This window comes from Pseudomonas sp. B19(2017) (assembly GCF_002113165.1).
GTDB lineage: Bacteria > Pseudomonadota > Gammaproteobacteria > Pseudomonadales > Pseudomonadaceae > Aquipseudomonas.
Map to the genome: position 1 here is coordinate 56,578 of NZ_NEJR01000014.1, position 99,501 is coordinate 156,078.

At 60.3% G+C, this 99,501-nt stretch carries 78 protein-coding genes and 1 pseudogene; 48 read left to right on the plus strand and 31 right to left on the minus strand.

Annotated elements, in window-relative coordinates; translation table 11 throughout:
- Nucleotides 1–5 precede the first annotated feature (5 nt).
- Nucleotides 6–815: an SDR family oxidoreductase gene (locus CAF70_RS18550; RefSeq protein WP_085626319.1), complete on the plus strand. Its 810-nt coding sequence runs from the start codon at nucleotides 6–8 to the stop codon at nucleotides 813–815.
- A 120-nt stretch (nucleotides 816–935) separates the two neighbouring features.
- Nucleotides 936–1,124, plus strand: coding sequence for a carbon storage regulator CsrA (csrA, locus tag CAF70_RS18555; RefSeq protein ID WP_085626320.1), 189 nt, complete (start codon nucleotides 936–938; stop codon nucleotides 1,122–1,124).
- Between the two features lie 113 nt (nucleotides 1,125–1,237).
- On the opposite strand, the gene CAF70_RS18560 is transcribed toward csrA, so the two are convergent.
- The 5 genes from CAF70_RS18560 to mnmC all read right to left on the minus strand — a co-directional run bounded on the left by CAF70_RS18560 (nucleotide 1,238) and on the right by mnmC (nucleotide 8,586).
- Nucleotides 1,238–1,465: a YheU family protein gene (locus CAF70_RS18560; protein WP_013971435.1), complete on the minus strand. Its 228-nt coding sequence runs from the start codon at nucleotides 1,463–1,465 to the stop codon at nucleotides 1,238–1,240.
- A gap of 94 nt (nucleotides 1,466–1,559) precedes the next feature.
- Nucleotides 1,560–2,744, minus strand: a complete 1,185-nt coding sequence (locus tag CAF70_RS18565) for an osmoprotectant NAGGN system M42 family peptidase (protein ID WP_085626321.1) — start codon at nucleotides 2,742–2,744, stop codon at nucleotides 1,560–1,562.
- Nucleotides 2,745–2,854: 110 nt separating this feature from the next.
- The gene (gene ngg / locus CAF70_RS18570) at nucleotides 2,855–4,600 is read right to left on the minus strand and encodes an N-acetylglutaminylglutamine synthetase (RefSeq protein ID WP_085626322.1); all 1,746 of its coding nucleotides are present in this window, start codon (nucleotides 4,598–4,600) and stop codon (nucleotides 2,855–2,857) included.
- Between the two features lie 3 nt (nucleotides 4,601–4,603).
- Nucleotides 4,604–6,391 carry an N-acetylglutaminylglutamine amidotransferase gene (locus CAF70_RS18575; protein WP_085626323.1) on the minus strand — a complete coding sequence of 596 codons (1,788 nt, stop codon included), beginning with the start codon at nucleotides 6,389–6,391 and terminating at the stop codon, nucleotides 4,604–4,606.
- Between the two features lie 230 nt (nucleotides 6,392–6,621).
- Nucleotides 6,622–8,586 (minus strand): bifunctional tRNA (5-methylaminomethyl-2-thiouridine)(34)-methyltransferase MnmD/FAD-dependent 5-carboxymethylaminomethyl-2-thiouridine(34) oxidoreductase MnmC, encoded by a 1,965-nt coding sequence (gene mnmC, locus CAF70_RS18580; RefSeq protein ID WP_085626324.1) that lies wholly within the window; start codon nucleotides 8,584–8,586, stop codon nucleotides 6,622–6,624.
- A gap of 153 nt (nucleotides 8,587–8,739) precedes the next feature.
- On the opposite strand from mnmC, the gene pap reads away from it, so the two are divergent.
- Nucleotides 8,740–10,233: a polyphosphate:AMP phosphotransferase gene (pap, locus tag CAF70_RS18585; protein ID WP_085626325.1), complete on the plus strand. Its 1,494-nt coding sequence runs from the start codon at nucleotides 8,740–8,742 to the stop codon at nucleotides 10,231–10,233.
- A 232-nt stretch (nucleotides 10,234–10,465) separates the two neighbouring features.
- Nucleotides 10,466–11,428 (plus strand): DMT family transporter, encoded by a 963-nt coding sequence (locus CAF70_RS18590; protein ID WP_085626326.1) that lies wholly within the window; start codon nucleotides 10,466–10,468, stop codon nucleotides 11,426–11,428.
- Between the two features lie 123 nt (nucleotides 11,429–11,551).
- On the opposite strand, the gene CAF70_RS18595 is transcribed toward CAF70_RS18590, so the two are convergent.
- A complete protein-coding gene (locus tag CAF70_RS18595; RefSeq protein ID WP_025338090.1) occupies nucleotides 11,552–12,946 on the minus strand; it encodes a class II fumarate hydratase in 1,395 nt (464 codons plus the stop codon).
- Between the two features lie 155 nt (nucleotides 12,947–13,101).
- Here CAF70_RS18595 and CAF70_RS18600 point away from each other — a divergent pair, with 155 nt between their 5' ends.
- The 7 genes from CAF70_RS18600 to CAF70_RS18630 all read left to right on the plus strand — a co-directional run bounded on the left by CAF70_RS18600 (nucleotide 13,102) and on the right by CAF70_RS18630 (nucleotide 21,066).
- Entirely contained in the window at nucleotides 13,102–13,626 is a 525-nt protein-coding gene (locus CAF70_RS18600; protein ID WP_046615552.1) for a DUF2059 domain-containing protein, read from the plus strand.
- Between the two features lie 10 nt (nucleotides 13,627–13,636).
- Complete coding sequence (locus CAF70_RS18605; RefSeq protein WP_085626327.1) at nucleotides 13,637–13,933, plus strand: BolA family transcriptional regulator; 297 nt, start codon at nucleotides 13,637–13,639, stop codon at nucleotides 13,931–13,933.
- A gap of 228 nt (nucleotides 13,934–14,161) precedes the next feature.
- Nucleotides 14,162–15,094, plus strand: coding sequence for a rhodanese-related sulfurtransferase (locus CAF70_RS18610; protein ID WP_085626328.1), 933 nt, complete (start codon nucleotides 14,162–14,164; stop codon nucleotides 15,092–15,094).
- A gap of 3 nt (nucleotides 15,095–15,097) precedes the next feature.
- Nucleotides 15,098–15,730 carry a DsbA family protein gene (locus CAF70_RS18615; RefSeq protein ID WP_085626329.1) on the plus strand — a complete coding sequence of 211 codons (633 nt, stop codon included), beginning with the start codon at nucleotides 15,098–15,100 and terminating at the stop codon, nucleotides 15,728–15,730.
- The gene (locus tag CAF70_RS18620; RefSeq protein WP_085626330.1) at nucleotides 15,723–17,555 is read left to right on the plus strand and encodes an ABC transporter ATP-binding protein; all 1,833 of its coding nucleotides are present in this window, start codon (nucleotides 15,723–15,725) and stop codon (nucleotides 17,553–17,555) included. The genes CAF70_RS18615 and CAF70_RS18620 overlap by 8 nt, the downstream gene beginning before the upstream one ends.
- A 238-nt stretch (nucleotides 17,556–17,793) precedes the next feature.
- Complete coding sequence (locus CAF70_RS18625) at nucleotides 17,794–20,250, plus strand: EAL domain-containing protein (RefSeq protein ID WP_085626331.1); 2,457 nt, start codon at nucleotides 17,794–17,796, stop codon at nucleotides 20,248–20,250.
- A 30-nt stretch (nucleotides 20,251–20,280) separates the two neighbouring features.
- Nucleotides 20,281–21,066 carry a TenA family transcriptional regulator gene (locus tag CAF70_RS18630; RefSeq protein ID WP_085626332.1) on the plus strand — a complete coding sequence of 262 codons (786 nt, stop codon included), beginning with the start codon at nucleotides 20,281–20,283 and terminating at the stop codon, nucleotides 21,064–21,066.
- Between the two features lie 118 nt (nucleotides 21,067–21,184).
- On the opposite strand, the gene CAF70_RS18635 is transcribed toward CAF70_RS18630, so the two are convergent.
- The 3 genes from CAF70_RS18635 to ubiG all read right to left on the minus strand — a co-directional run bounded on the left by CAF70_RS18635 (nucleotide 21,185) and on the right by ubiG (nucleotide 23,444).
- Complete coding sequence (locus tag CAF70_RS18635) at nucleotides 21,185–21,925, minus strand: YciK family oxidoreductase (protein ID WP_085626333.1); 741 nt, start codon at nucleotides 21,923–21,925, stop codon at nucleotides 21,185–21,187.
- Nucleotides 21,926–22,071: 146 nt separating this feature from the next.
- Nucleotides 22,072–22,743, minus strand: a complete 672-nt coding sequence (gene mupP / locus CAF70_RS18640; RefSeq protein WP_085626334.1) for an N-acetylmuramic acid 6-phosphate phosphatase MupP — start codon at nucleotides 22,741–22,743, stop codon at nucleotides 22,072–22,074.
- Nucleotides 22,744–22,745: 2 nt separating this feature from the next.
- Entirely contained in the window at nucleotides 22,746–23,444 is a 699-nt protein-coding gene (gene ubiG, locus CAF70_RS18645) for a bifunctional 2-polyprenyl-6-hydroxyphenol methylase/3-demethylubiquinol 3-O-methyltransferase UbiG (protein ID WP_025338098.1), read from the minus strand.
- A 111-nt stretch (nucleotides 23,445–23,555) separates the two neighbouring features.
- Between ubiG and mtnA the strand changes: the two genes are divergently transcribed.
- The 29 genes from mtnA (at nucleotide 23,556) to CAF70_RS18790 (ending at nucleotide 59,457) form a co-directional block, all read left to right on the plus strand.
- Complete coding sequence (mtnA, locus tag CAF70_RS18650; protein ID WP_085626335.1) at nucleotides 23,556–24,632, plus strand: S-methyl-5-thioribose-1-phosphate isomerase; 1,077 nt, start codon at nucleotides 23,556–23,558, stop codon at nucleotides 24,630–24,632.
- A 367-nt stretch (nucleotides 24,633–24,999) separates the two neighbouring features.
- Nucleotides 25,000–27,765 (plus strand): DNA gyrase subunit A, encoded by a 2,766-nt coding sequence (gene gyrA, locus CAF70_RS18655; protein WP_085626336.1) that lies wholly within the window; start codon nucleotides 25,000–25,002, stop codon nucleotides 27,763–27,765.
- A 201-nt stretch (nucleotides 27,766–27,966) separates the two neighbouring features.
- The gene (gene serC, locus CAF70_RS18660) at nucleotides 27,967–29,052 is read left to right on the plus strand and encodes a 3-phosphoserine/phosphohydroxythreonine transaminase (RefSeq protein WP_085626381.1); all 1,086 of its coding nucleotides are present in this window, start codon (nucleotides 27,967–27,969) and stop codon (nucleotides 29,050–29,052) included.
- Nucleotides 29,052–30,146 carry a prephenate dehydratase gene (pheA, locus tag CAF70_RS18665; RefSeq protein ID WP_013971453.1) on the plus strand — a complete coding sequence of 365 codons (1,095 nt, stop codon included), beginning with the start codon at nucleotides 29,052–29,054 and terminating at the stop codon, nucleotides 30,144–30,146. The genes serC and pheA overlap by 1 nt, the downstream gene beginning before the upstream one ends.
- 164 nt (nucleotides 30,147–30,310) lie before the next feature.
- Entirely contained in the window at nucleotides 30,311–32,551 is a 2,241-nt protein-coding gene (locus tag CAF70_RS18670) for a bifunctional prephenate dehydrogenase/3-phosphoshikimate 1-carboxyvinyltransferase (RefSeq protein ID WP_085626337.1), read from the plus strand.
- On the plus strand, nucleotides 32,548–33,234 hold the full coding sequence (cmk, locus tag CAF70_RS18675; protein WP_085626338.1) for a (d)CMP kinase: 687 nt from the start codon (nucleotides 32,548–32,550) through the stop codon (nucleotides 33,232–33,234). Before CAF70_RS18670 ends, cmk begins: the two co-directional genes overlap by 4 nt.
- Nucleotides 33,235–33,358: 124 nt before the next feature.
- Nucleotides 33,359–35,035 carry a 30S ribosomal protein S1 gene (gene rpsA, locus CAF70_RS18680; RefSeq protein WP_003252673.1) on the plus strand — a complete coding sequence of 559 codons (1,677 nt, stop codon included), beginning with the start codon at nucleotides 33,359–33,361 and terminating at the stop codon, nucleotides 35,033–35,035.
- Nucleotides 35,036–35,115: 80 nt separating this feature from the next.
- The gene (locus tag CAF70_RS18685; RefSeq protein WP_178076401.1) at nucleotides 35,116–36,183 is read left to right on the plus strand and encodes an acyltransferase; all 1,068 of its coding nucleotides are present in this window, start codon (nucleotides 35,116–35,118) and stop codon (nucleotides 36,181–36,183) included.
- Nucleotides 36,184–36,419: 236 nt separating this feature from the next.
- On the plus strand, nucleotides 36,420–36,719 hold the full coding sequence (ihfB, locus tag CAF70_RS18690; RefSeq protein WP_013971456.1) for an integration host factor subunit beta: 300 nt from the start codon (nucleotides 36,420–36,422) through the stop codon (nucleotides 36,717–36,719).
- Nucleotides 36,720–36,738: 19 nt separating this feature from the next.
- A complete protein-coding gene (locus CAF70_RS18695; RefSeq protein WP_016715026.1) occupies nucleotides 36,739–37,002 on the plus strand; it encodes a lipopolysaccharide assembly protein LapA domain-containing protein in 264 nt (87 codons plus the stop codon).
- Between the two features lie 102 nt (nucleotides 37,003–37,104).
- Entirely contained in the window at nucleotides 37,105–38,529 is a 1,425-nt protein-coding gene (locus CAF70_RS18700) for an MBL fold metallo-hydrolase RNA specificity domain-containing protein (protein WP_085626339.1), read from the plus strand.
- 236 nt (nucleotides 38,530–38,765) lie between these two features.
- Nucleotides 38,766–39,827 (plus strand): LPS O-antigen chain length determinant protein WzzB, encoded by a 1,062-nt coding sequence (locus tag CAF70_RS18705; RefSeq protein WP_085626340.1) that lies wholly within the window; start codon nucleotides 38,766–38,768, stop codon nucleotides 39,825–39,827.
- 75 nt (nucleotides 39,828–39,902) lie between these two features.
- Entirely contained in the window at nucleotides 39,903–40,877 is a 975-nt protein-coding gene (gene rfbC / locus CAF70_RS28210) for a dTDP-4-dehydrorhamnose 3,5-epimerase (RefSeq protein WP_085626341.1), read from the plus strand.
- On the plus strand, nucleotides 40,870–41,337 hold the full coding sequence (locus tag CAF70_RS18715; protein WP_085626342.1) for an acyltransferase: 468 nt from the start codon (nucleotides 40,870–40,872) through the stop codon (nucleotides 41,335–41,337). The genes rfbC and CAF70_RS18715 overlap by 8 nt, the downstream gene beginning before the upstream one ends.
- Nucleotides 41,330–42,442, plus strand: a complete 1,113-nt coding sequence (locus CAF70_RS18720) for a DegT/DnrJ/EryC1/StrS aminotransferase family protein (RefSeq protein WP_085626343.1) — start codon at nucleotides 41,330–41,332, stop codon at nucleotides 42,440–42,442. The genes CAF70_RS18715 and CAF70_RS18720 overlap by 8 nt, the downstream gene beginning before the upstream one ends.
- A gap of 3 nt (nucleotides 42,443–42,445) precedes the next feature.
- Complete coding sequence (locus tag CAF70_RS18725) at nucleotides 42,446–43,717, plus strand: O-antigen translocase (RefSeq protein WP_085626344.1); 1,272 nt, start codon at nucleotides 42,446–42,448, stop codon at nucleotides 43,715–43,717.
- 6 nt (nucleotides 43,718–43,723) lie between these two features.
- Nucleotides 43,724–45,157 (plus strand): hypothetical protein, encoded by a 1,434-nt coding sequence (locus CAF70_RS18730; RefSeq protein ID WP_085626345.1) that lies wholly within the window; start codon nucleotides 43,724–43,726, stop codon nucleotides 45,155–45,157.
- A 2-nt stretch (nucleotides 45,158–45,159) separates the two neighbouring features.
- Nucleotides 45,160–46,425, plus strand: coding sequence for a hypothetical protein (locus CAF70_RS18735; protein ID WP_178076402.1), 1,266 nt, complete (start codon nucleotides 45,160–45,162; stop codon nucleotides 46,423–46,425).
- Nucleotides 46,364–47,233 carry a hypothetical protein gene (locus CAF70_RS18740; protein WP_256573306.1) on the plus strand — a complete coding sequence of 290 codons (870 nt, stop codon included), beginning with the start codon at nucleotides 46,364–46,366 and terminating at the stop codon, nucleotides 47,231–47,233. Before CAF70_RS18735 ends, CAF70_RS18740 begins: the two co-directional genes overlap by 62 nt.
- Nucleotides 47,230–47,937 carry an acyltransferase gene (locus tag CAF70_RS18745; RefSeq protein WP_085626348.1) on the plus strand — a complete coding sequence of 236 codons (708 nt, stop codon included), beginning with the start codon at nucleotides 47,230–47,232 and terminating at the stop codon, nucleotides 47,935–47,937. The genes CAF70_RS18740 and CAF70_RS18745 overlap by 4 nt, the downstream gene beginning before the upstream one ends.
- On the plus strand, nucleotides 47,934–49,025 hold the full coding sequence (locus CAF70_RS18750; protein WP_085626349.1) for a glycosyltransferase family 4 protein: 1,092 nt from the start codon (nucleotides 47,934–47,936) through the stop codon (nucleotides 49,023–49,025). The genes CAF70_RS18745 and CAF70_RS18750 overlap by 4 nt, the downstream gene beginning before the upstream one ends.
- Complete coding sequence (locus tag CAF70_RS18755; protein WP_085626350.1) at nucleotides 49,015–50,124, plus strand: DUF1972 domain-containing protein; 1,110 nt, start codon at nucleotides 49,015–49,017, stop codon at nucleotides 50,122–50,124. Before CAF70_RS18750 ends, CAF70_RS18755 begins: the two co-directional genes overlap by 11 nt.
- Complete coding sequence (locus CAF70_RS18760; RefSeq protein WP_085626351.1) at nucleotides 50,124–51,113, plus strand: SDR family oxidoreductase; 990 nt, start codon at nucleotides 50,124–50,126, stop codon at nucleotides 51,111–51,113. The genes CAF70_RS18755 and CAF70_RS18760 overlap by 1 nt, the downstream gene beginning before the upstream one ends.
- The gene (locus tag CAF70_RS18765) at nucleotides 51,110–52,123 is read left to right on the plus strand and encodes a glycosyltransferase family 4 protein (protein WP_085626352.1); all 1,014 of its coding nucleotides are present in this window, start codon (nucleotides 51,110–51,112) and stop codon (nucleotides 52,121–52,123) included. Before CAF70_RS18760 ends, CAF70_RS18765 begins: the two co-directional genes overlap by 4 nt.
- A gap of 58 nt (nucleotides 52,124–52,181) precedes the next feature.
- Nucleotides 52,182–54,179 carry a nucleoside-diphosphate sugar epimerase/dehydratase gene (locus CAF70_RS18770; protein ID WP_085626353.1) on the plus strand — a complete coding sequence of 666 codons (1,998 nt, stop codon included), beginning with the start codon at nucleotides 52,182–52,184 and terminating at the stop codon, nucleotides 54,177–54,179.
- A 99-nt stretch (nucleotides 54,180–54,278) separates the two neighbouring features.
- Nucleotides 54,279–55,349, plus strand: coding sequence for a dTDP-glucose 4,6-dehydratase (gene rfbB, locus CAF70_RS18775; RefSeq protein ID WP_085626354.1), 1,071 nt, complete (start codon nucleotides 54,279–54,281; stop codon nucleotides 55,347–55,349).
- On the plus strand, nucleotides 55,346–56,242 hold the full coding sequence (rfbD, locus tag CAF70_RS18780; RefSeq protein ID WP_085626355.1) for a dTDP-4-dehydrorhamnose reductase: 897 nt from the start codon (nucleotides 55,346–55,348) through the stop codon (nucleotides 56,240–56,242). The genes rfbB and rfbD overlap by 4 nt, the downstream gene beginning before the upstream one ends.
- A 5-nt stretch (nucleotides 56,243–56,247) precedes the next feature.
- Nucleotides 56,248–57,129 (plus strand): glucose-1-phosphate thymidylyltransferase RfbA, encoded by an 882-nt coding sequence (gene rfbA, locus CAF70_RS18785; RefSeq protein ID WP_085626383.1) that lies wholly within the window; start codon nucleotides 56,248–56,250, stop codon nucleotides 57,127–57,129.
- A gap of 447 nt (nucleotides 57,130–57,576) precedes the next feature.
- Nucleotides 57,577–59,457: an acyltransferase family protein gene (locus CAF70_RS18790; protein ID WP_085626356.1), complete on the plus strand. Its 1,881-nt coding sequence runs from the start codon at nucleotides 57,577–57,579 to the stop codon at nucleotides 59,455–59,457.
- Between the two features lie 367 nt (nucleotides 59,458–59,824).
- Here CAF70_RS18790 and CAF70_RS18795 read toward each other — a convergent pair whose 3' ends face one another.
- The 12 genes from CAF70_RS18795 to wecB form a co-directional block, all read right to left on the minus strand.
- Nucleotides 59,825–61,816 (minus strand): heparinase II/III family protein, encoded by a 1,992-nt coding sequence (locus CAF70_RS18795; protein ID WP_085626357.1) that lies wholly within the window; start codon nucleotides 61,814–61,816, stop codon nucleotides 59,825–59,827.
- Nucleotides 61,817–62,479: 663 nt separating this feature from the next.
- Complete coding sequence (locus CAF70_RS18800) at nucleotides 62,480–64,450, minus strand: acyltransferase family protein (protein ID WP_085626358.1); 1,971 nt, start codon at nucleotides 64,448–64,450, stop codon at nucleotides 62,480–62,482.
- A 463-nt stretch (nucleotides 64,451–64,913) separates the two neighbouring features.
- Nucleotides 64,914–65,993: a DUF6270 domain-containing protein gene (locus CAF70_RS18805; protein WP_085626384.1), complete on the minus strand. Its 1,080-nt coding sequence runs from the start codon at nucleotides 65,991–65,993 to the stop codon at nucleotides 64,914–64,916.
- Nucleotides 65,994–66,574: 581 nt separating this feature from the next.
- Nucleotides 66,575–67,780 carry an acyltransferase gene (locus CAF70_RS18810; protein WP_085626359.1) on the minus strand — a complete coding sequence of 402 codons (1,206 nt, stop codon included), beginning with the start codon at nucleotides 67,778–67,780 and terminating at the stop codon, nucleotides 66,575–66,577.
- Between the two features lie 117 nt (nucleotides 67,781–67,897).
- Nucleotides 67,898–69,139, minus strand: coding sequence for a glycosyltransferase family 4 protein (locus CAF70_RS18815; RefSeq protein ID WP_085626360.1), 1,242 nt, complete (start codon nucleotides 69,137–69,139; stop codon nucleotides 67,898–67,900).
- Nucleotides 69,136–70,383, minus strand: a complete 1,248-nt coding sequence (locus CAF70_RS18820; RefSeq protein WP_085626361.1) for a glycosyltransferase family 4 protein — start codon at nucleotides 70,381–70,383, stop codon at nucleotides 69,136–69,138. Before CAF70_RS18820 ends, CAF70_RS18815 begins: the two co-directional genes overlap by 4 nt.
- Nucleotides 70,380–72,119 (minus strand): hypothetical protein, encoded by a 1,740-nt coding sequence (locus tag CAF70_RS18825; protein ID WP_085626362.1) that lies wholly within the window; start codon nucleotides 72,117–72,119, stop codon nucleotides 70,380–70,382. The genes CAF70_RS18820 and CAF70_RS18825 overlap by 4 nt, the downstream gene beginning before the upstream one ends.
- Before the next feature lie 43 nt (nucleotides 72,120–72,162).
- A complete protein-coding gene (locus CAF70_RS18830; protein WP_256573307.1) occupies nucleotides 72,163–72,609 on the minus strand; it encodes a hypothetical protein in 447 nt (148 codons plus the stop codon).
- A 21-nt stretch (nucleotides 72,610–72,630) separates the two neighbouring features.
- The gene (locus tag CAF70_RS18835; protein WP_085626364.1) at nucleotides 72,631–74,328 is read right to left on the minus strand and encodes a DUF6270 domain-containing protein; all 1,698 of its coding nucleotides are present in this window, start codon (nucleotides 74,326–74,328) and stop codon (nucleotides 72,631–72,633) included.
- 7 nt (nucleotides 74,329–74,335) lie between these two features.
- Nucleotides 74,336–80,260 carry a glycosyltransferase gene (locus CAF70_RS18840; RefSeq protein WP_085626365.1) on the minus strand — a complete coding sequence of 1,975 codons (5,925 nt, stop codon included), beginning with the start codon at nucleotides 80,258–80,260 and terminating at the stop codon, nucleotides 74,336–74,338.
- Nucleotides 80,261–80,273: 13 nt separating this feature from the next.
- Entirely contained in the window at nucleotides 80,274–81,536 is a 1,263-nt protein-coding gene (gene wecC / locus CAF70_RS18845) for a UDP-N-acetyl-D-mannosamine dehydrogenase (protein WP_085626366.1), read from the minus strand.
- Nucleotides 81,533–82,675: a non-hydrolyzing UDP-N-acetylglucosamine 2-epimerase gene (wecB, locus tag CAF70_RS18850; protein ID WP_085626367.1), complete on the minus strand. Its 1,143-nt coding sequence runs from the start codon at nucleotides 82,673–82,675 to the stop codon at nucleotides 81,533–81,535. Before wecB ends, wecC begins: the two co-directional genes overlap by 4 nt.
- A 687-nt stretch (nucleotides 82,676–83,362) precedes the next feature.
- Here wecB and CAF70_RS18855 point away from each other — a divergent pair.
- Nucleotides 83,363–83,698, plus strand: coding sequence for a helix-hairpin-helix domain-containing protein (locus tag CAF70_RS18855; protein ID WP_085626368.1), 336 nt, complete (start codon nucleotides 83,363–83,365; stop codon nucleotides 83,696–83,698).
- 284 nt (nucleotides 83,699–83,982) lie between these two features.
- On the opposite strand, the gene CAF70_RS18860 is transcribed toward CAF70_RS18855, so the two are convergent.
- On the minus strand, nucleotides 83,983–84,150 hold the full coding sequence (locus CAF70_RS18860; protein ID WP_010952850.1) for a DUF2897 family protein: 168 nt from the start codon (nucleotides 84,148–84,150) through the stop codon (nucleotides 83,983–83,985).
- A gap of 181 nt (nucleotides 84,151–84,331) precedes the next feature.
- Between CAF70_RS18860 and pyrF the strand changes: the two genes are divergently transcribed.
- Nucleotides 84,332–85,033: an orotidine-5'-phosphate decarboxylase gene (pyrF, locus tag CAF70_RS18865; protein ID WP_085626369.1), complete on the plus strand. Its 702-nt coding sequence runs from the start codon at nucleotides 84,332–84,334 to the stop codon at nucleotides 85,031–85,033.
- A gap of 126 nt (nucleotides 85,034–85,159) precedes the next feature.
- On the opposite strand, the gene CAF70_RS18870 is transcribed toward pyrF, so the two are convergent.
- A complete protein-coding gene (locus CAF70_RS18870; protein WP_085626370.1) occupies nucleotides 85,160–86,185 on the minus strand; it encodes an acyltransferase in 1,026 nt (341 codons plus the stop codon).
- A gap of 258 nt (nucleotides 86,186–86,443) precedes the next feature.
- Nucleotides 86,444–87,445 (minus strand): NADP-dependent oxidoreductase, encoded by a 1,002-nt coding sequence (locus tag CAF70_RS18875; RefSeq protein WP_085626371.1) that lies wholly within the window; start codon nucleotides 87,443–87,445, stop codon nucleotides 86,444–86,446.
- A gap of 175 nt (nucleotides 87,446–87,620) precedes the next feature.
- Between CAF70_RS18875 and CAF70_RS18880 the strand changes: the two genes are divergently transcribed.
- Nucleotides 87,621–88,382 carry an SDR family oxidoreductase gene (locus CAF70_RS18880; protein WP_085626385.1) on the plus strand — a complete coding sequence of 254 codons (762 nt, stop codon included), beginning with the start codon at nucleotides 87,621–87,623 and terminating at the stop codon, nucleotides 88,380–88,382.
- Between the two features lie 59 nt (nucleotides 88,383–88,441).
- Here the strand turns inward: CAF70_RS18880 and CAF70_RS18885 are convergent, their stop codons facing one another.
- Entirely contained in the window at nucleotides 88,442–89,617 is a 1,176-nt protein-coding gene (locus tag CAF70_RS18885) for an MFS transporter (protein ID WP_085626372.1), read from the minus strand.
- A gap of 224 nt (nucleotides 89,618–89,841) precedes the next feature.
- Here CAF70_RS18885 and CAF70_RS18890 point away from each other — a divergent pair, with 224 nt between their 5' ends.
- The 3 genes and pseudogenes from CAF70_RS18890 to CAF70_RS28220 all read left to right on the plus strand — a co-directional run bounded on the left by CAF70_RS18890 (nucleotide 89,842) and on the right by CAF70_RS28220 (nucleotide 93,296).
- On the plus strand, nucleotides 89,842–91,239 hold the full coding sequence (locus CAF70_RS18890; protein WP_085626373.1) for a PLP-dependent aminotransferase family protein: 1,398 nt from the start codon (nucleotides 89,842–89,844) through the stop codon (nucleotides 91,237–91,239).
- A 668-nt stretch (nucleotides 91,240–91,907) separates the two neighbouring features.
- A pseudogene (locus tag CAF70_RS28215) lies at nucleotides 91,908–92,438 on the plus strand (HAMP domain-containing protein); the annotation flags it as partial.
- Complete coding sequence (locus tag CAF70_RS28220; RefSeq protein ID WP_371915959.1) at nucleotides 92,433–93,296, plus strand: methyl-accepting chemotaxis protein; 864 nt, start codon at nucleotides 92,433–92,435, stop codon at nucleotides 93,294–93,296. The pseudogene CAF70_RS28215 and the gene CAF70_RS28220, both read left to right, overlap by 6 nt.
- 144 nt (nucleotides 93,297–93,440) lie before the next feature.
- Here the strand turns inward: CAF70_RS28220 and CAF70_RS18900 are convergent, their stop codons facing one another.
- Nucleotides 93,441–94,631 carry a benzoate/H(+) symporter BenE family transporter gene (locus CAF70_RS18900; RefSeq protein WP_085626375.1) on the minus strand — a complete coding sequence of 397 codons (1,191 nt, stop codon included), beginning with the start codon at nucleotides 94,629–94,631 and terminating at the stop codon, nucleotides 93,441–93,443.
- A gap of 145 nt (nucleotides 94,632–94,776) precedes the next feature.
- Between CAF70_RS18900 and CAF70_RS18905 the strand changes: the two genes are divergently transcribed.
- Nucleotides 94,777–95,379: a glutathione S-transferase family protein gene (locus tag CAF70_RS18905; protein WP_085626376.1), complete on the plus strand. Its 603-nt coding sequence runs from the start codon at nucleotides 94,777–94,779 to the stop codon at nucleotides 95,377–95,379.
- 131 nt (nucleotides 95,380–95,510) lie between these two features.
- Here the strand turns inward: CAF70_RS18905 and CAF70_RS18910 are convergent, their stop codons facing one another.
- The 5 genes from CAF70_RS18910 to CAF70_RS18930 all read right to left on the minus strand — a co-directional run bounded on the left by CAF70_RS18910 (nucleotide 95,511) and on the right by CAF70_RS18930 (nucleotide 98,288).
- Nucleotides 95,511–95,882, minus strand: coding sequence for a glutaredoxin (locus tag CAF70_RS18910; protein ID WP_085626377.1), 372 nt, complete (start codon nucleotides 95,880–95,882; stop codon nucleotides 95,511–95,513).
- Nucleotides 95,883–95,941: 59 nt separating this feature from the next.
- On the minus strand, nucleotides 95,942–96,487 hold the full coding sequence (gene folE / locus CAF70_RS18915; protein ID WP_013971502.1) for a GTP cyclohydrolase I FolE: 546 nt from the start codon (nucleotides 96,485–96,487) through the stop codon (nucleotides 95,942–95,944).
- Nucleotides 96,488–96,557: 70 nt separating this feature from the next.
- Complete coding sequence (locus CAF70_RS18920; RefSeq protein WP_085626378.1) at nucleotides 96,558–97,118, minus strand: Smr/MutS family protein; 561 nt, start codon at nucleotides 97,116–97,118, stop codon at nucleotides 96,558–96,560.
- Nucleotides 97,119–97,292: 174 nt separating this feature from the next.
- Nucleotides 97,293–97,613, minus strand: coding sequence for a hypothetical protein (locus CAF70_RS18925; protein WP_085626379.1), 321 nt, complete (start codon nucleotides 97,611–97,613; stop codon nucleotides 97,293–97,295).
- Between the two features lie 84 nt (nucleotides 97,614–97,697).
- Nucleotides 97,698–98,288, minus strand: coding sequence for a cysteine hydrolase family protein (locus CAF70_RS18930; protein WP_063911663.1), 591 nt, complete (start codon nucleotides 98,286–98,288; stop codon nucleotides 97,698–97,700).
- Nucleotides 98,289–98,468: 180 nt separating this feature from the next.
- Between CAF70_RS18930 and prmB the strand changes: the two genes are divergently transcribed.
- On the plus strand, nucleotides 98,469–99,377 hold the full coding sequence (prmB, locus tag CAF70_RS18935; RefSeq protein WP_015269350.1) for a 50S ribosomal protein L3 N(5)-glutamine methyltransferase: 909 nt from the start codon (nucleotides 98,469–98,471) through the stop codon (nucleotides 99,375–99,377).
- The last annotated feature ends 124 nt before the right edge of the window (nucleotides 99,378–99,501 follow it).

Genomic DNA, 99,501 nt, shown 5'->3' on the forward strand with positions numbered 1-99,501 from the left:
CCACCATGCAAAACCGCATCATGATCACCGGCGCCGGGTCCGGCCTCGGTCGCGAGATCGCCCTGCGCTGGGCACGTGAGGGCTGGCGTCTGGCGTTGGCCGATGTCAACGAAGCCGGCCTGCACGAAACCCTGGCGCTGGTCCGCGCGGCCGGCGGTGAGGGTTTCGTCCAGCGCTGTGACGTGCGCGACTACAGCCAGCTCACCGCCCTGGCCCAGGCCTGCACCGAGCAGTTCGGCGGTATCGATGTGATCGTCAACAATGCCGGCGTCGCCTCGGGCGGGTTCTTCGCCGAACTGTCGCTGGAGGACTGGGACTGGCAGATCGCGGTCAACCTTATGGGCGTGGTCAAGGGCTGCAAAGCCTTCCTGCCGCTGCTGGAGCGCAGCAAGGGGCGGATCATCAATATCGCCTCGATGGCCGCGCTGATGCAGGGGCCGGGCATGAGCAACTACAACGTGGCCAAGGCCGGCGTGCTGGCCCTGTCGGAAAGCCTGCTGGTGGAGCTGCGCCAGCTGGAGGTGGCGGTGCACGTGGTGTGCCCGTCGTTCTTCCAGACCAACCTGCTGGACTCGTTCCGCGGGCCGAACCCGGCCATGAAAGCGCAGGTTGGCAAACTGCTGGAAGGCTCACCGATCAATGCGGCGGAAATCGCCGACTACATCTACCAGCAGGTTGGCGCGGGTGAATTCCTGATCCTGCCCCACGAGGCCGGGCGCCAGGCCTGGCAACTGAAGCGCCAGGCCCCCGAGCGGCTGTATGACGAAATGGCCGAGATGGCGGTGAAAATGCGGGCCAAGGCTCGGTCGCGATGACTCGTCTGTAAGGCAAATTACCTCAAGATGTAGGGTGCTTCTGATTCCCAGCGGAGCTATTGAGTAGCCGAATGCCATCAAGGCAGGCTCCGGTTTTCCCTTTCGCTGGAGGATCGGAGCATGCTGGTAATAGGGCGCGAAGTAGGGGAGGTCATCATGATTGGTGATGACATTCGGATCATGGTCGTGGAAACGCGGGACGGGGTGGTGCGTTTTGGTGTGGATGCACCGCGGCAGGTGCCGGTGCATCGGGCCGAGGTGTACAAGCGCATCAAGGAAGGGCAGAAAGATAAAGCCCGTGGAATCTGATGTTGCCTGTGCCGGCCGGTTCGCGGGCTCGCCCGCTGCCACAGGGACCGCGCAAGGTTCAGGCCTTGGCTCCCCTGTGGGAGCCAGGCTTGCCGGCGACGAGGCCAGACCTGCTAGTCGAGTAGCTCCCGGGGCACATCATGCTTGGCCAGCAACTGGCACTGCTGGCTTTCCGGGTCGAACAGGATGAACGCCTGGCCCTTTGCCAATGCCTGGCGCACCCGCAGCACACGGGTTTCCAGCGGGGTGTCGTCGCCATTGTCGGTACCGTCGCGGGTAACGAAGTCCTCGATCAGGCGGGTCAGGGTTTCGGCTTGCAGTTGGTCGTAAGGGATCAGCATGGTGGGCGTTGCCTAGGGTGTTGGTGGGGGCATGCTACGCGAAACATCTGGCATTTTGGGGCCGCGATGGGCTGCAACGCAGCCCCCAGGGCCCTCAGCCCTTGTTGCCAACCAGGCTATCCACCGCCGGCACCCGCGTATCGCTCTCCATCTGCGCATCATGTTCCAGCTGGTGGCTGAAGCGCTCCAACGACGCATTGGCCGGCTGCGAATCACTGGCAAACACTGGCGGGCTCAGCAGGTATGCAGACAACAACCGGCTCAACGCCGCCAGGCTGTCGATGTGTGTGCGCTCGTACCCATGGGTAGCATCGCAACCAAAGGCCACAAGCGCGGTACGAATATCGTGCCCCGCGGTCACTGCCGAATGGGCATCGCTGAAGTAGTAGCGAAACACATCGCGCCGCACCGGCAGGTCGTGGTCACCGGCCAGCTTCAGCAGGTGCCGGGACAGGTGGTAGTCGTAAGGCCCCGACGAATCCTGCATGGCCACGCTCACCGCATGCTCGCTGGAGGCCTGCCCGGGTGCCACCGGAGCAATGTCGATGCCGACGAACTCGCTGACATCCCAGGGCAGGGCGCCAGCCGCCCCCGAGCCGGTCTCCTCGGTGATGGTGAACAGTGGATGGCAGTCGATCAGCGGTTGGCGACCGCTTTCCACCACAGCCTTCAGCGCCGTCAGCAGCGCTGCCACACCGGCCTTGTCGTCCAGGTGTCGGGCGCTGATGTGGCCGCTTTCGGTGAATTCGGGCAGTGGGTCGAAGGCTACGAAATCACCGATGCTCACACCCAGTGCCTCGCAGTCGGCACGGGTGGCGCAGTAGGCGTCCAGGCGTACCTCCACATGTTCCCAGCTGATCGGCATCTCGTCGATGGCGGTATTGAAGGCATGCCCGCTGGCCATCAGCGGCAGCACGCTGCCACGGTAAACGCCAGTGTCGGTGAATACGCTGACCCGGCTGCCTTCGGCGAAGCGGCTGGACCAGCAGCCGACCGCTGCCAGGGCCAGGCGGCCGTTGTCTTGCAACTGGCGCACGGTGGCGCCGATGGTGTCCAGGTGGGCGGACACGGCACGGTCGGGTGAGGTCTGCCGGCCTTTGAGGGTGGCGCGGATGGTGCCGCGGCGGGTCAGCTCGAAGGGCACGCCCAGCTCGTCCAGGCGTTCGGCCACGTAGCGCACGATGGTGTCGGTGAAACCGGTGGGGCTGGGGATAGCGAGCATCTCCAGCAGCACGCGTTTGAGGTAGTCGAGATCGGGTTCGGGATGTCGGTCGGACATGGTTGGGGGACTCCTTTACTCCTGTGCCGGCCTCTTCGCGGGCATGCCCGCTCCCACAGGGACTTCACGAGCTGTGGGAGCGGGCGAGCCCGCGAAGAGGCCATCAGCCTTTACGCCAAAGGCCGACTATGCGGAAACAGCAGGTCGATAAAACGCTCGGCGGTCGGCTGCGGTTCATGGTTGGCCAACCCGGCACGCTCGTTGGCCTCGATGATCACGTACTCCGGTTGCTCGGCATCAGGCACCATGAAGTCCAGCCCTACCACCGGAATCTCCAGCGCCCGTGCAGCGCGCACGGCGGCGTCTGCCAGCACCGGGTGCAGGCGTTCGGTCACGTCTTCCAGGGTGCCGCCGGTATGCAGGTTGGCGGTGCGCCGTACGGCCAGGCGCTGGCCGGCGGGCAACACATCGTCATAAGCAAAGCCCGCCGCGCGCAGGGTGCGCTCGGTTTCGTCGTCCAGCGGAATGCGGCTTTCGCCACTGGTTGCGGCCTGGCGCCGACGGCTCTGGGCCTCGATCAGCTGGCGGATACTGTGCGTGCCATCGCCCAGCACTTGCGCCGGGTGACGGATGGCGGCGGCCACCACTTCGTAGCCGATCACCACAATGCGCAGGTCATGCCCGGCATGGAAGCTTTCCAGTAATACGCGGCTGTCGAACTGGCGGGCATGCGCCACGGCCTGGGTGATGTCGTCGATGCAGGTGAGGTTCACCGCCACTCCCTGGCCTTGCTCGCCATCGACCGGCTTGACCACCACCGCGCCATGCTCGTCAAGAAACGCCATGTTGTCGTCGGCATTGCCAGCCAACTGTTGCGCGGGCACCTGCAGCCCGGCGTTGTGCAGGGCATGCCGGGTCAGGCGCTTGTCCTGGCACAGGGTCATGGTCACGGCGCTGGTCAGGTCGCTGAGCGACTCACGGCAGCGAATGCGGCGCCCGCCCAGGCTGAGGGTGAACAGGCCGCCGGCGGCATCGTCCACCTGTACCTCGATGCCTCGACGCAGCGCTTCGTCGACAATGATGCGTGCGTACGGGTTGAGATCGGCTTGCGGCCCAGGCCCGAGAAACAGCTGCTCGTTGATGCCGTTCTTGCGCTTGACCGCGAAGGTTGGCAGGTTGCGAAAACCCAGCTTCTGGTACAGGCGCTTGGCCTGGCGGTTGTCGTGCAGCACTGACAGGTCCAGGTAGGCCAGGCCGCGGCTCATGAAGTGTTCGATCAGGTGGCGCACCAGCACTTCACCCACGCCCGGGCGGGTGCAATGCGGGTCGACCGCCAGGCACCACAGGCTACTGCCGTGTTCGGGGTCGTCGAACGCCTTGGCGTGGTTCAGGCCCATGACGCTGCCGATCACCGCGCCGCTGTCTTCGTCCTCGGCCAGCCAGTACACCGGGCCGCCCAAGTGCAGGGGCGTGAGCAGTTCGGCGTCGACCGGTAGCATGCCGCGCGCCTGGTACAGGGTGTTGATTGCCTGCCAGTCGCCCGGGTTCTGCGCCCGGCGCACGCGGAAGCCGCGGAACACCTTTTGCGCCGGGCGGTAGTCGGTGAACCACAGGCGCAGGGTGTCGGACGGGTCGAGGAACAACTGCTGCGGGGCCTGGGCCAGCAGCTGCTGTGGCGCGGCCACGTACAGGGCGATGTCGCGCTCGCCGGGGCGCTCTTCCAGCAGGTCGGCGGCCAGCTCGGCCGGGTTGGGGTAGGTGTGGCCGATCAGCAGCCGGCCCCAGCCGCAATGCACGGCCCGCGGCTGGTCGTGGGGCTGACTGCCATCGCCGGCCAGGCGCGCCTGCAAGCGCTCGTAGGACGGCGCCTGGCCGCGCAGCAGGCGCTGACCGTAAGCAGTTTCGTGAGCTTTCATCGGTCAGATTCCTTGTTCGCTCAGCCACAGGTTCAGTGCCGCCAGCTGCCACAGCTTGGAGCCGCGCAGCGGCGTCAACTGGCCGTGCGGGTTGTTCAGCAAGCGGTCAAGCATGGCCGGGTTGAACAGCCCGCGGTCCTGGCTGGGGTCGGTCAGCAGTTCACGTACCCAGCCGAGGGTGGCGCCTTCCAGGTGCTTCAGGCCCGGCACCGGGAAGTAACCCTTCTTGCGGTCGATCACCTCGTGCGGGATCACCCGCCGCGCGGCCTGCTTGAGCACGTGCTTGCCGCCGTCTGGCAGCTTGAAGCGTGCCGGAATGCGCGCCGACAGCTCCACCAGGCGGTAGTCGAGGAACGGCGTGCGCGCCTCCAGGCCCCAGGCCATGGTCATGTTGTCGACCCGTTTGACCGGGTCGTCGACCAGCATTACCGTGCTGTCCAGGCGCAGCGCCTTGTCAACCGCGTCAGGGGCGCCGGGCCGGGCGAAGTGTTCACGGACGAAGTCGCCGGCCGCGTCGGTTTCCAGCAGCCAGGGGGCCTGCACGGTGTCGCGGTACTCGGCGTGGCTGCGATCGAAGAAGGCATCGCGGTAGGCGGCAAAGGCATCCTCGGCGCCGTCCACCTGCGGGTACCAGTGGTAGCCGGCGAACAGTTCGTCGGCGCCCTGGCCGCTTTGCACGCCCTTGCAGTGCCTGGCCACTTCGCGCGACAGCAGGTAGAAGGCGATGCAGTCGTGGCTGACCATCGGCTCGCTCATGGCGCGGAAGGCGGCTGGCAGCTGGTCGATGATCTCGTGTTCGGCAATGCGCAGTTGGTGGTGACGGGTGCCGTAGTGCCTGGCGATCAGGTCGGAGTACTGGAACTCGTCGCCGCGTTCGCCGCCGGCATCCTCGAAACCGATGGAGAAGGTCGACAGATCGTCCACGCCCACTTCGCGCAGCAGGCCGACCAGCAGGCTGGAGTCGACCCCGCCTGACAGCAGCACACCCACGTCCACCGCTGCCCGTTGACGAATGGCCACGGCGTCGCGGGTGGCGTCGAGCACGCGGGTGGTCCAGCCTTCCAGGTCCAATTCACGTTCGTCAGGGTTGGCGCCGTAGTGCAACTGCCACCAGGTCTGGCGTTCCACTTCGCCATGGCGGTCGATACGCATCCAGGTACCGGGCTCCAGCTTTTGCACGTTGGCCAGCAGGGTGCGTGGCGCCGGCACCACGGCGTGGAAATTCAGATAGTGGTTGAGAGCCACCGGGTCGAGCATCGGGTCGATATCACCACCCTTGAGCAGCGCCGGCAGGGTCGAGGCGAAACGCAGGCGCTCGCCGTTGCGCGACAGGTACAACGGTTTTACGCCCAAGCGGTCGCGGGCCAGGAACAGGCGCTGGTTGTCGCGCTCCCAGATGGCCAGGGCGAACATGCCATTGAGCTTGGGCAGCAAAGCCGCGCCCCAGGCGTGATAGCCCTTGAGCAGCACCTCGGTGTCGCCGTCGGACCAGAAGCTGTAGCCCAGCGCCTGCAATTCCTGGCGCAGCTCGGGGAAGTTGTAGATGGCACCGTTGAAGGCCAACGACAGGCCCAGGGTGTTGTCCACCATCGGCTGCGCCGAGCCGTCGGACAGGTCCATGATTTTCAGGCGCCGGTGGCCGAGGGCGATCGGGCCTTGGCTATGGAAGCCCCAGGCATCCGGCCCGCGGGGCGCCAGGTGGTGGGTGATGCGCTCTACCGCAGCCAGGTCGGCTGGGCGAGGGGCTTGGTCGATGGGGGTGAAACGCAACTCTCCTGCTAATCCGCACATAGATCCTTACCGGTTGTTCCGTTGGGGAGGGGGTGCCCCGGATTAGGGCACCTTAAGGAACTGACCCATGTGGTTTGTGAGAGTTTTAGATCGATCTGTTATATGGGCTGCTGCGCAGCCCTTCGCGGGCTCGCCCGCTCCCACAGGTTCAACGCAGGCCTAGGGGCTTGCGCGGTCCCTGTGGGAGCTGGCTTGCCGGCGATTGGGCTGCGCAGCAGCCCCCGGCCCGATCACTTGCCTCGAATCAACCTGCGCAAGGCAAACCGGTTCGGGTGGCACGCCTCCGCCACCGCACGTGGCAATGGCAGCGGTTCCCCGCACACCCACGCCGCCACCAGTTCGCCGCTCAACGGCGCCGTGATCAACCCGCGCGAGCCATGCCCGCTGTTCACATACAACCCATCCAGCCAAGGGCAGGCCACATCCGGCACCTGCCGCGCGTCCCGGCCCAGCACCGCGTAGGCCTCGGCAAACGCCTGTGCATCTGCCACCGGCCCGACGATCGGCAGGTAATCCGGGCTGGTGCAACGGAACGCCGCACGCCCCTGCAATTGCCCAGGGTCCAGCTCGGCGGTGCCCAGGCGCCGGGCCAGGTCGAGCGAAATTTCGTCCAGTAATGCCAGGTTGCCCTGGTGCTCGGCCACAGTCGGCGCCAGGTCTGTGCTATGGAAGTCGAAACTCGCGCCCAAGGTATGTTCATCTGCGCGCGGCGGCGCCACATAGCCTTCCGCACACACCACGGTGCGCAGCGCGCGGCTGCTGGCGGTGGCCGGCAGGCGGGTGATCTGCCCGCGGATGCGCTTGAGCGGCAGCTGCGCGCACGGCTCGAAGCGCTGTACGTCGGCGGCACCAGCCAGCACCACCACCGGCGCGCTGGCCAGCAGGCGTTCCCCTGCCCAGGCTTGCCACTGCCTGTCGACCTTGCGCAACTCGAGCACTTCCTGGTGCGTGACCAGGCGAATACCCGGGTGCTGCAACTGCTGCTGGCATAGCGCCGGTGGATGCACCCAGCCACCTTCGGGATAGAACAGCCCACCCGCCGGCAAGGCCACCCCGGCGATGGCTTCGGCCTCTGCACGTTCCAGCGAGTGCAGCAGGCCATGTTCGAAGGCGGCGGCCAGTTTGCCCTGGCGTTCGGCTTCCTTGCTGTCGAAGGCCAGTTGCAGCACGCCACAGGCATCCCAGTCGCGGCCACGCTGCAGCCGCTGCAACTGGCGCCGGGTGTAGCCGAAACCGGCCAGGATCATCTGCGATAACGCCGTGCCATGGGCGGACAGTTTGAGGTACAGCACCCCTTGCGGGTTACCCGAAGCTTCCCGTGCCGGGGCATCGTGGCGTTCCAGTACGGTCACCTGCCAGCCTCGCCGGGCCAGGCTGGCGGCGGTGGTGCTGCCGGCTAGCCCGGCACCGACCACCAGTGCTTCGCGCGGCCCGGCTGCGGCACCCGGGCGTGCGTACCACGGCGCGCCAGGGTTGGGCACGGGGCCGACATAGGCGCCGCTCATCACTTCCCACTTCTTGCCGATGCCTGGCACCTTCTTCATCGCGAAGCCAGCATCGACCAGGCTGCGGCGTACCCAGCCGGTGGTGGTGAACGTGCCCAGCACCGTGCCTGGATGTGACAGCCGCGCCAGTTGCGCGAACAGCTCCGGGGTCCACATGTCGGGGTTCTTGGCCGGGGCGAAGCCGTCGAGGAACCACACATCGATCTGCGCATCGAGTTGCGGCAGCTGTTCCAGTACGTCGCCGATCAGCAGGGTGAGGGTGACCCGGCCATCATTGAAGGTGAACTGCTGAAAGCCCGGGTGCACGGCCACGTACTGCTCCAGCAGGGGCTGGCTGTAGGCTGCCAGTTCCGGCCACAAGCGTATGGCGCGGGCCAGATCGTCGCGACCGAGGGGGTACTTTTCGACACTGATGAAATGCAGGCGAGCCTTGGCGTGGGCGTGTTGCTCGAACAGTTGCCAGGCACAGTAGAAGTTCATGCCGGTGCCGAAACCGGTTTCGCCGATCACCATGCAGGCGTGCGGGGCGAGGTCGGCAAAGCGCTCGGCCAGGCGGGTTTGCCCAAGAAACACGTGCCTGGTTTCTTCGATGCCTTCGTTGACCGCGAAATAGACGTCGTCGTATTGCCGCGAGTGGGGGCGGCCCTGGTCGTCCCAGTCGATCTGGGCGTGCTGGAGGAGGGTGGACATGGTTGGCTCGGTTGCAGCGGATGGGCGGATTTTATGCCATCCGGAAGGTTTGCGCAGGCTGTGCCAGCCTCTTCGCGGGTACGCCCGCTCTCACAGGTACTGCACAAGCCTTCAAATCCGCTAGTCTTGCTTATCCATTGAAGGAGCCAATGCATGTTCGAATCCGCCGAAATCGGCCACAGCATCGACAAGGAGACTTACGACGCCGAGGTACCCGCTTTGCGCGAGGCCCTGCTCGAAGCCCAGTACGAACTCAAGCAGCAGGCGCGCTTCCCGGTGATCGTGCTGATCAACGGCATCGAAGGCGCGGGCAAGGGCGAGACGGTCAAGCTGCTCAACGAGTGGATGGACCCGCGCATGATCGATGTACTCACCTTCGACCAGCAGACCGACGAAGAGCTGGCCCGCCCGCCGGCCTGGCGTTACTGGCGGGCCCTGCCCCCGAAGGGGCGGATGGGCGTGTTCTTCGGCAACTGGTACAGCCAGATGCTGCAGGGGCGGGTACACGGGGTGTTCAAGGATGCCGTGCTCGACCAGGCCATCACCGGCGCCGAACGGCTCGAGGAGATGCTGTGCGACGAAGGGGCGCTGATCATCAAGTTCTGGTTCCACCTGTCCAAGAAGCAGATGAAGGCGCGGCTGAAGTCGCTCAAGGACGACCCGCTGCACAGCTGGAAGATCAGCCCGCTGGACTGGCAGCAGTCGGAAACCTACGACCGTTTCGTGCGCTTTGGCGAGCGCGTGCTGCGCCGCACCAGCCGCGATTATGCGCCGTGGCATATCATCGAGGGCGTCGACCCGAACTACCGCAGCCTGGCGGTAGGGCGCATCCTGCTGGAAAGCCTGCAGGCAGCATTGGCCAACAACCCCAAAGGCAAGCACCAAGGCAACGTCGCCCCGCTGGGCCGCAGCATCGACCAGCGCAGCCTGCTCGGCGCGCTGGACATGACCCTGCGCCTGGACAAGTCCGACTACCAGGAGCAACTGGTTACCGAGCAGGCCCGCCTGGCCGGCCTGCTGCGCGACAAGCGCATGCGCCGGCATGCCTTGGTGGCGGTGTTCGAAGGCAACGACGCTGCCGGCAAGGGCGGTGCCATCCGCCGCGTGGCCGCCGCGCTGGACCCGCGCCAGTATCGTATCGTGCCGATTGCCGCACCCACTGAAGAAGAGCGCGCACAACCCTACCTGTGGCGGTTCTGGCGGCACATTCCGGCGCGCGGCAAGTTCACCATCTTCGACCGCTCCTGGTATGGCCGGGTGCTGGTGGAGCGGGTGGAAGGCTTCTGCAGCCCGGCCGACTGGATGCGCGCCTACAGCGAGATCAACGATTTTGAAGAGCAGTTGGTCAATGCCGGCACGGTGGTGGTCAAGTTCTGGCTGGCGATTGACCAGCAGACCCAGCTGGAGCGTTTCGAAGAGCGCGAGCAGATCCCGTTCAAGCGCTACAAGATCACCGAAGATGACTGGCGCAACCGCGACAAGTGGGACGACTATGTCCAGGCGGTGGGGGACATGGTCGACCGCACCAGCACCGAGATCGCGCCGTGGACGCTGGTGGAGGCCAACGACAAGCGCTGGGCGCGGGTGAAGGTGTTGCGCACGATCAACCAGGCGCTCGAGGCGGCGTTTGCCAGGGACAAGAAGTAGCCAAGCTTGTTGGCTGCCTGTTCTGGCCCTTTCGCGGGCACGCCCGCTCCCACAGTGTGCGAATCTGTGGGAGCGGGCGTGCCCGCGAAAGGGCCAGAACAGGCAGCACACCTGCCAAGCCATGCCCCGAAAGAATGACCTGATGAATTATTTTCCCGGCACTCGCCACCGTCTCCGCCCTCCAAGCCCGTAGAATTCAACTACCCCCACCACGGGCTTGATCGAGGATTTTATGCACACCACTTCCGGCCGCTGGGGCTATGGCCTGTTCCTGGCACTTCTGACCGCGTTGCTCTGGGGCATCCTGCCGATCAAGCTCAAGCAGGTGCTGCAAGTGGTCGACCCGGTCACCGTCACCTGGTACCGCCTGCTGGTCTCCGGTGGCCTGCTGTTCGCCTGGCTGGCCGCCAAGCGCAGGTTGCCTTCCTTCGGCAAACTGGCGCCCAAGGGCAAGGGCCTGGTGGCAGTGGCCGTGCTCGGCCTGATGGGCAACTACGTGCTGTACCTGATCGGCCTCAATCTGCTCAGCCCGGGCACCGCGCAACTGGTCGTGCAGCTCGGCCCGGTGTTGTTGCTGGTCGCCAGCGTGTTCGTGTTCCGCGAGCGTTTCAGCCTGGGGCAGGGCGTGGGCCTGCTGATCCTGCTGGCGGGGTTCGGGCTGTTTTTCAACCAGCGCCTGGAAGAGCTGCTGACCTCGCTCGGCACCTACACCACCGGGGTGCTGACCATCCTGCTGGCTACCAGCATCTGGGTGTTCTATGCGCTTAGCCAGAAGCAGCTGCTGACCGTGTGGCATTCGCAGCAGGTAATGATGGTGATCTATCTCAGCTGCGCTGCGCTGCTGACGCCCTGGGCCCAGCCGTTGGAGGCGTTGCAGCTGACCCCGGTGCAAGGCTGGCTGTTGCTGGCCTGTTGCCTGAATACCCTGGTGGCCTACGGTGCGTTCGCCGAAGCGCTGGCGCACTGGGAGGCATCGCGGGTGAGTGCCACGCTGGCGCTGACGCCGCTGGTGACCTTTGTCGCGGTGGCGCTGGCGGCAGTGGTGTGGCCTGAGTATGTGCAGGCCGAGGACATCAATGCCCTGGGTTATGTGGGGGCGGTGACCGTGGTGCTGGGCTCGGCGGTGGTGGCGCTGGGGCCGTCGCTGGTGGCCGGGTGGCGGGCGCGCAGGGCGCGGCTGGCCCAGGTTCATTGATTGCCTGTACCGGCCTCTTCGCGGGCTTGCCCGCTCCCACAGGATCTCCACAGTCTGCAGGTTGATGCAGTACCTGTGGGAGCGGGCAAGCCCGCGAAGAGGCCGGCACAGGCGTTAGACAATCTAGCCTTTGCCCCCCGGAGCCAGCATGTTCTCCGGCCTCACCCACTGGTCGAACTGCTCATTGGTCAGGTACTTCAACTCCAGTGCCGCCTCGCGCAAGGTCTTGCCTTCGCCATAGGCCTTCTTGGCAATTTCCGCCGCCTTGTCATAGCCAATATGCGGGTTTAGTGCCGTTACCAACATCAGCCCCCGTTCCAGGTGCGCCGCCATCTGCTCGGCATCCGGCTCGATGCCCGCCACGCAGTGCTGCTGGAAATTGCGGCAACCGTCGGCCAGCAATTCGATCGACTGCAGCAGGTTATGGATGATCACCGGCTTGAACACGTTCAGCTGCAAATGCCCCTGGCTGGCGGCAAAGCCGATCGCCGCGTCGTTGCCCAGCACCTGGCAGGCCAGCATCGACAGCGCTTCGCACTGGGTCGGGTTGACCTTGCCTGGCATGATCGAGCTGCCCGGCTCGTTGGCCGGCAGGCGTACTTCGGCCAGCCCGGCGCGCGGGCCGGAACCCAGCAGGCGCAGGTCGTTGGCGATTTTCATCAGGGCCACGGCAAGGGTTTTCAGGGCGCCAGCCAGGCTGGTCAGCGGCTCGTGGCCGGCGAGGGCCGCGAACTTGTTCGGCGCAGTGACGAACGGCAGGCCAGACAGCGCCGCCAGTTCGGCGGCGATGGCTTCGGCAAAACCATGCGGGGCGTTGAGCCCGGTACCCACGGCGGTACCGCCCTGGGCCAGTTCGCACACCGCCGGCAGGGTGGCGCGAATGGCGCGCTGGGCGTAGTCGAGCTGGGCGACGAAGGCCGACACCTCCTGGCCGAAGGTGATCGGCGTGGCGTCCATCATGTGCGTGCGGCCGGTTTTCACCAGCTTGTGGTGGCGTGCCGACAGTTCGGCCAGCCCCGAGGACAGCTCGGCAATGGCCGGCAGCAACTTGTCGTGTACCGCGTGCGCCGCAGCTATGTGCATGGCGGTGGGGAAGCAGTCGTTGGAACTCTGCGAGCGGTTGACGTGGTCGTTGGGGTGTACGGGCGCCTTGCCGCCACGGCCCTTGCCGGCCAGTTCGTTGGCCCGCCCGGCGATCACTTCGTTGACGTTCATGTTGCTCTGGGTGCCGCTGCCGGTCTGCCAGACCACCAGCGGGAACTGGTCGTCATGCTGGCCGCCCAGCACTTCGTCGGCGGCCTGTTCGATCAGCCGGGCGATGTCGGCCGGCAAGTCGCCATTACGGTCGTTGACGCGTGCCGCGGCCTTCTTGATCAGCGCCAGGGCGTGCAGCACCGCGATGGGCATGCGTTCCTTGCCAATGGCGAAGTTGATCAGCGAACGCTGGGTCTGCGCACCCCAGTAGGCGTCCTCAGGAACTTCGACCGGGCCCAGGCTGTCTGTCTCGATACGGCTCATTCTGTACTCACTCCTGTGTAGTTCGAAATCGCAGTTTAGGCCCTGATTCGACCGGGCGGTTCAGTCGCTCGTCGTGCCACTTGAGCACATCGCCACCACGGCGCAGAATGCTCTACTCTGAGGTACCCGCCTCCCTCTCTTCCGAAGGAAATGCAATGACCCGTCTCCGTGTCCTTTGTGCCGCCGTTGCCCTGGCTTGCGCCAGCGGCCAGGTACTCGCTGCCACCGCCAGCCACAATGCTGCTGCCGAGAAATTCCTGACCCTGGCCAACGCTGACAAGTTGGGCACCCCGGTGTACATGCAGGTCCAGCAGATGTTTGCCCAGCGTTTCGCCCAGACCAAGGCCCCGGCCAGCAAGCAGCCGGTACTGGAAAGCTACCAGGCCAAGGCCAACGCCGCGCTGGACAACGCCATCGGCTGGAACAAGCTGAAGCCGAAGATGGTCGACCTGTACACCCAGACCTTCACCGAGCAGGAGCTCAAGGACCTGGTCAAGTTCTATGAATCGCCGCTGGGCAAGAAAGTGCTGCGCGAAATGCCCAAGGTCACCCAGCAGTCGGCCCAGCTGACCCAGCAGAGCCTGGAGCCAGCGGTACCGGTGGTGAACAAGCTGCTGGACGACATGACCAAGGAGCTGGACCCGAACGCTGGCAAGGCCGCCGCCCCGGCGAAGAAGTGAGTACGCCGCAATGACCATGCAACAGCGTATCGAACAGCAGCTGGCCACCCTGGCGCCGCAACACCTGCAAGTGCTCAATGAAAGCCACATGCACAGTCGTGGTCAGGAGACCCACTACAAGGCAGTGATCGTCAGCGAGCAGTTTGCCGGGTTGAATAGCGTGAAGCGCCACCAGAAGGTGTACGCCACCATGGGTGAGCTGATGGGCGAGATCCATGCCCTGGCCATTCACACCTACACCGCCGACGAGTGGGCCAAGGTCGGCGTTGCACCGGCCTCGCCGGTGTGTGCGGGCGGCGGGCACTGAAACCTTGCTGTTGTTCTGGTAGAATCCTGCAAAATCCGGGGGCCGCTTTGCGGCCCTTTCGCGACACAAGGCCGCTCCTACAGGGGACCGCAACAGCCATCGGGTTGTGCATTCCCCTGTAGGAGCGGCCTTGTGCCGCGAAAGGGGCGCAAAGCGCCCCCAAGCTTTTTTACACCTGTCAAACCCGGTCCGCCCCTTACGAGGGCAACCACCTGGAGAACCTGCTTCATGTCCCAACCCATCGTCGTCGCGGCGCTGTACAAGTTCGTCACCCTGGAAGACTACGTCGAGCTGCGCGAACCGCTGCTCAAGGCCATGCTCGACAACAACGTCAAAGGCACCCTGCTGCTGGCTCACGAGGGCATCAACGGCACCGTGTCGGCCACCCGCGAAGGCATCGATGGCCTGCTGGCCTGGCTGCGCAACGACCCGCGCCTGGCCGATGTCGACCACAAGGAATCGTACTGCGACGAACAGCCGTTCTACCGCACCAAGGTCAAGCTCAAGAAAGAGATCGTCACCCTCGGCGTACCGGGCGTGGACCCGAACCAGGCGGTCGGCACCTACGTCGAGCCCAAGGACTGGAACGCGCTGATCAGCGACCCGGAAGTGCTGCTGATCGACACCCGTAACGACTACGAAGTGGCAATCGGCACCTTCAAGGGCGCCATCGACCCGAAGACCGAAACCTTCCGCGAGTTCCCCGACTACATCAAGGCCAACTTCGACCCCAGCAAGCACAAGAAGGTTGCCATGTTCTGCACCGGCGGTATCCGTTGCGAAAAAGCCTCCAGCTACATGCTCGGTGAAGGCTTCGAGGCGGTCTATCATCTTAAGGGCGGCATCCTGAAATACTTCGAGGAAGTGCCTCAGGAAGAAAGCCTGTGGGACGGCGACTGCTTCGTCTTCGACAACCGCGTCACGGTGCGCCATGACCTGAGTGAAGGCGAGTACGACCAGTGCCACGCCTGCCGCCACCCGATCAATGCAGAGGAGCGCGCGTCCGAGCACTATTCGCCAGGGGTCAGCTGCCCGCATTGCTGGGACACCCTGAGCGAGAAGACCCGGCGTAGCGCCATCGACCGGCAGAAGCAGATCGAGCTGGCCAAGGCCCGCAACCTGCCGCACCCGATCGGTTACAACTACAAAGCCGAGGCTTGATGCATGTCTGCACGCCTGATCTATGTGATGGACCCGATGTGCTCCTGGTGCTGGGGTTTTGCACCCGTGGCCGCGGCCCTGATCGCCCAGGCGCGTGAGGCAGGCGTGCCGACCCACCTGGTGCCTGGCGGGCTGCGTACCGGCGGCAGTCCCCTTGACAGCTCTACCCGCAAGTACATCCTCGAACACTGGCAGGCGGTGGCCGATGCCACCGGCCAGCCGTTCCGCTTCGAGGGGGCCATGCCCGACGGCTTCGTCTACGACACCGAGCCGGCCTGCCGTGCGCTGGTCACTGCCCGCGAGCTGAACGCCGAGCGCGTCTGGCCGCTGCTGGCGCTGATCCAGCGTTCGTTCTACGAGCAGGGCGTGGACGTGACCGTTGCGCCGCATCTGGTCGATCTGGCCGAGCAGGCAGGCTTCGATCGTGCCGTGTTCGCCGAGGCCTTCGCCCGTGCCGACACCCGCGCCGCCACTGCAGCCGATTTCAGTTGGGCCCAGGACCTGGGCATTGCCGGTTTCCCGACCCTGCTGGCCGAACGCAATGGCCAGCTGGCCCTGCTGACCAACGGCTACCAGCCGCTGGAACGCCTGCAACCTTTGCTCGGCCGCTGGCTGCAGCAGGCCGCCTGTGCTTGATGTGCCGGGGTCACCCGACCCGGTGCCGGGCAAGCCTCACACTGCGGCCGATCGACTGAGCTGGGCGGAAATCCGCCGCCTGGCCCTGCATCACAAGAAAAACCTCTGGTCCGCCAACCTGATCGCCGTATTGGCGGCTTGCTGCAGCGTGCCCATCCCGCTGCTGCTGCCGTTGCTGGTGGACGAGGTGTTGCTGGGCCATGGCGATGCCGCGCTGAAGTGGATGAACCACCTGCTGCCGTCCGGCTGGCAGGTGGCGGCGGGCTACATAGGCCTGATGTTGCTGTTGACCCTGTGCCTGCGCCTGGCCGCGCTGGCGTTCAACGTGATCCAGGCCAGGCTGTTCGCCGGCCTGGCCAAGGACATCGTCTACCGCCTGCGCATTCGCCTGATCGAGCGGCTCAAGCGCATCTCGCTGAAGGAATACGAGAGCCTGGGCAGCGGCACGGTGACCACCCATCTCGTCACCGACCTGGATACCCTCGACAAATTCGTCGGCGAAACCCTCAGCCGCTTCCTGGTGGCCATGCTGACCCTGACCGGCACGGCGGCCATCCTGATCTGGATGCACTGGCAGCTGGCCTTGCTGATATTGCTGTTCAACCCCCTGGTCATCTACTTCACCGTGCAGTTGGGCAAGCGCGTCAAGCACTTGAAAAAACTCGAGAACGACAGCACCGCGCGGTTTACCCAGGCGCTGGCAGAAACCCTCGATGCCATCCAGGAAATCCGCGCCAGCAACCGTCAGGGCTACTTCCTTGGTCGCCTCGGCCTGCGCGCGCGCGAAGTGCGTGACTACGCCGTCGACTCGCAATGGAAGAGCGATGCCAGTGGCCGTGCCAGTGGCCTGCTGTTTCAGTTCGGTATCGATATTTTCCGCGCCGCGGCCATGCTCACCGTGCTGTTCTCCGACTTGTCGATCGGCCAGATGCTGGCGGTGTTCAGCTACCTGTGGTTCATGATCGGCCCGGTGGAGCAGTTGCTCAACCTGCAATACGCCTACTACGCCGCCGGTGGCGCGTTGAGCCGCCTCAACGAACTGCTGGCACGCGCCGACGAGCCGCAGTACCCGGCCGCCAGCGACCCGTTCGCCGGCCGCGAGACAGTCGGTATCGACGTGCGTGACCTGCGCTTTGCCTATGGCGACGAGCCGGTGCTCGAGCACCTCGACCTGTCCATTGCTCCGGGCGAGAAGGTGGCAATCGTCGGCGCCAGCGGTGGTGGCAAGAGCACCCTGGTGCAGCTGTTGCTGGGTCTGTATAGCGCCCAGGCCGGCACCATCCGCTTTGGCGGTGCCAGCCTGCAGGAAATCGGCCTGGAAACCCTGCGCGAAAACGTGGCGGTAGTGTTGCAGCACCCGTCGTTGTTCAACGACACCGTGCGCGCCAACCTGACCATGGGCCGGGACAGCAGCGACGAGGCCTGCTGGCAGGCGCTGGGTATCGCCCAGCTGGATGCCACCATCGCCGCCTTGCCGCAGGGCCTGGACAGTGTGGTAGGGCGTTCCGGCGTGCGCTTGTCCGGTGGCCAGCGCCAGCGCCTGGCCATTGCCCGCATGGTGCTGGCCGAGCCCAAGGTGGTGATCCTCGACGAAGCCACCTCGGCCCTGGATGCCGCCACCGAATACAACCTGCACCAGGCCCTGGCGCGCTTTCTCAGCGGCCGCACCACACTGATCATTGCCCACCGCCTGTCGGCGGTGAAACAGGCCGACCGGGTGCTGGTGTTCGACGGCGGGCATGTGGCCGAGGACGGCGACCATCAGCAGCTGATTGCCGAGGGTGGGTTGTATGCCAAGCTATATGGGCACCTGCAGCAGAGCTGAATTTTTTGGCAGCCTGTGCGGGCCCTATCGCCGGCAAGCCAGCTCCCACAGGTATCCCACAATGCTCAGGCCTGTGGTAATCCTGTGGGAGCTGGCTTGCCGGCGATAGGGCCGGGAAGGCCATGCAAAAATCCCCCGGTTTCCTGCCATAAAAAACCCAACCGCCGGGATGGCAAATGGCCTACGCTGTGCTTGTCTGGGTTGATTTGCGCCTTATCTGCTCTGTGACAGGGACTCCATGAAGGGACATCGCACTCTAGAAGCGCCAAAGCTGCTCGGCATCACCTGGCCCTTCATCGCCGTCGTGGTCTTCCAGGTCGCCTTGGGCAGCCTCAGCCTTTATACGCTCTCGGCCGTGCGTGCCTATGTGGCGGGCGAAAGCCTGTGGTCCAAGGCGCAGAAAGACGCCATCTACTACCTCAACCTGTACGCCGAAACCCGCGACAACATCACCTACCAGCGCTATCGCCAGGCAATCACCGTGCCCCAGGGCGACCACCAGCTGCGCGAGGTGCTCGACCAGCCCAGCCCCGACCTGGACGCCGCGCGCCAGGCTGTGCTGCAAGGTGGCAACCACCCCGACGATGTCGAGCGGATCATCTGGTTCTACCGCAACTTTCGCAACGTCAGCTACATGCAGACGGCTATCGACTACTGGGACATCGGCGATGATTACCTGGGCAAGCTGGATATGCTGGCCATGGAAATGCGCAGCAGCTTCGCCGCTGGCCCGGTCGATGCCCGCACGGTCAGCGACTGGAAGGCGCGCATCGTCACCATCAACGAAGGGGTAACCCCGGCCGCCAGGGCGTTCAGCGATGCCTTGGGCGAAGGCTCGCGCATGCTGCTGCGGGTGCTGCTGATCACCAACCTGCTGACCGCGATGTTCCTGATTGCCATAGCCTGGCGCCGCTCCAGCAAGCTGCTTGCCCAACGTCAGGCCTTTGCCAGCGCCCTGCAGGAAGAAAAGGAGCGGGCGCAGATCACCCTGCAGGCCATTGGCGATGCGGTGATTACCGCGGACGTGGAAGGCAGTATCGGCTACATGAACCCGGCCGCCGAGCAGCTGACCCACTGGCAGTCCGGCCAGGCCCAGGGCCTGCCGCTGTCGGCGCTGTTCAGCCTGGTGGACGAGCAGGCCGAGGAAGACGGCCGTAGCCTGGTCGAGCAGGTGCTCAGCGGGAGCTTGAAGGGCGGCGCCGAGCATGCCCGGCTGATCCAGCGCCTGGACGGTAGCACCGTGTCGGTCAACCTGGTCGGTTCGCCGATTGTCAGTGACGGCCAGGTCGGCGGTATCGTGCTGGTGCTGCACGACATGACCCAGGAGCGCCAGTACATCGCGAACTTGTCCTGGCAGGCGACCCACGACGCCCTTACCGGGCTGGCCAACCGCCGCGAGTTCGAATACCGCCTGGAGCAGGCGCTTAACGACCTGGCGCGCCAGCCCGGGCGGCATTCGCTGATGTTCCTCGACCTCGACCAGTTCAAGCTGGTCAACGATACCTGCGGGCATGCTGCCGGCGACGAACTGCTGCGGCACATCTGCGCCGTGCTGCAGTCGGGCCTGCGCGAAGGCGATACCCTGGCCCGGCTGGGGGGGGACGAATTCGGCGTGCTGCTGGAAAGCTGCCCGCCCGACCAGGCCGAGCGTATTGCCGAGCAGCTGCGTCAGCTGGTGCAAAGCCTGCATTTCGTGTGGAAGGGGCGGCCGTTCGTCACCACTGTCAGCGTCGGCCTGGTGCACATGGCGCAGGCCCCCGGCACGCTTGAAACCTCGCTGCGCGCCGCCGACATGGCCTGCTACATGGCCAAGGAAAAGGGCCGCAACCGCGTGCAGGTGTACCATGCCGACGACAGCGAGCTGTCCATGCGGTTTGGCGAAATGGCCTGGATCCAGCGCTTGCACGTGGCCCTGGAGGAAAACCGCTTCTGCCTGTACGCCCAGGAAATTGCCCCGCTGAAAACCTTCGAAGGCCCTGGCCATATCGAGATCCTGCTGCGCCTGCACGACGAAAGCGGGCGTACCATCCTGCCTAGCAGCTTCATCCCGGCGGCCGAGCGCTACGGCCTTATGACCGCGCTGGACCGCTGGGTAGTGCGCAATGTGTTCCAGGTCATCCGCCAGTGCCTGGACGAAGAGCGCGAGGGGCCGCTGTCGATCTGCGCGATTAACCTGTCGGGGTCGAGTATTGGCGACGACAAGTTCCTCGAATACCTGCAACGCCTGTTCGTCGACTACGCCATTCCGCCGCGGATGATCTGTTTCGAAATCACCGAAACCAGCGCCATAGCCAACCTTGGCAGCGCCATCCGCTTCATCAACGAGTTGAAGGGGCTGGGTTGTCGCTTCTCGCTCGATGACTTCTGCGCCGGCATGTCATCGTTCGCCTACCTCAAGCATTTGCCCGTGGATTACCTGAAGATCGACGGGAGTTTCGTCAAGGACATGCTCGACGACCCGGTCAACCGGGCCATGGTCGAGGTCATCAACCACATCGGTCACGTAATGGGCAAGCGCACCATTGCCGAATTCGTCGAAACACCCTTGATCGAGCAGGCCTTGCAGGAAATTGGCGTGGATTACGCCCAGGGCTATCTCATCGAACGCCCTCAGGTGTTCACCTGTGACAGTCTGCAGCGCCAACGGATCGCCGCCCGGCCTCTGTTGCAGCGGGCACCTGGCACGTTTCGCTAGCTAGAAATCACAAGGATCAAGGAGCTGAAAGTGATTGACGCATTCGTTCGTATCGGGCCTTTGATGGATCCCGCCAGCTACCCCCAATGGGCCCAGCAACTGATTGAAGACTGCCGCGAGAGCAAGCGCCGGGTAGTCGAGCACGAGTTTTACGCGCGTCTGCGCGATGGCCAGCTGAAGCAATCGACCATTCGCCAGTACCTGATCGGTGGCTGGCCGGTGGTGGAGCAGTTCTCGCTGTACATGGCCCACAACCTGACCAAGACCCGCTACGGCCGACATCAGGGCGAAGACATGGCGCGGCGCTGGCTGATGCGCAACATCCGTGTCGAGCTCAACCACGCCGACTACTGGGTGAACTGGTGCCAGGCGCATGGCGTGCACCTGCACGAACTACAGGCCCAGGATGTGCCGCCAGAGCTGAACGGTTTGAACGACTGGTGCTGGCGCGTGTGCGCTACCGAGAACCTCGCCATTTCCATGGCGGCGACCAACTACGCCATCGAAGGTGCGACCGGTGAATGGTCGGCGGTGGTGTGCTCCACCGACACCTATGCACTGGGCTTCCCGGAGGACCAGCGCAAGCGGGCGATGAAGTGGCTGAAGATGCATGCCCAGTATGATGACGCGCACCCGTGGGAGGCGCTGGAGATCATCTGCACCCTGGCCGGCGAGAACCCGACCCTGGGGCTGCGCACTGAACTGCGCAAGGCGATTTGCAAGAGCTATGACTGCATGTACCTGTTCCTGGAACGGTGCATGCAGCTGGAAGGGCGCCAGCAGGGGCGCATGCGACCGGCGTTGGCTGCGGGCTGATCGTTCGCCTGTATCGGCCTCTTCGCGGGTGAACCCGCTCCCACAGGATCACCTCAGCCCTTGAGGACTGCGCCATACCTGTGGGAGCGGGCGTGCCCGCGAAGAGGCCAGTGCAGGCTTACTGGGCGTTGAACGCCTGCCCGTTCACCCCTTTGCTGTCCGGCCCCATCAGGTACAGGTACACCGGCATGATTTCTTCCGGCAGCGGGTTGTTCTGCGGGTTTTCGCTGGGATAGGCCTGTGCCCGCATCGCCGTGCGCGTGGCGCCCGGGTTGATGCTGTTGGAGCGCACCGGTGCCACGCCTTCCAGTTCATCGGCCAGGGTTTGCATCAGGCCCTCGGTGGCGAACTTGGACACGCCATAGGCGCCCCAGTAGGCCCGGCCTTTGCGCCCGACGCTGCTGCTGGTGAACACCACCGAAGCGTCTTCCGACAGCTTCAGCAGCGGCAGCAGGGTGCTGGTGAGCATGAAGGTGGCATTGACGTTGATGTGCATCACGCGCATGAAGTTGTCGCCCGACAGCTGCTCCAGCGGCGTGCGCGGGCCGATGATCGAAGCATTGTTCAGCAGGCCGTCGAGGCGGCCGAACTGCTCCTCGATCATCACCGCCAGTTCGTCGTACTGGTGGGGCAGGGCGGTTTCCAGGTTGAACGGGATCACCACCGGTTGCGGGTGCCCGGCGGCTTCGATCTGGTCGTAGACCTCGTTGAGGTTGGCTTCGGTCTTGCCCAGCAGCAGCACGGTGGCACCCAGCGCAGCGTAGGCCTTGGCGGCAGCAGCGCCGATGCCGCGGCCGGCACCGGTAACCAGGATGACCCGACCTTGCAGCAGGTCGGGGCGGGCGGTGTAGTCGAACATCAGTTTTTTCCCTTGTTCATTGGGCAACGCCGAACCCTGTGGGAGCGGGCATGCCCGCGAACACCGGCAAAGCCGGTGCCATCCACCGCGGTGACTGCTTCGCGGGCATGCCCGCTCCCACAGGGGCGGTCGTCAGCCGTTGCAACTCAGCAGCCGCACAGCGCGCTGTCGATAACCTTGCGCAGTTCCAGCGGGTGGTCCACCACCACGTCGGCACCCCAGTTGTTGGGGTTGTCCTCTGGATGAATATAGCCGTAGCGCACCGCCGCCGTGCGGGTGCCGGCGTCGCGGCCAGACTCGATGTCGCGCAGGTCGTCGCCGACGAACAGCACGCTGGCAGGGTCCAGGTTCAGAGTCTTGCAGGCGAGGATCAGCGGCTCGGGGTCGGGTTTGCTGTTTTTCACGTGGTCCGGGCAGATCAGCAGCGCCGAACGCTCGGCCAGGCCCAGCTGTTGCATGATCGGTTCGGCGAAGCGTACCGGCTTGTTGGTGACCACGCCCCACAGCAGGTTGCCTTTCTCGATGTCGGCCAGCAGCTCGGCCATGCCGTCGAACAGCTTGCTGTGCACCGCGCAGTCGCGCTGGTAACGCTCGAGGAATTCCAGGCGCAGGGCCTCGAAGCCTTCGGCCTCCGGGCTCATGGCGAAGGTCGCGGCGACCATCGCCCGGGCGCCGCCGGAGATCACGTCGCGGATCAGCTTGTCATCGACCGCCGGCAGGCCGCGCTCGACGAGCATGGCCTGGCAGATGGCGATGAAGTCCGGCGCCGTGTCGAGCAATGTGCCGTCCATGTCGAAGAGTACTGCTTGCAAACGCATGCTCATTCCTCGCGCAGGGTCTGGATCATGTAGTTGACGTCGACGTCGCTGCTGAGCTTGTAGTGCTTGGTCAGCGGGTTGTAGGTCAGGCCGATGATGTCTTTCACCTGCAGGCCGGCAACGCGGCTCCAGGCGCCCAGCTCGGACGGGCGGATGAACTTCTTGAAGTCGTGGGTGCCGCGCGGCAGCATCTTCAGGATGTACTCGGCACCGACGATGGCCAGCAGGTAGGCCTTGGGGTTGCGGTTGATGGTGGAGAAGAACACCTGGCCGCCAGGCTTGACCATGCGGTAGCAGGCGCGGATGACCGAAGACGGGTCGGGCACGTGCTCGAGCATTTCCAGGCAGGTGACCACGTCGAACTGTTCGGGCATTTCCTCGGCCAGGGCTTCGGCGGTGATCTGCCGGTATTCCACCTGCACGCCCGACTCCAGCTGGTGCAGCTGGGCCACGGCCAGCGGCGCTTCGCCCATGTCGATGCCGGTGACCGTGGCGCCGCGCAGGGCCATGGCTTCGCTGAGGATGCCGCCACCGCAACCCACGTCCAGCACTTTCTTGCCGGCCAGGCTGGCGCGCTCGTCGATCCAGTTGACGCGCAGCGGGTTGATTTCGTGCAGCGGCTTGAACTCGCTTTCGCGGTCCCACCAGCGGTGGGCCAGCGCTTCGAACTTGGCGATTTCGGCGCGGTCGACGTTGCTCATTAGAACAGTCCTCTGAAACTTCGCAAAATTGCGCCGGAGTATACCCGAGCGCTCGGCCCCGAGGGTCGCTATAATCGCCGGCTTTTGATATCCGAACGACGGGGAGAGGCGATGCGCGAGCGACTTTTGGCGGCGGAGAAGGTGACCGCGATCCGCTGGCAGGGCGGCGTCTTGCACCTGCTCGACCAGCGCCTGCTGCCGTCGGAAGAACGCTGGCAGGCCTGCGACAATGTCGCGCAGGTGGCAGCGGCGATCCGCGACATGGTCGTGCGCGGCGCGTCGGCCATCGGCATTGCCGCGGCCTATGGCCTGGTGCTGGCGCTGGAAGAGCGGCTGGCCGAGGGTGGCGACTGGGAAATGGATCTGGAAGAAGACTTTCTCACCCTGGCCGAAGCACGTCCTACCGCCGCCAACCTGTTCTGGGCGCTGAACCGCATGCGCGAGCGCCTGCAGCGCCTGCGTCCGGATGAGGGCGTGCTGGCGGCGCTGGAAGCCGAAGCGGTGGCCATTCACGAAAGTGACCGCGAAGCCAACCTGACCATGGCCCAGCAGGGAATCGAGCTGATTCGCCGCCACCAGGGCAATGCCCAGGCCCTGCTCACCTACGGCAATGCCGGCGCCCTGGCCTGTGGTGGCATCGGCACTGCATTGGGGGTGATCCGCGCCGGCTACCTGGAGGGCATGGTCGAGCGGGTGTATGCCGGTGAGACCCGCCCCTGGCTGCATGGCTCGCGCCTGACCGCGTGGGAGCTGGCCAACGAAGGCATCCCGGTGACCCTGTGCGCCGATTCGGCGCTGGCCCACCTGATGAAAAGCAAAGGCATCACCTGGGTGGTGGTGGGCGCGGACTGTATCGCCGCCAACGGCGACGTGGCCAGCAAGATCGGCACGTATCAGCTGGCAGTCAGCGCCATGCACCACGGCGTGCGTTTCATGGTGGTGGCGCCGAGCACCAGCATTGACCTGAACCTGGCCACGGGCGAGGACATCCCGCTGGAAGAGCGCGCTGCCGACGAGTTGCTGGACATTGGCGGCACTCGCGTGGCGCCGGATGTCGAGGTGTTCAACCCGGTGTTCGACGTGACCCCGGCCGACCTGATCGACGTGATTGTGACCGAGCGCGGCATCGTCGAGCGGCCTGATACCGCCAAGCTGGCACAGTTGATTTGCCGCAAGCGCCTGCACTGATTTTTGCACTGCCTGTGCCGGCCTCTTCGCGGGTAAACCCGCTCCCACAGGGATAGCACAAGGCCTGAGGGCGGTGGTGTACCTGTGGGAGCGGGTTTACCCGCGAAGAGGCCGGCACAGGCTATTAAAAAATCCAGATTTTCGCTCACGTGAGGCCACCTGCCACATCTCCCCACCTCCCATGCCTTTGTGATAACATCCGGCAGTTTCCAAGACCGCCCATCACGGCGGCCTTCATTGCGCAGATCCATGGCACAACTCATTGATTTGTCGTAAGTCGTCGCACCCTTATGCGCTGCGGCGGCGAGCTTCGTTCGGCCCTTGATGGAGCTGCGAAGTTTCACCAGAAAAAGGAATCAGGCTTCTCATGGGCGAACTGGCCAAAGAAATCCTCCCGGTCAATATCGAAGACGAACTGAGACAGTCTTACCTCGACTACGCGATGAGCGTGATTGTCGGGCGAGCGCTGCCCGATGCGCGTGACGGCTTGAAGCCTGTGCATCGCCGCGTTCTCTATGCGATGAGCGAACTGGGCAACGACTGGAACAAGCCGTACAAGAAATCCGCCCGTGTGGTCGGTGACGTGATCGGTAAGTACCACCCGCACGGCGACACTGCGGTCTACGACACCATCGTGCGTATGGCCCAGCCGTTCTCGCTGCGCTACCTGCTGGTCGACGGCCAGGGCAACTTCGGTTCGGTGGACGGCGACAACGCCGCAGCCATGCGATACACCGAAGTGCGCATGGCCAAGCTGGCCCACGAGCTGCTGGCCGACCTGCACAAGGAGACCGTCGACTGGGTGCCCAACTATGACGGCACCGAGCAGATCCCGGCGGTCATGCCGACCCGTATTCCCAACCTGCTGGTCAACGGTTCCAGCGGTATCGCCGTGGGCATGGCGACCAACATCCCGCCGCACAACCTCGGTGAGGTCATCGATGGCTGCCTGGCACTCATCGACAACCCCGAAGTCACCATCGATGAGCTGATGCAGCACATCCCTGGCCCGGACTTCCCGACTGCCGGCCTGATCAACGGCCGCCAGGGCATCATCGAGGCCTATCGTACCGGTCGTGGCCGCATCTACATGCGCGCTCGTTCCGAGATCGAAGACATCGACAAGGTCGGCGGCCGCCAGCAGATCGTGGTTACCGAGCTGCCGTACCAGCTGAACAAGGCGCGCCTGATCGAGAAGATCGCCGAGCTGGTCAAAGAGAAGAAGATCGAAGGCATCACCGAGCTGCGCGACGAGTCCGACAAGGACGGCATGCGCATCGTCATCGAGCTGCGTCGCGGCGAGGTGCCGGAGGTGGTACTGAACAACCTCTACCAGCAAACCCAGCTGCAGAGCGTATTCGGCATCAACGTGGTGGCCCTGGTCGACGGCCGTCCGCGCCTGCTCAACCTCAAGGACCTGCTCGAAGCGTTCGTGCGTCACCGCCGTGAAGTGGTGACCCGCCGCACCGTGTTCGAGCTGCGCAAGGCCCGCGAACGCGGCCACATCCTCGAAGGCCAGGCGGTCGCGCTGTCCAACATCGACCCGGTCATCGCCCTGATCAAGGCCTCGCCGACCCCGTCCGAAGCCAAGGAAGCGCTGATTGCCACCGCCTGGGAGTCCAGTGCCGTGCAGGTCATGGTCGAGCGCGCCGGCGCCGATTCCTGCCGCCCCGAGGACCTGCCGGAGCAGTACGGCCTGCGTGAAGGCAAGTACTACCTGTCGCCGGAACAGGCCCAGGCCATTCTCGACCTGCGCCTGCACCGCCTGACCGGCCTGGAGCACGAGAAGCTGCTGGCCGAATACCAGGAAATCCTCGAGCAGATCGGCGAACTGATCCGCATCCTCAGCAGCGCCGAGCGCCTGATGGAAGTGATCCGCGAAGAGCTGGAAGCCATCCGCGCCGAGTATGGCGATGCCCGCCGCACCGAAATCCTCGATGCGCGCCACGACCTCAACTACGGCGACATGATCCCGGAAGAAGAGCGCGTGGTGACCATCTCCCACGGCGGCTACGCCAAGACCCAGCCGTTGTCCGCCTACCAGGCCCAGCGCCGTGGTGGCAAAGGCAAGTCGGCTACCGGGGTGAAGGACGAGGACTACGTCGAGCACCTGCTGGTCGCCAACAGCCACGCCACCCTGCTGCTGTTCTCCAGCAAGGGCAAGGTGTACTGGCTGAAGACCTACGACATTCCTGAGGCGTCCCGTGCCGCACGCGGCCGGCCAATGGTCAACCTGCTGCCGCTGGAGGAGGGTGAGCGTATCACCGCCATGCTGCAGATCGACCTCGAGGCCCTGCAGCAGAGCGCTGATGCCGACGAAGAGCTGGAGGATGCGGATGACACCGTGCTCGAAGGCGAAGTTGTCGAGGCCGAGGAAGTGGACGAGGAAGAGGGCGACACCCCTGAGTGGGTTGCCGAGCCGACCGGCGCCTACATCTTCATGGCCACCGCTTCGGGTACCGTGAAGAAGACCCCGCTGGTGCAGTTCGCCCGTCCGCGCTCCAACGGCCTTATCGCCCTGAAGCTGAAGGAAGGTGACACCCTGATCGCCGCGGCCATCACCGACGGTGCCAAGGAAGTAATGATGTTCTCCGACGCCGGCAAGGTGATCCGCTTCGCTGAAAGCGTGGTGCGCGAGATGGGCCGTAACGCCCGCGGCGTGCGCGGCATGAAGCTGGGCAAGGGCCAGCAGATCATCTCCATGCTGATCCCGGAATCCGGCGCGCAGATCCTCACCGCTTCCGAGCGTGGCTTTGGCAAACGCACCCCGCTGTCCAAGTTCCCGCGTCGCGGCCGTGGTGGTCAGGGCGTGATCGCCATGGGCACCAAGGGGCGCAACGGTCTGCTGATCGGCGCCATCCAGGTGCAGGAAGGCGAAGAGATCATGCTGATCTCCGACCAGGGCACGCTGGTGCGTACCCGCGTTGGCGAAGTGTCCAGCCTGGGCCGTAACACCCAGGGCGTGACCTTGATCAAGCTGGCTACCGACGAGACGCTGGTGGGCCTGGAGCGTATCCAGGAGCCTTCCGAGGACGAACTCGATGATGTGATCGAGACGGACGAAGAGGGCGTCGAGGCTGAAGCACCGGACAATGAAGACGCTGCCGGCGCCGAAGAGGCCCCGCAGGAGTAAGCGTAAAACCCGAACGGGGCGACCAAGGTCGCCCCGTTTGACTGATCAGGCCGGGCAATGCCTGGCCCTGTGGGAGCGGGCAAGCCCGCGAATCAGGCGCCGCGATGCATGGCACCGGCTTCGCCGGGGTTCGCGGGCAAGCCCGCTCCCACAGGGTTCCCGCAGAACTAGCTGTTTAGATCTATTAGAGCGAGAGTGGATGTGAGCAAACGAGCCTTTAACTTCTGCGCAGGCCCTGCCGCGCTTCCTGACGCAGTGCTGCAGCGCGCACAGGCCGAAATGCTGGATTGGCGTGGCAAGGGCTTGTCGGTGATGGAAATGAGCCATCGCAGCGACGATTACGTGGCCATCGCCGAAAAGGCCGAGCAGGACCTGCGTGACCTGCTGTCCGTCCCCTCCAACTACAAGGTGCTGTTCCTGCAGGGCGGCGCCAGCCAGCAGTTCGCCGAAATCCCGCTGAACCTGCTGCCGGAAAATGGCACCGCCGACTACATCGAAACCGGCATCTGGTCGAAAAAGGCCATCGAGGAAGCGCGCCGCTTCGGCAACGTCAACGTCGCCGCCAGCGCCAAGCCCTACGACTACCTGGCCATCCCGGGCCAGAACGAGTGGAAGCTGACCAGCAACGCGGCCTACGTGCACTATGCATCCAACGAGACCATTGGTGGTCTGCAGTTCGACTGGGTGCCGGAAACCGGTGACGTACCACTGGTGGTCGACATGTCCTCCGACATCCTCTCGCGCCCGATCGACGTGTCGCAGTACGGCCTGATCTATGCAGGGGCGCAGAAGAACATCGGCCCAAGCGGCCTGGTAGTGGTGATCGTGCGCGAAGACCTGCTGGGCCGCGCCCGCAGCAGCTGCCCGACCATGCTCGACTACAAGGTCTCGGCCGACAACGGCTCGATGTACAACACCCCGGCCACCTACTCCTGGTACCTCTCGGGCCTGGTGTTCGAGTGGCTGAAAGAGCAGGGTGGCGTCGATGCCATGGAGCAGCGCAACCGCGCCAAGAAAGACCGCCTGTACGGTTTCATCGACAGCAGCGAGTTCTACACCAACCCGATCAGCCACAACGCCCGTTCGTGGATGAACGTGCCGTTCCGCCTGGCTGACGAGCGCCTGGACAAGGCCTTCCTCGCCGGTGCCGATGCCCGTGGCCTGCTCAACCTCAAGGGCCACCGTTCGGTAGGCGGCATGCGCGCCTCCATCTACAACGCCCTGGGCCTTGAAGCAGTCGAAGCCCTGGTGGCCTACATGGCCGAATTCGAGAAGGAGCACGGCTGATGTCCGAGCACGAGCTGAAGGCGCTGCGCGTTCGCATCGACAGCCTCGACGAGAAAATCCTCGAGCTGATCAGCGAGCGCGCCCGTTGCGCCCAGGAAGTGGCCAAGGTCAAGACCGCCTCGCTGGCGGAAGGCGAAAAGCCGGTGTTCTACCGCCCCGAGCGTGAAGCTGCCGTGCTCAAGCGTGTGATGGAGCGCAACAAGGGCCCGCTGGACAACGAAGAGATGGCGCGGTTGTTCCGCGAAATCATGTCGTCGTGCCTGGCCCTGGAAGAGCCGCTGAAAATCGCCTACCTCGGCCCTGAAGGTACCTTCACCCAGGCGGCGGCCATGAAGCACTTCGGCCATGCGGTGATCAGTCGGCCGATGGCGGCCATCGACGAAGTGTTCCGCGAAGTGGCGGCCGGTGCCGTCAACTTCGGCGTGGTGCCGGTGGAAAACTCCACCGAAGGCGCGGTCAGCCATACCCTGGACAGCTTCCTCGAGCACGACATGGTGATTTGCGGCGAGGTCGAGCTGCGTATTCACCACCATCTGCTGGTGGGCGAGAACACCAAGACCGACAGCATCACCCGCATCTATTCCCACGCCCAGTCGCTGGCCCAGTGCCGCAAGTGGCTGGACGCGCACTACCCGAACGTGGAGCGCGTGGCCGTGTCGAGCAATGCCGAGGCGGCCAAGCGGGTCAAGGGCGAGTGGAACTCGGCGGCGATCGCCGGCGACATGGCGGCCAACCTGTACGGTCTGACCCGCCTGGCCGAGAAGATCGAAGACCGCCCGGACAACTCCACGCGCTTCCTGATGATCGGCAACCAGGAAGTGCCGCCGACCGGCGACGACAAGACCTCGATCATCGTTTCGATGAGCAACAAACCGGGTGCCTTGCACGAACTGCTGGTACCGTTCCACCAGAACGGCATCGACCTGACCCGCATCGAGACCCGCCCGTCGCGCAGCGGCAAGTGGACCTACGTGTTCTTCATCGACTTTGTCGGCCACCACCGCGACCCGCTTATCAAGGCGGTGCTCGAGCAGATCAGCCAGGAGGCTGTGGCGCTGAAGGTGCTGGGGTCGTATCCGAAGGCGGTGCTTTGATTCAAGGCCTTTGGGGCTGCTTTGCAGCCCTTCGCGGGCACGCCCGCTCCCACAGTGACAGCGTGATGTCGAACTCTGTGGGAGCGGGCGTGCCCGCGAAGGGCCGCACAGCGGCCCCAATGGGCCCCGCAGGCTGTCTAGATTTCTGAACAGGGTTCGCACCAGTGGTAAATGCAGTAACAACCAAACCCGCGCCAATCATCAACCGCCTGGTCGTGGTCGGCCTCGGCCTGATCGGTGGCTCGTTCGCCAAGGGCCTGCGTGAAAGCGGCCTGTGCCGCGAAGTGGTCGGTGTCGACCTGGACGCCCCCTCGCGCAAGCAGGCCGTGGCCCTGGGCGTGGTCGATCGCTGCGAGGAGGACCTTGCCGCCGCCTGCGTCGGTGCCGATGTCATCCAGTTGGCCGTGCCGATCCTGGCCATGGAAAAAGTGCTGGCCCGCCTGGCCGGGCTCGACCTCGGTACTGCCATCATTACCGACGTCGGCAGTGCCAAGGGCAACGTCGTCCGTGAGGCGCGAGCCGTCTTCGGTGCCCGCCTGCCGCGCTTCGTCCCCGGCCACCCCATCGCCGGCTCCGAGCAGAGCGGGGTAGAGGCCTCCAACGCTACCCTGTTCCGCCGGCACAAGGTCATTCTCACCCCGCTGGCCGAAACCGACCCGGCCGCCCTGGCCTTGGTCGACCGCCTGTGGCGGGCACTGGACGCCGATGTGGAACACATGTCGGTCGAACGCCACGACGAAGTGCTTGCCGCCACCAGCCACCTGCCGCACCTGCTGGCGTTCGGCCTGGTCGACTCACTGGCCAAGCGCAATGAAAACCTCGAGATCTTCCGGTACGCTGCGGGAGGCTTCCGCGATTTCACGAGAATCGCTGGCAGCGACCCGACCATGTGGCACGACATCTTTCTCGCCAACCGCGACGCTGTCCTGCGCACGCTTGATACATATCGCAGCGATCTCGACGCCTTGCGCGACGCGATCGCAGAAGGGGACGGGCACCAGCTGCTGGGTGTATTCACCCGCGCACGCGTTGCCCGCGAGCATTTCAGTAAAATCCTGGCCCGCCGGGCCTATGTGGACGCTATGAACGCCAACGATCTGATTTTCCTGGCCCAACCCGGTGGCCGCCTGTCCGGGCGAATCCGCGTACCGGGCGACAAGTCGATTTCCCACCGCTCGATCATGCTCGGCTCGCTGGCCGAAGGTACCACCGAGGTCGAAGGCTTCCTCGAAGGTGAGGACGCGCTGGCGACCTTGCAGGCATTCCGTGACATGGGGGTGGTCATCGAAGGCCCCAACCACGGCCGCGTGACCATTCACGGCGTTGGCCTGCACGGCCTCAAGCCGCCGCCCGGGCCGCTGTACGTGGGTAACTCGGGCACCTCGATGCGCCTGCTGTCGGGCCTGCTGGCCGGCCAGCCGTTCGACGTGACCATGACCGGCGACGCTTCGCTGTCCAAGCGCCCGATGAACCGTGTGGCCAACCCGCTGCGCGAAATGGGTGCCGTGGTCGAGACCGGCCCTGAAGGCCGCCCGCCGTTGACCATCCGCGGTGGCCACAAGCTCAAGGCGCTGACCTACACGCTGCCGATGGCCAGTGCCCAGGTCAAATCCTGCCTGCTGCTGGCCGGTCTGTACGCCGAAGGCAAGACCACCGTCACCGAGCCTGCACCCACCCGTGACCACACCGAGCGCATGCTGCGCGGCTTCGGCTACAGTGTCGAGAGCAATGGCCCGGTAGCCTCGCTGCAGTCCGGCGGCAAGCTCACTGCCACCCGTATCGAAGTGCCGGCCGACATCTCCTCGGCGGCGTTCTTCCTGGTGGCGGCGTCCATTGCCGAAGGCTCCGAGCTGGTGCTGGAACACGTTGGCATCAACCCGACCCGCACCGGCGTAATCGACATCCTGCGCCTGATGGGCGGCGACATCACCCTGGAAAACCAGCGGGAAGTCGGCGGCGAGCCGGTGGCCGACCTGCGTGTGCGCGGTGCCAGGCTGAAGGGTATCGACATTCCTGAAGAGCTGGTGCCACTGGCCATCGACGAGTTCCCGGTACTGTTCGTTGCCGCTGCCTGCGCCGAAGGGCGTACCGTGCTGCGTGGTGCCGAAGAGCTGCGGGTGAAGGAATCCGACCGCATCCAGGTCATGGCCGACGGCCTGATCACCCTGGGCATCAAGTGCGAGCCGACCCCGGACGGCATCATCATCGACGGCGGCCAGCTCGGCGGCGGCGAAGTGCACGGCCACGGTGACCACCGTATCGCCATGGCCTTCAGTGTTGCCTCGCTGCGTGCCAGCGCGCCGATCCGCATCCACGACTGCGCCAACGTCGCCACCTCGTTCCCCAACTTCCTGGCGCTGTGCGCCGAAGTGGGCATCCGCGTGGCGGAAGAGGGCAAGTCGTGAGTGCCCTGGCGCCGGTCATCACCATCGACGGGCCAAGCGGTTCGGGCAAGGGCACGGTCGCCGGGCTGCTGGCTCGCGAGCTGGGCTGGAGGTTGCTGGACTCCGGCGCGCTGTACCGCTTGCTGGCGTTCAACGCCAGCAACCACGGCGTCGACCTGACCAACGAAGAGCTGCTGACCAAGCTTGCCGCCCATCTGGATGTGCAGTTCGTCGCCGCCGAGCCCGGTAAGCTGCAACAGATCATCCTCGAGGGTGAGGACGTCAGCAATGTCATCCGCACCGAAACCGTCGGTGCCGGTGCCTCGATGGTTGCTTCGCTGCCGGCGGTGCGGGATGCGCTGCTGGTGCGCCAGCGCGAATTCCGCGAGGCGCCGGGCCTGATCGCCGACGGCCGCGACATGGGCACGGTGGTGTTCCCGGATGCGCCGTTGAAAATCTTCCTCACCGCCAGCGCGGAGGAGCGGGCACGTCGCCGCTACCTGCAGTTGAAGGGCAAGGGTGAAGATGTTAGTCTGTCGAGTCTGCTGGATGAGATTCGTGCGCGTGATGAGCGCGACACCCAACGTGCAGTGGCCCCGCTGAAGCCAGCGGACGATGCCATTCAGTTGGACTCTACCGAGTTGTCCATCGAGCAGGTGTTGCAACGTATCAGGAGCGAGATCGCGCTGCGCGACCTTCTCTGATAGCCAGGAGAGCAGGCAGGGGCACCAGTCAACGTCCTGCCGGCTTTCCTTTACTTAAAACAAACCCACATTGTCTGGAATGTGGCGATGGGCGTCTGTTTCGCCCGAATCTACAGGAATTAAAATGAGCGAAAGCTTTGCAGAACTCTTTGAAGAAAGCCTGAAAACCCTCAATCTTCAGCCGGGTGCCATCATCACCGGTATCGTTGTCGACATCGACGGCGACTGGGTTACCGTACACGCTGGCCTGAAGTCCGAGGGCGTCATCCCGCTCGAGCAGTTCTACAACGAAGCTGGCGAGCTGACCATCAAGGTCGGTGACGAAGTTCACGTTGCGCTGGACGCGGTCGAAGACGGCTTTGGCGAAACCAAGCTGTCCCGTGAAAAAGCCAAGCGCGCCGAGTGCTGGATTGTTCTGGAAGCAGCTTTCGCCGCCGAAGAAGTGGTCAAGGGCGTTATCAACGGTAAGGTTAAGGGCGGCTTCACTGTCGACGTTAACGGCATCCGTGCGTTCCTGCCGGGCTCCCTGGTTGATGTCCGCCCTGTGCGCGACACCACCCACCTGGAAGGCAAAGAGCTGGAGTTCAAGGTCATCAAGCTGGACCAGAAGCGCAACAACGTTGTCGTTTCCCGTCGCAGCGTGCTGGAAGCCGAGAACAGCGCCGAGCGCGAAGCCCTGCTGGAAACCCTGCAGGAAGGCCAACAGGTCAAGGGTATCGTCAAGAACCTCACCGACTACGGCGCCTTCGTGGACCTGGGCGGTATCGACGGCCTGCTGCACATCACCGACATGGCCTGGAAGCGCATCAAGCACCCATCGGAAATCGTTAACGTTGGCGACGAAGTCGACGTACGCGTTCTGAAGTTCGACCGCGAGCGCAACCGCGTTTCGCTGGGTCTGAAGCAGATGGGCGAAGATCCGTGGGTAGCTATCACTGCCCGTTACCCAGAAGGTACTCGCGTACAGGCTCGCGTTACCAACCTGACCGACTACGGCTGCTTCGCTGAGCTGGAAGAAGGCGTTGAAGGTCTGGTACACGTTTCCGAAATGGACTGGACCAACAAGAACATCCACCCGTCGAAAGTCGTTCAGGTTGGCGACGAAGTGGAAGTCATGGTTCTGGACATCGACGAAGAGCGTCGTCGTATCTCCCTGGGCATCAAGCAGTGCAAGTCCAACCCATGGGAAGACTTCTCCGGCCAGTTCAACAAGGGTGACAAGATCACCGGTACCATCAAGTCGATCACCGACTTCGGTATCTTCATCGGCCTGGACGGCGGCATCGACGGCCTGGTTCACCTGTCCGACATCTCCTGGAACGAAACCGGCGAAGAAGCCGTACGTCGTTTCAAGAAGGGCGACGAGCTGGAAACCGTCATCCTGTCGGTCGACCCAGAGCGCGAGCGCATCTCCCTGGGCATCAAGCAGCTGGAAGACGATCCGTTCTCCAACTTCGTTGCTGTCAATGACAAGGGCGCTATCGTCAAGGGCATCGTGAAAGAAGTTGACGCCAAAGGCGCCATCGTCACCCTGGCCGACGACATCGAAGCTACTCTGAAAGCTTCCGAAATCAGCCGTGACCGCGTTGAAGACGCGCGTAACGTCCTGAAGGAAGGCGAAGAGATCGAAGCCAAGATCATCAGCGTTGACCGCAAGTCCCGCGTTATCAGCCTGTCCATCAAGTCGAAGGACGATGCTGAAGAGCGCGAAGCCATCCAGAGCCTGAAAAACGCTCCGGAAGCGGCTGCCGATACCACCATGGCTGCGCTGCTGCGCGAAGCAATGGCCAAGCAGAACTGAGTTCTGTTTGATCGGTAAAAAAGGCGACCCTTGGGTCGCCTTTTTTTTATGCCGGAAATGGACCATATCGGGGGAGGGGGATGATGTTGGTGTTTGGCGACGTAATGACAGGTCGCGGGCGTGATAACAATTTCCTGATTATCAGGTTACTGGCGGCAACCGCTGTGGTGGTTGGGCATTCCTTTGCATTGTCCTACCTGGAGTGCCTGGGGTGTACCGACCCGGCGCTGCTGCTGGGTATGCCGGTGCCGGTTCACAGCTTGGGCGTTGAAGTGTTCTTCATGGTTAGCGGGTTTTTGATCGCTGCCAGTGGTGAGAGGAATAGTGCTCGGGATTTCTACCTGGCGCGTGCACTGAGGATCTTGCCGGGTTTGCTGGTGTGCCTGTTGCTCATGGCCTTTGTGCTGGGGCCTGTGGTTACCTCGTTACCGCTGGCCGAGTATTTCGCGAAAGGCCAGGTTTACAAGTACGTTTATAGCCCGCTGCTGATATTCAAGGATGCCCAGTTCGTGCTGCCTGGGGTGAACTTTACCCCGCGCTTCCATGGGGTTTCGGTCAATGGCAGTTTGTGGACCATTCCGCTGGAAATGCGCATGTACCTGGTGCTGGGGGTGTTGGTGCTGGTGGCCAAGGTTTGTCGCAGGCCAATGGCAGGGCTGACACTGGCGGCGCTGGTGATTGCGCTGGGGCTGCATACCCTGCATCCGGCTTATGGGGAGTACCCGTTCAAGTTGGTGGTATGTTTCCTGGCGGGTTCGGCGTTCTATTCGTGTCGGGCGGTTATTCCGCATGGGTGGTGGCTGCTGCTTGCCTGTGCCGGGCTGTTCTTGCTGAGCAAGGGTGGGCGCTTTGAGGTGTTCACCTTTGCCATCCTGACCCTTTACGGCACGTTGTTCTTTGCTTACTGCCCGCAGGTGAAACTGCCTCCGTTTGTGCAGGATTACTCGTACGGTATCTACCTGTATGCATTTCCGCTCCAGCAAGTGTTGGCTGCCGCGATGCCATGGGCCGGGCCTTACTGGCTGATGTTGGCTGCCGTGCCGGCGTCCTGGTTGGCGGGGTATGTCTCGTGGCAGTTGGTAGAGAAGCCTGCCTTGGCGATGCGCAAGCGCTTTTCCCAGGCGGGTACCCAGCAGCAGTTGGCCTGAGCCCAGGGGAGGGTAGTGGATGGCACGGGCTTCGCCCGTGTTCGCGGGCAAGCCCTAATGCCTGTCAGTTAAGCTATTTGGGGCCGCCTTGCGGCCCATCGCCGGCTAGACCATTCCTGCAAAACTTCAATCTTGAATTTTTTTATTAAGTCAAGAACCACCCTGTTCAAATCCCTCCCAGCGTGCTACAAACTGGTTAAGCAATGATCTAGCTGCTTGATAACGAAGGGAAAAATATGACGAAGTCGGAGCTGATCGAACGTATTGTCACCCATCAGGGGCTGCTCTCGTCCAAGGACGTGGAGCTGGCCATCAAGACCATGCTTGAGCAGATGTCACAATGCCTTGCCACTGGCGATCGTATCGAGATCCGCGGTTTTGGCAGCTTCTCGCTGCACTATCGCGCCCCTCGCGTAGGTCGTAACCCGAAGACCGGCCAGTCGGTCAGCCTCGAAGGCAAGTTCGTGCCGCATTTCAAGCCCGGCAAAGAACTGCGCGACCGGGTCAATGAAGAAGAGCATGAGGCTCACACCTGATTCCACAAGGAGCAATCTGATGCGTAACCTCAAGCGCGCCCTGGCGGCGGTGTTCGTGCTGCTGTTGGCGGCTGTGGTGCTGTTCTTCGTGCTGGAGAACCAGCAAACCGTCTCGTTGGTCCTGTTCGGTTGGGCAGCCCCGGCCATGCCGGTCGCGGTGCTGGTCCTGGCCGCGCTGGTCATTGGCCTGGCAGTCGGCCCGCTGCTGGGCGCCTACGGCGTGCAGCGGAGCAAGCGCAAGATCAGGGCTTCTGCCCGTCAGGCAGCACTGAGCGGTAACTAAGGACATTTCCTACACCTGCTTGGGAAAGTTTCACCTATGCCTGTGCCGGCCGTCATGGAGTAATAACGCACTTCATTTTCGGCCCAGGCGAGTGTGCGCAGCATGGATTTTCCCGTCCTTTCCCATCACGGTGGTACCCGCGGCGTCACCGGCTCCTGCCATCAACTGCACCTCGGCCCGTCCAGCAGCCTGCTGATCGACTGCGGCCTGGAGCAGGGCGCCGAGGCGGCGCCAGGCGCAGCATCGGCGCCGCTGGGCTTTGACGCGCAGGGCATTCTGGCCCTGGTCATCACCCATGTGCACCTCGACCACGTTGGTCGCATCCCGGCCCTGCTGGCTGCCGGCTACCGTGGCCCTATCCTGTGCAGCGAGCCGTCTGCCCGGCTGCTGCCGCTGGTGCTGGAGGATGCCTACAAACTGAGCATCAGCAGCGAGCCTGCCCATGTGGCGAGGTACCTCGATGTTATCCGCGAGCTGATCATGCCCCTGCCTTTCGAGCAGTGGCACACCTTGGCCGAGCATCCCGGCCCCACCTGCCGCATTCGCCTGCAGCGCGCCGGTCATCTGCTGGGTTCGGCCTATGTCGAATGCGATGTCCAGGGCGACCAGGCCAACACCCGCTATGTGTTCTCCGGTGACCTGGGTGCTTTTGGCAACCCCTTGCTGCGCCCCGTGCAGCCCCCGGAGCGGGCCGATGTACTGGTGCTGGAAAGCACCTACGGCGACCGTCTGCACCCGCCTGCCGGCGACCGCCAGCAGCGGCTGGAAGCGGCCATCGACCGCGCCCTGGCCGACCAGGGCACGCTGCTCATTCCAGCCTTCAGTCTCGGCCGCACCCAGGAGTTGCTGTATGAGCTCGAAGGCATTCTCCACCGCAAGGCGCTGCTGAACAAAGCCGGCCCGGCCCCCGATGGCGACCCGCTCGACTGGTCGCAGCTGCCCATCATTCTCGACTCACCCATGGCCCAGCGCATTACCGCTGTTTATCGGGAACTGCATGACTATTGGAATGCCGAGGCCAGAGCACGCCTTGCCGAAGGGCGCGACCCGCTGGGTTTCAGTCAGTTGATCAGCGTGGACACCCATGCCCGCCACCAGCAGGTGGTCAATTACCTGAAAAGCACCGGTCGGCCGGCGATCGTGATTGCCGGTAACGGTATGTGCTCGGGAGGGCGCATCGTCAATTACCTGAAGGCCATGCTGGAGGACCCGCGGCATGAGGTGATGTTTGTCGGGTATCAGGCCAAGGGCACGCCGGGTGCGGTGATACAGGCCAGTGAAGGGGCGGAAGGGTTTGTGCAGATTGACCTGGATGGACGGATGTATGAGGTGCGCGCAAAAGTCGTAACCTTGCCGGGTTACTCTGGCCATGCGGACCAGGAGGGGTTGGTGAGCTTCGCGCTGGGTGGTGCAAAAGCCGCCAGGGCGGTTGTGCTGGTGCACGGAGAGTCCCGGGCGAAAGCATCGTTGGCCCAAGCGCTACGCAAGCGCGGCGGTAAGGACGTCGACGTCACGGTTCCCCTGTAGCGGACCGCAGGCCGTCGGCTAGCCGGGCTGCTGTGGAACTTTGTTGACGGTACCTTCCTCTTAGATTGGATAAGTGCTAAAGCTGTAGGCACGTTTCGTGCGGTCTACGGCGGATGGGCAAAATGCCGCTACGCTAAGGTTCAGCTGGTCTCTACGTCGGATCAGCTGCAGACAAGGCTTGGCCTCGCTGGCATTGGGCTCATGCAAATGGTCGGATCTAAGGAAAACAAGAGCAAATGCGAAATGAACGTAGCCCCGGAGTCGAAAATGACGAAGTTGATGTTCTCGAACTTTGGCATGTATTGTGGAGTCGCAAACTGCTCATCCTCTCGTGCATTGTTTTAGTTACTGCAGCTGCGCTTGTTTATATCTCGCTCAAGACCCCGATGTACGAAGCCAAGTCTTTTATCCTGCCGCCGACCAAAAATGATATTGCCCAATTGAACTATGGTCGCACCGAAGGCAGTGGCCTCGAAGTGTTCACATCCAAGGATGTTTACGCGATTTACCTGCGCGCCCTGCAGTCTGAGTCTCTGCGGCGCCAGTTCTTTCGCACGGTCTATTTGCCTAATTTGCCAGAGGCCGCCCGCCAAGGCTCTCAAGATGCACTTTATGACCAATTTGGCAAGGTATTGACTGTTGGTCCGGTGGCGGGGGATAGTGCCGAGCGCTTTTTAATCAGGGCGCTGAGCGACGACCCCAAGATGAGTGTGAAGTGGGTAACGCGCTTTTCGGAAATGGCCAGTGACACTGCTAAAAAGACACTGGTCGAAGACGCTGATACTGAAGTCAAGGTGCTGGTCAAGAACCTGGAGCAGCAGATCCGCAGCGCACGGGAGGCGGCGCACAAGCAGCGTGAAGATCAAATCGCCCGCCTGGAAGAGGCGCTGAAAGTTGCCAAGGCAGTGAAGCTGAGCAAGCCCCCCATCATTGCCAGTGGCATGAATGCTGAAGTGTCCGGCGATATGCGGGGGGCATTGACCTACATGCGGGGCAGCCAGGCCCTTGAGGCAGAGCTTGCAAACCTTCGCGGTCGGGAATCCGACGACCCCTTCGTCGCTGATTTGCGGGAGGTTCAGGAGAAGCTCGACTTCTACCGCAACCTGCAGCTGAACCCGGCGGTGATCGAGGTATTTCAGCAGGATGGTGCCATCGAGGTGCCTGATAGCCCGGTCCGGCTTCGCAAATTGCTCATTGTCGCAGGGGGCGTGTTCGCGGGGTTGATTCTCGGCGTACTCCTGGCCGCACTTACCCACTTGGTTTCTGCTGAAAGGGAGCGCCGTGTGGGGCGCGCCTGAGCTACCACTCCCCGAGCCTGCATGCTGCGGAAGAGTCGAATCGATAGTGATGAATTTTAACAAGAGGCTGGTTGCGTGAAGCTCATAGAAACAAATATCTCGGACGTAGTCGTTTTTGAACCAACCGTCTTCGAGGACGACAGGGGCTGGTTCTATGAGTCTTATAGCGAGCCTAAATTCCATGCTCTGCTCAGTGCGCAAGGTATTACCCTTCCACCTTCTTTTGTTCAGGAAAACTGCTCTTTATCCAAAAAGGGTGTCATGCGCGGCTTGCACTATCAACTTTATCCGTTTGCCCAGGGCAAGTTGGTAAGTGTGGTTCAGGGTGCGGTGTTCGATGTGGCGGTGGATATTCGCAAAGGCTCCCCCACCTTTGGGCAGTGGGTAGGCAGGGAGCTATCGGCGGCTAACCGCAAGATGATGTGGGTGCCGGAAGGCTTCGCCCACGGTTTCATCGCGCTGGAAGAAGATACGGTGTTCCAGTACCGCACCACTGATGTCTATTCCAAAGAGCATGAACGCAGCATTGCCTGGGATGACCCGGACCTGGCCATCGAGTGGCCACAGGTCGAGGGGCTGCTGATCAGTGACAAGGATGCGGTAGCGCCAAGCCTTGCCGAAGCTGACCTGCCACCCTTGATTCTGAAAGGGCAGGCGGAGGACATGGTCCTTCCGATCATCGGTGATGATCGCGGAAGCCTGATCAGCATTGAAAAGGCACTGAACATTCCGTTCGCCATCCGCCGTGTCTACTACATTTTCGGTACCAAGGCCGGCGTCAGCCGCGGTTTCCATGCTCACCGGGATCTCCAGCAACTGATCATCTGCCTGGCCGGCAGTTGCCGCATGACCCTGGATGACGGCACCGGTCGGGTTGACCATGTGCTTGACGCACCACAGAAAGCCCTGCTGATCAAGAATATGGTCTGGCGTGAAATGCATGATTTCAGCGAGGACTGTGTACTCATGGTCATCGCCAGTGAAACCTACGATGAACGCGATTACATTCGCAGTTATGATGACTTCAAGAGGCTGATCGCCCATGCCTAGTATTCATGCCCTGGCCGATGTACAAACCGATGCCATCGGTGAGAAAACCAGGATCTGGCAATATGCGGTCATCCTCAAAGGTGCGCGAATTGGCAGTAACTGCAACATTTGCGCCCACACCCTGATCGAGGGAGGGGTTGTAGTCGGGGACAACGTCACCGTGAAAAGCGGTGTGTATCTCTGGGAAGGGCTGGTGATCGAGGACAATGTCTTCATTGGCCCCAATGCTACATTCACCAACGACAGGGTACCGCGCTCCAAATGCTACCCCGAAGCTTACGAAGTCACTGTGCTGAAGGAAGGCTGCAGCATCGGTGCGAATGCGACATTGCTCCCGGGCGTGACGATTGGCCGACATGCCATGGTAGGTGCCGGTGCTGTCGTGACCAAGGATGTACCTGATTACTGCGTGGTAGTGGGTAATCCGGCAAAAATAATAAGGGAGCTAGAGCATGGTTGATTTCCTGAATCTGAGGGCCGTCAATAAACAGTATCGCGAAGAACTGTTGCAGGCATGCGCCGATGTCATCGACTCCGGCTGGTACATCGGCGGTAGCGCTCTGGCCCGCTTTGAAAGCAACTTTGCCGCTTATTGCGGTACCGCTCATTGCGTTGGCGTGGCAAACGGCCTGGATGCGCTGACCTTGACCTTGACCGCCTGGAAGCAACTGGGGCGAGTGAAGCAGGGTGATGAAGTCATCGTTCCAGCCAATACCTACATTGCGAGCATCCTGGCAATTACCGCCAGCGGACTGGAGCCGGTGCTCGTCGAGCCGGACCCTGCAACGTTCAATATCGATATCTCCCTCATTCGCCAGGCGATCACCGACAAGACCCGGGTCATCCTGCCCGTGCACTTGTATGGGCAGATTGCAGACATGAAGGCGATCAACGAGATTGCCACCGAATATGATTTGCTGGTGCTCGAAGACTCGGCCCAGGCCCATGGCGCCTCTATCGATGGCAAGCGGGCAGGCAACTGGGGGAATGCTTCGGGCTTCAGTTTCTATCCAGGCAAGAACCTGGGCGCGCTCGGCGATGCCGGGGCAATCACCACCTCGGACGCCGAGTTGGCGGAAGTGCTGCGGGCCCTCAGAAACTATGGTTCCCATGAGAAATACAAGAACTTGTACGTTGGTGTGAACAGCCGCCTGGACGAGATCCAGGCGGCAATGCTGGACGTGAAGCTCAAGTATCTCGATGACGAAATCAGCCGGCGCCGGCATATCACCACGTGCTACCGTGCAGGCATTCACAATACTCATATCGCCCTGCCGCAGAATAGCGCTGCCGAGCAGCATGTGTGGCATCTGTATGTGGTACGGACGGCCTACAGAAACGAACTGCAGCAACACCTTCGCGAGCGGGGTGTACAGACGCTGGTTCACTACCCGATCCCGCCTCACAAGCAACAGGCCTACCGCCAGTACAACGGTTTGAGCCTGCCGCTGACTGAGAAGATTCATGATGAGGTGCTCAGCCTGCCTGTGGACCCAACCATGAGCGACACGGACATCCAGACGGTCATCGATGCCTGCAACAGTTTTACTGTGTCCGGGCAATAATTCATGACGTTGATCAAGACCAGCCTGCTGAATGCTATTGCTGTTGTTGTAAAGATGGCGACATTGCTGGGGCTCAACAAGGTGCTGGCCCTTTATGTAGGGCCATCGGGTTACGCGGCGATCGGGCAGTTGCAGAATGCCGTGACCATGTTCACCACACTGGCCAGCGGCGCTGTCAGCACAGGGGTAACCAAGTACACGGCGGAGTTTGCTGATCGTCCAGATGAGCAATACAGGATCTGGCGAACTGCCGGGACGTTGTCACTGCTGGTTTCGTGTGTGCTGGCCGTGCTGATCGTGGTCCTGCGAGCACCATTGGCCAGCTGGTTTTTCAATGATGAAACACTTGCGCCGGTATTGGTGTGGTTTGCCTCTACCCTGGTGTTTTTTGCTTTCAACTCGTTGCTGCTGGGCATTCTGAACGGCAAGAAGGATGTTCGGCGCTATGTGCTTGCCAACATTCTCGGCAGCCTGATATCGCTGGTGGTGACTTGTGCCTTGACCATCACGCTGGGTTTGTACGGTGCGCTGGTTTCGCTGGCTGTGTACCAGTCGTTGAGCTTCGTGGCGACCTTGGTCATCTGCATGCGCACGCAGTGGTTCAGCCTTACCGGTTTTATCGGCGCGCTGGACAGGCAGTCCCTGTCCCGGCTTGCAAAGTTTGCCCTCATGGCCGTGGTGACGGCGTGCTCGCTGCCCGTATGTCATGTGTTCATTCGGGACTACCTGGGAACGGAGTTCGGCTGGGATCATGCAGGTTACTGGGAGGCCATGTGGCGTTTGAGCACGGCCTATCTCATGTTGATCACCACGACACTTGCGGTCTATTACCTGCCCAGGCTCTCGGAGCTTTCCGATGCAGGTGAATTGCGTCGGGAAATCCTCCAAGGGTACAAGCTCATCCTGCCCCTGACTGTTGCTGCCGGCCTGGTTATCTACCTGCTCAGGGACTTCATCATCCATGTGCTGTTCTCGGAGTCATTTCTGCCCATGCGTGAACTGTTCGCATGGCAGATGGTCGGAGACAGCCTGAAAGTAGTCAGTTGGCTGATGGCCTACCTGATGCTCGGTAAGGCGCTTACCCGCTTGTATCTGGTCACCGAGATTCTCTCGACACTTTCGCTGTATGCACTGACTGTCTATTTCACCCAGCTGTGGGGGTATGAAAAAGTTACCCTTGCTTACGCGGCAAACTACATGTTGTACGGAATCGTCATGTATTTCTCGGTATTCCGTCGTTTGCACATTATTGTTGGCGATACGGCGCGGAGCTGAGTAAAGATGAAGGACGTCATCGAACAGTTACATGGACGCATCCTTGGCGCTGAAGCTGCGCAGGCATTGGTGCAGGCACAGGTTTATGGGGCATTGCTCTGGGCGGTGGACCTGGGTATCTACGACGCCGCTGCCCTGGAGCGCCAGCTGGTGGCTCGCTGCGCCAACCAGGTCACGCTGCCGGCTGCCTGCGGGGTATCGCGCGGCTGCCTGCATGTGGTCAGCGAACCTTATATGCAAGGCGGGCACACCCGGTTGATGGAGCGCCTGGCGCACATGCACGAGGGGCCTGTCGACCTGCTGGTCGCGCGCAGCGCCAAGCCCCAGGTGCTCGAACGCCTGGCAGGCTATTTCGCCCATATCGAGGTGGCGCGCGGCGATGACCCGTGCGCCCGCCTGCAGTCCATCGTCGACACCCTGTCGCAGTACGACAAGGTGGTGCTGCACATTCATCCGGACGACATCATCACCACCGTAGCCTGTGGCCTGCTGAAGCAGCAGCGTGGTGCCGCGCTGACGGTGTACTTCGTCAATCACGCCGACCACGTGTTCAGCTTTGGCGCGTCGGTGGCCGATGTGTATTTCGAGATCAGCGCCTACGGGCACCACCTGGACAAGAAAAAGCACCTCACCTGCCAGAAGAGCTTCCTGGCTATCCCGATCGAGACCAGCGGCGCCAAAGTGACGGATGCCGTGCCCACTCATCAGCGCATCAAGGTGTTCAGCGCTGCCTCGGCGGCCAAGTACAAGCCCCACGGCGGCCTGGACATGCGCCCGTCGATCACGGCGATTCTCCAGCGCTTCCCCAATGCCGAGTGCTGGATCATCGGTGCCAATCCCCTGACCAACACCTGGTGGTGGACAGTGAAGTTGCGCTACCCCAGGCGTTTCTTCATCCGCCGCCATCTGCCGTACAAAGCCTACCTGGCCTTTGCGGAAAAAGCCGACTTCTACCTGGACAGCTACCCGATACCCGGTGGCACGGCGTTCGCCGAGCAGTTGCTCAAAGGCCGGCGTTGCGTGGGCCTGGTGGCGCCGATCCAGGGCTACTCACCCGCGGACAGCCTGAAGGTGGCCAGCGTGGACCAGCTGCTGGCCAGCATTGCCCAGCCCCGGCCCAGTGCCCCGGTGGTGGAGGCGGTGCAGCGGGTCAACTCGGTGGAGGCGGTGAAAGCGCGCTACCTCGCTTGCATCGAGCGCGGCGAACTCAGCGAGAACGAACTGGCAGCCATGCTGCCGTGGACGGGCAACCTCGATTTCATGAAACCGACAGGTAAGGTCACTAGCATGATCCCTGCGGATGTCTTCGATGCCCTGTGCCGCATAGACACGAAGCTGGCGCTGCGAACGCTGCTTGCGTATGCCTGGGTGCCGAGAATCAAGCTCTTGATCAAGGTCACCCTGTTCCGGCTGGCCAGGCTGACCAGAGCGCGAGGGTGAGTGTGATCAGGATCTTTATCGGCGTGCTGTTCTGCCTGCTGTTCTTCAGCGACTTCGTCGTGTTGACGCTGGGGCTGGGCAGTGTGTTTGCCGGTTGGCGAGAAATGCTCAGCCTGCTGATGATCATGTGGCTGCTGCTGCGGGCGCTGGCCAGCGTTACGGCGCGTGGCAGGCTCAACCTCGAAGTCGGGCGGTGGTTGCTGGTCGTGCTGTTCTTTGCCTTCCTGTACCTGCTGTTCGGCGACCTGAGCGCGTCGTCGGCGCGCATGTTCCGCGCACTGGCCGTGCCGGTGTTCATTGGCATGGCGGTGGCCATCTGGGCCCAGGCGGTGTCGACCGAGAAAAAGCTGCGCCATGTGTACTGGTCAGTGCTGGCAATGAGCGTACTCACTGGCGTGTATGCGTTGTATCAGTACCTGACCATCGCTTCGGCCGAGCAGTTCTGGTATTGGCCGCTGCTTACCGCCAAAGGCTATGAACTGCAACCCTACAACTCGATGCGTGACGGGCTGCCGCGGGTGTCCGGTTTCTTTACCGGCACGCTGGAGTTTTCTGCAGTCATCCTCAATACCGCCGCCATGACCCTGGCCGTGTTGCTCAGCGGGCGCAATTGGTCCTTGATCCGGCGCCTGCTGCTGAGTGCCGCCTTCCTGTTGTTGTGCGGGCTGATCGCGATCGGTTCGGTGCGCACGGCCATGATCGGCCTGGTGTGCATCTGCTCGATGCTGGTGGCGGCCCGGATGCTGCGCACGGCCTGGCTGATCTCGCTGTTGGGCTACGTGCAGTTCATTGGCTTGACCGTGGCGATTTTCGCCTACCTGTCGATGGGCTATACCCAGGATTTGTCGGCACTGGACCGCGAGCGCCAGTGGCTGCACATGTATGAGGTGCTGAGCGCGCATCCCATGGGCTATGGCTTTGGCGCGGTTGGCCCGGGCCAGCCACACTGGTTCGATTCGTTCTGGCTCAACCTGCTGGCCACCTGCGGTTTGGTCGGCCTGCTGATCATGGCCGGGTTGATCCTTTGGTACCACAAGCTGGTGACGATCATCGTCCGGGACAGGGCCCATGCCAGCGCCTGGAAAAACGGCCTGGGCAACTTCGTGATTGCCAGCTACCCGTTCTTCCTGAGTTCGTTCTTTTTCCAGTCCTATACGAACAGTGTTGTCCTTTACATATTCGCGATCGTGGTGATGGTGATCATTGGTGAAAACAGAAGAACAAAAGTTGCGCCTGGCAGTCCTGATCGTTCTGTATCGGAAAACTAGCCAGGACTCGATTGCCCTGCAGTCGTTGCTCGCGCAGCAGGCGCTGCTGAATGACGAGGGTATCGACCTGCAACTGTACGTCTGGAACAACTCCCCCGGCGTGGCGCAGCCGTGCCCGGGCGTGCGCTGGTACGAGGCGGACAATCAGCGGCTTTCGGTGGTTTACAACCAGGTTGCCGAACAGGCGTTTGCCGCCGGGGTCGACCTGTTCATGATTTCGGACGACGACACCAACTACTCGAACATCCGCCTGTCCAGCTGCCTGGCGCAGATCGGCCAGGTACGCCGGGCGCCGGGGGGCGACCAGGTGGGCGTATTCATGCCCCGGCTGGTCAGTCATGGGCAGCTGGTCAGCCCCGGCAAGCGCTGGCTGTTCATGGGCCGCCTCACGCCTGACGTGGCCGCCGGGCTGGTGGACTCGAAAAACCTGCTGGGCATCAACAGCGGCCTGATCTTCACCCGTGAGTGCTTCCAGCGCATGACGCCGTTCTATGACGAGCGGCTGCGCTTCTATGCCACCGATACCGACTTTTTCATCCGCTACGAGGGGTATTTCCCCAAGGCCTGCGTGCTGGATGTGGAGATTGCCCACGACCTGTCCGAGCACAGCGCCGATACCCCCGAGCGTGCCTTGTTCCGCTTCGAGGAAATGATCCACGGGCTGCGTATCAGCTTCCGTTCCCATGGTCTGCTGGAGCGTGGCCTGCTTGACCTGTATCTGGTCTATGCAGCCATTCGCAAAGCGCTGGCTTACCGCCGTCCGGCCTTCATCAAGGCCTTGTTTACCCAGGTGAGGGCCGTGAAATGATGCATGCCTTGCTCGAAAAGCTGGTGTTGCTAGTTAAAAAGCGCCCATTGGTGGTCGACCGGCGCATCTCGTCGGGTTATCTGCTGGGGCTGTTCGTGACCAAGCTGCTGATGGCCTGCCGCGGCGTGATTCGCCTTCGCCGGCGGCGCCTGGCATTCATCGGCTCGGGGGTAACCCTGAAGGAAGTGGGCAAGATCGAGTATGGCCCGGGGCTGGTCATCGACCAGGGCTGCTTCGTCGATGCCTTGTCCAATGACGGCATCCGTTTTGGCACCGCGGTGTCGCTGAACAAGCACATCATCATCGAATGTACCGGCAGCCTGGCCAACATCGGCAAGGGCCTGGTGGTTGGCGACAACGTCGGCCTGGGTGCCGGCTGCTTCCTGGGGTGCGCCGGCGGCATCGAGATTGGCAGCGACACCATCATCGGCAATTTCGTCAGCTTCCATTCGGAAAACCACAACTTCGAAGACCCGTTGCAGCCCATCCGCCTGCAGGGCGTGACCCGCCAGGGCATCAAGGTGGGCCGCAACTGCTGGATCGGCGCCAAGGTGACCGTGCTTGATGGCGCGGTGATCGAAGACGGCTGCGTGTTCGCCGCAGGGGCGGTGGTGGCCGCGGGGGTGTACCGCAAGAATTCGATTTATGGCGGCGTGCCGGCCAGGTTCATCAAGGCGCGCGTAGCGGAAGAAGGGGTGGCATGAGAACGTTGCATTTTGTCCACCTGCTGAATGACTACAGCGGTAGCCCCCGGGTATTGAACCAGACCATCACCGCGCTGCAGCAAAGTGGCGCCGATTGCACCCTGCATGTGGGCAGCAGCGGCCACGGCGTGCTAGACGAACTGCAGGTACGCACCTGCAAGTTTGCCTACAAGCGCTTCGATAACCGCTGGTTGACCTTGCTGGCGTATGCCGGGTCGCAGGTGGCGCTGTTCTTCAGCCTGTTGCGTCAGGTGCGGCCGGGGTCGGTCGTGCTGGTGAACACCATGCTGCCCTTTGGTGCCGCCCTGGCCGCCCGCTTGCGCGGTGCCAAGGTGGTTTACCACGTGCACGAAACCTCCATCCGGCCTGCGTTGCTAAAGGCGTTTCTGCGTCGGGTGATTGCAGGTTGTGCCAGCAAGGTGGTCTACGTGTCGAAGTACCTGCAGGTACAAGAGGGGGTGGCCGGCGTGCCGGCGGTAACCGTGTACAACGGCCTGGCCGAGGGCTTCCAGCAGCAGGCGATGGCCACGCCATACCAGCACCTGCACGACGGCCGCTTCAATGTGCTGATGCTGGCGTCGTTGAAGGGCTACAAGGGGGTGGACGAATTCGTTGCCCTGGCCACGGCACTGGCCGCGGACCCTGTGCTGAAGTTTACCTTGGTGCTCAATGCCAGCCCGCAGGAAGTGGACGCCTACTTCGCCGGCAAGGCGCTGCCGCAAAACCTGATGCTCAGCCCGGCCAGTGCCGAGGTGGCGAAGTTCTACCGCAATGCCAGCCTGGTGCTGAACCTGTCCCATGTGGATGGCTGGGTTGAAACCTTTGGCCTGACCATTCTCGAGGCGATGGCTTTCGGCATCCCGACCATCGTGCCCCCGGTAGGCGGCCCGGTCGAACTGGTCAGCGATGGGGTAGAGGGCTATCAGATCGATTCGAAGAACCATGAACAACTGGCGCGCACCGTTTCGCGCCTGTCGCAGGACTCACAGGCGTGCCAGGAGTTGTCCGAGCGCGCACGCAGGAAAGCGAGTGAGTTTTCCACTGCCAACTTCCAGAAAAATATCGTGATGGTGTTTGATGACCTATAAGATTGCAGTGATCGGTACGGTAGGCTTACCCGCTCAATACGGTGGTTGGGAAACACTGACCGAACAATTGGTGCGCAACCTGCCGGGTGACTGCGAACTCACCGTTTATTGCAGTGCGCCCCATTACCCTCAGCGGCCGAAGTTTTTCGAGCGTGCCCGCCTGGTCTACCTGAACCTGAAGGCCAATGGCGTGCAAAGCATCCCGTACGATGTGCTGAGCATGCTGCACGCCTACCGCAAGCATGACCTGATGCTGATTCTGGGGGTTTCCGGCTGCATAGCCCTGCCATTCATGCGCCTGCTGACCCGCAAGCCGATCGTGGTGAACATCGACGGCTATGAATGGAAGCGCGCCAAGTGGTCCAACTTCGCCCGCTGGTTCCTGAAGTTGTCTGAAGCGGTGGCCGTGCGTTTTGCCCATGCGGTCATCACCGACAACAAAGTGCTGCAGGAATACGTGACCGCCGAATACAACAAGCCCAGCGAACTGATTGCCTATGGTGGCGACCAGGCTCGGGCCGGTGAGCCTGGCCAGCAAGCCCGCCAGGCTTACCCGTTCCTGGGTGCGCCCTATGCCTTTACGGTGTGCCGCATCGAGCCGGAGAACAACATCCATGTCATTCTCGAGGCCTTTGCCGGCTCTGGCATGCCGCTGGCGATCATCGGCAACTGGAACCACAGCGAATACGGCGTGCAACTGCGCAAGCAGTATGAAGGGGTGAGCAACATCCACCTGCTGGACCCGATCTATGACGTGGAACAGCTGAGCCCGCTGCGCAGCAATGCCACCGTGTACCTGCACGGCCACAGCGCCGGCGGCACCAACCCGTCGTTGGTCGAAGCCATGTGGCTGGGCCTGCCGGTGGTAGCCTTCGACGTGTCGTTTAACCGCGCCACCACCGAAGACCAGGCGCTGTACTTTTCCGACAGCAGCTCGCTGCGCAAGCACGCCCAGGCACTGTTTGCCGATGAAGGGGCCCGTGCGCAACTGTCCGCGCGACTGCACGAAATTGCCAACCGCCGTTACCGCTGGTCGGTGGTGGCAGACCAGTACCGCAGCGTGTTCACCCGCCTGCTGGGTCGGGCGGGGAGAGGCTGATGGCCGGGCAAGGCAACGTGCAACGGCCGGGTATCCTGGTTACCGGCGGTAGCGGTTTTGTCGGCAAGGTGTTGCTGCAGCGGCTTGCTGCTGACACTCGCTGGGCACCGCGTGCACTGGTGCGGCAATTGCCCGGCCAGCGGCTGGCGGGCGTAGATTACCGGCCGTTCAGCGAGCTGGCGGCGGTAGAGGTGGCGTCCGGGTATTTCGAGCAGGTCGATACCGTAATCCACCTGGCCTCCCGTGTGCACGTAATGCAGGAAACCGCCGCCGACCCGCTGGCCGAGTTCCGCCGGGTAAACGTGGATGGCACCCTGAACCTGGCCCGCGCCGCCGCCCAGGCCGGCGTGCGGCGCTTCATTTTTGCAAGCTCGGTGAAGGTGAACGGCGAGACCACCGACGGCCGCCGGCCTTTCACCGCCGACGAGGCCCCCGCGCCTTCGGATCCCTACGGCATCTCCAAGCGCGAAGCCGAAGACGGCCTGCGCCAACTGGCGGCTGAAACCGGGCTGGAAGTGGTGATCGTGCGCCCGGTGCTGGTGTATGGCCCGGGGGTGAAAGCCAACTTCCGCAGCATGATGAACTGGCTGAGCAAAGGCGTGCCGCTGCCGTTTGGCGCCATCCACAACAAACGCAGCCTGGTGGCGCTGGACAACCTGGTGGACCTGCTGGTGACGTGCATCGACCACCCGGCCGCCGCCAACCAGACCTTTCTGGCCAGCGATGGCTACGACCTGTCCACCACCGAACTGCTGCAACGGCTGGGCCGGGCGCTGGGCAAGCCAGCCAGGTTGCTGCCTGTGCCCGCGGCCTGGTTGAAGGGCGCGGCCATCTTGGCAGGCAAGGGCGGGCTGGCCCAGCGCCTGTGCGGCTCACTGCAGGTAGACATTGGCAAAACCCGTGAACTGCTGGGCTGGCAGCCGCCGCTGGATGTTGACCAGGCACTGCGGGCCACGGCACTCAACTTTTTGAAAGAGCAAAACAAATGACGGCATGGTGGCTTATTCCCCTGGTCGCAGGGGCATCCCTGCTTCTGACCGCAGCGCTGCGGCGCTACGCCCTGAACAAGCAGATCATCGACGTGCCCAACGCGCGCAGCTCGCACACCGTGCCCACCCCACGGGGTGGCGGCGTGGCCATTGTGCTGAGCTTTCTGGGCTGCCTGCCGCTGCTGGGCCTGGCCGGTAGCGTGCCGCTGGCGGCGCTGGCCGCCATCGGCGGGGCAGGGGCGCTGATCGCGGTGATCGGCTTCATGGACGACCACGGCCACATCGCCGCGCGTTGGCGCCTGCTCGGCCACTTCGCCGCAGCTGCCTGGATGCTGTACTGGCTGGGCGGCCTGGCGCCATTGCAGGTGTTCGGCTTTACCCTGGACCTGCAATGGTTCGGCTACATCCTGGCCGCCTTCTACAGCGTGTGGATGCTCAACCTGTATAACTTCATGGACGGCATCGACGGCATCGCCAGTGTCGAGGCAGTCACCGCCTGCCTGGGCATGGTGCTGCTCTCGGCCCTGGCCGGTGCGCCGCAGCTGATGGCGCTGCCGCTGTTGCTGGCCGCGGCCACGCTCGGCTTCCTGTTCTGGAACTTCCCGCCGGCCAGGATTTTCATGGGCGACGCCGGCAGCGGCTTCCTCGGCATCGTGCTTGCGGGCCTGTCGCTGCAGGCAGCCTGGGTTTCGCCGCAGCTGTTCTGGTGCTGGTTGATTCTGCTGGGCGTGTTCGTGGTCGACGCCACTTTCACCCTGATCCGTCGCCTGTTGCGCGGTGACAAGGTGTACGAAGCGCACCGCAGCCACGCCTACCAGTTCGCCTCGCGGCACTACGGCAAGCACCTGCCGGTGACCCTGGCGGTGGGCGCGCTCAACCTGTTCTGGCTACTGCCGATAGCCCTGTGCGTGCTGTTGCTGGGCCTGGACGGCGTGTGGGGTGTGATCATCGCCTACCTGCCGTTGGCATTTCTGGCCGTGCGCTGGCACGCCGGCGAACTCGAACACTAGCTAGAGTGATAGAAAGAAGACGCTAGACATGTCACTTTGTAAAGCTCTCAGAGGTTCTATGGATAAGCTGCGCTCAAGACTGCTTGGACTACCTCGACGCCACAAGCGGGCGATCCAGGTAGCGACTGATGTCATTCTGGTCTGGTTTGCGCTGTGGCTGGCGTTTGTCGTGCGCCTGGGTATCGATGACCTGGCCAATCCTGTCCGTGATCACACCTGGCTGTTCATCACAGCACCGATCATCTCGATCCCGCTGTTCATCCGCTTTGGCCTGTACCGGGCGGTGATGCGCTATTTCGGTAATGACGCACTGATCGCCATCATCAAGGCTGTGACCCTGTCTGCGCTGATCCTTGGCTTCATAATCTACTGGGCCAGTAACCACCAGAACGTGGTGCCGCGCTCGATCACTTTCAACTACTGGTGGCTGAGCCTGATCATGGTCGGCGGCCTGCGCCTGGCCATGCGCCAGTACTTCCTCGGTGACTGGTTTGCCACTGCAGTGCAGCACGTGCCCTTTGCCAACCGTGACGATGGCCTGCCACGGGTGGCCATCTATGGTGCCGGCTCGGCCGGTAACCAGCTGGTGGCGGCCCTGCGCATGGGCAAGGCCATGCGCCCGGTCGCCTTCATCGACGACGATGCCAGCATCACCGACCGGGTGATTGCCGGCCTGCAGGTGTACCAGCCGGAACAGCTGCAACGCATGATCGACGACACTGGCGCGGAAGAAATCCTGCTGGCGTTGCCCTCGGTCAGCCGCAGCCGCCGCCGCGAAATCCTCAACTTGCTGGAAGGCTACCCGCTGCACGTGCGCAGTGTGCCCGGCTTCATGGACCTGGCCAGCGGCCGGGTCAAGGTGGACGACATCCAGGAAGTGGACATTGCCGACCTGCTGGGCCGCGACGCGGTACCTGCGCAAGGCGACCTGCTGCAACACTGCATCATCGACCAGACGGTGATGGTGACCGGTGCCGGCGGCTCGATTGGCTCCGAACTGTGCCGCCAGATCCTCGGGCAGGCGCCGCGCACCCTGCTGTTGTTCGAACACAGTGAATTCAACCTGTACACCATTGCCGGCGAACTGGAACAGCGCATCATTCGCGAAGGCCTGGCCGTGCAGTTGATCCCCATCCTGGGCTCGGTACGCGACCAGGCCAAGATGCTCGATGTGATGCGCGCCTGGCAGGTGGACACCGTGTACCACGCCGCAGCCTACAAGCACGTGCCCATTGTCGAGCACAACATTGCCGAAGGCCTGTCGAATAACGTGTTCGGCACCCTGTACACCGCCCAGGCGGCGTTGCAGGCCGGCGTTGCCAACTTCGTGCTGATTTCCACCGACAAGGCCGTGCGCCCGACCAATGTGATGGGCAGTACCAAGCGCCTGGCCGAAATGGTGCTGCAGGCCCTTAGCCGCGAAGTGGCGCCGGTACTGATGGGGGACGCCAGCAACGTCTCGCAGGTAAACAAGACCCGCTTCACCATGGTGCGCTTCGGCAACGTGCTGGGCTCGTCGGGCTCGGTCATTCCGCTATTCCACAAGCAGATCAAGGCCGGTGGGCCGCTGACCGTGACCCACCCGAAAATCACCCGCTACTTCATGACCATCCCCGAGGCCGCACAGCTGGTGATCCAGGCTGGCTCGATGGGGCAGGGCGGTGATGTGTTCGTGCTGGACATGGGCGAACCCGTGAAGATTGTGGAGCTGGCGGAAAAGATGATTCACCTGTCCGGCTTCAGCATCCGCTCCGAGCGCAACCCGCTGGGCGACATCGCCATCAATTTCACCGGCCTGCGCCCGGGCGAGAAGTTGTACGAAGAGCTGCTGATCGGCGACAACGTGATTGCCACCCGCCACCCCATGATCATGAGCGCCCATGAGGACTATCTGCCCTGGGATGTGCTTAAGCAGCGCCTTGACGCCCTGCGCGTGGCGACTGCAGAGGATGACTTTGCCACCGTACGCCAACTGCTGCGTGACACCGTCAGCGGCTACGTACCAGGTGGGGAAATTGTGGATTGGCTGTACCAGCGCCGGCGCATGGAGCCCTGAACGCTGCACCGACAAGAACAGGCGTTGCCGGCGGCGCAACGCCCACATGAACTTCAAGCGTTGTAGAGTTTGAACGCGGGAATTGGGAAGAACTGAACGATGACTATTCTGGTAACTGGTGGTGCGGGTTTCATTGGCGCGAACTTCGTCCTGGACTGGCTGGCCGGCAATGACGAACCCGTGGTCAACCTCGACAAACTCACCTACGCAGGCAACCTGCAAACCCTGAGCAGCCTGCAGGACGACAAGCGCCATATCTTCGTGCACGGCGATATCGGCGATTCCGAACTGGTTGCCCGCCTGCTCGAGGAGCACCAGCCGCGTGCCATCGTCAACTTTGCTGCCGAGTCCCACGTTGATCGCTCGATCCACGGCCCGGAAGATTTCATCGAAACCAACATCGTCGGCACCTTCCGCCTGCTGGAAACCGTGCGCGCCTACTGGGGCGGCCTGGACGCACAGGTGCGCCAGGCGTTCCGCTTCCTGCATGTGTCCACCGACGAAGTGTACGGCTCGCTGGCCGCCGACGAACCGGCCTTCACCGAAACCCACCAGTACCAGCCCAACAGCCCGTACTCGGCCAGCAAGGCCGCCAGCGACCATCTGGTGCGCTCGTATCACCATACTTACGGCCTGCCGGTGCTGACCACCAACTGCTCGAACAACTACGGCCCGTATCACTTTCCGGAAAAACTCATCCCGCTGATGATCGTCAACGCCCTGGCCGGCAAGCCGCTGCCGGTGTACGGCGACGGCCAGCAGATCCGTGACTGGCTGTATGTAAAGGATCACTGCAGCGCCATCCGCCGCGTGCTGGAAGCCGGTAAAACCGGCGAGGTTTACAACGTGGGCGGCTGGAACGAAAAGCCCAACCTGGAGATCGTCAACCGCGTGTGTGCTTTGCTGGACGAACTGCGCCCCCGCGCCGACGGCAAGCCCTACGCCGAACAGATCACCTACGTGACCGACCGCCCCGGCCATGACCGCCGCTACGCCATCGACGCCCGCAAGCTCGAGCGCGAACTGGGCTGGAAGCCTGCCGAAACCTTCGAAACCGGCATTCGCAAGACCGTGGCCTGGTACCTCGACAACCAGCAATGGGTGCAGAACGTACAGTCTGGCAGCTACCGCGACTGGGTCGAGAAAAACTACGCAGGGCGCTCGGCATGAAGATTCTGCTACTGGGCAAGGACGGCCAGGTAGGCTGGGAATTGCAACGCAGCCTGGCCCCTCTGGGCCAGGTGCTGGCGCTCAATGCCCGCAGCCGGGCACACTGCGGTGACCTGACCAACCTGCCGGGCTTGGCCGAAACCGTGCGTGCCTATGCCCCTGATGTCATCGTCAACGCCGCCGCCTACACCGCCGTGGACAAGGCGGAAAGCGAGCGCGAGCAAGCCTTCAAGGTAAACGCCGACGCCGTTGGCGTGCTGGCCCGTGCTGCTGCCGATTGCGGCGCACTGCTGGTGCATTATTCCACCGACTACGTGTTCCCGGGGCAGGGCACCCAGGCCTGGCGCGAAGACGACGCCGTTGGCCCGCTGAATGCCTATGGCGAAAGCAAGCTGGCTGGCGAACAGGCCATCCAGGCTGCCGGTTGCCGGCACCTGATCTTCCGCACCTGCTGGGTGTATGCCGCACGCGGCAACAACTTCGCCAAAACCATGCTGCGCCTGGCTGCGGAACGCGAAAGCCTGGGTGTGATCGACGACCAGCACGGCGCCCCGACCGGTGCCGAACTGATCGCCGATATCACCGCCCACGCCATCACCGCCGCCCACCGCGACCCGACCCTGGCCGGCCTGTACCACCTGGCGGCAGCCGGCGAAACCACCTGGTGCGGCTACGCCCGTTATGTGCTGGAGCAGGCAGAAGCCCTGGGTGTGCCCTTGAAAGCCCATGCCGAACAGGTCAACCCGTTGACCACCGATGCCTACCCGACCCCGGCCAAGCGGCCGGCCAATTCGCGTCTGGACACCCATAAACTGCAGAAAGCCTTTGCCCTGACCCTGCCAGACTGGCGCCTGGGTGTGGCTCGCATGCTTACGGAAATACACGAGAAATGACCACTATGAAGCGTAAAGGCATCATTCTGGCGGGCGGGTCGGGTACCCGTCTGCATCCGGCCACCTTGGCAATTTCCAAGCAACTGCTGCCGGTGTACGACAAACCGATGATCTATTACCCGCTGACCACCCTGATGCTGGCGGGTATCCAGGACATCCTGATCATCTCCACCCCGCAAGACACCCCGCGCTTCGAGCAATTGCTGGGTGACGGCCACCAGTGGGGCATCAACATCAGCTACGCCGTGCAGGCCTCGCCAGACGGCCTGGCACAGGCATTCCTGATTGGTGAAAACTTCATTGGCAACGACCTGTCGGCGCTGGTGCTGGGCGACAACATCTATTACGGCCACGACTTCCAGCAATTGCTGCGCAATGCCATGGACCGCGGCGAAGGTGCCAGCGTGTTCGCCTACCACGTGCACGACCCCGAGCGTTATGGCGTGGTGGAGTTCGATGACCAGGGCAAGGCGATCAGCCTGGAAGAAAAACCGGCCAAGCCGAAGTCCAGCTATGCCGTGACCGGGTTGTATTTCTATGACAAGGACGTGGTCGAGATTGCCAAAGGCATCAAGCCGTCTGCACGGGGCGAGTTGGAGATTACCGACTTGAACCGGGTGTACCTGGAGCAGAACCGCTTGTCGGTGGAGATCATGGGGCGCGGGTATGCCTGGCTGGATACCGGGACGCATGATTCGTTGCTGGAGGCTAGCGGGTATATTGCGACCATTGAACGCCGGCAGGGGTTGAAGGTGGCTTGCCCCGAAGAGGTGGCGTACCGGCAGGGGTGGATTGGGGCGGAGCAGCTGCTCAAGCTGGCTGAGCCGTTGGCCAAGAATGGGTATGGGCAGTACTTGAAGCGGTTGGTGGGGGATAGGGTTTATTGAAACAGGCCGTGAACCTTGTCTAAGTGACGATGGGAAAATTGATGATGAAGTGTGAGCTGCATACTCGCCTTCATCATCTGTTCTTTGTCTGATGCATTTCAGGATTACGCCTGGCCTCCTTGTTCTTGGTCTAACTGGACACCCTGAAAGGGGGCGTGCTGTTCGATCAACGTCCAAGGTCCAATCTATCTCACTTCGGCCAAAAAAAGCTCGTGGCGGGTCTGCTTGTGTTTACCGTTGTATTCAAACTTGGAAAGCTCATCCGTACCCACGACTACGGTAAGACAGCGCGTATCGCGGCGCCTTGGCGTGCGAAATCACCTGGCACCGCCTTGGTAGTCAATTTGTAATCAGGCTTCGAGCGTAGGATGCGGCGTTACGGTAATATGGCGCTAGGCACGCAGTAGCAAACAGTCTGAAGTCAAAAGAATAAAATAGAGATTTTTAATGGATCAAGGGATTAAATTAAGGAATGATATTCAGGCCCTTCGGGCGGTTGCCGTTCTTGGCGTGATATTATTTCACTTAAATAAAAATTGGCTTCCAGGCGGATTCGTTGGTGTAGATGTATTTTTTGTGATTTCAGGGTTTTTAATAACTCGTATTGTTTTGCAAAAGAAAGAGGATGGTGTATTTTCTGTTTTCGACTTTTATGTTGGTAGGATTTGTAGGATATTTCCGGCGTACTTCGTGTTGTTGATTGTTGTCTCTTTGTGTATGGCTTTGCTGCTAATACCGCGAGACTTTGAGTTATTCAAGGATAGTGCCGTTTCGGCGCTTTACTTTAATGCTAATTCGTTCTTCGCATTGCAGAATGATTATTTCGCACCTGCTGGTTACGAGCTACCGTTACTCCACACGTGGTCGCTTGCTGTAGAAATGCAGTTTTATTTGCTGCTTCCCTTGGGCTTGGTGTTCTTGCCGAGTCGACTCTTAATGCCGACTATGCTGGTAGTAATTGTATTGTTTGTCGCGTTTTCGGAGTATCGCCTTCGGCAGGGGCATCAACAGGAAATGTATTTTTCGCTGTTAGCAAGAGTTCCCGAGTTTCTGATCGGTGGAGTGGCTGCAGCGTGGTCAATTCGTCGAAGTATCTCGCAGGTATCATCAACCGTTTTTGCATGTTCAGGGGGGATTCTGCTTTGCTGTAGTTTTTTCTTTATTACGGAAAATCACAGCTTTCCCGGCCTGATGGCTTTACCAGCATGCATCGGTACAGCTTTGATCCTGATCAGCCCGAAGAGCTCGTTCAATAATGCAATCTCATGTCGGCCGCTAATTTTTTTGGGGGCGCTTTCCTATTCCCTATACCTCTGGCATTGGCCTATTCTGGCGTCCATTCGCTACTACTCGGGTACTTATGAACTGCAGGGGGTGAGCGCACTGGTATTTGTTGCGTTGACGTTGGGTAGCGCATATCTTTCCTATCGGTTTGTAGAATCACCTTTCCGGGGCAGGTTTTCTATTAAGCCAGTCATAGCCCGTCTGGTTGGGTTAGGGGCACTTACCGTCTCGGCTATCCTTCTTGCGGGGATTGTAAATCCGAGGCTGGTTGATCCACTGCCGTCGGATTTGACCCGATATGCTGATAGTTCAGTAATCTGCCACGGAAAAATTGTAGGTGATTGCGTTCTAGGTGACCGCGAAGCCAGTCGCACAATAATGATGCTTGGTGATAGTCACGCCGCGCAGTTGAACGCCTTTGCTGATGTGGTTGGTAAGGCACTTCATGCGAAAATAAGAGTGATCTCGGCAAGTGGCTGTGTAAATATTCCTGGTTTTGACGTTGGCCGAATCGTGGAGTGGGCGCGTACGGCATGTCTTAATCAAATTGCCGAAGCAGAGAAATTTGTGCCTCAGGCTGATGGATTGATTCTTGCTGGAATGTGGCAGCTTCATTCATCCAGCGAAAACTTTATGAGTCAACTGGACAGCTTCATTTCAAGAGCTGCCGAAAGGAAGCAACCAGTGCTCGTTCTTGCTCAAGTACCTATGCTTTCATCAAACCCCCAGCGGATCTATCGAGCCAGTAGTATTGGTCTGCATCTTCCGGTCTCTGTGAATCCAGAATGGGCTGGTGCTAATGCGAAAGTCAAGGAGCGTGTTTCAAAATATCCTAACGTGACGTTCCTGGACTTGTCAGATAATCCATTTTTTTCCGATGCGCCGCTGCAAGATCATACCTTGATCTACCAAGACACTAATCATTTAAATAAGGTTGGTTCGCAGCGATATGGCGAGATGGCAGCCCCGTTTCTGGAAAAATTCATGACCCGCGTAGACGTCTCAAAGGGGGCCACTGCCGATTTTGCATCGACGCCGCGGTAAACCAGTTTAGACGAACGAAGGTACATATGATGAGCAGGGTGTTCGGTCCTTGGTGCCCAAGTGACCGGAATGGCCGTAAGTGTACCAGTAGTTCCATATTCGCTGCGCTTACTTATGAGTACTTGGACAAATATTGTTTTCTCTACAAAGCCAATCGACAAATCGATAAGTTCCATCCCGGCCAAGAAACGCTGACGGTGGGTCCGCTTGCGCTTTGCGGCGTACTCTAAATCGGAAAGCTCAATTGACTCATGGGCAAGGCTTGCGCGAGGCTTGTTGAGCGGGGGCAATTTCAGCACAGGTCGGACGACCTGTGCTGATTTGGTCGCAGAACCCTTAACTGTCTATTCAACGTTGGCACTGAACCTTACATACGATCGATTGAAAAGCGCTCGAAGGCATGCTTAGAAAGCTGGCTCATTGTTGCGCCCTCCGACAACTTCAAGGCGACGGTGAAAGTAGCGACAGGGTCGGTGGAAATAAATTCTAGACAAGAATTTTCCAGAATTTCTCCGAATTTAATGGAGTGCCAACCACGAATGTCGGGCTCGGTCTGGCCGAAGACTAATCGACCACCGATGGAGCTTAGCGAAAACAAACTCCCACTGATGCCGCCTCCATGGAAAGTGAAGACTCCCGGGTCGCATTGACTAATCGTGATATCAGGTCCAAAAAGAAATCGTTGGACTTTGGCCTCTGAAAATGACCGGGAAGATGAGATTTTGTCTATTTTAATAATATCGTTTATCCAGATTTCATCAGGCCAACATACTATTATGGTTCTAGTGGCTGAAACAGTGCCATCCTCCGTTGTGTAGTGGCACTTAACCTCAAAGCCTGAATCGCTCTCGCAGAAAGAATCAATTGATCCCAGAATTCGACCGAAGGTCTTAATAATTTCTGTTCGACGCTGATGATCGAAAGCTAATGGATATATACCTGTGTGCCCAGTTGCTGAATCAACATATCTGCCAAACCCAGCCTCTCTATCGTAAGAATAAGAGCCCGCATCAATTAGTATATCTACTCCTTTATATCTTAATGTGATGCTGGAGTCGTCCATCTGTTTGTGAGTTTCTGCTCTAGATCCGCACTGCAAGGAAAGATAGAAATCATCATTCTTGACAACTGCAAACCCTGAGTCAGGGAAAAATTTTGAGTGATTGATAGATGATTCATTCAACAAATATACAGGAGAATCCCCTATTGGGGGGACGCTGCTGTCTTGGCGTACGCAATGGCGCAACGCAATTTCAGCGCGATTTATGATAGTTCTTAAATTCGAGAATTCGGGTGATGTCAATTCTTTAGCATCAAGTAAATTGAAAAAGACCTGATAGAGCTGAAGGTTGTAATTATGGTAGCCTATGGTATTTTCATTGCATAGGCCGTCTGCGCAGAAGGCTTTGGCTGCAAGTTTTAAGGTTCTGAATGTGGAGATGCTATAATATTTTTTTCTTAAGTCACTGCGTGAAGAGTAATACTGGCTTGCGGTGGCAAGTGCTATGTTGCACATGAGTCCGTGATTGTTTTCCTGGAAATTCTCCTCGGAAGAGAGCCATTCCAGACATCGATAGAGCTCGCGGCAAACTTGGAAGCGAATATCTTGATGCTCTATTTTAGATTTATGTGTGACTTGTAGATATTTGATAAAGACTTTGACGCGGGTGGCAGTCGAGTGATCGCCAGATGGAATGGATTCAACATACAACCTGTTTTCTGGTATGGTTACGAACTGCAAGAAGCTCTCAATGCTTTGAGTTGCCATCGAAAGAAAAATTGACTTTCTATTCACCTCAAAGGTTGACAGCAAGCAGCCTGCGAAGTTAAGGGATAGCAGCCACATAACATTAGAGTTATTGTTGCTTTTAAATTTGCGTCTCCAATCGATTCGCGTAAATTCGCCCAACTCGATTTCTTCGCAATATTTTGCCAGAGAAAAGCGTAGAAATCCGTTTTCGTTGAAATTTTGATTGCGTAGGGGATAAAAATCCTGCGGAATTTGAGTGAAAGGCTGAGAAAACGAATTGATAGATTCAGTGGTTAAGTCTTGTAGGTTTTTTTGTGGAAGTTTATTGTGGTTTGATTTGTATGATATCACGGAGATTTGATTGGATTTTTCAATCTCTACGGGCTCGTTTTCGACCCTCAAAAAGCCAGCGACTTGATAGTTGCCTGTAACTTCTTTGGTGTCAAAAATAAATGATGGGTTTGGTGAATACCTAGAGGTATGAATCCTTTCATTATTTCTGAAGATGTAGTAGGCAAACTGGGCGTTCTCCAGGCATTCATTTAACAGGATTAAACAGTTTATCTTCCCGTCAATGAATTCTGCTTGGACCTTTTTGATTCTCTTCATTTTCCATCCTGGATGACTTTGAGTTTCTGTGTGATCAAATTTATAGAAAGAATGATCACCCCGCGCAATGCAGCTTGCGTTCTGATCGTGTAGTGCGTAGCCGTTTTATCGCGATGCTGTTGCCGGTCGATGAGACGTGGCTGGAGTAGGATGGCGCACTTAGCTAGGTGTTCAGTCTCAGAGAGTCATGGTACATCCTTAGCGCCTCATGAGGAGGATGCATTTCGGACAGACGTATCCGTGGCTCAGTCCGCACGACCCCGAGTATCCGAGTCGAGCTCCAAACGTCAAAAAAAGTCCAATCGAACCGTCATCAAATGGCGATCACGAGCCACCACGCAGGATTTTCGGATGGGCCAGCCAAACCGTCTAGTGCCAAGCTGACAGCCGCTGAGGAGGCGATTGTGGTCGAGTTCCGATAGCGGACGATGATGCCCCCGGACAATATGCTGAGCCACCTCCTTGATTATTTTCCACAGCTAAGCCGCAGCGTCTTACAGAGCTGTTCACTGACGAAAGATTCAGAGGTAGCGCCAGGTCAGTGGCGTTGCTAATGGTAGCTAAGAGATGATGCCTGGATCATGATCAGAACTCGGTTTCTGACCCACCGCTGACGAGCAAGTGGGTCGGAAACGCTCAAGTGATCAGGCAGAGTTGAAGGCGCTATTGAACGCCATTGATGCCAAGCTGCTGTGCTTTTGAGGAGAGAGCTGCAATCGGCTGCGGCAACGTTTCAGTTTTAATTACTTCACGTCCGATCAGCTCTGATCCAACCATGCTCAGGTGGCCGCGATCATAGTAAAGCAGCGCACCGCCCTGATAAGCAGAGCAAACCCCGTTTTTACACACTTGATCTCGCACACCAAACGTGCTGACGTTTGGATATCGACTTGCCAGCTCCGTCAGGTAGGCATTTGTTTCGCTATCCGACGTTGATGCAAATGTGGATTTTGAAGCGCAATCCATTCCCGGGAAGCGAATGGACTTGGCACTGCACATGCGATCCAGCTCTTCAAACACAGGTACGTTCAAGGCGATTATCACTTGATTGCCACTGCTGGCCAATTCGGCGACGGTCTTCTCAAACTGAGCTTTGCCATTTGCTTTGGCATAGTTTTCCCAAGCTGCGCCAATGATCACGGTACGATATTTCCTCGATTCAGCGAAGGCTTTGTTATTGAATTCCTGACAGGACTGCTGCTGTGCTGGTGGAACCAGTCCTTTCAGTTCACGAACCGGTGGGCAGGAGGAGTGCGAGATATTACGCACGGCGAAGTGAGTATCCTCTGCCACCACCTTGATGTATCCCACATAGTGAGCAGCATTGGAGTCGCCCCACAGCAACGTTTCCGCCGGCTGCGACTTATCACCAATCAGGCATCGATCCTGGGTCCACAACTTGGGATCATTCTTGAACATCTGGCAGTTGAATGGGAATTTGCTCGCTGCCTTGGTATTGAAGTCGTGCTGATTTAACTGGGCGAGGTAGGCTTTCCCGGAAGCGGAAGGCCAGAGCCCTTTGTTCTGAACGAGTACGTAGCTAACAGCCACAACCGCCAGGCTCGTTGCGAAGATCGGAGTTGCCTTGGTAATCAGCCAGCGAGGCGAATGGGAACGGAAAGGCGTTTCGATCAGGCGGTACGAGAGCTCGGTTAAAGCCCACATGAGCAGGGCGCATGCGATGCCTCCTGCCAAAGTTGGCTCCCCGTAGGCATACCGATAGAACGCCAGCACTGGCCAGTGCCAAAGGTAGAGTGAGAACGAGCGGAAGCCAATTGCCCGTGCGATGGGCTTGGCCAGAAGTTTGGCAAGCAGGCCAGCTTGGTTGGATCCACCAAGAATCAAAAGCGCCGTGCCTATTGACGGGATGATGGAGCGGATACCAGGGAATCCACCTTTTTCATCGAGTACAGCGAGAGAACCACCGATTAAGAACAAGCCTGCCAGGCCTGCAGCATTCGCCGCTGTGGCACTGACACGGCGAGAGTCCTGCCACAGGAACAGCAACGCACCGATCAGCAATTCACCCGCACGGGACGGCAGCATGTAGTAGGCGAACGACGGGTCGCGGGTTACGTAGTATTCACTTATTGCGAATGAGGCAATTGTGATAATCACCGCGCTGGCCGTAAGCAGACGTTTGCCGCCTAGCTTCATGGCGATGATCATCAGGGCTGGCCAGATCATGTAGAACTGCTCTTCTACACCCAGTGACCACATGTGCAGCAGAGGCACGGTCTCAGAGGATGGCGCGAAATAGCTGGTATCCAGGAATAGCCAGAAGTATACGTTTGCGGCCGAAAGCGCTGCAGCGATTGCGGAACCTGAGAGGTCCTTGACGTCTGCCGGCATAAATAGTGCCGACCCCGCCAGCAGGGTTACTGCTGTCACAAAAATCGCAGCAGGGAGGATCCGACGGACGCGGCGACCGTAGAAGTCAGCAAATGAGAAGCTGGCACCTTTGCCATAGATGATTCCAGTAATCAGGAATCCTGAAATGACAAAGAACACGTCGACACCGACAAAGCCGCCGGGGAGCCACTGCTTGTTGAAGTGGAAGATTGTAACGGCCAAAACGGCCAAGGCCCTCAGTCCGTCTATGTCTGGACGATAGGCCAATTGCTTGCCATGCATTTGCTGAATCCCTAGAACCTCTCGAAAGGGAGGATGATACCGTTTTGCCTTGTTCTTAGCCTAGGGAAACTCCGATCAAATCAGCCCAGGTTGGCCGACCTGGGCTGAAACAGCCCCCCGCTCGGCCGCCTTCCAGAAATCGGATGAGCTTTGCCGATTCCGAGTACGCCTTATGAGTAAGAAAACCTGGCGTGAGCGTTCCATTGCTGGGATCGACCGGTTGTCTCAGGGAGTGGAATGGCGTGCCACCTTGCTCTCCGCTTCGCGCACCAGTATCCATTTCACACCGATCACCTGTCTCGGGGTAGTTCTCACACCCATCGCTGGCTGAATGCTGAACTGTTCTGTGGTAGGAAGCCAGTTGTCGGCTGCTGAGTATAAAATCGGGTGCGCTTGATTTGATGCCGGCTCGAGTTCAGATATGAATACTGATATTGATGTTGTTCCCTCGATTACTGCTCGTTTAGGCGTTCAACGGCCTTACGGTGCATTTGCTAGAAATTTTTTCACCTGAAGAGTCCTGGTAGAAGGCCATTACGGTCAACTCTCCAAGCGTTTCAGGAATAGGGAAGCGTGCATCTGGCAAACTTTCATACCAACGAACGTCATGCCGATCGCCATCGACTAGTAAATAGAAGGCGAATTCGCCACTTTCATGAATTCTTCCTTCCGCTACCAGTGAGCAGTGCGCAAAAATTCCATTTTCAGACTTGCATGCCGCAACTGTAATCGTTGCCCCTTCGGAAATAAGCAGCGATTTCTCCGGTAGGGTATCGTCGCGCAGCAAGACCTTGGTGTTATGTTCAGATTTTATCGAATTCAGTTGTGCGAGAGCTTCTGTATAATATTGCTCGCAATAGTGAAAAGGGGAGGCACCCCAGCGGTGATGTTCGTCTGACGTCATGAGATGTGCTGGGAAGGTAAGAAATTGACGCTTCGGAATCCTTTTTTCCAGTTCGTTATACATCCAGTCCAGTTCTTGGTTGGCCTTTTCAATCGCAGCTAAAGAAACCGGAAAAATTGTATCGCTTGGATTTTCAAAGCGCGAAGCCCAATAAACTTTGTTGACGATCAGGCAGTCAAGTTTTTTATGCTGTTCCAGGACCTCAAGAAATTTGTGCATTCCTTGAAGCCATCGCTCACGACGCTCAGATGACCCCGGTTTGATTAATTTGAAACCATTGACGCTACTATCGGTCAGTAAGCCGCTCTCGGCTAATTCGCTAGAGTTTGTAATAATCTGCCCGGAGGGTAGCGCCACAAGGTCAAATCTTTCGTCGATTAGATCGATGAGGATTATGTCGGCGCTCTGAAAGACTTCCGGTTGCGTAAGAATCTGCTTGGAGAAGTCGCATGCAACCATACGCCGCCTGAATGCAGAAGGTATGCGGTTAAGTGCGTCTTCATTTTCGTATGGGGCACTGTTTAGTGAAGCCATTGAAGATCTTGCAAAGTAATCCGTTAACTTAAATGATCGGCTATCCTCTAGATTGAATATATCTCTAGATACACAACTGCCATAAATAGTTAAGTTCTTGATCACTATCTTCTTCAACCTTCTTGTTCTTGCTTCACATAAATTGTATGGGTCCTGTTCCCTCAGGCCTTTCAGTTCGCTTCGCACCTGCCGTGTTGGACAGCTTGGCTGTGTAGCGGCAGCGGAATCTCATTATCCATAGAAGGCTTGGGAATGCAACGCAGACTCTGCAACCTGTCGACCATTTTCTGCTAGGAGAGCGAGCAAAAACGAATATTGGATCCAACATTCAGGATTAGGAAGATTATTTGAACGAATTGGTGTTGAAATTGCTGCTCTGCAAAACATTGAACCACGTTCAACGTCTAATAGAGAAACGTAAGCGAACGCAAAAAAATGTGATCTCCGTCACACTGGCGGAGGCTGTGGCGCGAGATCTGATTGAAGAAAAATATAGCACAATACGATTTGGGCGATCCATGTGAGTGGTTGGGTCAGGAACTGGAACGCCTGTCGCAGGTCCTCAGTTTAAAATACGAAGCGCCCCTTCGTGGAACCGCACCTCATTCGCATAGCCAATCGCTCCGTGACCCTTAGTCAAGTTAGGTCACGGAGCGCTTACAGTACACTCGCCTTTATCGTCGGACTCAGACCTGTATGGGGTGCTGCTGATCGGTTTCCTTTAGCGGGGGCTTAGACTTGTTAGCCAAGAGAAGAGAGGAGAATTTGTTTGCTAAAGTAATAGCAGGTAAATCGACTTTCAAATGGAAGAAATAGGATGCGATAAGGGTCAGGGTAACTGTTGTGATTAATGTTAATGTCATGGCGGAAAAATTCATGCCGACATGTTTGGTAAAGAACTGAGCGACCATGACCAGGATGAAGGTGTGCAAGAGGTAGAGGGAGAATGAGAGCTTGCCGAGCCACTTCATAGGCTTGCAGTCCAGAATTGCGAATGTGCGTTGTGCTTTCAATACGCTGAGAAGAATGATCAAGCCACCGAATGCAGGCATGATCAATAGCCAGGAAGGCTGATAGCCTGTAGCGGCGGATAGCGAACGAGTCATATTGCCGAGCAATGAGTAGGAAGCGCTCGCAGAATGAAAACCAGCTAAGTACAGCCCAATGAGCAGTCCGATCAAACAGGTCGCAGTTCTTATGGTGCTGGTTTTTTCCTCATTGAATCGGAACGTGATTAGCATTGAGCCGAGGAAAAAGAGCGACGTATACATGGCTGTTTTGTTCGTTGACGCAGAGAGTGCCAGGAACGCTGCGATGCAGAAAATGCGATATACAGCAGAATTTCCGCCAAAAAGGGCGAATGCTGCAAAAATGGCGAAGGATCCAATGAGTTCTATCTGGATGGTCCAAAGCACATAGTTGTAGCGGCTGTCCCCTAAAGCTAATGCGCCATAAATAGCGTCGCGAATAGCGCCGTTCCATGTTGCGTTGAACAGATAGGGCGTTGAAAGCACTGGGGCGGGACTGATAGCTGGTGCTTCATAAACGCCAAGCTTCATCAGGATGCAGCCGATAAGAACAGACGCGGCGACAGGTACGCCTAAGCGAATATAGCGTTTAACTGATGCTTTATGAATAGAGCCGAGCACATCGGCGTGCCGTGAGATGCTATAGGTAAGCACCAGGCCGCTTAAAATAAAAAACATCGATACAGAGAAGCCGCCGCGATAGAAGAAAGAGACTGGGCTATCAAACCATTCGATTCCGTCTAACGGGCGGCCGTTGGTCCGTAGGCCCAGATGCATCGCTGGGTAGTACCAAAACAGCGCATGGGAAAAGATCACGATCACGGCGGCAATGCCGCGAATCCCATCCAGCTTGGACAGACTCATTTTATGAAGTGCTTGTCATTTTCTTATGTCAATCCTGTGGTTATGCTTGATAGCGATCAGTTTGGATGCATTGGAATGAAATCAATGGCGATACTCATTGTCGGCGTCTGTCAGAAGTCAGTCACTCTCGGGTAATGTACTGAGGCTCGCGCATGATGAGCGAGCAAGGTATTTTGGGGAAATTTGCAGTACATCCTGCGCCATTTTCTTCTTGATAGAACGACGTGAGAATTGTTGTACAAATTCAAGGCGGGAGGTATTTTGAATCTCCAGCCGCTGCAGTGCCTGAATGGCCGCCTCGATATCGCAGGGCGGAAACAATGCTACATTCTTGATTCTTTTTTGCGCGAATCGGCCAGCATAGCCTGACAAACCACCCCAGATTGGCTTGTCAGTCGCGGCGTACTCGAAAAGCTTGGAGGGTAATACGCGGCGGAAGGCCTTGAGGTTGTTGAGATGTAGAAAGAGAACATCAGCTTGATAATAAACACGCAGCAACTGATCGCGCTTCATCGGTGGCGATATGCGCACGTTTTGCACCTGAGCATGTTCTAATGACTTTTTCAAGGCATCTAGGGCACTGCCGGCGCCTATCAAATGAAAGTCAACTTTATCAGCCAAGCGCTTGGCCAACTCTGGAAGAATCTGATGCAGCCCTTGCCCCGTACCGATATTTCCGGCGTAGACCACCTGCAACCGCTGTGTGCGTTTTTGGGGGGCTGGAAGCTGGGGCTCTTGCGAGTGCTCGATGAATAGATCATCTACGCCATTGGTATAAAGCGTGAACTCACGTCGAGGATAGCGAGTCGTAAAATAGGGTAAGAAGCCTGGGGAAATCAGGTTGACCCTTGTTGCTTGGTTGACTGTCCATCGCTCTATCGGAGAAAAGATTGATGCCGCTAGCTGACCCCAGCGCGAAGGTAATAGTTCGCGCAAGGTGTCGACCAGGATATCGCGAATGTCGAGATAGAGCCCACACCCGTTGCGTTTTGCGATCAGGGCGCCTAGAGAAGCTGTCATCAGCCTCGACGATGTAGCAAAAACAAGGTCGTATTTTTTCTTGCGAGTTATTTTAAGAGCATTGACCGCGAAGCTGGCGAATGCCAGAGCTTGGTCCCTGATACCACTGCGATGTGCAGGCACATCAATCCGTCGGATCGTCAGTAGTGGCAGCCGCTCAATGCTCACCGCATTTGCAGTGAAAGAGTGATATCGGTTCGGTTGGGTAGTAACAACCTCAATGTCTACTTGATCGCCAAGTTCGGTACGAAGTGCATTGACAAGCGCTTCGGCTCGGAATGAACCCGCAGAAAGGTCCGGTGGATAGTAAAAGCTCAGCAGAAGGATCCGCGTAGTCATGATCTTGCCTGCGATGAGTGCGGTGTAGAAGAGAGAACTTGTTGGTACAAATCTACTAACCGCGACTCCTGCTCTTCCCAGTTCAACGTAACAGCAGTCGAGCGGGCATTTTGCGCATAGGCCTCACGCAGGTTGGCATCGGAGACCAAGACGTTAAGAGCATGTGCAAGGCCTGTTGGATCATCAGATGAAACCAGTACGCCGACATCATGTCTGCGCACGATCCTGCGGATCTCTGGGAAGTCCGTTGCCACGACGGGCAAACCGGCAATGAGATATTCGAATAGTTTATTCGAGTCAGTGGTGTAGTGGTTAAGGCACGTGTTCTCGATAGGTTGTACACCGATATCAGCGGAAGCCGTGTAGCTCGGGAGTTCTGCCAGCGGGACCGTGGGTATGATGTGCACTCTGTCTTGCAACTCAAGTTCTTCAATGAGTTGGCTCAGACTGTGGGCAAGGCGTCCCCCCCCGATGAGCACGAAATAGGCATCTGGTACTTTTGCTGCGACACGAATAAGCTTCTCAAGCCCTCGACCTTGCTGGAGCCCTCCTTGATAAATAACGATCGGCCATTGCTCAGCAAGCCCAAGTTCTTCTCGAATTCGGTTTGTGGGGGCGCAGCGCGTTAATCTTGGCCGGTTCTGCAATACTATTGGGCGTGTGACCTGATATGCCCTGGCAAAATACTTGGCGCGAGCATCCGTCGTAGTGATCGTACCATCTGCCGACGGCATAAGTCGCTTCTCAACCATCCCCACCAATCGGCGGAAGCTGTCGTAACCTTCTCGGCTAGTGCTGATTTCATGTGCGTCATAGACCAAGCGAGCACGGCTGATGCGAGAAGCCAACCACGCGGTTGGTAGTGTGTTTACGTCGTGAGAGTGCACCACGCTTGCGCCATATCGGACCATTTGCACCAGTAGAGCAGTGTGAGTCCAGGTACGGGCGATGAGCCGCAATACTTGATGCTTTATACTCAGCTTGCGAATATGCCCCTGATTTTTGCCAGCTTGGGGGGACGCAGCAGAAGCAATCTTGCGTTTACGCAGTTGCCACAGCGGGCTGCGCGCCACACGGAAGACTTCAATTCCGTCTTTGAGGCGCTCTTGCTGCGGTGTGATGCCTGGCGTGTGTAGGGCGAAAACACGGACTTGATATCCCGCATGTTGTAATGTCTGGGCCTCCTTGAGCACTCTTGCGTCATTAAGAAACTCATTCCAGACGATCATCGCGATTTTCTTCACTGGGTGGACTCCTGCCTGAGTTTTATCGGTTTTTCTGCCTCAGTTGCGGCAAGAATGTCATCCAGCAATCGGAATGCGGCTGGATAGTCCTTCCTTAGCAGGAACCTTTCAAAGCTGTACATGAACGCGGCCAGTAAAATATCGTCGGTAGCTGTATTTGCCAGGGCCGGGCGGCGGCTGCGTGCAATCTCGAGCGCCTTGCAAAGGCGCTCTTTCTCGATGATGGGCCAGTTACTTCCTATCGCTTCGATCCGCCAACTGCTCCAATGGCTAAGTTGGTATTGCTTTGAGGCGGAAATCAGTAAAGCCTCTGAAGTGATGTCCAACGACACGATTTGCCGGGGTAGGGCGCTGAGCTTTTTTATAATGAGTTCAAATGAGTTGAGAAGACGCTCTACCTTTTCTGCATCCTCCGCTGTCGAACATACGAAACGCAGCGGTTCTATCAACCCTCTATCTAGCCGTTGCTCCAGGTAGGGACGGGTACGGCTGAAGCGCAATATCAATTCGCTGGCTGGTTCACAGCAGAGAAGTGCCTCGTTTATTGCGACAACGCCATCCCCAATCTGTCGGCGGATCAGCTTCTTGTGACCATCCAGTCGGAAGAGGTGGCAATCAATCCCCTGCAGCAGGTAATGCCCTAGCCACTCGATTGATGGCAAGCGCGGTTGATGCTCAAAGAGCAATCGCTCCTGCTCAGCCAAGGTGGCGATATTATTGCCGAAAAGTTTGGCCAAATACTCCTGAGGCTCGTCGTTGTTGCAGACGGTAATGTGAAATGCATAGACATCAACTGCATCAATTTGGTGCCAGTTGATCTTCAGGCCATTGTGGGTATTTATACCCGCTTGCTCCATCAGCTTTTGTACCCAGGCTTCTCGGCTGGATGGGCTAAGCATGCATTCGAGTTGATGATTATTCTGCCGTTGTTCGAGTAAAGGCTGGGACTGAAAAAACATGGCATTGATCTGTCGATGTTGCATACGCAGGCTGACTACGTCCTGCACCATGCTAGTCAAGCGTTGTAAGGCCTGACGCATGACGAGCACCGCAATGACTGCATGAAAGATGCGTTGGTGCGGGAAGTACAGAAAGTCTACAACCAGGCAGAAGAAACTCAATAGAAAACCAGTAGCCGACAACGCATTGAGGATGTTGCCGTGATTCTGCTGGAATTGCACTTGAATGCCGGAGCTGAAGTTGTAAGCAGCTACACATAAAAACATAGCTAGAACCGTATATCCAAGAACGATCGCGAGCAGTTTTGGATAAATGATCAGGAGAACGGCAGCGCTAATGGCGAAGAAAAGAGCGGACGCCATGGCTCGAGTAAATTTCGAGTACGCATAAGCTGCGATCTTCTCCTGATTTTCAAACATATTCAATTTGGCGCTACGTAGTAGCAGCGCCCGTGCACCGTGACGACAGCAGTAGGCGATCAATAATTCGCTGAGCAGGTAGAGTACGTAGCACGCTGCCGCTGCCACACTGAGTGACACAATCAGGTGGTTTTTTTTCAATGCCTGAAAAGCGCTGGGGAAGTAATTCGGTATTTTTTCGGAGCCCAATAAGATGATTACCTTAAGAGGCAAGAAAAAGGCGAGCAGAAGAAAAATCTGGCTCGCCAGGGTTGTGGCCTGCACAGTTAAAGTTGTGAAGGGCACAACCCGAAGTAGCTTGATGCCTATCGACAGGCACCAGCCTAGCGTCGACTTAATATGTTGCTGAAGTTTCATCGGCGGATGATTCGTTCAATGGATTTAATCGACGCTAGCTGGATCATTTTTCTTGCCAGTAAAGAGTTGCGATGGTGGCAGTGTTTTTGTCGTTGCTGACGGTGGTGTAAATGCCACCAATGACAGGCAGGTCTTTCTTGTAGTATTGGACTTTGAACTGGTTGCTGTCGTTGCTGATTACCTTGCGGGTGAAGCCGGCATTCTGCAATTGCATGTATACGTCGTTCTCAGCCAGCTTATCCGCAGTAGAGTAGCTGTACTCATGCATGCTCAGTTTTCCTGCGCTATTGGGCTTTGCGTAGGATTTCATGTGCTCTGCACTCAGCTGCAGGATTGAGCCGTCAGCAAGGTTCAGTTCGGCTTTCGGCTGTGCAGGTTGTACTGCCTCTGCTGCCTGATTGTCAGTTTTTTCAGATTCAGACGCTTGCTTGTCACAGCCGGATATTGCAATAGCAAGCAGGGAGAGCAAAGCAGCAGTTTTGATTTTCATGTTTTCCATTATTCCTTTGGATCAACTCATGATTCGTGCAAGCAGTTGCTTGGCAACAGTTTTGTAGTAGGTGCTGTCATAGTGATAAGGACAGAAAGCCCACTTGTGGTCGCCGCCCGCGACCAACCCGGCTTCCAAGCCGCCGATCTGTTCGACAGCGGTTGCCGAGTCTTCAAGCGTGGCAAGCATCGGGTCAATGACAGAGTTATTCAACTCGATCAACTTCTCAAACTCACCACCTTTGAAGCTCTCAAGGCTTGAATCTTTTTTGTATTGATGCGCCCATACTGCTCGATGAACGAAAATGTTCGGGCAAATATTGGCGACTCGCTCTAGGAACGCAGGCAGTGCCCACTCTCGCAGTTGTTTTATTTCCGGACTCCAAGGGCGCTTGATCTCATGAGGGATGCTTTTACGCTCCAGTGCTTTGAGTAGTGGTCCGCTGGCGGACATGAGAGAGCTCTGGTGCTGGACAATCCCAATTCGCTCATCAATGAAATCAATTATCACGATATCCGGACGGGCCTGTTCGAGAAGCTGCCAATGCAGTTTGTGCTGGTCCCAATGAGAGCGTTTGCCTTCAAATGAACTTGCATCTATACCAAGCTTTGGATCGAAGCAAGGCGGGGCCATCCAGGAAACGACGGATGAACGAGCCATATAAAAACAGATCTCGAACGCTTCAAGCGCGCTCTTTTGAAACTCGAACAAATCCCGGGTGACACAGGATCCCAGGATTGCAACTCGAATTTTTTCTTTGAGTGGCCCCGCCGGGTTCGGACGAACAGCCGTGCGCTCAAGTTTTGCCTTGCGCGCTATCAGGGCGTTCAGGCATTCACTGGGTTGGTCAGTGCCTTTGTTAAGCTCGATTTTGATCTGGTTGCGGACGTTGCCGAGTTTTTCCAGATACTTATGCGGCATACCTATCGGCGATTGTTTGAGGAGCGCGGACAGGAAGTCCAAACGCTGTTGGCTCAAACCAAACGAACGCAGTTGCGATTCTTTCAGACCTTTGGTTTTGCTTGTGTCGCCGAGAATCCGTGCGCGTGCACCGAAGAAATACGAGTCACTCAAAGGATGCTTGGTGTAGGTGTAAAGCGGGTGCTTTGATTTCAGCAGGATGTGCTTGGCGTTGATCTCCTGCTTTTTCAGTGTCTCCACCACCAAATGGTGGGCATACTGAGTGATGCTCCGGCTCTTGGTTCCACGAGTTTTGTCAACGAGGGTCAACGCCAAGGCCAGTGTGTCATAGGTGACGGCGCGATAGCAGTCGTCAGACGGGAGGAACTCCAAGCCGTTGTGCAGAGAAATCAGCAACATCTCTTCGGCATGCTCGTTTGAGCGTGCGTGCTGTTGAATCGTGTCGATTACATCTTCATGAATGCAGTCGTCGTCATCAATTCTAGAAGTGAGGACGATATCATCGCGCGTTTGTGCCAGGAGCTTGGTCACTTCCTTGCTGGTCAGCGAATAGTCGCTGACCTTCAGAGTCTTGGCGTTTAGGCCGGATGCAGTAATTGCTGCCTCCAGGCGTGCCTGATGCAGGACAGGGAGAGCTTCGTCAATGAAGATCGTCCACTCAAAGTCTCTGTTGCGTTGGTTGGCGAGGGATGGGAAGACCGTGTTGGTGAAGATCTCCAGCCGGTAAGACAACCACAGCTCATCCTTGATTCCGATGCCAAAGTTGGTGAAAACGTAATGTTTCAAAGACTTGCTCATATCTACTTCAAACGTCTCGGAATGTGTTCAGTTCAAGGGTGGCCATCTTCTTCCAGTCGCTTTGGCTGCGTACGCGCTCTGCAGCTTGGCGGGACAGGGTGGAGAACAGCGCTTGATCCAGGTACATGCGTTCAAGGGCCTCGGCCAGTTGTACGGCGCTTTCCGGCTCGACGACAAAACCACTTTCCTTGTCCACGAATTCCGGAATCGCCGCCACACCGGTTGTGACTGGAACAAGACCGGAGGCCATGGCTTCGTCTCGCGATACGCCTTGGGTATCCATACGGCTCGGGCACAGGAATACTCCGTGCTCCTTGTGCAGTGCGGCGATCTCCCCGTGGTTGAGGAAGCGGCGCTCGATGTGCACGTTTGAGTAAGAACGCAGCGGTGCGAGAGTATCTTCAAACAATGGCCCGTCGCCCACGAGTCGGAACGTCATGTCCTTGAACCACGGCTTTTCGGCTAAAAGCTCAATGGCTTTGACAGTCAGATCGTTCGCGTATGTCCGCGAGGTGTACGGGCGGATAGATAATACCTTTTTTCGCTGTTCTGCCGTTTTCTGAACGTAGCTGAAGTTCTCGGTATTGATGGGGTTGTGGATAATCTCGTACTGGCATTCCGGTAGGCGGAAGCCAAGGTCCTCCATAACTTCTTCTGCAAAATAGCGGGAAACAAACACCAGCTTCAGGTTCTTGTGCATCGGCTGGAGTATCTCGCGCCAGAAACTCATGCGTTTTTCACTGGCGAGCTTGCCCAACTGCAGTTGTTCGTCGGTGCTGAAATTGTATTCGCGGCGCCACCATGGTTGGATCTCGGCACCATGTACCCACACAGTGATCTGGGTGGTATTCAGGTGTGAGCGCAGTACATTCCACATATTCTCGTCCAGGAAATGAACGAGAATCGACTTGTAGCGGTTCTTCTCCAGCATTTTTGCCAAGGTAGAGCGGCAGCCGGTAACTACGTCAATGTTCTGGAACTCATGGTAGCTCACGGTCTCATTGTCGCGCAGGCGGAAGACATCTACTTCGACGCCTTGCTGCTGATACGCCGACACTCGGCTATGCACAAACTTGTTGCGGTACAGATCTGCGTATGCCGGGTAGTGGTTGGTCAGCAGCAAATGCTCGCCGCGCCCCATCATTTCAGAAGGTTGCAAGTTGCGATGGCCAAGGACCAGTGCCTTCAACTCAGTGCTACCCGATGCATAGGCGCGAAGGCCGAAGCGAACATAGGCTGCTTCTGGCGGCACCTCGGCTGTTTGGTTACGGTTGGCATGCTGCATTACATGGCTGATCCGCTGTTTGTCAGCGTCGAGGAACAGCACTACCAGCTGCACGTTGAGGCCTGGGGTGCAGTCGAGGAACAGTTTCAGCTTACCGTCTACGCAACCGAGCTCTTCCAGGCTGGATTCCTGCTTCGAGTAGATGTACTCGTGCTTTCCATCTGCCAGCTTGGAATAGACGCGCCAGTAGTCGCGATCAACCGAGAGCTCGAGGAACTTGTTATGGGCGACGCCAAACATTTCGGCCAAGCCACGGCCACTGATTTCTGGAGCATCTCGGCTAACTTTCAGTGGCTCGATGGACTGCGCGCGCGCCTGCAACTGATCGATGGTCATGCCGAGGTTAAGCACAAGGTCGTTGACCTTGGCACTGATGCTTTCATGCTCTGCAGCGCCGTTCTCGCAATAGTTGAACGGATCGATGGCCAGGCCTTGGGGGTGGGTGTACTGCATCGACGGCAGGCTCTTCAGCCAGCTGCGCAGCTGCTGTTCGGCAACGATTTCGGTAGCGATCAGCGAACGGCGGGCGCTCAGGGTCTGGGTCGGGCGGTAGGCCTGTTCGCTCCACAGCAGTTCGGCATTTTGGCCCTTGCAGCGGAAGTGGGCCGCTTTACCGACTACCTGGGCACGGCTGTAACGGGTTGCCAGTGCCAAGTCGAGCAGGTAGTTCGGGCCATAGTAGTCGCCGGGTACAAAGGCGGCAACCCAAGGTGTATTGCCAACCAGCTCGCCCAGCGAGGTCTTTTTCAGCTGTGCCGGTTTGAGCACCAGGATGCGTGGGTCATCGCTGACGATGCTGCTTTGGTAGGCATCGCTGATGATGACCATGCGCACCTGGCTATAGGTCTGACGGTCCAGATGCGCCCGCAGCATGTCGAACTGTTCGCGGTCCTGGGCTTCACCGATCACCACGATTTCCGGCAGGCGCTGGGCCTTCGCGGTCCCGGTGACCTTGCTCATCACATATTCCAGACGCTGGGTGTAGGTGTGCTCCTGCATCACTTTGCGCAGGGCGGCCAGCTTCAGCTTGTCACTGTTGAGTGGGTCTTCAGCCAGCAACTGCAGGCGGCGCAGCATTTCTTCGCCATTGTCGGTAGTGATGACCAGGTCACCGAACAACAGGCGTACACCGCGCGAGAAATTGCTGACGGTAATGGTGTTGCAGCCCAGCAGCTCGAATACTCGACGTGCGAACATCGATTGTGATTGCTTGATCGAGTTCAGGTTGATCGCATAGCGGTAGCCCTTGTATGCCGTGTCGATTTTTTCGAAGGGCAGGGTACCGACGATGTACGGCTGGTATTCCGCAGGGAACTGGTAGTTGACGTCGTTCTTGCCGAAGTTTCGGTCGAAGATCTCCAGCGGGCGGAACTTTGGTAACTCGCAGACGAAGTTGCCCAGGTCGCGCGTACGCTCCGGGTAACGTGCGTAGTAGGCACCAGCGAAACAGAAGGCGTCTTTGCGCTCGTACAGCTCGATCGGGTTATGCAGCGCTGGCTGGCAGGCAAACGGCAGCAGGTAGACACGGTCGTGACCGAGCGCACCTTTATAGCGGTGAATGCAATCGATGTCGGTAGTGAAGACGTGGTCGAACTGCTTGGCGGTGGTCAGGAAGGTCTCGAAGTGAACCGGGTCTTCCTTGTTCCAGAACACGGTCGGGACCTTGTTCTGACGGCACCAGGCGAGAATGTCCTGCAGCTCTTGGCCGTTGTGGCCAACTTTGCTGCCCCACAAGTCATCCTTGCCGCGCCAAGCGGATTCGATGAACAGCAGTTCTGGGCCAAATCCTTCGATTTCCGCTTTCCAGTTGGTTGGAGTGAGCGGCATCAAATCACATTCGTAGCGATAGGAGCCGAAAGTAAACTCATCCATTACGCACGCCACTTTCAGGCGGCTGACGGGTTGATCGGCCTGGCGCAGCAGGGTAGAACGGCTCTGCTCGCTGGTCGGTAGGGCTACCGGCAGCTTCAGGTAGTTCTCGTCCTGTACGACAGGTGCTGGCGGCAGCGCCTTGCGCGGTTCGTTGGCCAACAGCTTCTGCTCGTTCTGTTGGCGTTGTTGGCTGGCCTTGCGGTACAGGCGCAGCAGCCGCACTGGCAGCTTGACCAAACCACCCAGTGAAGTGGCGCTGTTCTTTATCTGGTAGCCAAGCTGATAGGTCATGCTCGCACGGGTTTTGACCAGGCGCTGCTCTGCCAGGTGGCGCTGGGTATTGGCGCGCCCGAGGTTTTCATTGAGCTCGTCGATCTTGCGCTGCTGCGCGGCACTGCGTTCAAGCAACTGATTGAGGCTGGCCTTTAGCTGTGGGATTTGTTCGCCGGTCAAGGCGCGGTACTTCATGTTGGCCGCACCCAAGCCTGCCTTGGACGAGTTGAGCTCGCTTTCAAGTTGCTGGCGCAGGCCTTGCCATTCTTTATTAGTAGCAGCGAGGCTGGCTTCGGCTGCCTGACGGCTGGCGCTTTCAAGCATCAGTTGCTCTTCCAGCATCTCTTTGGCCTGGTTGAGCGAAGCAATGGTCTCTGTCAGGACTGCCCGCGCTTCTTCAGATTCAGTATTGGCAAAGGTCAGCTTTTGCAGTTGCTCTTCCAATTGGGTGCGTTGTTCAACCAAGGCATTGATAGAGTTTGCCTGGGCAGCATGTTCACGCTGGCTTTGAGCCTGAACGTCATTCATCAGTTGCAACTGAATTTCCAGTTCAGCTTGCCGGTTTTGCAGCACAACGATTGTATCAGCTTGCGCTGCATTGGCCTGCTGGCTTTGAAGCTCTAGTTCTTTCATGGCTTGCCGCTGCTTGGTCAGCTCAGCCTCCAGTTCAGCTTGACGTGCCTTCAACAGGGCGATGGTCTCTGCCTGAGCAGCGTCGGCCCGTTGGGTTTGGGCCTGCAATTCCTTCATATACTCCAACTCGCTTTCAAGTTCGGCTTCCAGTTCCGCTTGGCGCAGGCGCAGCGTGCTAATTGTGTTGTCTTTCTCAGCAATATCCTGCTTGCTTTGGGACTGCAGGCGGGTCGTTGCCTCAATCTGGTCTTGCAACTCGACACCCATCGTAGCCAACTGTTCCTGCAATCCTGCGATGGTTGCGAGATGGGCGGCATTGGCTTGGTCAGCCTGGGCCTGAAGCGCGCTTGTTGCCTGCAGGTGTTGTTCGAGGTCGGATTCCACTGCCGTTTTCTGTGCCTGCAACTCTGCGATGTTCTGCAGATAGGTCGCCTCTGCGCGCTGAGCCTGAGCTTGGTAGTCGCTCATTGCCTGCACCTGGCTTACAAGATCGGCCTGCAATGCCGCTTGCTGTGCACGTAACGCGGTGATTGCGTCGATATGCTCGGCGTTTTTCTGTTGTGCATCGATTAGGAGTTCAGCAGCTTGTTGGTGTTGCCTTTCCTGTTCGGCTATCAATGCAGCCTGATGGGCGCGCAAGTCGGTAATGGTCGCGATATGGCTATCGATGACTTCTTGCGCCTGAGCCAATTGGTTGGCTACAGCCTTAAGCTGCTCGTCCTGCGCCAATTGTTTCTCTGCGGAACCACGCAGCTCGTCAGCAGCCTCAGCCAATTGCATTTGCATTTCGGCATGTTGATTCTGCAACTGGTCGAGTCGCTGCTCCGCTTCTGCGAGGCTTTGCGCGCGAGCCTCCTTCAACGCGGTGACTTGCTGCTCCAGCAGGCCGTATTGCTCAGTTGCTATACGATTTCTTTCGTTGGCTTCCGCCAGTTGCTGCGTGATCTCTTCAAGCGCCTGGGCATGCTGTGCGTTAGCTTCAAGTACTTCCCGGTTGGATGCTTGCAGAGTTGCGATGTCCGCTTCGCGCGCCTGCAGTTGCCTGGAGATTGCTTCAGCTTTTTGAGCTTCTGGCTTGAGCAGGTTAATTTGCTCGGTCGCACTGCGGTACTTTTTGTTCGCCTCTTCCAGGCGCTTGCCAACTGTGCCGAGATTTTCACGCAAGGTGCGTTCGATCGATTCAAACGCCTTTTCCAGTTCTCGCACGCGTTCAACAGCCAGCGAGTCGATGGTACCTGGCTTATGCGACTCGCTCTTCACGGCAACGATGCCCAGCCATTTGCCGAGCATCTTCACGTCGATGATCTGCAAGTGCTCGGCCATCAGCCGAAACGGTTCCATCAGGTAGAACGTGTGCTTGTGGTCAATGAAGTCATTGACCCCGAACGGCACGGTAATCACCAGTCGGCCACCCTGCTTTAGCAGGTCGTGGGCCTTTTCGACGAACAGCTCCGGGCGTACCAGGTGCTCGAGCACTTCGCTGATGACAACGGTGTCCGGTTCAGCCTCGAGCGTGTCCAGCGCGAGGAAGTCTGAATTGATATACGTGACGTTCTGCTGGATGTGGGCCGGTTCGGCAGACAGGTAGCCCTTGGCCTCTTCGATGGCCTGCGGGCTGGTGTCCACGCCGGTGACCAGGCAGCCTTCACGTGCCAGCAGCAGGGGCACGATACCCTGCGAGCAGCCGACATCCAGGATCCGGCGCCCTTTGACCTGGGCGCAGATCCAGTGGATGCGGGACTGCGTTTCCCGCATGAACTGATCCCCCAGCTTGCCGTAATAGGCTTCCATCACGCGGTCATGAATATCGGCCAAAGGTGAAGGCAGCTCTGTGTTCACGGTAGGTTTCTCAAGCGTGGGGTTGTTCATGCGGTTTGATCCATCAAGCCTGGGTAACGCCTGCGGCGTCGATCACGAATGCTGCTTCACGCACATTGAAGGTGCCGCGGAATTCGCGATGCTTCACCAGCAGTACGTGGATGTCGGCGCTATCCTGCGCGTAGTCGAATTCCACGTGCTCGTGGCGCGCCAGGCGCTGCGGCAGGGCTTCGATGTTCGGTTCCACCAGTTGCAGGGTGGCTTCCAGCTCGTTGCCCAGGCGCTCGGCGATACTCAGGGCCGGGCTTTCGCGCAGGTCGTCGATGTCGGCCTTGAAGGCCAGGCCGTAGCAGGCGATCTTCACTTGCTGGGCCGACTTGCCCGGGTTTTTGATCAGGAAGTTGGCCAAGGCCATCTTGACCTTGTCGATCACCCACTCAGGCTTGCTGTCGTTGACCACGCGGGCGGTGCGGATCAGGCGCGCCTGCTCTGGGGTCTGGCTGACGATGAACCATGGGTCGACGGCGATGCAGTGGCCGCCCACGCCTGGGCCAGGCTGCAGGATGTTGACGCGCGGGTGGTGGTTGGCCAGGCGAATCAGCTCCCACACATCGATGTCCAGCTTGTCGCAAATGATCGACAGTTCGTTGGCGAAGGCGATGTTCACGTCACGGAAGCTGTTTTCGGTCAGCTTGCACATTTCCGCGGTGCGAGCGTTGGTGACGATGCACTCGCCTTCAACGAAGGTGCGGTACAGGCGTACGGCCGCTTCGGAGCACTTCCTGGTCATGCCGCCGATGATGCGGTCGTTTTCCACCAGCTCGCGCAGAACGTGGCCTGGCAGTACGCGCTCAGGGCAGTGGGCAACGCGGATGTCGGAATCCTCGCCGTGGGTTTGCGGGAAGCTCAGGTCCGGGCGGGCCTGGGCCAGCCAGAAGGCCATCTGCTCGGTGGCACCGACCGGGGAGGTAGACTCCAGGATGACCAGGTCACCCTTTTTCAGCACGGGCGCGATGGCCTTGCTGGCGGATTCGATGTAGCTCAGATCCGGCTGGTGGTCATCCATGAACGGGGTTGGTACGGCGATCAGGAAGGCGTCGGCAGCTTCCGGAACGGTGGAGGCACGCAGGAAGCCTTCGGTTACCGCAGCGTGTACCACCATGTCCAGCTCAGGCTCGACAATGTGGATTTCGCCACGGTTGATGGTGTCGACAGCGTGCTGGTTTACATCGATACCGATCACGTGCTTTTTGCGGGCGGCGAAAACGGCGGCGGTTGGCAGGCCGATATAACCCAGGCCTACGACGGAAATTTTATTGAAACTCATGCTGCGTCCTTGGAGTTAGAGAAGGCGGAGAGTGCGTCGAGGATTCGCGCGCACGCTTTTCCATCGCCGTAGGGGTTGTGGGCAAAGCTCATCTCGCGATAGGTCGTTTCGTCGGTGAGCAGTTTCGCCAGGTGTCCGGTGATCGATTCCACATCGGTACCCACCAGCTTGACGGTACCGGCGGCCACGGCTTCCGGGCGCTCGGTGGTGTCACGCATGACCAGTACCGGTTTGCCGAGGGCAGGGGCTTCTTCCTGGATGCCGCCGGAGTCGGTCAGGATCAGGTAGGAACGGGTCATCAGGTAGACGAACGGCAGGTAGTCCAGCGGCTCGATCAGGTGAATGTTGTTGACGTCGGCCAACAGGCGGTTGACCGGTTCGCGCACGTTCGGGTTGAGGTGCACCGGGTAAACGATATCCACGTCAGGAAATTGGCGCGCGGTTTGTACCAGCGCCTGGCAGATGCGCTCGAAGCCGCCACCGAAGTTTTCCCGGCGGTGGCCGGTGACCAGCACCATGCGGCGCTCGGGGTTCAGGAAGCTGAACCGGGTTTCGAACTGGCTTTTCAGCGCGGGGCTTTCCAGCTTGCGGACCACTTCCAGCAGCGCGTCGATCACAGTGTTGCCAGTGGTGTAGATGGTCGCGGCGTCGGTGCCTTCGCGCAGCAGGTTGTCCTGCGAAGTAGAGGTCGGCGCGAAGTGCAGGGCGGCCAATGCGCCGGTCAGGCGGCGGTTGCCTTCTTCAGGCCATGGCGAATACAGGTTGCCAGTACGCAGGCCGGCCTCCACGTGGGCAATCGGAATCTGCTGGTAGTACGCCGCCAGGCTGGTAGCCAGGGTTGTCGCGGTGTCCCCGTGCACCAGCACCACGTCGGGCTTGAACTCGGCCAGCACGGGCTTCAGACCCTGCAGGATGGCCGTGGTCACGTCGGTCAGGTCCTGGCCGGGCTTCATGATGTTCAAGTCGTAGTCGGGCGTGATCTCGAACAGCTCCAGTACCTGGTCGAGCATCTGGCGGTGCTGGCCAGTTACGCAAACGCGCGACTCGAAACGGTCGTCCTGGGCAAGGTTGAGGGCCAGGGGGGCCATTTTGATGGCCTCTGGGCGGGTGCCAAATACAGTGAGGGTCTTGAGGGACACGGCGACGGTCTTCTTTGGGTGAGTGAAGGCGGTTGAATCAGGTGCTACGGGTGCGAAACGCGGGGGTCATGCAAATCGGCCGGGGGGGGTGGCCTGGGAAACGCTACGCACGAAAAAGCGCGCGGGGGGGGACGGGGGTGAAGAAAAATTCATGTTGGCTCGGATCCTTCAAGCGTAGCGGTTGTCCAATGAACGCAAATTTATCACTTCGTCATCAATATGACATCCCATCTGGCACGTTTTTTTCCCCTGAGCGTGCGAATTTGGCTATATCTATCGATGGATTGGATCCTATTTTCGAAAGTTGCATCAGAAAAAACGATTGTTTGATGTTATTCAGGCATCATGCCAATAACGTAAATTTGACTGATGTATACGACGAAAGGATGGGGGCCTTGTCCGGCAAGGCTTGTGGGAAAAACAACAGCGATTGGTCTGAATGAAACCTAGGTTAAACGGGAATTTACCTAGCGGCGATTTGCCATCGCCTTTGTTTCATGAAGTTAACCTGAAACATGGCGTAACGCCATCATTTTTGGGTAGGCGAAGTTGCTTTTTTTTATGTCGGATTCGGTAACGATTAACTGGGCCAAGTGCCTGTTTGCAAAATGGCAGAGCCGCTAGGGTTGATTGCGCAGCCGAAGGAAAACGGCTGCTGGTAAATGACCAACCCAAGGAGTGTTCACCATGCGTAACAACGTTCTGTCGTACCTGCTGCTGCCGCTGTTCGCCAGCCTGTCCTTTTCCCTTAGCGCGGCCCCGGCCAACGTCACGGCGGTGCCCGAGCCGGTGCCGGTGGTAAGCCAGCAGCAGGCCCAGCAGCCGCAGCGGCTGGACCTGAATACGGCTGATGCGCTGACTTTGCAGAAGGAGTTGAACGGCATAGGGAAGGCCAAGGCCGAGGCCATCGTGGCCTACCGGGAGGCCAATGGGCCGTTTGCTTCGGTGGATGAGTTGCTGGAGATCAAGGGCATTGGCAATGCGTTGCTGGAGCGTAACCGGGACAAGGTGATAGTGGAGTAAGTAGGGGGAGGGTGAGCCTGGCGGTTTAGGGTTGCCTTCTGAAACCAGGGCTGCTTTGCAGCCCATCGCGATACAAGACCGCTCCTGCAGGGTATACGCGGATGCAGGCCGACATGGGAGTTCTATCGGTATGCAATCCTTTGTAGGCGCGGCCTTGTGTCGCTAAAGGTGGCGCAAAGTGCGCCCAATAAATATCAAATAAAACAGTAAGTTAATTCTTTGCTTAGCCTGCCGTCAAAATACTGCTCTGAATAAATGGCCAATAAGCCCTTTGCTTTGACCTTTCAGCGGTCTTGCGCGTCCTTGGCATCCGCTTCGGCATTGCGCTCATGGACCTTGCGTAGCTGTTCTTCGGTCAGTGGCAGTTTTTTTGCCGTATCGCGCAGCAGCATCAGCCCGCCAACGATCGAGCCGAGGGCTATGATGAGGATCAGCCAGGCATACCAGGGCATTGTCGTTCTCCTTTGCTGGTGATGGGCAGCGCTTGTACGAATATTGAGCAATTGCCCGTTCCGTTGGTTCAATTATAGGGGCCAGCCACTGCCGGGCCAATTCCGTGACCCGCGGGCCCCAAAGCCTGCGCCACTTCGTTTACAATGCGCGCCGTTTTCGACTTGCCAAGAGACCCTGCCCATGTCCGCCTGCCAGACGCCCCTGATCGTCGCCCTGGATTTCCCTACCCGTGAGGCCGCCCTGAAGCTGGCTGACCAGCTTGACCCTGCGCTGTGCCGGGTCAAGGTTGGCAAGGAGCTGTTCACCAGCAGCGCTTCGGGCATTGTCGAAACCCTGTGCGACAAGGGCTTCGAAGTGTTCCTGGACCTCAAGTTCCACGACATCCCCAACACTACCGCCATGGCGGTGAAGGCTGCGGCCGAGATGGGGGTGTGGATGGTCAACGTGCATTGCTCCGGTGGCCTGCGCATGATGGCGGCTTGCCGTGAAGAGCTGGCCAAGCGCAGCGGCGCGCAGCCGCTGCTGATTGGCGTGACCGTGCTGACCAGCATGGAGCGTGAAGACCTGGCCGGCATCGGCCTGGATGTCGACCCGCAAGAGCAGGTGCTGCGCCTGGCGGCGCTGGCCCAGAAGGCCGGTATGGACGGCCTGGTGTGCTCGGCGCTGGAGGCCCCGGCGCTGAAGGCGGCGCATCCGTCGCTGCAACTCGTGACCCCGGGTATTCGCCCGGCGGGCAGTGCGCAGGACGACCAGCGCCGTATCCTCACCCCGCGCCAGGCACTGGATGCGGGTTCGGATTACCTGGTAATCGGCCGCCCGATCAGCCAGGCCGCCGACCCGGCACAGGCGCTGGCTGCGGTGGTGGCGGAGATTCGCGGGTAAGTAGCCGTATCATTGAAAAGGGCCAGTACGAAAGTGCTGGCCTTTTTTGTTTCCGGCTGCCTGGCACAGAAGAACACAACCTTTGGAGCGAGTGCGATACCTGGGGAGCAGGTGTGGCTTCGACGGTCAGATCACGACGCGCACGGGCTTGATCAGCCTGATCAGGTAGATCGGTATCAGCGTCAACACGAATACCGCCACCGCCAGCAGCGGTATCAGCCACGCCAGTGAATGCCCTTCGATCAGCGGGCCATAGACGATGCTGGCCCTGTTCATGATGAACACGTGCAAGCAGTAAAGCCCCAGCGTGCAGCCAGACAGCTTGGCTAGCACCTTGCTATGCCATACCAGCTGGCCACCCAGTGCAATAAGCAGGCGGAAGGCGCAGATGGCGGCCAGCACCACCAGCGGCGACATGTAGGAATAGAAGACCTGGCTGGGCACGCCTTGCAGCACCGACAGGGCGTGGGTGGCGGCGGCGGTCAGGGCACCGCTGACGAAGAACCCGCCAAGGTTTACCCAGGCGTTGCCAGGGCCATGCAGCCGAATGTGTTCGAATACATAAGCCCCCAGGAATGCGTAACCCGCAAACCCCATGAACGAAAACAATTCATAGGTAACGGTCAGGTTGGCCAGCGCTGGAGCGAACTGCGCGAAGGTGGGGAGCAGGCAACTGACCGCTAGCCACAGGGCCAGGAAAACCCGCTTTTCCTGTGGGCCGGAATGCTGGTAGACCTTGGCCATGAACGGCATGAACAAGTAGATGCCGATGATCGCGTACAAGTACCAGAGGTGGTAGTAGACGGGGCCTTGGAGCATGGCCAGTGCGGCTTGCCACACACTGCCATGCCCGACGCCCATTTCAGCCCGCCACAGTGTGTAGAACACAGACCAGAACAGCAGCGGCGGCAGTATGCGCACGAAACGCTTCTGATAGAACCTGACGGCACCTTCCGAGCGGTTCAATAGCAGGGCGCCGGACAGCATCAGGAAAAGCGGTACGCAAGACCGGACCAGCGAGTTGTAGATATTGGAGGACATCCAGTTGTCATCCAGTTGGGTTGCCCCGGCCGAAGCGATGTGAAGAACTACCACCATGAAGCAGGCGACGATCCTGCAAAAGTCCAGGCCGGTATTCAAGCGTTGCTGCATCGGTTGCCCACCTTTTCGCTGCCTTGCGCAATGGGTGCTTGTGGATGCCTGAATTTAAGTCTGGCGAGGGAAACTGCAAGCGGCGAATGTGCCACAACACGGGTTTATGGCGAGATCTCAAGGCATACCCCGTCCTGTAGACGCGGCCTTGTCGTGATAGGGCCGCAACGCAGCCCCAGGGTTTCAGCGTTGATGCAGATATTGCCGGGGCCGCTGTGCGGCCCAATCGCCGGCAAGCCAGTGTTGGCTACCTCAATCTCACACCTTCAACACCAACTTGCCAAAATTCTCACCACTGAACAGCTTCAGCAATGTATCGGGGAAGGTCTCCAGGCCTTCCACTACATCTTCCTTGCTCTTCACCTGCCCGCTGGCCAGCCACCCGGCAATCTCCAGCGCGGCCTTGCCATAGTCCTTGGCGTAATCCATCACCACAAAGCCTTCCATGCGCGCGCGGTTCACCAGCAGCGACAAGTAATTGGCCGGGCCTTTCACCGCTTCCTTGTTGTTGTACTGGCTGATTGCGCCGCAAATCACGATGCGAGCCTTGAAGTTGATGCGGGTCAGCACGGCGTCGAGGATGTCGCCGCCGACGTTGTCGAAGTACACGTCCACGCCTTTGGGGCACTCGCGCTTCAGGCCGGCCAGCACGTCTTCGGCCTTGTAGTCGATCACCCCGTCAAAGCCCAGTTCGTCCTTCAGGTACTGGCACTTCTCGGCGCCGCCGGCAATGCCGATCACGCGGCAGCCTTTGATCTTGGCAATTTGCCCGACGATGCTGCCCACCGCGCCGGCCGCGCCGGAAATGACCACGGTTTCACCAGCCTTGGGCTGGCCTACCTCCAGCAGGGCGAAGTAGGCGGTCATGCCGGTCATGCCCAGCGCCGACAGGTAGCGCGGCAGCGGCGCCAGGTTGGGGTCGATCTTGTGCAGGCCCTGGGGTTCGCCAGTGAAATAGTCCTGCACACCCAGCGCACCGCTAACGTGGTCACCTGGTTTGAAACCCGGGTGGTTGGAGGCAACCACTTCGCCAACACCCAGTGCGCGCATCACCTGGCCCAGGGCCACGGGCGGGATGTAGGACTTGCCTTCGTTCATCCAGCCGCGCATGGCCGGGTCCAGCGACAGGTACAGGTTGCGTACCAGTACCTGGCCTTCGCCGGGTTGTTCGGCGGGCACGGTCTCGAAGCTGAAGTCGTCACGGCGCACGGCGCCGACCGGGCGTTTGGCGAGCAGGAAGCGGCGGTTGGTATGGGTCATGGCGAGTCCTTGTGAGCAGTGGAGGGGGGAGGCATTAAATCTACCTTGTTGATGTAGGCAGGTCCTTAACATCACTGACAAGCATGGTAGCCCAACCGGTGGGGTGATGATGCTGCCCGGCCGGGTGATGGCTGACTATGCTCTGAACCCCACCAAGCACGCTTCGGAGCACGCTATGAGCATGACCTTTTCCGGCCAGGTAGCCCTGGTCACCGGCGGTGCCGCCGGCATCGGCCGGGCAACCGCCCTGGCTTTCGCCCAGGAGGGCCTGAAGGTGGTGGTGGCCGACCTCGACCCGGCCGGTGGCGAGGCTACTGTGGCGTCGATTCACGCGGCGGGTGGCGAGGCGCTGTTCATTGCCTGTGACGTTACCCGCGAGGCCGAGGTGCGCCAGTTGCACGAGCGCCTGATCGCCGCCTATGGCCGGTTGGACTATGCCTATAACAACGCCGGTATCGAAATCGAGCAGGGCCGCCTGGCCGAGGGCAGCGAGGCGGAATTCGATGCCATCATGGGCGTCAACGTGAAGGGTGTGTGGCTGTGCATGAAGTACCAGCTGCCGTTGCTGCTGGCCCAGGGCGGCGGGGCGATCGTCAATACCGCTTCGGTGGCGGGCTTGGGCGCGGCACCGAAGATGAGCATTTACAGCGCTTCCAAGCACGCGGTGATCGGGCTGACCAAGTCGGCGGCCATCGAGTACGCCAAGAAGGGCATCCGGGTGAATGCGGTGTGCCCGGCGGTGATCGACACCGACATTTTCCGCCGCGCCTATGAGGCCGACCCGCGCAAGGCCGAGTTTGCCGCTGCCATGCACCCGGTGGGGCGCATTGGCAAGGTCGAGGAAATTGCCAGCGCCGTGCTGTACCTGTGCAGCGACGGTGCGGCGTTTACTACCGGGCATTGCCTGACGGTGGATGGTGGGGCTACGGCGATCTGAGCCGAAACCGCGTCGGCTTCTTCGCGGGCATGCCCGCTCCCACAGGTGCCCCGCTGGCCTCAGGGCTGGTGATACCCCTGTGGGAGCGGGCAAGCCCGCGAAGAGGCCCTGGCAGACCACCACAATGCCAGCCCTACAACCACACATCCCACCATCAACACCCCACCAAACACCAGCAACGCCAACCGCGACCCCAGCCGGTCACTCAGTAATCCGGTGAAGATCACTGGCAGGCTGAACCCCAGGTACGCCAGCAGGAAGAACCCGGCACTGGCCCGTGTCTTTTCGCTTCCAGCCAGCTGATTCACCGCCGCCAGCCCGCCCAGGTAGATAAACCCGTAGCACGCGCTGCTGGCCGCCACAGTCCCCAGCAACACTGCGCCCAGCCGGCCGCTGTCTGCTCCCCAGGCCAGCACGGCATAGCTGCACGGCAATATCACCAGCCCCAGCAAGGTGGCCCTACGGCTGCTGAGGCGCCGGGCCATGGGCTGGAACAACAACCCGCAGCTGATCACGCAAAAGGTCGAGAACCCCGACCAGGCGCTGAGCCCATGCTGGCGCAGGATGCCGGGCAGCAGGGCGATCACCAGCCCCACGCAGGCCCACGCCAGCAAAATGGCCAAGCCATAGGCTACGCTGCCACGCGGGTAGCAGGGCAGGCGCAGCATGGGGGTGCGTTGTGCCGGGCGGGTGTCGGGCAGGCGCCACACCAGCAACATGGCCAGCACCGCCAGCAGCAATTGCAGGTGGAAGCTGCCTGGGGTCAGGCTGGGGCCGCTGAGCAGAAACAGGCTGGTCAGCGCCGCGCCCAGGCCAAAGCCCAGCGAGGTACTGGCGGTAACCCAGTTGGCGGCGCGGGCATTGTCCGTGCCACCCATCAGCTCACCCATGTAGGCGGTGGCCGTGGCCGAGGCCAGGCCGGTGCCCAGGCCGAGGAACAGGCGCGCCAGGCCGAGGGTTTGCAGGCTGGGGGCCAGCAGCATCAGCACGGTGGCGACCATCGACAAGGCCAGTGCGGCAAGAATCAACGGCCGGCGCCCAACCCGGTCTGCCAGCCCGCCCAGGGCCAGCAGCACGGGCAGTACGCCGAGCACATAGCCGGAGAAAGCCACCGCGGTGGCGGCGGCGCCCTGGCCGGACAGGTCGGCGTAGGTGATGTACAGCGGGGCCTGCAGGTTGACGGCCAGGGTGATCAGGCAGAGGGCGAACGCCAGGCGGGCCGGGGCGGTGGGCATGGTAGGAATCCTGGTTCTGTAGTGTCTGTACTGGCCCTTTCGCGGGTGAACCCGCTCCCACAGGTACTGCACCGTTCTCGGGTTGGTGCGATCCCTGTGGGAGCGGGTTCACCCGCGAAAGGGCCGGCCCTGCCCACTCTGATGCCGGCCCATTCCCCTCACCAGACACACCTACAACCCTTTTATGCTTAACTGTTTGCTCAAAACCAGCGAACACTTGCCCCATGCATCTGCCCCTAGACCGCTCCAGCCCCACCCCCTTGGTGCAGCAACTCACCGACCACCTGCAAACCTGGATCGACCAACAACGCCTGCGCCCCGGCGCGCGCCTGCCGTCGATCCGGGCCTTGGCACGCAGCCAGGCGGTCAGTGCGTCGTGTGTGATCGAGGCGTACGACCGCCTGGTCGCCTGCGGCTGGCTGGAGGCCCGCCACGGCACCGGTTTTTTCGTCGCCGAGCGCAAACCCGGCCTGGCCGTGGAAGACGCCCAACCCTGGGGCGAGGCCGGCGACGGCAGCTGGCGGCAGTTCCGCGAGGGCCATGACGAATTGCTCAAGCTGGGCTGTGGTTGGTTGCCCAGCAGTTGGCGCGCCGCCACCGAACTGGCCCAGGCAGTACGCCAGGTCAGCCGCGGCAACCCGCAGGACCTGTTCGACTATTGCCCGCCACTGGGCCTGGCCAGCCTGCGCCAACAGCTGCACAAACGCCTGGCGCAACTGGGGATCGCCGCCGGCCCCGAACGCATCCTCACCACCCACGGCGCCAGCCACGGCCTCGACCTGCTGGTGCGCACCCTGCTGCGCCCGGGCGACACGGTGCTGGTGGAAAACCCCGGCTACTACAACCTGTTCAACCTGCTGCGCCAGCACCAGGTGCACATGCTGCCGGTACCGCGTACCGCCGACGGCCCGGACCTGCCCGCCCTCGAAGCCCTGCTGGCCGCGCACAAGCCGCGCTGCCTGTTCATCAACAGCCTGTACCACAACCCCACCGGCACCAGCCTGACGCCCAAGGTGGCCTACCGCCTGCTGGAGCTGGCCCGCGAGCATGACCTGCGCATCATCGAGGACGATATCTACGCCGATTTCCAGGAGGGCTCGGCCACCCGCCTGGCTACTCTCGACAGTGAGCAACGGGTGATCTACATGGCCAGCTTCTCGAAAACCCTCAGCAGCTCGCTGCGGGTCGGCTACCTGGTCGCCGAGCCGGCGTTGCTGGCGCGCCTGGCCGAGTTGAAGATGGTCAGCGGCATCGGCACCTCGCGCTTTGCCGAGCAGGTGGTGGGGCAGATGCTGGCCAACGGCAGTTACCGCAAGAGCGTGCAGCGCCTGCGCGTGCGCTTGGGGCAGCACATGGCCCGGCTGCTCGGCCAGCTGGAACAGGCGGGCTGGCAGGTGTTCTGCGAGCCCTACGGCGGCATGTTCGTCTGGGCCCGCGTGCCAGGCCGGGATTTCGCCAGCCTGGAGCGCCTGGCGCTGGAACACGATGTGCTGCTCACCCCCGGCAGCGCCTTCGATTACCAGGGTGCGACCCACGACTGGCTGCGCATCAATGTCGCTTATGGGCAGGACGCTCGCGCCCAGGCCTTCCTTCAGCACGCAGGGCGACCTCTGCCAAGCTGATAGCGACACGCTCATAGCTATTTGACACTATTCTGACGTCAGGCCCTTGTCCATCGGCTGGCATCGTTGCCACCCTTGGCCTTCGGTATAACCTCGCACGCAGAAGGGGAATCGGCATGGGCGCGAGCAAGCACGGTGTGCTGGCCAACCTGGGCATGGCCCGCAAACTCGGCCTGGGCTTCGCCCTGGTGCTGGTGCTGACCTTGGCGGTGGCGGCCATCGGCATTGCCGCGCTGCACAGTGTTGGCCAACGCTTCGACAGCCTGCGCCAGCTGGCCCAGTTCAATACCGACCTGCTGCGCTTGCGCCAGCACGAGCAGGCCTTTGCCCTGCGCTCCGACCTGCAGCAGGCCGAGGCCTTGCGCAGCGGCCTGCAGGGCCTGGCCGAACGTGCCCGTGGCCTGCCGTCGCTGGCGGCGGCGGAAACCGACCTGGCGGCCTATGGCAAGGCATTCGAAGCCTTTGTCGAGGCAGTGCAGGCCAAGGAGCTGGCGCTGGATATGGCCAGCTGGTCGGTGTCCAGCGTGGCCAACAACCTCGACGTGCTGCAGGCCGGCCTTGCCGATGACGGCGTGTATACCCTCAAGCAGTCCCAAGGCCAGCAGGGCGGCGCGTTCCTTGAGCAGGCCGCGCAGGTGGCGCAGGTTTCGCGGCTGATGCTGCAGGCCATGGACGAAGCGCGAGTACGCCTGGAAAAAAGCCGCAAGGGCGAAGAGGGCGTCAGCCAGGAACGTATTGCCCAGACTGTCGAGGCCGCCAGTCTGGTCAGCCAGTTGCAGGGCGCCGTCAGCGATGCCGGTTACCAGAGTGTGCTGGGCGAAGTGGCCGGGCACATTGGCAGCTTCTCGGAAAAACTCAACGAATACACCGACCAGCTGGCCCGCGAGCAGGGCTTGAAGGCGCAGCTGCAGGCCAGTGCCGAGCAAGTCACCAGTCGGGTTGACCAGGCCTATCTGGGGCAGGAACAGGCCCTGCAGGGCGAACTGCAACGCAATGCCGTGGCCATCGGCCTGGCCACGGCATTGGCGCTGCTGGTGGGTGTGCTGGCGGCCTGGCTGATCACCCGCGCCGTAGTCGGGCCGCTCAAGCATGTGATCGCCCGCGCCCAGCGCATTGCCGCTGGCGAGCTGGGCTTTGACGCCCAGGCGCCACGCCGTGACGAGGTAGGGCAACTGATGCAGGCCATGCAGCAGATGGCGGAGGGCCTGTCGGGCATTGTCAGCGGTTTGCAGCAGGGTATCGAGCAGCTGGCCGGCAGTGCGCAGGCGCTGTCGGCGGTGACCGAGCAGACCAACCGCGAGGTGGGCAGCCAGAAGGAAGAGACCGAGCAGGTGGCCACGGCCATGCAGCAGATGACCGCCACGGTGCACGATGTGGCGCGCAATGCCGAAGAGGCGGCGCAGGCGGCCCAGGCTGCGGATGAGAAGGTGGATTCCGGGCAGCAGGTGGTGCGCCAGAGCATGCAGCGCATCGAGCAGCTGGCGGCGGCGGCGGAGACGGCCAGCGCCGGTATCGACAGCCTCAGTGCCGAGATCCACACCATTGGCGACGTGCTGGAAGTGATCAAGAGCGTGGCCGAACAGACCAACCTGCTGGCGCTGAATGCCGCTATCGAAGCGGCTCGGGCGGGTGAGCAAGGGCGTGGCTTTGCCGTGGTCGCTGATGAGGTGCGTGCCCTGGCGCGGCGCACCCGGCAGTCTACCGAGCAGATCGAGACCTTGGTCGCCAGCCTGCGCGGTAATGCCCAGCAGTCGGTGGCGCAGATTCGCGGCAGCACCGAGCTGGTGCGCCTTGCGGTAGCCGATGCGCTGCACACCGAAAGCGCGCTGGGCAGCATTGCGGCGGCGGTGTCATTGATCCAGCAGATGAACCAGCAGATTGCCGCGGCGGCCGAGCAGCAGAGCTCGGTGGCGGAAGAGATCAGCCGCAGCGTCACGCAGATCCGCGGCAGTGCCGATCAGGCGGCGTTGGCGATGCAGGATAATGCCCGGTCGAGTATTGAGCTGGCGCAGTTGGGCACCGACCTGAAGGGGATGGTGGGGCATTTCAGGTTGTGAGCCAGCCTCGGGGCGTTGTGCTGCATGTAACGGCCTCTTCGCGGGCACGCCCGCTCCCACAGGGATACCACAATGCTGAATATTGTGTGTTCCCTGTGGGAGCGGGCGTGCCCGCGAAGAGGCCGGTACAGGCAACAAATACCTTCAGGCCCTGCGCGGGTTGAGGATCATCAAGGCCAGCACTCCCGCCACAATCCCCCAGAACGCCGAGCCGATCGAAAACAGGGTCAGCCCCGAAGCGGTAACCATGAAGGTAATCACCGCCGCCTCCCGCTCACGCGCTTCGCTCATGGCCACGGTCAGCCCGTTCATGATCGAGCCGAACAGCGCCAGCGCCGCAATCGACAGCACCAGTTCCTTCGGCAGGGCCGCAAACAGCGCCGCCAAAGTCGCGCCGAACACCCCGGCAATACCATAGAAAATCCCGCACCACACCGCCGCGGTGTAACGCTTGGCCGGGTCTTCATGGGCGTGCGGCCCGGTGCAGATCGCTGCGCTGATCGCCGCCAGGTTGACCCCGTGCGAGCCAAACGGCGCCAGCAGCAGCGAGGCAAAACCGGTGGCCGAGATCAGCGGCGAAGCCGGCACCTGATAGCCGTCCGCTCGCAGCACGGCCACACCCGGCATGTTCTGCGAGGTCATCGCCACCACGAACAGCGGAATGCCGATGCTGATGGTCGCCCCCAGCGAGAAGCTTGGTGTGGTCCACACCGGCGTGGCCGCTTCCAGGCGAAAGCCGCTGAAGTCCAGCAGGCCCAGGGCGCCAGACAGCGCCGTGCCCACCAGCAGGGCGGCCAGTACGCAGTAACGCGGCGACAGGCGCTTGACCAGCAGGTAGCTGAAGAACATGCCCAGTACCAGTAAGGTGCGGTGCTGGGCGGCAACGAAGATTTCGCTGCCGATCTTGAACAGAATGCCCGCCAGCAGCGCCGAGGCCAGCGAAGCCGGGATGCGCCTGACCAGGCGCTCGAAGCTGCCGGTCAGGCCACAGACCAGCACCAGCAAGGCACAGGTGATGTAGGCGCCGATCGCTTCGCCATAGCTGACCCCGCCCAGGCTGGTGATCAGCAAGGCGGCGCCGGGGGTGGACCAGGCCACGGTGATCGGTGTGCGGTAACGCAGCGACAGGCCGATGCTGCAAACCGCCATGCCGATCGACAGTGCCCAGATCCATGATGAAATCTGCGCGCTGGTCAGCCCGGCGGCCTGCCCGGCCTGGAACATCAGTACCAGCGAGCTGGTATAGCCGGTGAGCATGGCGATAAAGCCGGCGACAACCGCCGAGGGGGAGCTGTCTGCCAGGGGCCGCAGGCGTGCCGAAGTGGCATCGGTCATGAACAAAATCCTTGTAAAGGTGTAAGCAGTTTTTTCAGACTACAGCGAGCAAGGTTGATCCTTGCCATACAGCGGCCATTGCTTTTAGCCGTACAGTCGCCAACTATTGGGCGCAAATGCAGAACTGCTTGGGAGTGGAAGGGCGATGTACAAGGTCTATGGCGACTACCAGTCGGGCAACTGTTACAAGGTAAAGCTGATGTTGAGCCTGCTGGGCCGGCCATATGAATGGCACCCGGTGGACATCCTCAAGGGCGAGACCGAAACGCCCGAGTTCCTGGCGATGAACCCCAACGGCAAGGTCCCGGTGCTGGGGCTGGAGGACGGCAGCTACCTGTGGGAATCCAATGCCATTCTCAACTTCCTGGCCGATGGCAGCGAGTTCCTGCCCACCGAGCCACGCCTGCGCACCCAGGTGCTGCAATGGCAGTTCTTCGAGCAGTACAGCCATGAGCCGTACATTGCCGTGGCGCGTTTCATCCAGTTCTACCTGGGGTTGCCGGACGAGCGCGTGGAGGAGTACCGCAAGCTGCACAAGGGTGGTTACAAGGCACTGAGGGTGATGGAGCGGCAGTTGCAGATGACGCCGTACCTGGTCGGCGAGCAGTATTCGATTGCCGATGTGGCGTTGTATGCCTATACCCACGTGGCGCATCAGGGTGGGTTCGACCTGGCCGATTACCCGGCGGTGCGGGCCTGGCTGGAGCGCGTCAGCAGCCACCCGCGGCATGTGCCGATGGTGGGTTGATCTTTAGCCTGTTCCGGCCTCTTCGCGGGTGAACCCGCTCCCACAGGTACCCCGCTGACTTCAGGTCCAGTGATATCCGTGTGGGAGCGGGTTTACCCGCGAAGAGGCCGGTACAGGCTGCCTGCAAACTGTCAGGCCGAAGCGAACCGCTCATCCAGGTAGGCAATGATCGCCTTGGACTCATACATCCAGGTCACCTTGCCCGCTTCTTCAATGCGCAGGCACGGCACTTTCACCCGGCCGCCACCTTCCTGCAGGGCCTGGCGGTGCAGCGGGTCGTTCTTGGCATCGCGCAGCGCCACCGGCACGTTCAAACGGTGCAGGGTGCGGCGGGTCTTGACGCAGAACGGGCAGGCGTGGAACTGGTACAGCGCCAGGCCCTTGGCCGCTTGCTCGACGCGAGCCTGGGCGGCGGCGTCGCGCTTGCGCTTGGCCGGGCGGCTGATCCAGTCGCCGAACACGATGAGCTGGCCGAGGCCAACCCGCAGGGCTTTGACGATCATGGGGAACTCCTGAAATGCAAAAGCCGACCCGGCAGGGTCGGCTCGGGGTCAGCAGCCAATCACTTGATCAGGCTGAGGAACTCGCTGCGGGTGGCGGCGTTTTCGCGGAACTCACCCAGCATCACCGAGGTGATCATGGTCGAGTTCTGCTTTTCGACACCGCGCATCATCATGCACATGTGCTTGGCTTCGATGACCACGGCAACGCCGGCGGCACCGGTTACCTGCTGCACGGCCTCGGCAACCTGGCGGCTGAGGTTTTCCTGGATCTGCAGGCGGCGGGCGTACATGTCGACGATGCGCGCCACCTTCGACAGGCCCAGTACCTTGCCCTTGGGCAGGTAAGCCACGTGCGCCTTGCCGATGAACGGCAGCATGTGGTGTTCGCACATCGAATACAGCTCGATGTCCCGGACCAGCACCATTTCGCTGTTGTCAGAGCTGAACAGCGCATTGTTGGTGACTTCTTCCAGTGTTTGCTCATAACCGCGGCAAAGGTACTTCATCGCCTTTGCAGCCCGCTTGGGCGTGTCGAGCAGGCCCTCACGGGAGACGTCCTCGCCAATCTGGCTGAGGATCTCGGTGTAGTTCTGTTCCAGGGACATGGATCTACCTGTGGGAAAAAATCGCAAAAACGAAGGGTACGGCGGTGAGGGCGGCGCTGCAAGCGCGGCGTTACTCGTCGCGGCCTTCGAGCATGGTTCGCTTGAGCATCACATACACCGCGCCGGTGCCGCCGTGGCGGGCGTTGCACGAGGCAAAACCGAGCACCTGCGGGTGCTGGCGCAGCCAGGTGTTGACGTGGCTCTTGATCATCGGGCGCTTGCCGTCCAGGCGCGCGGCCTTGCCGTGGGTAACCCGCACGCAGCGCACTTCCAGCCTGGTGGCTTCGGCGATGAAGTCCCACAGGGTTTCGCGGGCTTTTTCCACGGTCATGCCGTGCAGGTCCAGGCTGCCCTCGAACGGGATCTGCCCCAGCTTCAGCTTGCGCAGCTGGCCTTCCTGCACGCCATCACGGCGCCACAGCAGCTCGTCTTCGGCGCCAACGTCGATGACGAACTGGTCGGACATGCCGTCGATCACCAGCGCCTTGTCACTGCGCACGGTCGCCGCCTGGCGCAGGCCGGCCAGCTTCTGGCGGTCGGCCTTGGGCTTGCCGACTTCGGCGCGGTCGTGACTGATCGGTTTGACACCGCGCACTTCGGCCTTGAACAGGGAAAAATCGTCGTCTTGCATGATGCCTCCACGTGGGCGGCGTAGTTTACGCGACTGTGGGGCGGTATGCAGCCTGTGCGGGCTCTTTCGCGGGCACGCCCGCTCCCACAGGGCTATCACAGGGACTGAGGGCTGCGCGGTACCTGTGGGAGCGGGCATGCCCGCGAAGAGGCCGCTACAGGCAACACAGCCCTGTCAATCATGCTTCTTCATCAGGTGCGGCGACAGGTTCAGCTCGCGCCCGCGGCGCAGGCGAATGCGGCTGCGCCGCCAGAAGCGCACGCCCAGCCACAGCAGCAGCAAGCCGGCTACGGTGAGGATACCGGCCAGCGGTTTGTTGGCATTGAGTTCCGCCAGGGCAGGGTAATTGCCCAGCAGGCCGGCGACGCCTGCCATCGCCAGCAGTACGCCCAAGGTGGCCAGCAGGGCCGACAGGCCGGCCGCCAGGCGGGCGCCCCAGTTACGCGGTTGGCGCGGGCGCAGGCGCTTGGCGTCGAAACTGCCTTTGAGCTTCATTCCGCTTTCCTCTGTGGATATCCGGAATTCGACCAGGGGCCGCCCATCGGGTTCCGCCCGGCTGCCGGGCGGTTACCTGGCCGCTCAGATCAGGCTGGCGGTGGGCGCCACGCAAGCGAAGTTGTCGGCCATCACGGCCATTTCACACTGGTGGATCTGCGCGGCCGGGATCACCCCATCCTTGAATGCCAGGTCGCGGGTCGCCGAAGCGTCTTCCACCAGGGTGCAGCGGTAACCATAGTCCTTGGCGCGGCGTACCGTGGTGCTGACGCTGGAGTGGCTCATGAAACCGCAGACGATCAGGTCCAGGTGGCCCAGTTCCTGGAGGGTCTCGTGCAGTTTGGTGTTCTTGAACGCGTTGGGCATGCGTTTTTCGATGACGATTTCGCCTTCCAGCGGCTCCAGCCCCGGAATGAACTGGCCAGCCGGGCCTTGTGGGTCGAAGCGGCCACCGACAGTGCCCAGGTGGCGAACGTGGATGATCGGACGGCCGCTCTTGCGCGCAGCGTCGAGCAACCTGGCGATGTTGGCCACGGCCTCGTCCATGCCCGACAGCGCCAGGGGCCCGCTGAGGTACTCCTTTTGCGCATCGATGATGATCAGGCTGGCGTGGCTCAGCTTGGCCGGCGGGTAGTCGCGGCCAGTGAGGCGGAACATCGTGGTTGGAACGGACATCAAGGGCTCCTTGGATAGGGCTTTTGTATACCTATTGTCCCCTGCCTTGGCGCCAATGGGAATGGTTGACAACGTAAGCGGCATGGTTACTGGCCTGTGGCTAGCCATTGGGCAATGCAAAGGAACAAATGTGCGAGTGGGGCTGTTAGACTTTTGTCCGGTCTGAATTAGGAGTACCCCGTGATCACATCCCGCCTGCGCACGCTGCGCGACTACATTCGCTGGGCGGTCAGCCGCTTCCACGAGCACGACCTGTTCTTCGGCCACGGTGCCGACAATGCCTGGGATGAGGCCCGCCTGCTGGTGCTGGGGGCGGTGCACCTGCCGTGGGAGGTGGCCGACAGCTACCTGGACTGCATGCTTGAGGACGACGAGCGGGTACGCCTGCAGCACCTGCTCAAGCGCCGTATCGAAGAACGCGTGCCGGCCGCCTACCTGTTGGGCGAAGCCTGGTTCTGCGGCATGTCGTTCATCGTAGACGAGCGCGTGCTGGTGCCGCGCTCGCCGATTGGCGAGCTGATCGAGAAGCGCTTCGAGCCGTGGCTGGCGAGCGAACCGGCGCGCATTCTCGACCTGTGCACCGGTTCCGGCTGCATCGGCATCGTTGCCGCCGACGTGTTCCCCGAGGCCGAGGTGGTGCTGGCCGACCTGTCGTTCGAAGCGCTCGAAGTGGCCAACCAGAACATCGAACGCCACGGCCTGGACGGGCGCGTGTACACCGTGCAGGGCGACGGTTTTGGCGGCTTGCCGGGGCAGCGTTTCGATCTGATATTGTCCAACCCGCCGTATGTCGACGCAGAGGACTTCGACGACATGCCGGCCGAGTACCACCATGAGCCCGAGCTGGGCCTTGCCTGTGGCAACGATGGCCTGGACCTGGTGCGGCGCATGCTGGCCGAAGCGGCGGACCACCTGACCGACAAGGGCTTGCTGATTGTCGAGGTGGGCAACAGCCAGGTGCATGTCGAGGCGCTGTACCCCGAGGTGGACTTTGCCTGGCTGGAGTTCGAGCGCGGCGGGCATGGGGTATTCATGCTGACTGCCGAGCAGTGCCGCCAGCATCAGGAACTGTTCAAGGCCCGGGTCTGACTCTAGGGCCTCTTCGCGGGCTTGCCCGCTCTCATCAAACAAAATGCAACCCACTGTTTTTTAAGCACTCAGGCAGCCACCAGTTGATACCCCAGTTTCCGGGCTTTGCGAAGCAAAGCCCGGA

Excerpts from the sequence above, each read along its gene's own strand:
- CAF70_RS18550 (WP_085626319.1), top strand. The coding sequence starts at position 6 with ATGCAAAACCGCATCATGATCACCGGCGCCGGGTCCGGCCTCGGTCGC.
- csrA (WP_085626320.1), top strand. The coding sequence starts at position 936 with ATGCTGGTAATAGGGCGCGAAGTAGGGGAGGTCATCATGATTGGTGAT.
- CAF70_RS18560 (WP_013971435.1), bottom strand. The coding sequence starts at position 1,465 with ATGCTGATCCCTTACGACCAACTGCAAGCCGAAACCCTGACCCGCCTG.
- CAF70_RS18565 (WP_085626321.1), bottom strand. The coding sequence starts at position 2,744 with ATGTCCGACCGACATCCCGAACCCGATCTCGACTACCTCAAACGCGTG.
- ngg (WP_085626322.1), bottom strand. The coding sequence starts at position 4,600 with ATGAAAGCTCACGAAACTGCTTACGGTCAGCGCCTGCTGCGCGGCCAG.
- CAF70_RS18575 (WP_085626323.1), bottom strand. The coding sequence starts at position 6,391 with ATGTGCGGATTAGCAGGAGAGTTGCGTTTCACCCCCATCGACCAAGCC.
- mnmC (WP_085626324.1), bottom strand. The coding sequence starts at position 8,586 with ATGTCCACCCTCCTCCAGCACGCCCAGATCGACTGGGACGACCAGGGC.
- pap (WP_085626325.1), top strand. The coding sequence starts at position 8,740 with ATGTTCGAATCCGCCGAAATCGGCCACAGCATCGACAAGGAGACTTAC.
- CAF70_RS18590 (WP_085626326.1), top strand. The coding sequence starts at position 10,466 with ATGCACACCACTTCCGGCCGCTGGGGCTATGGCCTGTTCCTGGCACTT.
- CAF70_RS18595 (WP_025338090.1), bottom strand. The coding sequence starts at position 12,946 with ATGAGCCGTATCGAGACAGACAGCCTGGGCCCGGTCGAAGTTCCTGAG.
- CAF70_RS18600 (WP_046615552.1), top strand. The coding sequence starts at position 13,102 with ATGACCCGTCTCCGTGTCCTTTGTGCCGCCGTTGCCCTGGCTTGCGCC.
- CAF70_RS18605 (WP_085626327.1), top strand. The coding sequence starts at position 13,637 with ATGACCATGCAACAGCGTATCGAACAGCAGCTGGCCACCCTGGCGCCG.
- CAF70_RS18610 (WP_085626328.1), top strand. The coding sequence starts at position 14,162 with ATGTCCCAACCCATCGTCGTCGCGGCGCTGTACAAGTTCGTCACCCTG.
- CAF70_RS18615 (WP_085626329.1), top strand. The coding sequence starts at position 15,098 with ATGTCTGCACGCCTGATCTATGTGATGGACCCGATGTGCTCCTGGTGC.
- CAF70_RS18625 (WP_085626331.1), top strand. The coding sequence starts at position 17,794 with ATGAAGGGACATCGCACTCTAGAAGCGCCAAAGCTGCTCGGCATCACC.
- CAF70_RS18635 (WP_085626333.1), bottom strand. The coding sequence starts at position 21,925 with ATGTTCGACTACACCGCCCGCCCCGACCTGCTGCAAGGTCGGGTCATC.
- mupP (WP_085626334.1), bottom strand. The coding sequence starts at position 22,743 with ATGCGTTTGCAAGCAGTACTCTTCGACATGGACGGCACATTGCTCGAC.
- ubiG (WP_025338098.1), bottom strand. The coding sequence starts at position 23,444 with ATGAGCAACGTCGACCGCGCCGAAATCGCCAAGTTCGAAGCGCTGGCC.
- mtnA (WP_085626335.1), top strand. The coding sequence starts at position 23,556 with ATGCGCGAGCGACTTTTGGCGGCGGAGAAGGTGACCGCGATCCGCTGG.
- gyrA (WP_085626336.1), top strand. The coding sequence starts at position 25,000 with ATGGGCGAACTGGCCAAAGAAATCCTCCCGGTCAATATCGAAGACGAA.
- pheA (WP_013971453.1), top strand. The coding sequence starts at position 29,052 with ATGTCCGAGCACGAGCTGAAGGCGCTGCGCGTTCGCATCGACAGCCTC.
- rpsA (WP_003252673.1), top strand. The coding sequence starts at position 33,359 with ATGAGCGAAAGCTTTGCAGAACTCTTTGAAGAAAGCCTGAAAACCCTC.
- CAF70_RS18685 (WP_178076401.1), top strand. The coding sequence starts at position 35,116 with ATGATGTTGGTGTTTGGCGACGTAATGACAGGTCGCGGGCGTGATAAC.
- ihfB (WP_013971456.1), top strand. The coding sequence starts at position 36,420 with ATGACGAAGTCGGAGCTGATCGAACGTATTGTCACCCATCAGGGGCTG.
- CAF70_RS18695 (WP_016715026.1), top strand. The coding sequence starts at position 36,739 with ATGCGTAACCTCAAGCGCGCCCTGGCGGCGGTGTTCGTGCTGCTGTTG.
- CAF70_RS18700 (WP_085626339.1), top strand. The coding sequence starts at position 37,105 with ATGGATTTTCCCGTCCTTTCCCATCACGGTGGTACCCGCGGCGTCACC.
- CAF70_RS18705 (WP_085626340.1), top strand. The coding sequence starts at position 38,766 with ATGCGAAATGAACGTAGCCCCGGAGTCGAAAATGACGAAGTTGATGTT.
- CAF70_RS18715 (WP_085626342.1), top strand. The coding sequence starts at position 40,870 with ATGCCTAGTATTCATGCCCTGGCCGATGTACAAACCGATGCCATCGGT.
- CAF70_RS18720 (WP_085626343.1), top strand. The coding sequence starts at position 41,330 with ATGGTTGATTTCCTGAATCTGAGGGCCGTCAATAAACAGTATCGCGAA.
- CAF70_RS18725 (WP_085626344.1), top strand. The coding sequence starts at position 42,446 with ATGACGTTGATCAAGACCAGCCTGCTGAATGCTATTGCTGTTGTTGTA.
- CAF70_RS18730 (WP_085626345.1), top strand. The coding sequence starts at position 43,724 with ATGAAGGACGTCATCGAACAGTTACATGGACGCATCCTTGGCGCTGAA.
- CAF70_RS18745 (WP_085626348.1), top strand. The coding sequence starts at position 47,230 with ATGATGCATGCCTTGCTCGAAAAGCTGGTGTTGCTAGTTAAAAAGCGC.
- CAF70_RS18750 (WP_085626349.1), top strand. The coding sequence starts at position 47,934 with ATGAGAACGTTGCATTTTGTCCACCTGCTGAATGACTACAGCGGTAGC.
- CAF70_RS18755 (WP_085626350.1), top strand. The coding sequence starts at position 49,015 with ATGACCTATAAGATTGCAGTGATCGGTACGGTAGGCTTACCCGCTCAA.
- CAF70_RS18760 (WP_085626351.1), top strand. The coding sequence starts at position 50,124 with ATGGCCGGGCAAGGCAACGTGCAACGGCCGGGTATCCTGGTTACCGGC.
- CAF70_RS18765 (WP_085626352.1), top strand. The coding sequence starts at position 51,110 with ATGACGGCATGGTGGCTTATTCCCCTGGTCGCAGGGGCATCCCTGCTT.
- CAF70_RS18770 (WP_085626353.1), top strand. The coding sequence starts at position 52,182 with ATGGATAAGCTGCGCTCAAGACTGCTTGGACTACCTCGACGCCACAAG.
- rfbB (WP_085626354.1), top strand. The coding sequence starts at position 54,279 with ATGACTATTCTGGTAACTGGTGGTGCGGGTTTCATTGGCGCGAACTTC.
- rfbD (WP_085626355.1), top strand. The coding sequence starts at position 55,346 with ATGAAGATTCTGCTACTGGGCAAGGACGGCCAGGTAGGCTGGGAATTG.
- rfbA (WP_085626383.1), top strand. The coding sequence starts at position 56,248 with ATGAAGCGTAAAGGCATCATTCTGGCGGGCGGGTCGGGTACCCGTCTG.
- CAF70_RS18790 (WP_085626356.1), top strand. The coding sequence starts at position 57,577 with ATGGATCAAGGGATTAAATTAAGGAATGATATTCAGGCCCTTCGGGCG.
- CAF70_RS18795 (WP_085626357.1), bottom strand. The coding sequence starts at position 61,816 with ATGAAGAGAATCAAAAAGGTCCAAGCAGAATTCATTGACGGGAAGATA.
- CAF70_RS18800 (WP_085626358.1), bottom strand. The coding sequence starts at position 64,450 with ATGCATGGCAAGCAATTGGCCTATCGTCCAGACATAGACGGACTGAGG.
- CAF70_RS18810 (WP_085626359.1), bottom strand. The coding sequence starts at position 67,780 with ATGAGTCTGTCCAAGCTGGATGGGATTCGCGGCATTGCCGCCGTGATC.
- CAF70_RS18815 (WP_085626360.1), bottom strand. The coding sequence starts at position 69,139 with ATGACTACGCGGATCCTTCTGCTGAGCTTTTACTATCCACCGGACCTT.
- CAF70_RS18825 (WP_085626362.1), bottom strand. The coding sequence starts at position 72,119 with ATGAAACTTCAGCAACATATTAAGTCGACGCTAGGCTGGTGCCTGTCG.
- CAF70_RS18830 (WP_256573307.1), bottom strand. The coding sequence starts at position 72,609 with ATGAAAATCAAAACTGCTGCTTTGCTCTCCCTGCTTGCTATTGCAATA.
- CAF70_RS18835 (WP_085626364.1), bottom strand. The coding sequence starts at position 74,328 with ATGAGCAAGTCTTTGAAACATTACGTTTTCACCAACTTTGGCATCGGA.
- CAF70_RS18840 (WP_085626365.1), bottom strand. The coding sequence starts at position 80,260 with ATGAACAACCCCACGCTTGAGAAACCTACCGTGAACACAGAGCTGCCT.
- wecC (WP_085626366.1), bottom strand. The coding sequence starts at position 81,536 with ATGAGTTTCAATAAAATTTCCGTCGTAGGCCTGGGTTATATCGGCCTG.
- CAF70_RS18855 (WP_085626368.1), top strand. The coding sequence starts at position 83,363 with ATGCGTAACAACGTTCTGTCGTACCTGCTGCTGCCGCTGTTCGCCAGC.
- CAF70_RS18860 (WP_010952850.1), bottom strand. The coding sequence starts at position 84,150 with ATGCCCTGGTATGCCTGGCTGATCCTCATCATAGCCCTCGGCTCGATC.
- pyrF (WP_085626369.1), top strand. The coding sequence starts at position 84,332 with ATGTCCGCCTGCCAGACGCCCCTGATCGTCGCCCTGGATTTCCCTACC.
- CAF70_RS18870 (WP_085626370.1), bottom strand. The coding sequence starts at position 86,185 with ATGCAGCAACGCTTGAATACCGGCCTGGACTTTTGCAGGATCGTCGCC.
- CAF70_RS18875 (WP_085626371.1), bottom strand. The coding sequence starts at position 87,445 with ATGACCCATACCAACCGCCGCTTCCTGCTCGCCAAACGCCCGGTCGGC.
- CAF70_RS18880 (WP_085626385.1), top strand. The coding sequence starts at position 87,621 with ATGAGCATGACCTTTTCCGGCCAGGTAGCCCTGGTCACCGGCGGTGCC.
- CAF70_RS18885 (WP_085626372.1), bottom strand. The coding sequence starts at position 89,617 with ATGCCCACCGCCCCGGCCCGCCTGGCGTTCGCCCTCTGCCTGATCACC.
- CAF70_RS18890 (WP_085626373.1), top strand. The coding sequence starts at position 89,842 with ATGCATCTGCCCCTAGACCGCTCCAGCCCCACCCCCTTGGTGCAGCAA.
- CAF70_RS28220 (WP_371915959.1), top strand. The coding sequence starts at position 92,433 with ATGGCGGAGGGCCTGTCGGGCATTGTCAGCGGTTTGCAGCAGGGTATC.
- CAF70_RS18900 (WP_085626375.1), bottom strand. The coding sequence starts at position 94,631 with ATGACCGATGCCACTTCGGCACGCCTGCGGCCCCTGGCAGACAGCTCC.
- CAF70_RS18905 (WP_085626376.1), top strand. The coding sequence starts at position 94,777 with ATGTACAAGGTCTATGGCGACTACCAGTCGGGCAACTGTTACAAGGTA.
- CAF70_RS18910 (WP_085626377.1), bottom strand. The coding sequence starts at position 95,882 with ATGATCGTCAAAGCCCTGCGGGTTGGCCTCGGCCAGCTCATCGTGTTC.
- folE (WP_013971502.1), bottom strand. The coding sequence starts at position 96,487 with ATGTCCCTGGAACAGAACTACACCGAGATCCTCAGCCAGATTGGCGAG.
- CAF70_RS18920 (WP_085626378.1), bottom strand. The coding sequence starts at position 97,118 with ATGCAAGACGACGATTTTTCCCTGTTCAAGGCCGAAGTGCGCGGTGTC.
- CAF70_RS18925 (WP_085626379.1), bottom strand. The coding sequence starts at position 97,613 with ATGAAGCTCAAAGGCAGTTTCGACGCCAAGCGCCTGCGCCCGCGCCAA.
- CAF70_RS18930 (WP_063911663.1), bottom strand. The coding sequence starts at position 98,288 with ATGTCCGTTCCAACCACGATGTTCCGCCTCACTGGCCGCGACTACCCG.